Genomic DNA, 111,078 nt, shown 5'->3' with positions numbered 1-111,078 from the left:
ACGGCGCCGGTCGCCTCCGGCGCGGCGACGGCTGTCGCGGGCGAGGGCGAGACGACCATCGACCTGCTGCGGCGGCTGGCGGCGGAGCGGGCCGAGCTACCCCTTGATCTGGTACGCCCGGACAGCCTCCTCCTCGACGACCTGCACCTGAGCTCGATCACGGTCGGTCAGGTGGTCAACGCGGCGGCGGCCGCCCTGCGCCTGCCGCCGTCACAGACGCCCACCAACTTCGCGACCGCGCGGATCGGTGAGCTCGCCGACACCCTGGATCATCTGCGGTCCACCGCGACCGCGGGCGACCAGGTCACGGCCGCGGTGGTGGCGGGGGCCGCCCCCTGGGCACGGCCGTTCCGCCTCGACCTGGTCCCGGTGCCCCTGGCCGGCCGGGTGGAGGCGGAACCCGGCGGATCGTGGGTGGTCCACTCGCGCCCGGGTCACCCGTACGCGGAAAGACTCGCTCTTGATCTGGAAAGGGCCGACGTCGGCGCGGGTGTCCTGGTCTGGCTGCCGGAGGAGTGCGCCGAGACCGACGTCGAGCTGGCCCTGACCGGTGCCCGGGAGGCGCTCGCCGCCGCGCCGCAGACGCGGTTCGTGCTGGTGCAGCACGGTCGTGGCGCGGCCGGGCTGGCCAAGACGCTGCGCCTGGAGGCGCCGCACCTGCGGGTGACGATCGTGCACCTGCCGCCCGGCTCGGGTGCGGTGGACCTGGTGGTCGAGGAGGTCGCCGCGACCCACGACTTCACCGAGGTGCACCTGGACGCCGACGGTGTGCGCCGGGTGCCGACGCTGCGCCCGATGCCGGTGCGCCCGGCGCACAGCGAGGCGCCGCTGACCTCGACCGACGTGCTGCTGGTGACCGGTGGTGGCAAGGGCATCACGGCCGAGTGCGCGCTGGCGATCGCCGGTGACACCGGGGCGTCGCTGGCACTGCTGGGCCGCTCGGACCCGGCCGGCGATCCGGAACTGGCCGCGAACCTGGAGCGGATCGCCGCCGAGGGCGTGACCGTACGCTACGAGCGGGCCGACGTGACCGATACCGAACAGGTACGGCGGGCGGTCGAGCGGCTGACCGCCGAGCTCGGGCCGGTGACCGCGGTGCTGCACGGCGCGGGCCGCAACGAGCCGGCCGGGCTGGCCACGCTCGACGCGGACGCGTTCCGGCGGACCTTCGCCCCGAAGGTGGACGGGCTGCGCGCGGTGCTGGCGGCGGTCGACGCCGACCGGCTGCGGCTGCTGGTGTCGCTGGGCAGCATCATCGGGCGGGCCGGTCTGCGCGGTGAGGCGCACTACGCCACCGCCAACGAGTGGCTGGCCGATCTGACCACCGGGTTCGGGCGTACGCATCCCGGCTGCCGGGCGGTCTGCCTGGAGTGGTCGGTGTGGTCCGGGGTCGGCATGGGTGAGCGTCTGTCCGTGGTCGAGTCGCTGACCCGCGACGGTGTCACCCCGATCACGCCGGAGCAGGGTGTCGGCATCCTGCGGCGGGTGCTGTCCGACCCGCAGGCGCCGGACGTGGTGGTGGTCAGTGGGCGTACCGAGGGGATCGGCACCGTCCGCCGGCCGCTGCCCCCGCTGCCGCTGACCCGGTTCGTGGAACGGCCGCTGGTGCGCTATCACGGCGTCGAGCTGGTCTGTGAGATCGACCTGAACGTCGGCACCGACCTCTACCTGGCCGATCACGACCTGGACGGCAACCTGCTGTTCCCGGCGGTCTTCGGCATGGAGGCGATGGCCCAGGTGGCGGCGGCGGTGACCGGGGTGGAGACGCTGCCGGTGATCGAGCGGGCCGAGTTCCTGCGGCCGATCATCGTGCCGGCCGACGGCCGGGCGACGATCCGGGTGGCCGCGGTGGTCACCGACGACGACGTGGTCGAGGTGGCGATCCGCAGCGCCGACACGGGGTACGCCGCCGACCACTTCACCGCACGTCTGGTGCTGGGCGGTACCGCGGTGGCGGACGGCCCGCCGGACCAGGTGCCGGCCGAGGTGGAGCCGGTCGAGCTGGTGCCCGCCGAGGACCTGTACGACGGCCTGCTGTTCCAGGGCGGGCGTTTCCAGCGGTTGCGCCGGTACCACGGTGTCGCCGCGCGGCACGTGGACGCCGAGGTGGCCGTGGAGACGGTGCCGTGGTTCGCCTCGTTCGTGCCGGACCACCTGCTGCTCGGCGACCCGGGGGTGCGTGACGCGCTGATGCACGGCAACCAGGTCTGTGTGCCGGACGCGACGCTGCTGCCGGTCGGGGTGGACCGGATCCATCCCGGTGGCGAGAAGCTGGCCGCGGTGCAGGGCCTGCGCTACTGCGCGACCGAGCGGTCCCGGGACGGCGACCTGTACGTCTACGACGTGGCGCTGCGCTCGGACGCCGGTGAGGTGCTGGAGCGCTGGGAGGGTCTGCGGCTGCGCGCGGTGCGCAAGCAGGATCCGGTCGGGCCGTGGGTGCCGGCGCTGCTCGGTCCGTATCTGGAGCGGACGGTCGAGGACCTGGCCGGCGTGCGGGTGGCGGTGACGGTGCTGCCCGACGGCGACCGGACACGCCGGGAGGCCACCCGGGCCGCGGTGTCGCGGGCCCTGCGCCGGCCGGCCGAGGTGCGCTACCGGGCCGACGGCCGTCCCGAACTGGCCGAGGGTGCGGTGTCGGCGGCGCACACCGCCGGGCTGACCCTGGTCACCGTGGCCGACGTGGTGCTGGGCTGCGACATGGAGGTCGTGGCCGGGCGGGACACCGAGGCGTGGGCGGGACTGCTGGGCGGGCACGCCGGGCTGGCGACCCTGGTTGCCGGCGAGCAGCGGGAGAGCGCGGACGTGGCGGCGACCCGGGTGTGGGCGGCGATGGAGTGCCTGCGCAAGGTGGGCCGGCCGATCGACGGGCCGTTGACGACGGCGCCGGGCGGACGGCAGCGGTGGGTGCTGCTGCGCGCCGGTGAGCTGCGGATCGCGACGTTCGTGACGGCGGTGCGCGGTGTCGAGGCGCCGGTGGTGCTGGCGGTGCTGACCGGAACGGAGGGTTGAGATGAAGTACTTCGAGTACCGGCACGTGGTCGGGTTCGAGGAGACCAACATCGTGGGCAACGTCTACTACGTCAACTACCTGCGCTGGCAGGGGCGCTGCCGGGAGATGTTCCTGAAGACGAACGCGCCGGACGTGCTGGCCGACCTGCAGGACGACCTGAAGCTGTTCACGCTGAAGGTGGACTGCGAGTTCTTCGCCGAGATCACCGCGTTCGACGAGTTGTCGATCCGGATGCGGCTGGTCGAGCTGGGGCAGACGCAGATCGAGTTCGGGTTCGACTACGTGCGCCTGGACGGGGACCGCGGGGAGACGCTGATCGCCCGGGGGATGCAGCGGGTGGCGTGCATGCGGGGGCCGAACACCCGTACCGTGCCGTCGCGGGTGCCGGACGCGCTGGTGGCGGCGCTCGCGCCGTACACGGCGGCCCGGGTGGACGCGCGATGAGCACCGCGCCGTTCGACCCGCAGGCGCTGCGCCGGGCGCTGGGCGCCTTCGCCACCGGGGTCACCGTGGTGACCGTGGGCGGCCGGGTCCCGCACGGGATGACCGCGAACTCGTTCACCTCGGTCTCCCTCGACCCGCCGCTGGTGCTGGTCTGTGTCGAGCAGAACGCGGTGATGCACGAGGCGCTCGCCACGGCCGGCCAGTTCGCGGTGTCGGTGCTGTCGTCGGCGCACGCGGAGACCGCACGCTACTTCGCCGACCGGCGCCGGCCGCTGGGTGCCGAGCAGTTCGTGCCGGTCGGCTGGCGGCCCGGCGAGCACACCGGCGCGCCGCTGATCACCGGGGCGCTGGCGCATTTCGAGTGCGCGGTGTGGCGGCGCTACGACGGCGGTGACCACACCATCTTCCTGGGCCGGGTGCTCGGCCTGGGCAGCGGCGGGCCGGAGGAGGGGCTGCTGTTCCACCGGGGCCGGCTGTGCTCGGTGGCGCCGGACCCGAGCGGGGTGGCGGCGTGACCGCCGGGGTGCTGCCCGGGCCCCCGCGGTCCGCGGCGCTGAGCATGCTGATGGTGATGGGCCGCGACCGGCTGGGCATGATGACCGACGCCGCGGCCCGGTACGGCGACGCCGCCCGCCTCCCGGTCGGCCCGAAGCAGCTGTACTTCTTCAACCATCCGCAGCACGCCAAGCACGTCCTGGCCGACAACGCGGCGAACTACCACAAGGGCATCGGCCTGGTGCACGCCCGCAGGGCGCTCGGTGACGGGCTGCTGACCAGCGAGGGCGACCTGTGGCGCAAGCAGCGCACGGTGATCCAGCCGGCGTTCCAGAGCCGGCGGATCGCCGCGCAGGCGGGCATCGTGGCCGAGGAGGCCGGCAAGCTGGCGGCACGGCTGCGCAGGCACGCCGCGGGGGAGCCGGTCGACGTGCTCCAGGAGATGACCGGCCTGACCCTGGGCGTGCTGGGCCGCACGCTGCTGGACGCGGACCTGACCCGGTTCGACACCATCGGCGACGACTTCGCAGCGGTGCAGGACCAGGCGATGTTCGAGTTGGAGACGCTGGGCGCGGTGCCGACGTGGGTGCCGTTGCCGCGGCAGCTGCGGTTCCGCAAGGCACGGCGCAACCTGCAGCGCACGGTGGACCGGCTGGTGGCCGAGCGCGGTGACCGGGACGCCGACGACGTGCTGTCACGGCTGATCGTGTCGGCGGCGGCCGAGTCCGACCCGCGGGTGGGCCGGCAGCGGCTGCGCGACGAGCTGGTGACGTTGCTGCTGGCCGGGCACGAGACGACGGCGAGCACGCTGAGCTGGACGCTGCATCTGATCGACCGGCATCCCGAGGTGCGCGAGCGGCTGCGGGAGGAGGCGGTGTCGGTGCTCGGCGACCGGCTTCCGGTCTTCGAGGATCTGCACGAGCTGCGGTACACCTCGATGGTGCTGGAGGAGGCGATGCGGCTGTTCCCGCCGGTGTGGATCCTGCCGCGCCGGTCGCTGGCCGCCGACGAGGTGGGTGGCTACCCGGTTCCGGCGGGAGCGGACGTGCTGATCTGTCCGTACACGCTGCACCGGCACCCGGAGTTCTGGCCCGACCCGGAACGCTTCGACCCGGAACGGTTCGCCCCGGACCGGCGTTCCGATCGGCCGCGGTACGCGTACATCCCGTTCGGGGCCGGGCCACGGTTCTGCGTCGGTAACCACCTCGGGCTGATGGAGGCGGCGTTCGTGCTCGCCGTGCTGGTCCGTGACCTGCGGCTGGTGGGTGTGCCGGGCCGGCCGGTGGTCCCGGAGCCGATGTTGTCGCTGCGGGTGCGCGGTGGGCTCCCGATGACGGTCGAGACGGCCCGATAGCCGTCCGGGTGCGGCTCGCGCGGGCTCACCCGTACCAAAGACATTGATGATCTTGAATGTTTTGACGTGTGAAGGGGAATCCATTGCCACCCACGAGAGTCAGCCGCCTGAGGCGCGCCGTGCCGGCGGTCTTCGTCATGCTCCTGGTGCTCGTCGTCTACCTCGTCGCCCGGCTGCCGCAGGCGTCCGCCGCGACCCGTGGCGCGATGGCGCAGCGGTTCGCCTTCACCGAGCTGCCCATCGCGCTGCCGCCCGGCCTGCCCGAGCGCACCGTCCGGCAGGTCAACCCCAAGTACGAGCACATCCGCTCGTGGATCTCCTCGGTCGGCGCCGGTGTCGCGGTCAACGACCTGGACGGCGACGGCGGCTCCGACGATCTGTGCCTGGTCGACCCGCGCAGTGACAGCGTGATCGTCACCCCGGCGCCGCAGACCGGCGACTGGGCGCCGTTCGTCCTGGCCACCGACCCGCTGCCGACCGGTCCCGCGATCGCGCCGATGGGGTGCACGCCGGGCGACTTCAACGCCGACGGACGGATGGACCTGCTCGTCTACTACTGGGGCCGGACCCCGATCCTGTTCCTGCGCAAGGCCGACGCCACCGGGCTGACCCCGCAGACGTTCCACCCGACCGAGCTGATCCCGCAGGCCGACCCGGCCGACGGGCTCTACCGCGGCCCGCTGTGGAACACCAACGCCGTCGCGGTGGCCGACTTCGACGGTGACGGCAAACCCGACGTCGGCATCTTCAACTACTTCCCGGACACCGCGGTGCTCGACCCGAACGGGCACCCCAACGTGCAGATGAACCACTCCATGTCGCGGGCCCGCAACGCCGGTGGCGCCCACGTGCTGCGTTTCCAGTCGGCGGTCTCCGGCAACGAGCCGTCGGTCTCCCACGAGGAGCAGCCGGCCATCGCCTACGGGGTGGCCAGCGGCTGGACGCTCGGCTCGGCCTCGGTCGACCTGGACGGCGACCTGCTCCCCGAGCTCTACCTGGCCAATGACTTCGGCAACGACCGGTTCCTGCACAACGTGTCGACGCCCGGCCGGATCCGGTTCCAGCTGGCCGAGGGCGAGCGGACCGCGCTCACCCCGAAGTCGATGGTGATGGGGCACGACTCCTTCAAGGGCATGTCGGCCGAGTGGGGCGACGTGGACGGCGACGGCCGTTTCGACCTGTTCGTCAGCAACATCACCCAGTCGTGGGGCCTGGAGGAGAGCAACTTCGTCTGGCGCAACACCTCCACCGACGCCGCCGACGCCCGCCGGAAGATGCAGAGTGGCATCGCCCCGTTCCGCAACCTCGCGGCCGAGAAGAACCTCGCCTGGGTCGGCTGGGGCTGGGACGCCAAGATGGCCGACTTCGACAACAGCGGACAGCTGGCCATCGTGCAGACCACCGGCTTCGTCAAGGGCACGATCAACCGCTTCAACTGGCTCCAGGAGCTCGCCACCAGCAACGACCTGATGCTCCAGGACCCGGACATGTGGCCGCATGCCGAACCCGGCGACGACATCTCCGGCGGCAACCACATGGCGTTCTGGGCCAAGGAGCCGGACAACGGCCGGTACGTGGACCTCAGCCCGCAGCTCGGCATGGACGCGAAGATCCCGTCACGCGGTGTGGCCGTCGCCGACACCGACGCCGACGGCGCCCAGGACTTCGCGGTGGCCCGGCAGTGGGGACCGCCGGCCTACTTCCGCAACACCCGCACGACCGACCGGGACTTCCTCGCGCTGCGCCTGTTCCGGCCGGTGACCGTCGAGGGCGGCGCGGCGGCGAGCACCGCGGTTCCGGGCAGCCCCGCCTACGGCGCCCAGGTGTGCATCAAGACCGCCGACGGCCGGATGCAGGTCGCCCAGCTCGACGGCGGTGGCGGGCACTCGGGCAAACGCAGTTTCGACATCCACTTCGGCCTCGGTACGTCCGGCGGCCAGCCGGTCGAGGCGGAGATCAGCTGGCGTGCCGAGGACGGCGCCCGGCACACCCAGAAACTCACTCTCGCGGCCGGCCGCCACGACATCGTGCTGACCGATCGCGCGCAGGAGGTGACCCGATGACCGATCTCAAGAACTCACCGCAGGTGACCGTCCCGGCCGTGCCGGCATCGCCCAACGGCGTGGTCGCCCCGCCCGCCGGTATCCCGCCCCGGGTGGACAAACGCGACCCGCGCTACATGGCGCTGCGCAACTTCGCCCTGTCCATGTCGATCTTCAACATCCTCGGCTACACCGTGCTCGGCTTCGAACAGCCCTGGCTGTGGCCGATCCTCGCCCTGGCCGTCGGCTACACCGCCGAGATCGTCATCGAGAGGGTCTCGGCGACCGCCTACAAGCGGCCGCCGGCCTACAGCGGGCACGGCATGTGGGGCATGTACACGTTCCTGCTGCCCACCCACATCACCGCGCTCGCCGCGAACATGCTGCTCTACGCCAACGACACGTTCTGGCCGATCGCCTTCGCCGTGCTCGTCGCCATCGGGCAGAAGGCCGTGCTCCAGGCGCCGATCGCGGGCCGGATGCGGCACTACATGAACCCGTCGAACTTCGGGATCACCATCACCCTGCTCGCGTTCTCCTGGGTCAACGTCGCCCCGCCCTACCACTTCACCGAGAACGTCACCGACGTCATCAGCATCCTGGTGCCGCTGGTCATCCTCACCGCCGGCACCGTGCTCAACTCGATGCTCACCAAGAAGGTCCCGCTGATCCTCGGCTGGGTCGGTGGATTCATCATCCAGGCCCTGGTCCGGCACTGGATCTGGGACGTGTCGCTGTGGGGCGCGCTCGTGCCGGTCACCGGTGTCGCGTTCATCCTCTTCACCAACTACATGGTCACCGACCCGGGTACGACTCCGTCCGCCCCGCGCTGGCAGTTCATGTTCGGCGCGAGCGTGGCCACGGTCTACGGCATCCTGATGACATTCAACATCGTCTACACGATGTTCTTCGCCGTCACGATCGTCTGTGCCGTCCGGGGCCTCTACTGGTGGGGCAGGTGGCTGACGAACCGTCGCCGCGAGCACGGACTCCAGCCGGTGGCACCTCCCGCGGCGGTCGAACTGCCCGTCGCCCGCTGACCGGGGTGGGGAGGCACGGCCCTGCCTCCCCACCCCGTACTTCCCAGGAGTCCCGATGGCACAGCAGTCCCTCGTCACCCCGTCCGCCCCTGTCGTCACCGCGCCTCGCCGCGGCCGTGTCGTCCTCTTCGCGGCGCTGGCCGGCGTGCTGCTCTCCGTCCTCTGGTCCTACGAGTTCGTCGACTCGGTCATCGGTGACAACGTCGCCAACACCCTGCTCGACCGGGATGCCAAGCACACCGCGATCGCCGGCACCGTCGCCGGTCTCGTCTTCGCCTTCGTGTCCGGCCTGGCCGGCACCTTCACCGCCTGCAACATCGCGATGGCGGCCGCGATCGGCCCGATGAGCCAGGCCGGCGTCGGCACGGTACGCGCCCTGGCCCGCCCGGTCGGCTGGCTCTCGGTCGGCATGATCGCCGTCTCCGGCCTGTACGGCTTCGTCGGCGTCCTGATCGGTGACGACCTTCCGCAACTGTCCACCGCGACGATCGACGGCTTCCCGGTCCGGCTGATCCAGGCCTCGGTGGTCTTCGGCGTGATCGGGCTGGCCCTGATCTATCTCGGCCTGGCGTCGCTGGGCGTGGTCCGTGACGTCTTCCGCGATCACCCGGTGCGCCGGGTCGTCGTCCTGGGCGCCCTCATCGGCGGGTTCCTGATCGGACGGCCCTACCCGCTGTTCAACAAGCTGTTCCACTGGGCGGTCGACACCGGCAACCCGCTCAACGGGGCGGCCGCGTTCATCCTCCAGTCCCTCGGCAACATCGTCGTGCTGGTCGTGCTCTTCGCCCTGATCCTGGCCGTCACCCGGGGCCGGTTCCTGACCTGGTTCGCCGGGAACCCGCGCCGGGCCGCCGTGTTCACCGGCGCCATGCTCGTCGCTCTCGGCGTCTTCACGGTCGTCTACTGGGACCTCCGGGTGCCCTCGATATTCGGCTTCGGGTGGTTTCCCGAAATGCCTTACAACCAGTGAGCCGATTCAGCAATCTCGAAGAAATCCGCAGCCCGGACCACCCCTAGGTTGACATCAATCTCTGCGAAAGGAGCTCCCGTAATGGCCTTCCGAGCGGCCCGGGCACTCAATCACGACCACCATCGCGTGGGTCTCGGCATCTTCATGGCGATCACCCTCGCGCACTGGGCCGAACACCTCGTCCAGGCCTATCAGGTGTGGGCGCTGGGCTGGCCCCGGCCCCAGTCCCGCGGTGTCCTCGGCCAGTTCTTCCCGTGGCTGGTCACCTCCGAGTGGATGCACTACGGTTACGCGCTGGTGATGCTCGCCGGTCTCTTCCTGCTCCGCGGCGGCTTCGTCGGGCGGGCCAGGACATGGTGGACGGTCGCCCTGGCCATCCAGTTCTGGCACCACATCGAACACCTGCTCCTGCTGATCCAGGCGCAGACCGGCCAGTTCCTCTTCGGCGCGGCCGCACCCACCAGCGTGCTCCAGGTGATCTACCCGCGGGTCGAGCTGCACCTGTTCTACAACTCGGTCGTCTTCATCCCGATGGTCATCGCGATGTACCTCCACCTGCGCCCCAACGAGCGCGAACTCACACTGGCCGACTGCGACTGCGTCCAGAGGCGGACCCGCGCGGCCGCCCTCGCGGCCTGATCGTGACGGCACGATCCCGGCGGGTCGCCGCGATCCTGGTCCTGGTGGTGCTGGGACTGGTGGTCGCGGCGACCCGTCAGGACACCGAGCTGCGGGTGGTGGACAGTGCCGCCGGCCCCGGCGAGGCCAGTCTCACCCTCTCGGCGGACGTCGACGCGGAACTCTCACACCTGGCCGTGACCGGTCCCGACGGCCGCCCGGTCCCGGCCGGCCCGCCGGTGGCAGACCCGGCCAACGTCCTGAAGGTCCCCGTCGACCTGGAACCTGGCTCCGCGTACTCGCTGACCTACCACGTCATCGGCCGTGACGGGGGAGTGGCCAGCGGCGAGATCGGGACCACCGGTGCCACAGCGTCGGCACACGACCACGGTCACGGTGTCGATCCCCTCAGCGCGGTGCTGCTGCTGATCAACCTGGGCGTGGTCCTCGTGGTGGGCTGGCTGCTGCTGACCCGGCCGTCACCGCGTAGTACTCCGGAGTGAGAGGGGCTCCGCGAAGCGCTACCGGAGAGTGACGACACCGGATCCGGCGATTCCTACATTCGTCACGTGAATCAAACATTCGCCGAAATCGGGCTCGACCACGTCACCGACCTGTACCGCGAGTTTCAGGACGACCTCCGCACGGTCCGCAAGGAACAGCGCGAACTACGTGTTCTCCGCCCGGGGATGAAGACCCAGCTCGACGACCTCGAGGCGGAGATCACCTACCTGCTGATCCGTGCCGGACGGCCGGCGACCGTCGTCGAGATCGGCTCGCTGCACGGCTGGTCGACCACCTGGATCCTGCGGGCGCTGCGCGACAACCGGGCCGGATCGCTGATCACCCACGACCTGATCGGCAACGCCCGCCACAACGTGCCCGCCGACCTCGCCGACGGGCGGTGGACCTTCGTGCCGGGCGACGCCCGCGAGACGCTGCGCGACCACCGGCACACCATCGACCACCTGTTCATCGACGCCGCGCACACCGCCTCGTTCGCCCGCTGGTTCGTCGGTGATCTCTTTCCGACAGTCCGGCCCGGGGTCACGGTCAGCGTCCACGACGTCTTCCACGGGCGGCGGCCATGGCCGGTCAGCGAGGGCCGTGTGCTGCTGTCCTGGCTCGCCGCCCGCGGCGCGGGACACTTCACCGCGTCCCGGCGGGCCGCGCCCCCGGTCAACCGGCGGCTCCGGGAGGTGAAGGAGAGCCTCGGCCTGCTCACCCCGGTCCACGACGGCCACGACGACCCGATGCTGTTCTTCCGGATGCCGTGACCTGGTGGCCGGGTGCTTACATGTACGCGTGGCGCCCACCGTCCGTACGCTCCTCGACCTGTCGATCCGTCCCGAGCGGACCGTCGGCCGGGACCGGCCCGCCCTGATGCGGGGCCTGCGGATCATCGGGGTGTCGGTGCTGGCCTTCTACACCGCCGCCGTCGGTGCCGGGGTGCTCGCCGACACCCTGCCCCGGTCCCTGCCGGTGCTCGGCGTGGCCGCGGTGGCGCAGGCGATACCGGTCGTCCTGGTGATCCACCGGCCGGTCGCCGCCTGGTGGCTGTCGCTGGTGACGGCTCTGCCGTACCTGATCGTCGTCGGTCTCTCCGCGGACCCCGCGGCGGGTGCGGCGCTCTGGCCGTGGAGCGCCGCCGGCATCGTCGCGCACCTGTTCGTCGGCCTGCTCGTCGCCTACCAGGCGCCACCGCCGGTCTACCTCGCCCAGTGGCTGATCACGACCGTCGTGGCCGTCGCCGCGGAGGTGCTCCTCCCCGGCCGGGAGCAGATCAACAACGGACTCGTGCTGTCCGGCCTCTACGCCGCCGGGCTCGCCGGGGTCGCACTCGCCCGCTGGCTGCGCGACGTCCGGCGCGAGCTGCGCCACCAGGTCGGCCTGACCGAGCAGGAGCGGGTCCGGCGGACGGCTCTGGAGGAACGCACTCGGATCGCCCGCGAGTTGCACGACGTGGTCGCCCACCACATGTCGGTCATCGCCGTCCAGGCCGAGGCCGCGCCCTACCGGTTGACCGACCTCGATCCGGCCGCGGCCGAGGGCTTCGCCGCCATCCGGCAGAACGCCCTGGCCGCGATGACGGAGATGCGGCAGATTCTCGGCATGTTGCGGTCGGAGCATTCGCCGGAGTACGCCCCACAGCCGGCCCTGTCCGATCTGGATCAGCTGTTCGCCAACTGCCGAAGCGCCGGGCTGACCCTGACGACGGGTGTCCGCGGTGAGGTGCGCCCGCTACCGGAGCAGGTCGAGCTGATCGCCTACCGGGTGATCCAGGAGGCGCTGAGCAATGTGGTCCGGCACGCGCCCGGCGCTGACGTCGAGGTCGATGTCTCGTACCATCGCCGAGCCCTTGATCTGCGGGTCTCCAACAGCCCGGGCCGGCCGGACCGGTCGCTGCCGGCCGCCGGTCACGGGCTGACCGGTATGCGGGAGCGGGCGGCGGTCCTCGGCGCGCACCTGCGGGCCGGCCCGCGTGCCGACGGGTGGTACGAGGTGACGATGTCGCTGGCGGTGGCATGAGCACGGCACGGATCCGGGTGCTGGTCGTCGACGATCAGCGGATGCTGCGGGAGAGCTTCGCCGTCCTGCTCGGCGTCCAGCCCGACATCGAGGTCGCCGGCGAGGCGGGGGACGGGGACGAGGCCGTCCGGATGGCCGCCGACCTGCGGCCCGACGTCGTGCTGATGGACGTGCGGATGCCGGTCCTGGACGGCCTGGCGGCGACCCGCCGGATCCTGGCGCGTACCCCCGAGGTGCGGGTGCTGATGCTGACCACGTTCGACGAGGACGAGTACGTGCACGAGGCGATCCGGGCCGGCGCGCGGGGTTTCCTGCTCAAGGACTCGTCGGCGCATCAGCTGGCCGACGCCGTGCGGACCACGATGTCCGGTGGCGCGGTGCTGGCGCCGTCGGTGACGCGGCGCCTGTTGGACGACTTCTCCCAGCGGCCGGCGCCGCCCGGGGCACCGGCCGGCCGGCTGTCGGTCCTGACCGCGCAGGAGGTGAGGGTTCTCGGGCTGGTCGCGCGGGGGATGTCCAACGCGGAGATCGCCGTGCACCTGAGGGTCGCCGAGCAGACCGTGAAGACCCACGTGAGCCGCATCCTGATGAAACTCGACCTGCGCGACCGGACCCAGGCCGCCGTCCTGGCGTATGAGACGGGCCTGGTCGTGCCGGGCCGTTAGCTACGTCCCGGTAACTCCTTGCATTCACATCGACCCGTCTCTATCCTCCACAGGAAAGCGCTTTCCCCCCGCTTGAAGGCGCGACCCAATCCCCAGATGAAGGTGAGACACCGATGAAACGACCAGTCGCTCTACGGTGGGTAGCCGTGGGCGCCACCGTGGCCGCGAGCGCCGCGATCACGCTGTCGCTGCCGCTCTCGCAGGCCATGGCCGCCGACAACCTGAGCCTCGCCGGCGGTGCCGACGGCTCCAGCAAGGCCAGCGGCACCAGCTACGGCAACGTCAAGGACGGGAACACGAGCACCTACTGGTCGCCGAGCAGCGCGACCGGTTACGTCTCGGTCAAGTGGAGCAGCGCCACGTCGGTCTCCTCGGCCGTCATCAAGCAGGCGTCCGGTGGCGGCTCGATCAGCGCCTGGCGGGTGCTCAACGGCGACTCCGGCTCGGTCCTGACCAGCGGCAGCGGCAGCCCGAGCACCATCAACTTCTCCGCGACGTCCCTGAAGAAGCTCACCTTCGAGATCACCGGCGCGTCCAGCGCACCGCGGATCTCCGAGTTCGAGACGTACGCCGCCGGCGGCTCGAACCCGACCACCAGCCCCACCGCCGGCCCGACCGGCAGCCCGAGCCCGGGCCCGACCGGTGGCACCGGCACCCCGACCGGCCAGTGGCCGTCCTCGGCCGGCAACGTGTCGATCTCCGGCACGGTCAACGTCTCCGGCACCTTCGACGGCGGCATGAAGACCTACTGCTGCATCGGTGACGGCTCGCAGAGCGAGTCCCAGGACCCGATGTTCAAGATCGCCAACGGCGGCACCCTGCAGAACGTCATCCTCGGCTCCCCGGCCGGCGACGGTGTCCACTGCGAGGGCACCTGCACCATCCGCAACGTGTGGTGGAACGACATCGGCGAGGACGCCGCCACGTTCAAGGGCACCGGCGGCGGTACGAGCTACGTCATCGGTGGCGGCGCCCGGTCCGGCAGCGACAAGACGTTCCAGCACAACGGCAACGGCACGGTCAGCATCTCCGGCTTCTACCTGAGCGGCTCCGGCAAGCTGTACCGCGGCTGCGGCAACTGCACCACGTCCTACCAGCGCCACGTGAAGATCGACAACGTGCTGCTGAACGACATCGACATGGTCGCCGGCATCAACAGCAACTGGGGCGACACGGCCACCATCACCCGCGTCACCCTGACCAACAGCTCCAGCGCCGTGGTCTGCGGCAAGTACCAGGGAGTCGCCAAGGGCAGCGAGCCGAAGTACCTCGGCGAGGGCTGGAACGACTCCAACTGCAAGGTCACCCAGAGCGACGTGACCCGCAAGTAGTCCCGGACCCCGGAAGGCGCCCGCCGCGAGGTGGGCGCCTTTCCGCGATCAGCGCACGCCGTGACATCACGCGAGACTATCGGCGAAATCGGTGTCCGAAAGCGGGCGCTAGGCGTGGATCAGGGGGAGGGGCTTTCGCGGGAGACGGATCACGAAAGTGGTTCCGGGGCCGGTGCCGTCGGCGACGGTGATGGTTCCTTGGTGGCGTTCGATGATGGTTCGGGTGATCACCAGGCCCAGCCCGGTGCCGGGGATCCGGGCCTGTACGGCCGTCGACGCGCGGTAGAAGCGGCGGAACAGGCGGGAACGCTCCTCGGGTGGGATTCCGATGCCGGTGTCGGTCACCGTCCAGGTCACCCAGCCGGGGCTGTTCGCGTCCGGTGCGGCGCTGACGGTCACGCTGCCGCCGTGCGGGGTGTACTTGACCGCGTTGGAGAGCAGGTTGTCGGCCACCTGCCGGAGACGGTCGGGGTCGCCGTACACCGGCAGATGCGGGGGCAGGTCCGCCCGTACCGCCAGATCTTTGGCCTCTGCGGTGATGGTCGTCGTGGCGATGCTCTCGGCGAGCAGTTCGCTCAGGTCGAGCGGTGTCATCCGCACGTTCATGGCGCCGGACTCGAGGCGGGCCAGGTCGAGCAGGTCGTTGGTCATGACGTTGAGCCGTTCGGCGCACCTACCGATGGTCCGCAGGTGCTGCCGCCGTTCGTCGGCGGTGAGACCGGCGTGATGGCCGGCGTCGTGGTCGTCGTCGAGCAGGTCGAGCGTGCCGAGGATGACGGCGAGCGGGTTGCGCAGCTCGTGCGTGACCATGGAGACGAACTCGTCCTTGGTCCGCGCCAGGTCGATGGCCAGTTCCTCGGCCCGGCGCCGTTCCAGATACTGGCCGACGTGGGCGGCGAGCCCGCTGAGCAGGCTGATCAGGGTGGCGTCGGGTTTCTCGGCCCGGTCGCCGTAGACGCAGAGTGCGCCGAGCACCCGCGCGCCGGTGCGGATCGGCACGCCGACGGCGACCCGCAGGCCGGTCCGGGCCGCGACCCGGCTGCGCGGGGAGGTCGTGTCGACGGTCAGGTCGGGGATCCACCGGACCCGGCCGGATTCGATGACCGCGCCGGGCAGGCTCACCCCGGACTCCAGTTCGCTGATCGCGAAGTGGGCCAGGTCGCGGTTGGCCCGGTTGTGCCGGGCGGCGCAGGTCAGGACCTGCCGTTGTTCGTCGATCAGCCACAGTTCGGAGACCGGCCAGCCCATCCGGACGCCGAGCGCCTCGACCACCCGGGCGGCGGCGTTGCTGCTGGTCGGCGCCTCGGCCAGGCCGCGGGAGACGGCCGCTTCGACCATGGTGAAGCGGGTGCCTCGCAGGGCCGCGGACACGTCGTGGGCGAGCGCGTGGACGATCCTGCCGGGGCCGCTGCCGGTGAGGGTCAGGGTGGTCTCGACCGGTAGCTCGTGTCCGTCCCGGTGCACCGCGGTCAGTTGCGGGCGTCGTTCGAGGAGGCGGCCGGGGTCGCCGTCGGCCAGCCGCGCCAGCCCGGCCAGATAGGTGGCCCGGTGCCGCTGCGGGACGATGAGCTCGGCGATGTCCTGCCCGTACGCCTCCGCCCGGCTCCACCCGAAGGTGCTCTCCGCCGCCGGGTTCCACTCCACCACCCGCCCGTCGAGGGTGACCGCGAAGTAGGCCTCGGACATGACCGCGAGCACCGCGTCGGAGGCCATCGGGCCGGGACCGGACATGTTCGCCCCCCTGTCGGCTCATTGTGCACCCGGCCGGTGAGCTGTCTGGCCGATTCCGGCCCGCCGGTGACAAGCACGTGGTCGACTCGATTGCCATGGGGACCGGTCAGGCAGTACCGCGCCGTGCGCTGCTCGTGGGTCTCGCCGGGCTGCTCGGCGGCTGCGGCACGGCCCGCCGGGCGGGCACTCTCACCCTGGCGATCGACGGCACCAGCGCGGTCAACGATCCGGCCTTCTACACCACGATCGGTGACTGGATGGCCGTCGACTGCATCTGCCGCGGCCTGACCTTCATCTCCTTCGAGGACGACGAGCCGGTGCCCGACCTGGCCGAGAGCTGGACGGTCTCCGGCGACTGGCTCACCTACACGTTCACGCTGCGCCGGGGTGTCACCTTCCACGACGGCAGCGTCTTCACCTCCGCCGACGTGCTGGCCAGCCTGAACCGGCAGCTCGACGGCGACGATCCGACACTGCCGGTCGGCGCGTCCCGGCCGCTGCGCACCCTGGGCCAGAACTTCGCCGCGCTCACCGCCCCGGACGACGGCACCGTGGTGCTGCGGCTGAAGGAACCGGACCGTACGCTGCTCGGCCGCCTGGCCGACATCGGCGCCCGGATCATCTCCAAGACGGCCCTGGACCGGTACGGCTCCGCGATCGGCCGGAACCTGGTCGGCACCGGCCCGTTCCGGTTCGTGTCGGCCACCGCCGGGCAGAGCATCGTGCTGGAACCGTTCGACGCCTTCCGCCTGGGCCGCCCGCCGGTCGACCGTCTCGTGCTGCAGCAGGTCACCGACCCGTCGGCGATCGTCAGCTCACTCCTGTCCGGTGACGTCTCGGCGACCCAGTTCACCCCGTACCCGGCGTTGAGCCGGCTCCGCGCCGATGACGAGGTGACCGTGCACGACACGCCGACGAGCTTCGCCGCGTTCATGATGATCGACGTCCGCCGCATCCCCGAGCCGGACGTCCGCCGGGCGATCAACCTGGCCGTCGACCGGCAGTCGGTGATCCGGCAGGCGTTCTTCGGCGCCGCGGTGCCACCCGACGGCTACACGATCGCGCCGGACCAGGACGCCTACGACCGGGGGCTGGCGGACCTGTCCCGTACCGATGTCGCCGAGGCCGGGCGGCTGATCCGGCAGGCCGGCGCCACCGGCCGGATCGTGCGCCTGATGGCGGCCACCGACAGCTGGCATCCGAAGGCCGCGCAGATCGTCGCGCAGAACCTCGCCGACATCGGCCTGCGGGTGGAGACCGAGGCGGTGGACCCGGCCGCCTACTTCACCCGGCTGCTCACCCCGGAGGACCCGTTCCACGAGCTGATGATCTGGGAGCGCAACAGCTACTACCCGGACGCCGACGACATGACGGGGGTGCTGGCCCGGCCGTCCGGCGTCTACGGCGAGCTGATCTCCGGGTTCGCCACGCTGCCGGGCTCGGCCGGGTTCGCCGGCATGCTCTTCGAGGCCAAGAACATCACCGATCCGGCGGTACGCCGTAAGCGTTACACCGAGATCCAGCGTGCCTGGGCCGGTACCTACATGACACTGGTGATGCTCGCGTTCGCGTCGAACCCGGTGGTGAGCCGTAGGTCGGTGCGGAACCTGAACTGGAAGGCCCTGGCCAGCCACCGCTGCTACCCGGACACCACGAGTGTCTGACACGGCCACCCGCCGCGGTCACGGTCTCCCGGCCGTCGGCCCGTGGCTGGTGGTCGCCCTGTTCGTGCTGGTCGCGCTGGCCGGCCCGCTGCTGGTCACCGCCGATCCGCTCCGGCACACGACCGGGCCGCTGCTGCCGTTCGGTGCTCCCGGGCACCCGCTCGGCACCGACGATCTGGGCCGTGACCTGCTGGCCCGGATGGTGTACGGCGCCCGGCCCCTGCTGCTGGTGTCGTCGGCGGCCACCACCGTCGCCGCGCTGCTCGGCATCGGTGCGGGCCTGCTCGCCGGATATGTCGGCGGCACCGTCGGCTGGCTGGTGACGGCGCTGACCGATGTGGCGCTGACGTTCCCGCCGATGCTGGTGATCATCCTGCTCGTCGCGGCGTGGCGGCCCGGCGTGGCCAGTCTCGTGACCGGCATCGGCGTCACCCTCGCCCCCGGGCTGGCCCGCCTGGCACGGGTGCTCACCGCGGGCGAGGCGTCCCGTGACTACGTTCTCGCGGCCCGGATCGGCGGTGCCCGTACCGCCCGGATCCTGGTTGTCGAAGTGCTGCCGAACATCGCCGGACCGCTGCTCGCCCAGGTGCTGATGACCCTGTCGATCGCCGCCGGGCTCTCCGCCGGGATGTCCTATCTCGGTCTCGGGATCCCGCCGCCGGCACCGGACTGGGGCAGCATGGCGCAGGCCGGTCAGGAGTTCCTGCACACCGCGCCGCGGCTGGTGACGCTCCCGGCCGCCGCGAGCCTGCTGTTCGTCGTCGCGTGCAACCTCGCCGGCGACCAGCTGCGCGATCGCACCGACCGGAGGCGTTCCCGATGAGCGCCGGATGGCTGGTGATCCGGCGTCTGGCCGCCGTGCCGGTGTCGTTGCTGCTGCTCAGCGCGATCGTGTTCGTCGCCGTCCGGCTGGCGCCCGGTTCCCCGGTCACCGCCGTCGCCGCGGCCGGCGCGTCCGGGCAGAGCACCGCCGACATCAGCGGCGACGCCGAGCGGATGGGCACCGCGCTCGGCCTCGACGAACCCCTGATCAAGCAGTACGCCGGCTTCCTCGCCGACCTGTCCCGCCTGGACCTGGGCACCTCGATCCACGGCGGCACCGCGGTCACCACGCTGATCGGGCAGTCACTGCCGGCCACGATCGAACTCGCCGTCGCCGCGATGCTGCTCGCCACGGCGGCCGGGATGTGCGCCGGAGCCGTCGCGGCGCTGCGCCGGGGCACCTGGATCGACACCGCCAGCCGCCTGGCCGGGACGATCGGCTACTCGCTGCCGTGGTTCGCGCCGGGCGTACTCGGGATCGTGATCTTCGGGGTCTGGCTCGGCCGCCTGCCGGTGATCGGCCGCCTGCCGCACGATCTCGGCTACCGCCCGACCACCGGGTTCGTCCCGGTCGACGCGGTGCTGCAGGGCCGGCCGGAGCTCATCGGCCCGTGGGCCGGCCACCTGATCCTGCCGGCGGTCACCCTGGCCCTGTCGCTGACCGGTTACCTCATCAGGGTGGTACGGGCATCGATGCTCGACGTGCTCGGCGAGGACTTCGTGCGTACCGCCCGGATGAAGGGTCTCGCCCCCGGCGCGGTCCTGCGCCGGCACGTGCTGCGCGGCGCGGCCCCACCGGTCGTGACGGTGCTCGGCCTGCATTTCGGCACCCTGCTCGGCGGTTCGGTGGTCACCGAGACGGTCTTCTCCTACCCGGGTGTCGGCAACGTGCTCGTCAACGGCATCCTGCGGCGCGACTACCCCGTGGTGCAGGCCGCATCGCTCGCCATCGGCCTGCTGTTCGTCCTGGTCAACGTCGTGGTGGACCTGCTCTGCCAGATGCTCGACCCCCGTTCGGGGAGGGCGTGACCGCCGTGCCCGAACCGGTTCCGCCACCGCCGGCGATGTCCGCCGCCGACGTCGCCCTGCTGCGCCTGGCCGAGAACCTGCTGGCGAAGGTCTGGGCGCCGGGCCGTCACGAGGTCGCCACCGCGCTGCGCACCGCCGCCGGGACCGTGCACACCGGCGTGCACCTGGAGGGTTCGTGCCGCCGCAGTTCGATCTGCGCCGAGGGGGTGGCCCTGGGTGCGGCCTGCACCGCGGGCGCGTCGCTGAACGAGGTCGACTGCGTGATCTCGGTCCAGATCAAACCGGCCGGGATGTTCCGGATCATCGCCCCGTGCGGCGTCTGCCGGGAGCTGCTGAGCGACTACAGCCCGCACGCGACGATCTGGCTGACCCGGCCCGGCTCGGGCGAGGTGATCGCCGTACCGGCGCTGGAGCTGCTCCCGGAGAAGACCCGCCGCTGCTGGTAGCCTCCACACGGCGCACACATATCGACCACATTCGTCGTCTAGATTCGCTCGTGTGACCGATGGCCGCACCCGGATCCCCCTGTCGCTCCCCGTCGGCGTGCTCTGCGCGGGGATGCTGCTCAACGCCGCGTCGACCGTCTGGGATCTGCTGCACCTGAGCACGTCCTTCAACTCCGGCGACAGTCAGAACGGCGCGATCGCGTACCTCCTGGAAGGTCTCTTCGCCTGGATCCGGCTGATCGGCGCGGCGGTGCTGGTGCCGGTCCTCTGGGTGGCGGCCCGCAACGCGCACCGGCCGGGCTCCCGCGGCGCCGGCGTCGTCGGCCCGTTCGCCCTCCTGCTCGCCGCGTGCGGTGGCCTGCTGTTCGACCCCAACGACGGCAGCGACCCGCGCCGGCTCGGCATCGTGCACGGCCCCGGCGCCCCGGCCTGGATCACCGTCACGGACATCGTGGCCCCGGCCATGATCGTGACCGGCGCGTCCGGTGCCCTGTTCCTGGTCCTCGCGGCGTTCGTCACCTGGTGGCGCACGCCGGACGCGGACCCTCACCCGAGGCGGTAACGCAACCGCGGCAGCAGCCGGCCCGGCGTGACGCTCGACGGCACCGCGCCGACGCGGACGGCTCCCATCGCGAGATAGAAACCCTCGGCGGACGGGTCCGCGTCGATCGTCAGCGACGTGAAGCCGGCGGCCCCGGCCGTCGCCGTGGCGTGCCGCCACAACCGGCGGCCGTGGCCACGGCGCATGTGGGCCGGGTCGATCCAGAGGTTGCCCAGTTCGCCCTCCGGCGGCATGCCCTCCAGCGTGTAGAAGCCGACCACCAGGCCGGACTCCTCGGCGACCGTCGCGCGCAGGGTGCCGAGCTCGTGCGCGGCGAACGTCAGAGCCGGCCGGCACAGTTCCAGGAACTCCTCGTCGTACCCCCAATGCGCTTTCGATCGGAAAGCCAGCCGGCTGAGCATGCCGGCCTCCTCAGGTTTCGCCGGGCGCATGTCGTTCCCTCCGGTCGGGGTCGTCAACCGGATACAGCATGCCCGGCGGGCCGGGTGGCGGCGACCCGCTCACGGACGGTGCGGGCGGCCACGACGGTCCAGATGGCGAGCAACCCGGAGTAGAGGAGCACGGCCGCGACCCGGAACAGGTCCGCTCCGGTGTGCACGGCCAGGCCCGACGTCGCGGTGACCAGGGTTCCGACCGGGAAGGTGAACGACCACCAGGCCGGCGAGAACGGCAGGTCGGTCCGCAGCGTCACGGCGGCGGCCAGGGCCGCCCAGAGCAGAGCGAAGCCCCACAGTGGTACGCCGTACAGCACCCCGAAGATCCGGAGCCCGTTCGCGTACGGCCCGGGCAGCGCCTGATCCGCGACATCGCCGAGCAGGTTCGCCGCGGTGACCGACTGACCGAGCGGGCCCAGCACGATCCACAGCGTCGGCACCATCCGCGCCGGACCGGCCCCGTGCCGGACGAGCCGCTGCCAGATCTGCGTGATGATCACCAGCGACGCGATCAGACTGATCCCGAACATCGCATAGCAGCCGAGAACCATCGTCAGCCGGAGCTGACCGGCCGGGGTGTACGGCACGAGCAGCGCACCGGTGGACGCCGACACCATCGGCACGACGACCGGCATCAGCCAGCCGCCGAAGGCACCGTCCGCCGTGGTGCCCCCGGGCCGCGTGACCATCAGGAAGGGGATCGCCACGGCGACGTACAGCCCCGCGATCGTGCCGGCGCCCCACAGCAGCCAGTCGACGCGGACCGCCGCCTCCAGCCCGATGACGTCCCGGCCCAGCAGCAGCGTGCCCGCGCCCACGGTCAGGACCGCCATCGGCGGCGCCCCGTAGAAGTGCATCATCACCGGGTCGGTGTGATGGCCGAGGGCGTCCTGCCAGCGTCTCACGGCGGTGGCGGTCAGCATGATCAGCAGGACCGCTGCCAGCATCCAGACGCCCGTGGCGAGCAGGTGCAGCCCGGGCACCCGCACCGGCAGGGTCACGGCGGCGGTGGCCACGATTCCGGTGCCCATGACGGACGCGTACCAGTTGGGGGTCATGCCTCAACGATCATGGCCGGAAGTGCGGCCCGGTACCCGCCGGATCCTGGTGAGGCCACAAAGCCGGGTTGTGGCTGGTTACTATCTCCGGTTGTGGCGTTGAGTGCGCGGATGCCCGACCTGGGCTCGCTGGAGGTCCTTCTCGCGGTGGCCGGCAGCCGGAGCCTGAGCGCGGCCGGGCGCTCGCTCGGGCTCAGCCAGCAGGCGGTGTCGGCCCGCATCGCCACGCTGGAGGCGCAGACCGGCGTGCGTCTGGCGGTCCGCACCACCCGGGGCACCGAGCTCACCGCCGCCGGCAAGGTCGTCGCCGGCTGGGCCGACCGGCTGCTGCAGGTCGCCGACGAGGTCGACACCGCGCTGGCGGCGCTGCGTGCGGACGCCCGTGGCCGGGTCCGGGTCGCGGCCAGCCTCACCATCGCCGAGCAGCTGCTGCCGGTGTGGCTGGTCAGCCTGCAGACCGACGCCCGACGCCGTGGGGAGACGCCCGCCCAGGTGGTGCTGCGGGCCACCAACAGCGAGCAGGTCGTCGAACTGGTCGGGGCCGGGGAGGCCGACCTCGGCTTCGTGGAGGGCCCGGCCGTACCGCCCGGACTGCACAGCCGTGTGGTCGCCCACGACGAACTGGTCCTGGTCGTGCCGCCCGGCCACCGCTGGACCCGCCGCCCGGCCGGTGTCGACGCCGACGAGCTCGCCGACACCCCGCTGGTCAGCCGCGAACCAGGCTCCGGCACCCGGGAGTTCCTGGCCACCGCGTTACGCCGCCGGCTCGGTGACGGCGTCCGGCAGGCCCTGCCGGTGCTGGAGCTGTCCACCACCGCCTCGGTCCGGGCCGCCGTGCTGGCCGGAGCCGGGCCCGCCGTCCTCAGCCGGCTGGCCGTCGCCGACGATCTCCAGTCCGGCCGGCTGCGGCGGATCGCCGTCACCGGTCTCGACCTGCGCCGCGACCTGCGGGCCGTCTGGGCCGGCTCGCGGCTGCCGCCGGCCGGCGCGGTGCGGGCGTTCCTGGCCCACATCGGCAGCCCGCCGCCACACTGACCGGCCCGGGGAGCCGACATGCGCACCGGCCCACGAAGGGCGATCGCGTGCGCTGACCCGCCCTCTGCGTTTCGTGTCAGGTGTCCGGGGTGGCGTGCCGCAGTCCCGGGTGCACGCCGGGCGGATTTCCGCTGCGCTCGGCGATCCGCTGCAGCATGGCGAGCAACTGGGTGCGCTCGGCGGGCTCCAGCCCGGCCAGCATCTCGTCCTCGTGCCGGTCGGCGATGTCGCGGGCGTGGGGCAGGAGTTCCCGGGCGGCCTCGGTCAGGTGCAGCGCGTGGGCACGCCGGTCGGCCGGATGGCGCCGCCGCTCCACCAGGCCCCGCCGCTCCAGATCATCGATCAAACCCACCATGACCTTCCGATGTACGCCGACCGCGTCCGCCAGCTGCTGCTGGGTCCGGCCCTCGCCCCGGTCGAGGTGCATGAGCAGCCCGAAGTGGTTGGGCGCGATGCCGAGCGGGGCCAGTCGCGCGGCGAACGTCTGGGCGACGTGGAACCCGAGCTGGGAGAGCAGGAAGTTGGCCCGCTCGGACAGCGGACGGTGGGTGGAGGACACCCGGATATTGTACGACCCCGTAATTGTCGTTTACGGTAACAATTACCAAAGTTCCCTATCGAGGAGGAAGCGATGAGACTGACAGTCCTCGGCGCGACCGGCGGCATCGGCGGCCACGTCGTGCGCCAGGCCCTCGACCGCGGATTCACCGTGACCGCCGTCGTCCGCGACCCCGTGCGCCTGCCCCTGACCCACACCGCCCTGCAGGTGTCGGCCGTGCCCGACCTGGCCGACACCGCCACCCTGACCACGCTGCTGAAAGGCAGTGACGCCGTGCTGTCCGGCATCGGCGCGCGCGGCCGCCACGACGGCCCGGTCGCCTCCACCGCCACCGGCCACCTGCTGACCGCGATGTCCGCCGCCGGCGTCCGCCGTGTCGTCGTGGTCAGCGCCGCGCCGGTCGGTCCGTCACCTGACGGCGACGGCTTCCTGAGCCGCCACGTCCTGCTGCCGGTGATCAGCGCCGTGTTCCGCGACGTCTACACCGACCTGCGGGCCATGGAGCAGGCGCTGGCCGGCAGCCGGGCGGAGTGGACGGTCGTGCGGCCGCCGAAGCTGGTCGACAAACCGCTGACCGGCCATTACCGGACCGCGGCCGGCGCCAACGTCGCCAACGGCCACACCATCGGCCGCGCCGACGTGGCCCATGCCATGCTCGCCGCTCTCGACGATCCGGCCACGATCGGCCGGCCACTCGGGGTGGCGTACTGATCCGACTCAACGAGCACGGGGAGGTCAAGGGCGAACTGCACCACGACGCCGGGTCGGGTCACCTGGTCGCGCTGACCCCCGACGACGGTGCCTTCGTCGTCGCACTGGACGGCACCGTCGTCGCGCACCTGCCGGACCTCGGCGGGTGGGCGTACTCCCCGGGGCACCGCGTGTTCCACCGCTGGAACGACGGCGTCGAGGAGCGGGCTCTGCCTGTTCCGCGGCGGGTGGCCCGCTCCGGCTAGCCTCGGGCCTCACCACTGTGGAACGAGGGGGTTGACCGTGCCACAGGCCGCCGGATGGTCGATCGGAGACCGGATCCTCGACCGCTACGAGGTGCTCGCGGTCCACGGCCGCGGCGGGATGGGCCTGGTCCACCGGGTGCGGCACCTCGGCTGGCGGCTGGACCTGGCGGTCAAGAGCCCACGGCCGGAGTGGTTCGCCGACGACGAGGACCGGCGGCGTTTCGTCCGGGAGGCGGAGACCTGGGTCTCGCTCGGCGTGCACCCGAACCTGTGCGCCTGCCACTACGTCCGGACCGTCGACGGCATCCCGCGGGTCTTCGCCGAGTACGTCGACGGCGGCAGCCTGCGCGAGTGGATCGACGACGGGCGGCTCTACCAGGGCGGGCCGCGGGTGGGCCTGGCCCGCATTCTCGACATCGCCGTCCAGATGGCCTGGGGGATGGCGCACGCGCACGGACGCGGTGTCGTCCACCAGGACCTGAAACCGGGGAACGTGCTGCTCGACACCACCGGCACGGCCAAGGTCACCGATTTCGGGCTGGCCCGGGTCGGGCGTCCGCGCGCCCGCCGGGGCGGGGACGCGACCATCCTGGTCACGGTCGGGGGCATGACTCCGGCGTACGCGTCACCCGAGCAACTGGGAGGTGGGCGGGCGGGCCGGCGTACCGATGTGTGGAGCCTTGCCGTGACCGTGCTGGAGATGTTCACCGGCCGGGTCACGTGGACGATCGGCCCGGCCGCCGTCGACGTGCTCGACTCGCCGGGCGCCGGTGCTCCGGGGCGGCCGTCGATGCCACCCGCGCTGGTCGCTCTGCTGGGGCGGTGCCTGTCGTTCGAGCCGTCCGGGCGGCCCGCCGGCATGGCCGTGCTCGCCGACGAGCTGATCGGCGTCTACGAGCAGGAGTGCGGGCCCTATCCGCGGCCGGCGCCCCGGTCGGCCGACCTGCGTGCGGACGAGCTGACCAACCGTGCGTTGTCACTGCTCGACCTGGACCGTACCGATGAGGCCCGGCAGTGTTTCGACGAGGCGCTCGCCGCCGACCCTCGTCACGTGGGTGCGACCTGGAACTCCGGGCTGCTCGCCTGGCGGACCGGGCGGATCACCGACGAGGCGTTCCTGGCACGGCTGGACGAGGTCGGCGCGTACACGTCGGCCGAGTGGCCGGTCCGGCAGCTGATCGCGGAGGTTCACCGCGAGCGCGGATCCGATCCGGGGACAGCCCGCATCGGCGGCTGCCGGCATGTCCTCGACGGCCACACCGGGCACGTGGACGCGGTGGTGGTGACCGCCGACGCCAGGCGTGCCCTGTCCGCTGGCCGGGACGGGACCGTCCGGATCTGGGACCTGGACGCCGGCCGCTGCCTGCACGTCCTCGACGAGCACACCGGTGCGGTGACCGCTGTCGCCGTGACCGCCGACGGGTCCCGTGCCCTGTCAGCCGGTGCCGACGGGAGCGTCCGGTACTGGGATGTGGCGGCCGGTCGCTGCCTGCGCGTGCTGGACGGCCACTCGTCGCGGGTCACGTCGGTCGCGGTGACCGCCGACGGGACGCGCGCGATCTCCGGGTGCGTCGGCGGGACGCTGTGGGTGTGGGATCTGTCCTCCGGTCACGGCCGGTGTGTCCTCGACGACCATCCCGGGGTGCAGTCGGTCGCGCTCACCGGCGACGGCCGCCTGGCCCTGGCGGCCGGCTACCGCGACGTCCGCCTGTACGACCTGGACACCGGCCGCCACCTGGCCGGCCTCCCGGGCGGTCCGCACGGCGTGGCCCTGGTCGGCGGCCTCGCCTACTCCAGCAGCGTGCCGTCGGTGGCGCTGGCGGACGACGGACGGCTCGCGCTGGCCGTCGACGACCGGATCGTCCGGGTCTGGGACCTGGACTCGGGCGGTTGTGTCCGTGTCTTCGACGGCCACTCCCACTGGGTGCACTCGATGGCGGTGTCACCGGACGGCCGCCTCGCCGTGTCGTGCGGCGCCGACGAGACGCTGCGTGTCTGGCAACCGGCCACCGCGCGCTGCGTCCGCACGTTCACCGGCCACGACGGGATCGTGAGTTCGGCGGCGATCAACGAAGGCGCGACGGTCGCGGTGTCGGGCGGCGCGGACGGCACGGTCCGGGTCTGGGACCTGCCGGACCCCGGCCTCCTTCGGTGTACGTTCCGCCCGTGCCGCCCCCGCTCGCACACCGAACTGACCGCCGGCGAGGCCCGCCTGACCGAGCTGCTCGCCGCCGCCCGTTCCGCCGCGGCCCTTTCCTCCGCCACCCTTTCCTCTGCCGCCGCTTCCTCTGCCGCCGCTTCCTCTGCCGCCGCTTCCTCTGCCGCCCGTCACGGCGGGCGGGATGCCGCGGAACTGCTGCGCGAGGCCCGGGAACTCCCCGGTTACGAACGGGACCCGCGAGTGATGGCCGCCTGGCGTGAGCTGTCACGGGTCTCCTCCCGTCTCGGAGTCCGTGACATCTGGCAGTCGCGGGTCCTGGAGACCGCCGCCGAAGCGATCAGCGTCGTCAGGATCGGGCCGGACGGACGGGTCGGGCTGTCCGGCGGCGGCCGGACCGTGCGGGTCTGGGAGATCGGCGGCGTCCGTCGCCTGCACACCTTCGCGGGCCACCCGATCGGCGTGGGCGACGGCTTCGTCGTGATCACCGACCTGCTCTCCCCGGTCTCCGGCCAGGCCGAGGGGACGATCCGGATCCTGGACGCCGTCACCGGCCGCGAGCTGCACGCCCTGGAAGGTCACCGAGCCCGCTGGGCGACCCTGACCCCGGACGGGCGCATGCTCGTCTCGGGCGCCGCCGACGGGGCGGTCCGGGTGTGGGACACGACCTCCGGCCGCCGTGTCCGGGATCTGGCCGGCGCCGGCGCCGCGGGCACCGGTTTCCTCTTCTCCCTGCAAGGACACACATACAGCGGCGTCGTACGGGCAGTCGCCGCGCTGCCCGGCGGCGAACGGGTGCTGGCCGGCGGCGACGACGGGGACGGGCGCCTACGGGAGTGGGACCTGGTCACCGGGGCCTGCCTGCGTACCTTCCGGGGCCACCACAGTGGTGCCGTCCGGTCGATCGCGACCACCCCGGACGGCCGTCTCGCGCTGTCAGCCGGCGGCCGCGGCGACGCCACCGTCCGGGTCTGGGACCTGATCACCGGCGAGTGCCGGCACACGTTGCGCGGCCACAGCGACAGCGTGGCCGCGGTAGTGGTGACCGCCGACGGTTCGGTCGCCCTGTCGGCCGGCGGCGACGGCCTTCGTTCCTGGGATCCGTCCACCGGCCGGAGCCTGCACACACTCGACGGTAAGGGCGGCCGGGTCCGGACGCTCGCGATGAGCCCGGACGGCAATCACGCCTACTCAGGCGGCGACGACGGAACGGTCCGCGAATGGGAGATCGACTGGGAGCTCGGGCCGGTCTCGCGATGACGGATTTTACCGGATGTTCGGTAATGTTGGCGCGTGGGGCGCACATCGAGCATCGACGACGAGGCACTACTGCAACGGCTCAGTGAGGTCTTCCGGCACTCAGGCTACGACGGCGCCTCGCTGACCGCGCTGTCGTCGGCTTCCGGTCTGCAACGTGCCAGCCTCTACCACCGTTTCCCCAGCGGAAAACCCGGCATGGCCGCGGCCGTTCTGGAATATGTGGGGCGCCTGTTCGATGCGATCGTCGACCCTCTGACGTCGGTGCCGGACCCTTCGGAGGCCGTCGAGGAGATGGCGCGCCGGGTCGGAGAGTTCTACGCCGACGGCAGGCTGTCCTGCGTCCTGGACACGATGACGCTGCGCGGCGCACCCGACGACATCCGGTCCCGGGCCGCCGCGCTGGCCACGGCTTGGCTGACGGCGATGTCCGACGTGGCCCGCCGTGCCGGGGCCTCCCCGCCGGAGGCGGAGCGCCGAGCGAGGGCGGCCCTGGTGCGGGTCGAGGGCGCGTTGATCGTCGCGCGGGTGCTGGACGACACCACCGAGTTCCAGCTGGCCCTGGCCGACCTGCCCGCCACGCTCCTCGGCGAAACGCCCAGCCCTCCGCCGCCCAGCCCTCCGCCGCCCAGCCCTCCGCCGCCCAGCCCTCCGCCGCCCAGCCCTCCGCCGCCCAGCCCTCCGCCGGCAGCCTGATCCCCCCGGCGCCGTCGGTCGCAGCTTCCGTCGCAGCCCCGGATCGGCTCGCCGGGCAGCTGCTCCTGCCACCGTGACAGCGCGACGCCGGGTCGGTCGCCCTGCCGGATCTTGGCCGCTACACCACCCTCGAGTTCGCCATTTCTCGGAGGCGTCGTCTCGCAGCGCGTCAGGAGAGGATTCGCGGTCAGGGCCTGTAGATCCAGATCGGCCTGGTCGAGATTTCGGCCGGTTTGTCTCCTGTTTCCCGTCGCCCGATTGCCGCTTTGGCGTACCGCGTCGCGTGGTGGTGCCGCGTCGCGTGGTGGTGGTGCCGCGCCGGGTGGCGGCGTGTCACGTCGGGTGGCGGCGATGGGGGCACACGAACGCTGATCGCGTGCTTTCGTCCTCGTGATAGCAGGGATGGACGATCACGCACGGGTCGGCGTGTGCGTTCATCGCCGCGATGGCGATGGTGAGGTCGCACGATCGGCGAACGTGTGCGCTCGTTGCCGCTACCACCACCGGCCGCGACACCCACAACACGGAGTGGCAGTCCCCTGCATGGGAAGCTCTTCAGGCACCGGACCCGGTCACACCGCTTCGCGTTGATCGCGTAGAGATTCCTGGGCTCGACCCGACCAGGCGGACTGCAAGATCCGTCCGGAAATGGCTCTGACCTGCTGAGCCGCGGTTCCGAAACGGCGAAACTCGAGGGTGGTGTAGCGGCCAAGATCGGCCGGCCAACCGGGCTATCGCCGACTGAGTGTTGCCGATCCCCGAAATCCACTGACTGCGCGACATTGCGTGTCGCGAGGACTCGACTTTCGCACTTCTGGGCCGAGCCCTCGCTGGTGGACAGCTTTCGGAGACCGGACCTCCGGTCGTGGCCCAGGCTATCGGCTGGCCATGGCGACAAATCGGACTCACCCTCCCGGATTGCCAGCGCGGCGGACCTCGATCAGCGCCGGCCAGCCGGGCCACCGATGGCGTGCCAGCGGACGCGACCCTTCGATCGGTCGATTTCGAGTCGGTGCGGGGGAGTGGGTGGCGTGGCTCGGGCGGCCACGGGTGGGTTGAAGCGGGACATGATGGGTGCGGACCAGGTGGCGGTCAGCGCCCTCGGCCGGTGGGCGGCCTCCTCGATCTCGAAGGACACCGAGCGGGTCCCGGTCGAGGTCTCCGGCCAGTGGATCGCGGCGTGGCCGGTCAGGTGCAGGGCTGTGCCGTCCGTCCAGTCGACGAACAGCAGGGCGGTTCGCGGGTTCTCGATGATGTTGCCCAGCGTCATCAGCATGTTGTTGCCGGCGTAGTCGGGCCAGCTCAAACGGGTCGGCGACGACAGGGTGACGAATCCGGGGTCGCCGCCGCGGTGCGAGACGTCGGGATCACCGGTGTCCGACGCCGTGGCCACGAAGAAGGTGTCGGCTCGGGCGATCAGATCGGTCATCTGTCCGGTGAGGGCGCCTGTCCTCGTACCCCCGAAGGATCCTTGGTCTTCGGTGTTTCGCCACCCGGTGACGCTGCGTTTCTGGATGTACTTGGGGCAGTTGGGAAAACTCTGCTCGATGGTGAGCCGGAGGCCGTCCCGCAGTGGGGTCGCGGTGCCGTTCATCCGGAGACGGATCCTCGTCTCCAGGTCGATGGCGAGCATGCCCAGCCGGCCCTCGCGGCGGGTCATCGGCTCGACCGGATCGTCGGGCGCGAGTCGCGCCAGCACCTGAACGGTCTCGTCATCGAGGGCGCTGACGAAGCCCCGGGGGCCGGTGAACATCGAGGCCCAGGGCCTTCCGTCGTCGTCCTGCCCGCCGGTGACCAGCAGGTTCTGGTGCGTCAGGAAGGTGGCCGCGCCGCCGGGGAGCGAGGACCGGACCATCCGGGAGACTGCCGTGGCCCGTTCAATGAAACCGGCCCGGCCCTGCGCCTCCCGCTCGCCCCAGTGAAAGACCGCGGAATCCGACATGGTGCCCTCCCTGTCCGAGGGGGTGCTGACGACAGCGCCCGACGGACTCGATATTACCGAACGTTTGGTAAAAATGAGGCCGCAGTTCCCCTTCTCACAGCAGGCCGGGTGGCCGCCTCAGCGCTCGCCGGCGTCGGCGAGCCGGTCCCGCAGCCGCACGTGCCGGAACTGGTAGACGGCGCCGTGCCGTCGCAACACGCCGATCCGGTGCGCCTCGGCCAGGAATCCCGGCACGTTCCACGGCAGTCTCCGGCGCAGTGTCAGCCACACCCGGGCGGCCTGATAGCGGGGCCAGGCCGCGGTGAACCCGAACGCCACCGCCAGCACGAACGCCCCGCCCAGACCGGCGCTGACCCCGTGCGCCACGGTGTCCGGGACGCTCTGATCGAGGGAGACCAGCGCGCCCAGCGTGAAGGCGACCACGATGGTGACGGTGACCATGGCCAGCAGGGTGAGGTACTGGCGGCGGTCCACCGCCAGCGTCGACCGCAGATCGTGCGCCTCCTCGACCACGATCGGCTTGCGGGACCAGTGGATCAGCGCCGACGCCGGCCCCACCACCAGGCCGAACACGAGACCGGGCAGCAGTCCGAGGACCAGCTCGTCGTCGTACCCGACCCCGGCGTCGCGGGCCAGCGCCAGCACACCCTCCTCGACGCCGCCGACCGCCAGCCCGACGACCGCACCGGCGGCGGCACCCCAGCCGAGCATCCGCGCCAGGCTCCGGCCCCGCCCCCGCAGGCGGAAGTCGGTGGCGGTCGGCGTGGGCACGGCGGCGATCACCGCGCTGAGACCGAAGGCGAAACCCAGCCCCAGGCCGTACGCCACCCCGGTCACCACCCCACCGGCCGCCGAGTCGCCGCCGAGTGCCGCGCCGACGCCCTGCACCAGACCGAGCGTGCCGCCACCGGCCGCACCGGCCAGCAGTGCCCCGGTCAGCACCCGCCGGCGACCGGATCTGGTGACCGGGCCGATGCAGAGGGCCGCGGCCAGGCTGCCCAGGCTGTACGCCAGCCCGTGTTTGACGGCCTGTAGCGAGCAGTACTGCAGAGCCGCCAGCAGCCCGATCTTGGAAACGTAGTCGGGCAGGTCCTTGACCATCACGATGACGACCGCGATCAGCATGATCAGCGTGGCGGCGGTGACGGCCCGGCCGGTACGCCCGGCCAGGAACCGCACCGACCGGGCCAGCTGCCACCACGCCAGGTCGTGGGTCTCCTGGCGGCGCGCGTGCCGGGCCAGGAACACCAGCTGCTCCCGGAAGGTCCGGTGCTGCCAGGCGGTCTGCTCGTCGTCGCGGTGCGCGTCCTGTTCGAGCAGCGTCGGGACCAGTGCGTCGAGCAGGTGCCCCTCGATCGCGTCCCGGTCCGGGAACCGGTCGTCGTCCAGCAGTTCCGCCGGATCGCGGGATCCGGAGTAGACGAGCCGGGCCAGCATCAGCGTCAGCGGGCTGGTCAGCGCCGTGGCGAGCGGATGGCCGGCGAGCGCGTCGAAGACCGGCTCCCAGCGCTGTTCGCCGGACTGGAGAGCGGCCGAGGCCCTCAGGTAGTCGACGGCTTCGGGCAGGCGTACCGGCTGAGCCTCGATGATCGTCGCGGCGGCGAGCCGCTCACCGTCGGCGACCGCGGCCCGGTACTCGTCCGCCCGGGACGTCAGCACGAACCCGTCGCCGGCCAGCGTCGCCCGGTTGATCGCCCGGATCGCCGCCGGACGCCGCGACGCCGGCACCTCGTCCAGACCGTCCAGGATCGGCAGGATTCGGCGGTCGGCCACCAGATCCGCGACGGCGGTCGGCCCGAACCGGGCCGCGTCCAGCAGCACCGGGTACTGCTCGGCGAGCTGCCGGCGCAGCCAGGCGTGCAGGTGTTCCCGCCCGGACCGCCAGGACGACAGCGACAGCAGCACCGGCACCGGCTCGCCCGGCTGACGGCGGCCCGCCAGCTCCACGGTCAGCATCACCGCCAGCGTCGTCTTGCCCGCGCCGGCCGGCCCGAGCGCCACCAGACGCCGCCGGTCGAGTGCCTGGAAGGCCGACGCGAGGGCGGCGACGTCGGCGGAGCCGTCACTCCAGCGGACCGGGATCGGGTACGGATCCGACAACTGCAGCAGCGCGACCTCGTCCTGCCACTGCCAGCGGATCATGCTCGCGAGAGTCTGCGCCGCCGCTTCGAGCCGATCCGCCGGCAGCTGTGGCTCGGGGCGCGGGGCGGACTCCGGTGCGGACAGCTCGTCGGCCAGGGCGTACAGAAGGGTGGGGTGTGATCCGTTCTTGTGCAGCTCGGCGATGCTCTCCTGGCACGCCGCGACCGCCGCCGCCGGCTGCCCGCCGCGGTGCAGCGCGACCACGTGCGCGTGCCGCAGCCGCTCGCTCGCCGGGAACTCCTCGATCCAGCGGCCCAGCCCCACATCGCTGAGCAGCTCGCGATGGCGATCCAGGCGCTGGAACGCATCAGCGGTCGCCTCCATCGCCTCCAGCCGTGCCGCGTCCAGCCGGGCGACGGTGTCCCGCGCGAACGCCTCGGTGTGCAGGCTGCCCAGCGGCCGGCCCCGCCACAGCGCGAGCGCACTGTCGAGCCGCTGCACCGCGACGGCCGGCCGGTCCGCGTCGAGGGCGTCGCGGCCCTGCCGCACCAGATCGCGGAACCGCGTCTCGTCCACATACCGGTCCGGCAGATCCAGGCGGTAGCCGCTGTCCTCGGTGATCAGAAGGGTGTCCCGGCCGATCGCCTCGGCCGCCGGCGCGAGCGCCACCCGCAGGCGGGCGATGTAGGTGAAGAGAACCCCGCGTTTGCGGTCCTCCAGCTCCCAGCCGTCGAACGCCGCGGCGTCGTCGGACCAGACATCCTCGATCAGGGTACGCCGTGCGACATTCTCGTTGCGGCGCAGCAGCAGTGCCGCCAGCACCCGGCGCTGGAGAGGCGGCCCCAGCGGGATCGGCTCCTCGTCGACCACGACCGCGAGCGGCCCCAGCACCTGGAACAGCAACCGACCCTCCACATCGAACACCGGCGATGAAACGTGCGCGCCATCGTACTGACGTCGCTTCCAGCAGTCGTCAAGCGACCGTCAAGTCGGGTTCTGCTGCGGTGGCAGTCGACGCGGTCACCGCGGGGCGGCCGCGCATCGGACTCACATGGGGAGCGTCGTGAGAAATCCTGTACTGAAGTTCCTGGCCGGGATCCTCGTCGGGCTGCTGGCGGTCGCCGGTACCGCGAGCGGGGCGAGTGCCGTCTCGTCGAGCGGGATCGTCGCCTTCAACGGTGGCAACGGTGACCTGTGGATCGCCGGCACCAGCTCCGGCGGCGGCGACATGGGCCACGCCGTGATGCCGGGCACCAGCCCCAGCCAGTCGTGGAACGGGGTGATCGCCTTCCAGGGCACCAACGGTCACCTGTGGAAGACCACCACCGGTTTCGGAGCGGTCGACCTCGGGTTCGCGATGATGCCCGGCACCAGCCCCGGCATCTCCGGCGACGGCCAGTTCATCGCGTTCCAGGCGACCAACGGCGACCTGTGGCGCACCACCGACGGCGGCTCGGGCCAGAACCTCGGCCTCGGCATGGCCAAGGGCACCAGCCCCAGCGCCAACTCCAACGGTACGAAGATCGCGTTCCAGGCGAACACCGGGCTGCTGTGGGTGTGGTCCACGTCCGGGACCAAGGCCCTCGGGTTCGGCATGATGCCCGGCACCAGCCCGAGCTTCGGGGCACAGGACATCCAGGTCGCGTTCCAGGCCAACACCGGCTACCTGTGGATCACCTACTGGAACGGCAACGCCCGCAACATGGGCTACCCGATGAAGCCCGGCACCAGCCCGGCGTTCGCCCTCGGCGGCATGGTCGGTTTCCAGGGCTCCAACGGCAACCTGTGGACCGTCGGCTCCTCGGGCGGCGACGGCCGGGACCTCGGCTACGCGATGAAGGCCGGCACCAGCCCGAGCATCAACTCGGCGGGCACGACGGTGGCCTTCCACGGCGCCGCCGGAACCCTGTGGACGAGCGGCACCACCGGCGGCGGCCGCAACACCGGCTTCCCGGTGGCGGCGGGCACCAGCCCGTCCTGATCAAACAGATCGGCCGCGTGTCGGTGGCACCATGCCGGCGCGCGGCCTATCTCGATCCCTTTGCGGCGAGGGCTGCCTCTCCATGTCGCCGCCATGACCTCGGTGTGCTAAACCGAACCTTGATGTCGCGCACGCGCCGGTTCGTCATGTGGCTTCTCGCCCTCTGCCTGCTGTCCGTGGCGGCCGGAGCGGCGCTTGCCGTCGTGTTCACACCACTCCAGTTCCTCGACCACGGCGATCAGGTCGCCAGCATGGTGAGTGCGATCTTCGGCGCTCTCGGGCTCTTGGTGGCGTTGCGTTCGATGGGGCTGTCGGCATCGGATCCGGTCGATGTCGCCCGGATCGAGGAGGACCTGGCGCTGGCGGTGCGCCGGCAATGGGAGACGGAAGCCTTGGCACGTGGGCTCACCGACCCGGAGCCGATCCGGCTGTCCTGGCGCGTCGCGCCGGGAGGCCGCGGTAATGCTCACGGCGATGTCAACACAATGGCCCGGAAGTTGCGGTCACTGCCGCAACGGCAAATGGTGATCGTCGGGTTGCCGGGCGCGGGAAAGACCTCGACGGCCGTGTTGCTGACCTGCCAATTGCTGGAGGACCACCGTCCGGGAGATCCGGTGCCGGTCCTGGTGACGGCCGCTCTGTGGGATCCGGGCAGGCAGCACTTCAACATCTGGCTCGCCGAGCACCTGGTCCGTGAGTATCCCGGACTGAAAGCCAGGGCGGAGGCCGTCACCCGCCTGATCGATCAGCGGCGGATCCTGCCGATCGTGGACGGTCTCGACGAGGTCCCTGAATGGCGACGAGCCCGGGCGCTGCTCGGCATCAAGACCGCCGCGGGCCGGGACGGGCCATTCGTGCTGACGTCGCGCACCGACGAGTACGAGGAATTGATCTCGGAAACCGGGCCACTCCCGCATGCCGTCGTGCTCCAGATCGATCGGATTCCGGCCGCGAGAATCGGTGAGTATCTTGCGGCCGGGCAGCAGAACGGTGACCGACGGTGGGCGACGGTGGTGAGCCAGATCCGCGCGAGGCCGGACGGGCCGTTGGCCGTGGCGCTGACGCTGCCTCTGATGATCTACCTGGCCCGCACGACATTCGCCCGTTCGGGGCGGGACCCGGCCGAGTTGGCCCACCTCGCGAGTGCCGCGGATGTCGAGGAGGAACTGGTCGCCTCATACATTTCTGCGTTGTATGCACCGGGGCCGGCTCCGCGCCCGGACGACCCGGAGCCGCTGTTGCCCTTTCCGGCCGAGCGGGCCGAGCGATGGCTGTCGACCCTTGCCAGCGCCCTGGATCGAGCACAGACCAGGGACATCGTCTGGTGGCGGCTCGAGAGGCAGTTCTCGCGGCCGTTCGCGGTGATGTGGCCGATAACGGGACTGGTCATCGCCGTAGGGCTGGCTCTGGTCAACTCGGCCGTCGCCGGTCTTCGAGTCGGTGTCGTCACGGCGCTCACTGCGGGACTGGCGGTCAACGGTAGGTCCCTGCTCCTCTACCTCGCACGCCGGTATTCCAACGAGGCCGCTGCTTTCGCCGCAGCGGGTGCCCTGATGGGCACCTCGGTGGGCGTCGTCGCGTTTCTGCTGTCCGGGAGCGTGGGAGCCCTTGTCGTCGCCATCGGACTCGGTGTCTGCTGTGCTGTGATGCTGTGGACAGGTGCAAGGATGTTGCGGACGTCCTTTCTGTTCGAGTCGTTGGATCGTCGGTTGATGACCGCGGCGGAGACCTTTCTGTACACCTGTGGGGGCATCGGTTTCGGACTGCTCGTCGCCGTTCCCCTCCGTCCCGGTGTGGTGGGCCTCATCGCTGCTACCGGCGGGGTGCTGGCGGGTGTCACGGTCTGGTCGGGTGTGGCCAAGCCGGTCCGGGGTCGGTCGTTCGATGCTCGTTTCTGGTTGCAGATACTGCGTCTGCAAGGCATGGCGGCCGGTTTCGGGTCAGTGATCGTGTTCGGCAGCGTCTTGGCCGTGGCGGTTGAGCCCGCCGTCGGCTTCGCCGCGAGTGTCCGGACCGGTCTGGCAACCGGCATCGCGGCCGGGGTGAGTGTGACGATCCTCCTGCCATGGGGGCGTTTTTTCGCGGCGCGTTGCCTTCTCGCGGCGACGGGTCGCCTGCCGTGGCGACTCGTTCGGTTTCTGGAGGACGCGAACCGGCGTGGTGTGCTCCGGCAGGTGGGTATGACCTGGCAGTTCCGCCACGCCCGGCTTCAGGACCACCTGACCCGGGGCTGAATCGGTCAGTGCGGTAGCGGCAGCAGGCGTGGGGCGCGGCCGGCCAGCTGGGCCGGCAGGCGGGTGCCGCCGAGCAGGGGGAGACCCGCGGGTGCGTTGGTGTAGTAGCCGGGGACCAGGACGCGAACCACATGGAGACCCGCCGCACGGACGTCGGCCGTGGTGACGTCGGCGGTGAGGGCCCGGTGGCCGGTGGCGGCGATCCGATCGACGAGATCGGCCGTGGCGGAGGGCGGATCCCAGTCGGGTTCGCCGTCACCGGTCGCCGTGGCGAGTTCCGCCTCGAAACGCCGCTGGATCTCCGGGTCGAGATGAAGTTGCAGGTGACAGCCGTAGTCCACGACGTCGGCGAAGTCGGCACGGTAGGTGGTGGCGTAGTCGCGTGCCGGGCGCCACGGTTTCAGGGGGCTGCCCGCCCCCTCGGCCGCCCGGCCGAAACCCGAGTCCGGCCGGTCGTAGTCGCCGAGCAGCAGGAGCAGCTGCAACGCCTCTCCGAGAGCCTTCACCGCGCACGCCTGCGGATCGCTGCCGGCGCCCATGCCGAGCGCGTGGTAACCGGTGGTCTCGTCACGCACCAGCGCCCCGACGACCGGCAGCCCGGTCTCGTGCGGGAAAACGAACCAGCGGGCGTGCAACGGCGGACGTGCCAGCCGCCGCACCCGGCGTGGCGGCTCCACCGGGGTCAGCGTGCCTCGGCCGGTCCAGACCATCGTCATGGCGTCGCGTTCGACCACCTCGCAGAGACCGGACCACACCGCGTCGTCGAAGCTGGAGCCGGTGGCGAGGCCGGCCTGCACGACCGGATGGGTCAGGGGGCCGCCGGGATGGTTGACCCAGACCAGTGAGGCCGGCACCGCCGTACCCCCGCCGGTCTTGAGGTCTGTGGCTCTTGCCCAGGGAATCGGCAGGTCGGCGGTCAACGGCCGGCACGGGAACCCGGCCCGCTCGTATTGCGCGGCGCTGAACAACGCCAGCCCGGCCGGGTCGACGGCGTCCGGGATCTCGGTGGCCGGACCGGTCGGCAGGCCGGGCGGGACGAGGTTGCCGCAGTAGCGTTCGACCGCCTCGCCGACGGCCGCCGCGAACGCGCGCGGTTCGTCGGCGAAGGCGTATCCGGCGCCCGCCGAGTCGGCGGGGTACGGCCCGAACACCGTCGTGTCGCTGAGGAAGGAGTCGACGATCGTCCACGACACCGGGAAGTGCGCCGGGGTGGCCCGCCGGGTCAGTCGCCGGATGATGCCGGTCCGGTGGCCGGTGAGCAGGTCGGTGCGCATCGAGGTGCCTTTCAGGCCAGCGGGATCGGGGGCCGGCCGGTGTGCGCGCCGGAGGGCAGACGGTCGCCGCCGAGCAGCGGGAACGCGGGCGGCGAGTTGCCGTACAGGCCGGGGACGAGTACCCGGACCACCCGCAGCCCGGCCGCGGCGACGTCGGAGGTGGTGAGGTCCACCGAGACGGCGGTCAGCCCGGCACCGGCGAGGCGTCGCAGGTAGGTGTCGCGGGCCCGGTCGTCGGGCACGGCCGGGATCCGGTCGAAGGTGGTCGTCGTACTGTCGTCACGGAGCCGGTCCAGTGGTGCGCCCTGCATGCGCGGGTCCAGGTAGAGCTGGGCGATCGCCGGCAGGTCGACCAGGTCGCGCCAGTCGTCGCGGAACGCGTCCCGGTAGGAGCGGTCGGCGCGATAGGGGCGGAACACATGCCCGGGAACGGCTCCCTCGCGGACGGCGTACCAGACGTCGGAGTCCGGGTCGAGCAGTTTGCGGGTCACCGCGTACAGCCCGAACGCCTCGACCAGCGCCTTCGTCGCGGCCTGCCGGGGATCGGCGCGGCAGGCGCTGCCGAAGGCGATGACCCGGTGCCGGTGGTCGGTGAGGAACGCGGTCATGACCGGCACACCGAACGGCGACGGCACCTGACGGATCAGCACGGTACGGTCGTCGGCCTCCGGGTCGTCGAGGCGTGCGACCAGCCCGTCCGCGTCGGCGACCAGCGGCGCCGCGTCATCACCGGCCCACCACAGGGTGGTGGCGTCGCGTTCGAACAGCTCCTCCAGGGCGAAGCGCTCGGCGTGCTCACGATCCGTCCCGGTGGCGATGCCGGCATAGGACAGGGCGTTCGTGGCCGGCTCACCGCGACGCGCGCCGACGTGGTAGTTGAGGTAGGCCAGCGACGCCGGGACCAGGACCGGATCGCCGCTGTGCAGGTCGGTGCCGGGCACCCAGGCGACCCGCAGGTCACCGTGGAAGGCGGTGAACGGGAATCCGGGCAGCGCGTACTGGGCGTCGCTGTACAGCGCCAGCCGGGCCGGGTCGATCGCGTTCGCGCCGGAGTCTCGCAGTTCCCGGTAGGAGGCGGTGCGCAGGCCGGGCGGGACGATGTTGCCGCAGTAGCGTTCGACGGCCTCACCGATCGCGGCACGGCGGGCCCGGTCGTGGTCGCCGAGCGCGGCACCGAACCCGTACCGGTCGACGGTGTGCTCGTCGTACCGGTCGGTGGCGGCGACGTGCGCGCCGTACCCGATCCAGCCGGGTGGGATGCCCGGTTGTGGTGGCTGGCGGCGGACCGCGGTCAGCAGGCCCAGGCGCGGGTCGACGAGCACGTTCACGAGTCCTCCAGCAGCGGCAGGGTCAGGGTGAGCCGGTGCAGGTGGCGCTGCGTGGGCGTGGTGTCGGTGCCGTGGTAACGGTCGTCGGCGAGGTATCGGGCCAGCAGCGGGAAGTCGCCACCGGTCACCTCCAGCATCAGGCGGGATCCGGCCGGGACGTGCACCGCGGTCTCGTCGAAGAGGGTGCCGGCGCCCTGGCTGACGGCGATCGCGGTGCCGTCGGCGGCCACCTCGAGGAGCCGGGCCACGATGTCGCCGTCGCCGTCACTGTCGACCGTCAGGGCCGGGCGGCCGGCGATGGTGACACCGACGGTGAGGGGCGCGGTGACGAAGCGGGCGGCGTCGTCGCGGCGGCGCAGCAGGGCGGACCGGTCGGCGCCGGGGTCGGCGGACGGGTACGGGTCGGCCGGGTCGTGCTTCAGGGTCGTCGCGGCCGTGCCGTGGTGGTGGTCGAGGGTGCCGTCGCTGTGGGCGTACCACGTCCGCGGGGTCGTCGGCGGTGGCCAGGTGGGGTGGTCGGTCCAGCCGTGACCGATGACGAAGACGCGGGCGGCGGGGCTCGGCCGGTCCCCGGCGAGGGCGGTGTGCAGCCAGTTCAGCAGGACGTCGCCGATGCGGATGCGGGAGTCCGGGCCGTGGTCGCGGTGGCCGACGACGGTGGTGGTGGCGTGGCCGAGCTCGTGGTCCCACGGGCCGATCAGCAGCGAACGGTTCGGTCCGGTGGTGTGCCACTGGTGCAGGGTCTCGTCGAGCAGCAGGTCGTACCACCCGCCGATGTGCAGCGTCGCCGCGTCCAGAGTGGCCAGCTCGGCGTCGGTGATCGTCTCGGAGCCGACGTGATCGGGTCCGTTGTCGATCACCTCGGTCCACCGGGTCAGCTCCGGCCACATCAGCTGTTCCAGCTCGGCGACGGGCAGGTGGCGGATCAGGCCGGGCTGGTGCGCGAACATCTCGGCGGCCAGGCCGGTCCGGCTGGTGCGGGCCTCGGCGCGCTCGGCCCACCAGGTGGCGTGCTCGGCCAGCCGCAGGATCCCGGAGCGGTCGAATTTGACCCGGGCCAGATCCATGGCGGCGCCGAAACTGATCACCGCGCGGACGGCGGCGGGCCGCGAGACGGCCATGGCCCAGGCGGTGTACGCGCTGTACGACCCACCGAGCGCGACGACCCGCCCGTCGCACCACGGCTGGCGCAGAACCCAGTCGACCAGGGCCGTGCCGTCGTCGCGCTCGTGCCGGTAGGGCTCCCAGACACCGTCGGAGCCGTAGCGCCCGCGCACGTCCTGCACGACGTAGCCGAAGCCGTTGCGCGCCCAGCCGAACCCCTCACTGCGGTGGGCGGCCCGGTCGTACGGCGTGCGGGTCACCACCACCGGACCGGGCCGCCCGGTGGCCGGCGGGTAGGCGTCGGCGACGAGCCCGATGCCGTCGGCCGCGGTCAGCCGGATGCCCGCTTTCACGCGGCACCGGCCGGGAACGGCAGCGGCAGGACCGGATGCGCGGTGACGCTCAGGTCGGCCGGATCGATCTCCAGCTGGCGGCCGGAGGCGGCGGGCCGGCCGTCCCGCAGGAACGCCTCGACGTCGGCGACGAGAACGCCGGCGACGATCGCGGCGACACCCGGGCCGGGCCGGGGGACCGGCGGCAGGTCCTCGCCGCGATCCAGGTAGGACCAGTAGCCGAGCAGCTCCTGCGGGACGCCGCACGCCCCGAGCCGCCGGGCGCGGGTGTCGCGGTATCCGGCGGTGAGCCCGGGCACGGCCATCGGCCCGGCGAACCACCGGGTGCCCTCGGCGTAGCAGCCGTGCCAGGCCACGCCGAGGCCGGCGCAGGTCGCGTCGAGGGTGCGCCAGGCGCTGTCGGGGAGCCAGCCGGCGCAGCAGACCACCACGTCGACGTCCGCGGTGAGCCCGGCGGCCGGGTCGACGATATCGTGCGCGGCGGAGAGGAGCCGGGTGACCTGCTCGGCGATCGGGCCGTCACCGTGCACCTGGATCCGGCCCCGTCGTGGCGCGGGCTCCTCGGCGGCGAGGATGCCCTGCCCGTCGAGGGCGGTCAGCAGCTCGGTGGCGCCGGCCGGCAGCTCGGTGCCGGGCCGGCCGTGCAGCAGGCGCTGGGCGGGCCCGATCAGATCGGCGGGGGCAGTGATCCGGACGAACCGGTCGCCCGGCAGGTAGTAGCGCCACACCCCGTCGGGTCCTTCGTAGAGGTGGCAGCCCGGGGTCAGCCGGGGTGGTCCGGCGGTGTGCTGCACGGCCGTCCCCTTTCTGGGCCGGGCCGGCGCCCCCGCGGTGTGCGGGAGCGCCGGCGTCGAACGTGGATCAGGCCTGGTAGGCGAACGGGCTCTGGACCAGGGCGTTGGTGCCCGGGCCCTGCAGGGCGCGCAGCGGCTCCTGCTCCTTCACCGTCTCGAAGGCGAAGGCGCTGTGGACGAGGGCGTTGGTGCCGGGCCCCTGCAGGGCGCGCAGCGGCTCCGCCTCACGGATGGTCTCGAAGCTGATGCTCATGACTACTCCCTTCGTTAATGAAAACGACTTCCGTTTTCATTAAGAGACTCTAGGTGTCCGTCGATGGGCTTGGCAAGCCCTCACGGATGCAGTGCGGCCGCCAGTTTCTCCACCGAGGCGACACCGGCCAGGTTCGTCGTCCCGCTCTGCGACAGGAACACCACGCGACCCTCCCGGACGGCCGTGACCGTGGGCAGCGACCGGCTCAGCCCGGCACGGGCCGCCTCCTCGGACTCCCCGGCGCCCAGCAGGTAGACCACGGTGCCCGGATCGCGGCCGGCGATGTCCTCCACCGACATCTGCGCGAAGTAGGAGCCGGCCGGCAGCACTCCGCTGTAGACGTTGGTGGCCCCGGCGAGACGGGCGATGTCGCTGTAGACGCCCTCGTACGTGTAGAACTGCCCGTCGAAGGTGCTCAGGAACGCCACCGGCGTCGCCGGCCCGTCGCCGACCCGGCCGGCGACCGCGGTCAGCCGCGCGTCCACCTGCGCACGCAGCCGGCCGGCCTGCTCCGGGCGGCCCAGGATCCGGCCCAGCGCGTCCAGGTCGGTGTCGACGTCGCGGACCGTGGCCTTCGTCGCGTCGTCGGTGCAGAACCCACTGAGGATCATCACCTGGATGCCCTGCCGCGCCAGGTCGTCGATGGTCGGCAGCTGCTTGCCGTCGAACAGGTAGGCGCCGTCGGCCCAGATCAGCTGCGGGCGGGCGGCGAGCAGCTGTTCCCGGCCGGGTGCGTTCTCGCCGATCACCGGCACGCCGGGCACCTGGCCGCTCGCGGTGTTGTACTGCCCGGCCAGCGCGTCGCCGGCGCCCAGGGCCTGCAGCAGCTCGGTGCTCGACGCCCAGCCGGACACGATCCGCGACGGTGGCTCCTCGAAGTGCAGGGTCCGGCCGCAGTTGGTGACGTCCACCGGGAAACCGGCCGCCGAGGTGGCCGGCCCGGGCTCGGCGGTGGCCGTGGCGGTGCCACATCCGGCCAGGGCGGTCATCGTGGTCAGGGCCAGTGCGGCGTACCGGATCGATCTCATGAAAGGTCCTCTCGGGATGATGGGTGACTGAAGATGAGGTGGGGGCGGCCGGTCTCCGGATGGGCGATCCGGTGCGCGGTGACCCCGAAGACCCGGGCGATCGCCGCGGGGGTCAGCACCTCGCCGGGCGTTCCGCCGGCGACCGTCTCGCCGTGATGCAGCAGGTGGAGGCGGTCGCAGTAGGCGGCGGCGAGATTCAGGTCGTGCAGGGCGGCCAGCACCGTGACGCCCAGGCCGCGGACCAGCGCGAGCAGCGCCAGCTGGGTGCCGATGTCGAGGTGGTTGGTCGGCTCGTCGAGGATCAGCACCGAGGGCTGCTGGGCGAGCGCGCGGGCCAGCAGGACCCGCTGCTTCTCCCCGCCGGACAGCGCGTCGAACCGGCGGTGCCCGTGACCGGACAGGCCCACCGTCGCGATCGTCCGCTCGACGATCGTGCGGTCGTCGCCGGACCAGCGCCCCCACGCCCCGTGGTGCGGAGTCCGGCCCGCCGCGACCATCTCGGCGACGGTGAACCCGACCTCGTGTCCCGGCTCCTGGGCCAGCACCGCCACCCGCTGGGCGGCCTCCCGCGCGGACAGGTCGCGCAGCAGGTCACGGCCGTCCAGCAGCACGGTCCCGGTGTCGGCCGGCAGAGCGCGATAGACGGCGCGCAGCAGCGACGACTTGCCGCTGCCGTTGGGGCCGAGCAGTCCCACGAACGAACCGGCGGGACAGTCCAGGGTGACGTCACGGACCACCCGGCTGACACCGAGGCGCACCCCCACGCCGGTCAGGCCGAGCGGCGACCCGGTCACGCCGCACCACCGTTGCGCCGCAGCAGGATCAGGAAGAACGGCACCCCGGCCACGGCGGTGACGACACCGAGCGGCAGCTCCAGCGGGGCGACCACGATCCGGCCCAGCAGATCGGCAACCACCAGGAACAATCCGCCGGTCAGGGCGGCGGCCGGCAGCAGGCGGCGGTGGTCCGGACCGATCAGCATGCGTACGGCGTGTGGCGCCACCAGCCCGACGAAGCCCACCCCGCCGGCCACCGCGATCACCGCCGCGGTGAGCGCGGCGGCGACGGCGAGCAGCCACCATCGCAGCCGGTGCACGTCGACGCCGAGCGAGGTCGCCGCGTCGTCGCCCAGGTGCAGGGCGTTGAGCCGGCGCGCCTGCCCGAGCAGCCACAACATCGCGGCGGTGACCAGTGCCAGCGGCACCAGCAGCTCGGTCCACTCGGCGCCGCCGACCGTGCCGAGCAGCCAGAACAGCACCGCGGCGAGCTGATTGCTGCTCACCCGCAGCTGCAGGAACGTGGTGCCGGCCTGGAACAGATAGGACAGCGCGACACCGGCCAGCAGCAGCCGCGACGGATGCAACCCGCCCTGGTGGCGGCCGAGGGCCAGCACCAGCAGCAGGGTCAGCACCGCTCCGGCGAAGGCCGCGCCGGAGACGCCGATCGCGGCACCGAGACCCGCACCCGCCGTCCCGCCCAGCGTCAGCACGGCCACGGCGGCCAGCGAGGCGCCGGAGGAGACCCCGAGGACGTACGGGTCGGCCAGCGGATTGCGGACCACCACCTGCAGCACCGCTCCGGCCACTGCCAGCCCCGCACCGACCAGGAACGCCAGCAGCACCCGGGGCATCCGGACCTGCCAGATGATCTGGTCGGCGAGCGGATCGGCCGGGGGAGCGCCGGTCAGGTGCGCGACGACCACCGACCAGACCTCACCCGGCGGGATCGGGACCGATCCGGTGCCCACGGCCGCGACCAGCACGACGGGGATCAGGACCACAAGAGCGAAGAACACGGCGGCGGTACGGCCACGCGGCGCGACGGTCGGCGGAAGAGGTGTAGGGGCGTCACGAATGGACGGCAGCGCTGTCAGCACGCCAGCACTTTACAATGAAAACCGTTTCCAACAAGATGGGCACATGCCCGGCACCCTGCTCCGCGACCAGACGTTCCGCTACTGGTACCTGGCCCGCTCTATCAGCTACGCCGGCACCGCCGCGACGGCCGTCGCGCTGCCCCTGCTCGCCTACCGGGAGACCGGCTCGGCGACCCTCACCGGCCTGGTCGCGGCGGCCGAGTCGTTGCCGTACCTCCTGTTCGGGCTCTTCGCCGGCGCCGTCGCCGACCGCGTCCCCCGGCTACCGCTGATGATCGCCGCCGAGTGCCTCGCCGCCACCGTGGTGCTCTCCGCCCCGATCGCCGAGGCCTGCGGCGTCCTCACCGGTGTCCACATCGTCGCGGTCGCCGCCGCGATCGGGTTCGCGTTCTGCTGGTTCGACGCCGCGGCCTGGGGGGCGCTCACCCGAATCACCGGCCGGGACCGCCTGACCAGCGCCAACAGCCTGATCTGGGCCACCGCCACGGTCACCGGCATCGCCGTACCCGCGCTGGCCGGCGTGGCCGCCACCGTGTCTGACCCGGGTGTCGTCCTGGTCGCCGACGCCCTCACCTACGTGGTGTCGATGCTCCTGCTCCTGCGGGTCGGCGGCGCCGCCCTCGCCGGTCCGGCGGCACCGGCCGTCCGCCGGTCCCTGCGCGCCGACATCCTCGACGGACTGTCCTACCTGTGGCGGCAGCCGGTGATCCGGACGCTGAGCCTCACCGGGTTCGGCCTGTCCACCGCGGCCGGTGGCGCCCTCGCCCTGCTCGTCGTGCACGCCCGCGAACAACTCGGCCTCGGCGCCGGCGACCAGCGGATCGGCCTGCTCTACACCGCCGCCGCGGCGGGCGCCCTGCTCGCGGCGCTCGCCCTGCCCTGGCTGAGCCGGATCCTCGGCACCGGCCGGCTCTCCATCGCCGGATACCTGCTGTTCCTGCTCGCCCTCGGCGCGCTCGCCACCACCCGGCACCTCGCGGCCGCCGTTCTGGTGTGGGCGGTGTGCGACTTCGCCAGTGCCAGTGCCATCACCAACGGAATCACGGTCCGCCAGCGGCTCACCCCCGACGAACTCCAGGGGCGGGTCAACACCACCGGCCGCATGATCGCCTGGGGCGGCACACCGGTCGGTGCCGCGCTGGGCGGGTTCCTCGCCGACGCGTACGGGGTATCCGTGGCATATGCGGCATTGACGATCCCGGTGGCGATCAGCCTGCTGGTCCTGATTGTCTCGCCGGTGCGGGCCCTGCGCTGAGACGTACGTCGCTGACCTGCGGAGAATCCGCCGAGGAGTTCTAGCCTGGCAGCGTGGAGAACGACATCCCCCCGATCCGGATCGGCCTCGCCCTCGGCGGCGGTGCGGTGCGCGGCGCGGCGCACATCGGTGTCCTCGATGTCCTCGACCGCGCCGGCCTGCGACCCGCCGTCATCACCGGCACCAGCGCGGGTGCGCTCGTCGGCGCGCTGTACGCGCACGGCATGAGCCCCGCCGACATCGCCAAACTGGCACAGACGCTGCGATGGGCCCGGCTGGTGCGGCCTGGGCGTACCCGTAAAGCGCTCTTCGAGACGTCGAAACTCGGGCTGTTCCTGGAGGCCGCGCTCGACGGCGTCGACTTCGACGACCTGGACGTGCCGTTCGCCGCCGTCGCGTGCGACCTGACCACCGGCCGTGAGGTGGTGATGCGCTCCGGCCCGGTGGCCAGCGCGGTCCTGGCCAGCGCCGCCATCCCCGGCGTGTTCTCACCGGTCGAGCGTGACGGTCATCTCCTCGTCGACGGCGGCCTGGTGACCATGGTGCCGGCCGCACTGGCCCGGGAGATGGGCGCCGACATCGTGATCGCGGTCGACGTCTCGGGCCCGCTGCCACGCCGCCCGCCGACGACGGTGCTGCACATCATGGTCGCGGTCAGCACGTTGCAGCCCGGCGGCAGGGATTCCCTGGAGGAGGACGCCGACCTGGTCCTCAAGCCGGACGTCGACGCCTACGCGTTCTGGGAACTGTCCCGCATCCCCGAGTTCGAGGACGCCGGCCGCTCGGCCGCCGAAAAAGCCCTCCCGGTGGTACGAGCACTGCTCACCGCCGCCGAGGCCCGCCGCGACTGGCAGCGTGGCGAGTGCCCGCCCGAACCCGCAGGCCCGCCGGCCTGACCCGCCCTGGCGGGATTGCGGCGTGGCGTGTGCTCGCCTGACCCGCAGGCCCGCCGGTCTGACCCGCCCTGGCGGGATTGCGGCGTGGCGTGTGCTCGCCTGACCCGCAGGCCCGCCGGTCTGACCCGCCTTGCCGGCATTGGCGGCGTGGCGAGTGCCCGCCTGACCCGCCCCGTCGCGCCCGGTTCGCCGCCGCCGTCAAGGCGCGGGGTGAGATGTGGTCCGATTCGAGCCGCGGATGCCGGGCCCGGCGCGTGGCCACCGCGGCGCGGGATCCGGCGGCCGTGGTGTGGCGCACTCTTGTGGAGAACGAACGTTCGCTTTACCGTCAGTGCATGGCCCGAATCAGCGAAGCGACGATTCGTCAACCGGCCGTCGTGCCCGCCGATCCAGAGAGCATGACTCTGTCCGCCGAGCGCGTCGCCCCGGTCGCCCAGTGGCGCCGGTGGGTGCGGCGTGTCGCGGTGGCGGCGCTGATCGTCCTGTTCGCGGTCGAGCTCGTCCTGGGCTGGCCGTCGCTAGCCTCGGCGCTGGGACAGTTGGAGGCCCCGGATCCCGGCTGGCTCGCCGCGGCGGTCGCCGCCGAACTCGCCGCCATGGGCATGTATGCGCGGATGCAACACACCCTGCTGCGTTCCGCCGGGCTTCGGGTGCCGCTCTACCGCAACGTCGCCCTCGCCTACGCCGCGCATTCCCTCAACGAGACGCTGCCCGGCGGCCCGGCGTTCTCGACCAGCTTCAACTACCAGCAGCTACGCCGCTTCGGCGCCACGCCGGCGGTGGCGTCCTGGACGATCGCGCTGTCCGGCATCCTGTCCACCACCGCCCTCGCCGTCGTCACCGCGGTCAGTGCGCTCGCCTCCGACGGCGAGACCCACTGGGTGAGCCTGGCCGGCCTCGGCGCGGTCATCGTCCTGCTGGTCGTCGGCGTCCAGCGGATCAGCCTGAACCCGTCGATCGTGGATCCGCCGGCCCGCGCCGTCCTCGCCCGGATCAACCGGTTCCGCAGCCGGCCCGCCGATCATGGCCTGGACCGTTTCCGCGGCTTCGTCGGCCAGCTCGGCGCCGCCCGCCTGACACCCGGTCGCGGTCTCGCCGCCGCCGTCTTCGCCGTCCTCAACTGGGGTCTCGACGCCGTCTGCCTGTGGATGTGCGTGCGGGCGGTCAGCGGCGAGCCGATCAACGCGACCCAGTTGCTGCTCGCCTTCTGCGCCGGTATGGCCGCCGGAACGATCACGATCGTCCCCGGCGGACTCGGCATCATCGACAGCGCGCTGATCCTGGGCCTGATCGCCGGAGGCATTAGCACCGCGACAGCGATCGCCGCCGTGGTCCTCTACCGGATCATCAGCTTCGGTTTCATCATCGGCGTAGGCTGGATCTCCTGGCTGATCATGCGCCGCCGCCATCGCCTCCACCTGGCGAAAACGCAATCCTGACGCCGTCGCCTGGCGAACACGCAATCCTGACGCCGTCGCCTGGCGAGCACGCAATCCTGACGCTGTCGCCGTCGCCTGGTGAGCACGCAATCCTGACGCTGTCGCCGTCGCCTGGTGAACACGCAGCCCTGACGCTGCCCGGACCTCGCCGAACTGCGGGCCGATCGCCCAGGTAGCCATGGCCCCGCGCTGACCTCAGCTGACGGCCGAAGCCCGACCACCGCGCATGGTTCCGTCCAGCCTCCGGCCGGTGCGGCATCCCGCCGCCCCGCCGATCTTGACCCGGTTTCCACCGGATGCGGTGGTGATTCGGTCAAGATTCGCGTGGTAGTTGGTGTGGTGTCGGCGGTCGCGCCTGCGGCGCCGCCGCGCTGGTGATCTTGACCCGGTTTCCACCGGAAGCGGTGGTGATTCGGTCAAGATCCTCGTGGTGGTTGGTGTCGTGTTTGCGGTCGCGCCCGCGGCGCCGCCGCGCTGGCGATCTTGGCCAGTATGCCACCGGAAGCGGTGGTGATTCGGTCAAGATCTGGAGTGGAGCCAGTGGGAAGCGCGGCTGTCGGGAATCCGGTGACGCAGCCGCCCGGGGAACGGGTCAATGTCGCCGCCAACCCGCAGCGGCATGGCAACGGGTCCACGCAGCCGTTCGCTTCCTACACGTTCACCGTCGACAACGCCTGGCGGATCATCGACGGCAACATCTTCGAGAACAACGTCCCGCAGAACACCCGCTGGACCTCCTACAGTTCACCGAACGCCAGTGACCACGCCGGCGTCGACCTCGGGCGGCCGGTGACCGTCGACGACGTGCGGCTGTACTTCTACGACGACGGCGGGGGAGTGCGGGTACCGACCGGCTACCAGCTGCAGTACTGGACCGGCGCGAGTGGCGGACCGTCGTGACCGGGGCGTCGCCGGCGGCGAACGGACTCACCCGGCACACGTTCGCGCCGGTCACCACGTCGCGGCTGCGGGTGCTCGGGCCCAACCGGGGCGGCGGCGTCGGCTGGGGGCTCAGCGAGTTCCAGGTGTGGAGCCGGCCCACCTTCAAGATCTTCAACCGGCACAGCGGCAAGCTCCTCGCCGTCGACAACGCGTCCACCGCCGACAGCGCGCCGGCGTAGCAGTACAGCGACAGCGACACCGGCACGATGGACCACCGATGGGAGCTCGTCGACAACGGCGACGGCTGGTTCCGGATCCGGAACCTGAACAGCGGCGAGGTCCTCGGTGTCGCCGGCATGTCCACGGCCGACAGCGCCCAGGTCGTGCAGTACGCCGACAACGGCACCGCCCACCACCTGTGGTTGCCCGTCGACGCCGGTGACGGCAACTACAAACCGGTCAGCCGGCACAGCGGCAAACTGCTCGCCGTCGACTCGATGTCGACGGCCGACAGCGCGAACGTGCAGCAGTACCGCGACAACGGCACCAACGACCAGCAGTGGCAGCTACGTGCCAGCGTCGGCCGCTGAACCTCCGCCGCCGGGGACGGGTCACTTCGTCCCCGGCGGCTGGTATCCGGTGATCCCGGCGGTCAGGTCACGGCTCGCGATCAGCCACGAGACACCGAACGCCCACACCGAACCGACCTCGCCGACGTAGAGCGGGGTGAACGGGCCGATCGTCAGCGGAAGGAACGACCCGAGCGCCACCCACACGATCGACGCGACGATGACCCACACGCAGATGTGCTGGATCCGCGCGTACTTCCGCTCGTGGTTCCGGTCCTTGTCCCGCCGGGCGAACAGGTAGGCGATCACCGCCAGGCCGATGATGAAGATCGCCGCGAAGGTGAAGTGGATCCCGGCGGTCAACTTCTCACCCAGTGCCTGCTGAACGGACGAGCAGCCGGCGGGTTCCGGGACGACCCCGCACAGCGCCGCCCCGGGCTCCAGGCCGGGACGCCCGGTCGGGAAGAACGCCACACCGACGACGGCCACACCGGCGACCAGGCTGACCCGGAAGTCGCTGGTCCGCCGCTCACCGGCCATGTAGGTCATCAGCAGGAAACCGGTCACCGACAGGCTCGCGACGAACAGGTCGCGCATCGGGGAGTGGTAGTAGGCGCTGAGCGACCCGTGGAACTCCACGTCCTCCCGGATCAGCAGCCATTCGCCGAGCATGAGCGCGATCGGCAGGAGGATGCCGATGAATCCGACACTCACCCGGATCAGCAGGTACGACTTGGCGTAGAGGACCGACGTGTCGGCGTCGTCCTTCAGATCTCGGGGGCGCGGACGCGGCTCTTCATCGAGCATGGTTTCCTCCCCGGAAGAGGGAACCTCAGATTAAGTTCGCCGCACCGCCACCCGGCCTTGGTTGTCCTTGATCTGGCCGTTCAGGGGTTACCCAGGCGCGCGCTGGCGGCCACCGTCTCCTCCGTCTCGGCCCGGCGACGGGTCGCGTAGGCGGCGAACGCCGTCTCCGGATCCCCGTGCTCCCGCAGCGCCTCAGCCAGGGCGACGGCGTCCTCCGCGGCCATCGACGCGCCCTGGGCGGCGGCCGGGACCGCGGCGTGCGCGGCGTCACCGGTCAGGACCATGCGGGCGTTGTGCCAGTGCGGGGTGGTCGGGATGTCGAACGAGTCGCCGCCGACGATGTCCGGGCCGGCCGCCGCGATCAGCGCGTACGCCGGTGTGGCGTCACCGTCGCAGGACCGCAGGGCAAGGTCGCGCCACTGGGCGGGGCTCAGCCCAACGGCCGGCTCACCGCCGTTGATGCGGGCGAACCACCAGGTCCGGCCGTCGCCGCCGGGCACGGTGACGCCGGTGAACGCCCGGCTACCGCGAACCATCAGGTACTCGTCGGGGTCGAGGCCGGCCGGGTTCCCGGGCGTGTAGCCGTAGACGACGTGGTGTCCCGCATAGCGCGGCTCGGGCGCCTCCGGGTCGATCAGCCGGCGGACGCGGGAGTGGATGCCGTCCGCCCCGACCAGCACGTGCCCGGAGACCCGGCCGCCGTCGGCGAACTCGGCCTCGACACCGTCCGGCCCGATCGTGGCGCCGGCCAGCCGCCGGCCGTGGTGCACCGGGATGCCCCGCGCGACGGCGAGCTCCTGCAACGCCCGATACAGCGCGGCCCGGGTGAGCGACCGGGCCGGCCCCTCGATCGGCCGGTGCCCGAGCCTGCGGCCCTCGGCGTCGAGCAGCGCCACCGCCCGCGCCGGGAACGACACCGCCTCCACCGCGCCGGCCGCACCGATCCGCTCGAACGCGGCCATCCCGTTGCGCATCACGGTGAGGAACGCGCCGGCGTCCGCGCCACCGGACGCGTGCGCCTCGAAGACCTCGGCATGGAAGCCGGCCTCGCGCAGGGCGAGAGCGGTCGAGGTCCCCGCCACCCCACCACCGACGACGATCACTTTGGGTACGGCCATACGCCCCATGCTGCCCTATGTGTCACAGCGGCGTATTCCCGTGTTCGGCTGCGTGCGGCGCTCCCCGGCCCGCAAGGTGATCACGTGGTTCTTGCACGGTGGCGTTTCCTGGCGGTTCCACTGGCGATCTGGCTAGCGGCGGTATCCCTCGGCGTAGCCAGCCTGAGGTGGGTTCAGTTTGCCGGGCGGGAGGCAACACTATCCCGGTTCGAATATCGGGTTGATCTCGCGGCGGATTTTGTCAGCAGCATGGTGTCTGAACTGTTCGAACGGCAGCAGGAGCAGGCCAGTGCGTTACTGACCGACCGAACCGTTGACCCGAAGGATCTAGCTCAAGCGGTGACGGGTCTCGGATACTCCTCGGGCCTGCTCCTCGACGATCGGGGGCGAGTGTTGCAAGCAATGCCTCCGGATCCTGATCTGCTCGGCCAGGACGTCACCGGCCGACACTCCTACCTGCGTTCCTCGGTGTTCGACGGGCAACCGGCCATGTCGACGCCCGCACCATCAGCTCTAGGTGGCATGCCGGAGACCGTATTCGCGGTGCCGTTCTCCACCGAGTATGGCCGCCGGGTGTTCTCAGCTGCCGTGAAGATCGGGGAAAGCCCGTTCGCTTCATACCTGAGCACCTCGTTGAACCTAGAGGGCGGGGCGGTACAACTGGTCGACTCGTCCGGTGCGATCGTCGCCGCAAACCGGACGCTGGATCCCCCATCTACAGCCCTGAGAACCCATGTCCCAGAGCTCGCGTCAGCAATGACCCTGTACAGAAACGGCCGCTACGATCAGGACGGATACTGGTGGCGATACACGTCAGCGAAGGTGCAGGGCACCCCCTGGCGGTTGTCCGCTGCTGTCACCGAGGAAGTGCTGTTCTCTTCGGCGAAGAGCAACGAATTCGCATCGGAGGTTGCCGTCTTTTCGGCGTCCGCGGTCGGGCTTCTCGTCGTGGCGTCCAGCGCCCGGGCCCGCCGCCGTCGCCGTGAACTCCAGCTCGGCGAAGTGTTCGACAACGCCCGGATCGGCATGCTGCTCACCGACCCCGACGGCCGGCTCACCAGGGTCAACCCCGCTTTCTGCCAGATGCTGGGCCGTCCCGCCGACGAACTGATCGGCCGGGACTTCACCGAGTACAGCCATCCCGACGACGCCGAGGCGGGCCGCGCCGAGATGGCCGACTGTGTCGCCGGACGGAGCGAGGGCTTCGCCTTGGAGAAGCGGTACCTGCATGCCGACGGCCGTACCGTGGAGGGCTCGGTGACCGCAGCCGTGTTGCGCGACCCCGCCGGCCGGCCCCGGCATTTCGCCACCCAGGTTTTGGATGTGACCGAGCGGCGTGCCCTGGAACGGGCCCGTGACCGGCAGGCGGCCGAACTCGCCGAACGCGCCGACCAGCTCGCTGACTTCATCGCGATGCTGACGCACGACGTGCGGCAGCCGTTGACCAACGTGGTGTCCGGTGGCGAGATGCTGCTCGACGAGTGGCCCGACTTGGACGACGAGACCCGCTGCAAGTACGTCCAGCGGATGATCGCGGCCGGACACCGAGCCGGGAACCTGGTCGAGGAGGTACTCATGATCGCCCAGTTGGACGCCGGTGCGCTGGTAGCCCGGCGGTCGGAGTTCGATGTGGGTGATCTGGTCCGCGAGGCCGTCGCGGCGCACGGCGCGAACCCGGCCGAACCGATCACGGTGATCGCGTCGGAGAACGCCTTCGGTGTCGCCGACACCACCCACCTGCTGCTGATTCTGGCCAACCTGCTCGGTAACGCCGTCAAGTACGGCGCTCCGCCGGTGACCGTGACCGTCGCGGACGACGGCGGCACGCATGTGCGGATCTTGGTCAGCGACGAGGGCGAGGGTGTGCCGGAGGACTTCGTGCCGCGGCTGTTCGACCGCTTCGCCCGGGCCGATTCCGGGGTCGCCACCACGAAACCGGGGACCGGGCTGGGTCTCTACCTGGTTCGGCAGCTCGCCGACGCCAGTGGGGTGCGGATCGCCTACGAGCGGAACCGGCCACGCGGATCGATCTTCGTCCTCACTCTCGAACGGGCCGTCCGCCGAGCACGGTGAACGCGGCCACCGAGCACATCATCATCGTGACGCCCATCGTCGCCGCGGTCACGTGGCCGGACAGGCTCATGGCGGAGGCGGCGACACTGCCGACCAGGAACTGCAGCAGGCCCTGCAACGACGAGGCCGAACCGGCGGCGGAGCCGTGACCGGCCAGGGCCAGGGAGGTCGCGTTGGCGAGGACGATCCCGAGCATCGACACGACCAGGAACAGGCAGATCAGCAGCACCGGAAGCGGCAGGCCGGTCACCGCGCACGCCAGGACCCCGGCCGACCCGAGTGCGGCGACGGCCAGGCTGACCCGCAGCAGGGTGTGCTCGTCCGCGACCCGGCCGACCAGCCGGCCGTTGACCCGCCCGAACAGGACGATGCCGAGTCCGTTGACGCCGAAGACGACGCTGAACTGCTGGGCTGACAACCCGTAGGAGTCCTGGAGGACGAACGACGACCCGGAGATGTAGGCGAACACGGCGGCGAACATCAGCGCGGCGGCCAGCACGTAGCGCAGGTAGCGCTGGTCGGTGACCAGGGTCCGGAACGTCCGCAGGGTCGCGCCGAAGTGGGCGGGCGCCCGGCGGTCGGCGGGCAGCGACTCGGGCAGGGCCAGGACGACGGCGACGAGCAGGACGGCACCGACGGCGGTGAGGACCAGGAAGACGGACCGCCAGGTGGCGACGGTGAGCAGCTGCCCGCCGATGACGGGCGCGACGACCGGCGCCGCCCCGTTGACGACCATCATGGTGGAGAAGAACCGGGTCATGGCGGTGCCCTGGTAGAGGTCGCGCACCACGGCCCGGGCCAGCACGGCTCCGGCCGCCGCGCCCAGCGACTGCACGATCCGGCCGGCGATCAGCCAGCCGACGCCCGGGGCCAGCGCGCACCACAGCGAACCCGCCGCATACAGCGCCAGCCCGGCCAGCAGCGGGCGGCGCCGGCCCCAGGCGTCCGACAGCGGTCCGACGATCACCTGGCCGAGGGCGAGCCCGACGACGAACACGGTCAGTGTGAGCTGCACCGGCAGCGTTCCGGTGTGCAGGTCGCCGGCCATGCCGGGCATCGCCGGCAGATACATGTCGATGGTGAGCGCGCCGAAGCCGCTCAGCGCGCCCAGGATGAGGACGAGCCGGGCCCGGGTCCTCGGGGCGTCGTTGGTTATGGGCACATGCTCATTGTGGATCTGCATCCCGGCGCGGCACCGTTCACAGGCTGGTCGACGCCGACCAGGTCACCTTCCTGGTCTGGCGCAGGTTGCCGTACCAATCGTTGGGGATCGGGTGAACCTGGAGGTAAGGCAGATCCGGGACGCCGTAGGCCTTCAGCACGTCCCAGACCACGTCGGCGCAGTTGTTGCCGAGTACCGCATAGCCGCGCCCGGCCGCGGCGGCCGCCACCGTGTTCGCCGGGGAGGCGTCGAAGGACGCCGTGGAGACCGTGATCGCCTTGTAGGAGAGGTAGCCGCGGGCCTTCATCGCGGTCAGCATGTCCGCCTCGCCGCCGTCCTGCCGCCAGAAACCGTTGTCGGAGCCGGCGCTGAGAATCGGGCTGCCGTTCGGGTTCTCCACCGAGCCGAAGGAGTAGCCGCCGTCGCACGAGGTGCGGTAACCCCACCCGACGTGTCCGAGACCGTTCGCCCCGCCCGGCCGGACGAAGACGTAGGCGCTGTCGGCGGCGCCGCAATCCAGCACCGCCGCGGAGGCGAACTTGGCGAGGCCGATCGAGGCGGCCAGGAAGGCCACCGCCATCATGGCAAAGGGGAGAGAACGACGACGTGCCACGGTTTACCCACCTGTTGCTCAAGGATTCCCAGTAACTCAGAGCACATCATCGATGATGAATACGATCATGGCAATGGAGCTGGTCGCGGCGTGGATCAGTGGCGGATGCCGTGCAGGACGGTGTCGACCACCTGTTCGGCGTAGGTGTGCATCTGGGACAGCATCCGCGTGCGCAACTCCGGCGGTGTGGTCAGCACATGGTTCTGGACGGCACCGACGACCAGGTCGATGACCAGGCCGGGGCTGGTGCCCTCGGGCAGCTCGCCGCGTGCGACGGCCCGGTGCACCATCGCGCGGCTGGGTGTCACCACACCGGCCCGGTAGTCGGCGGTCGCGTCGTGGACCTCCGGATGCAGCCGCGTGTCCATGAGGATGCGCAGGTACACGTCGCCCTGGATGCCGGTGAGGATGTCCAGCAGGATCCCGGCGACGGCGAGCAGGTCGCCACGGATGTCGCCGGTGTCGATGTCGGCGACCCGGATCCATCGTGCCTTCAGCACATCGTTGAGCAGCTCCGCACGATTCGACCAGCGCCGGTAGAGCGCCGCCTTGCCGATCCCGGAGGCGCGGGCGACACCTTCGAAGTTGAAGCCGGCCCAGCCGCTGCGCCCGTACAGCTCGATGGCGGCGTCGAAGACCCGCTCCTCGACGTCGGGATCGCGGGGGCGGCCCCGGCGGGCGGCCGGCACGGTTTCGGACACGCCCGCCATTGTGCCAGCGGCGACCATGAGGGACGGGCGGCGGCCGTGATGGACGGGCGGCGGCCGTGATGGACGGGCGGCGAGGCGACCGTCAGACCGGGGGCATGAAGACCGGCGCCGTCACCGGGCGCAGGCCTGCGGCCGCCACGACGGCCGGGTCGGCGACCGCGTTGAGCAGGAAGCCGACCAGGCGCCGGGCGTGCTCCCGCGCCGCGGCGTGCAGGGTCTCCCGTTTCTCCGGCGCCGTGCTCATCGCGTGCATCATCGCCCCGCCCAGCAGCGTGTCCAGCAGCAGTGTCACCGACGTGCCGCCCGCCAGCTCGCCCCGGGTGATGCCGCGCCGCACGATCTCCCGCGCCGCGGCGATCTGTGACCGGCGCAGCTGCTCGTAGTGCTCGGCGACGCCCGGGATCGACGGTGCCTCCAGTGACAGTCGCAGGGCGGCGCGGCTGGCCGGGCCGGTGTAGAGCCTCAGCATCTGCGTGGTCAGCTCGACGAGATCGCCCTGCAGGGTGCCGGTGTCGACCGCGCTGACTTTCGCCAGGTTGGCGGTCAGTGCCTCGGTGAGCAGCACCTCTTTGCTACTCCACCGCAGGTACAGGGTGGGTTTGCTGATGCCGGCCCGGCGGGCGACGGTCTCCATCGCGAACCCGGCCCAGCCGGCATCACCGAAGACGTCCAGGGCGGCCTGGGTGATCCGGCGATCGACCTCCGGGTCACGTGGGCGGCCTCCCGCTGCTCCAGCACTCATCGCACCCTCTCTCCGGATACTGAACGGAACCGTCAGGATACAAGGCTACCGTCAGGGGGGATTCATCAGGGAAACGATCAGCGTTCAGTTACTCGGCTGGAGCATGATCCTGGAGGTCTCACCCACGTCGGCGCGTGGAGTGCCTCCGGCCAATCATGGCCGGGGCACTCGTGCGGCCGATTCGTCAGATGGGGTTCACGTGCCGGATCGTATCGCCGGGGCGGATCGTCGCGCCCACCAGCACCCGGGCGTTCAAACCGCGCAAGCGCAGGCGCTGTCCGTCCTCGGCCCAGACGATCTTGTGGGCGTCCCGGCCGTACCGGGCCGCGAATTTGGCGCAGCCGTTGTGTGGCTCCTCGGTCACCTCGATCACCGCGCGGTCGCCGATCGCCAGCCGGGCGCCGGCCGGCAGGGCGTCGACGCTCAGGTCCAGGTCGACGTAGAGCTGGTCGCCGGCCAGGGCCCAGCTCTCCGGCGCGGTGCCGGCGATCAGCTCGACGAAACGGGAGTTGATCACGGTGAGCTGCCGTCCGGGGTGCGGCGACCGGTCGGGTGTCTGCGAGCTGCCGCGCTGGCTCCAGTCGTCGCCGACCAGGCCGGCGTCGGGGTCGAGCTCGGCGGTGGCCAGCACCTCGCGGGTGTCGACGGACGGCCGGCGCACGGCCAGTGACAGCGTGCCGGCGCCTCGCGGCGACTGCCTCACCAGGTGCAGACCGTCCAGGATCTCGTCCCTGGAGCGATGACGTACGGCGATCGTGTTCTCCATGCTCCGAGACTGCGCCGGGCCCCTCGGGGCCGTCCAAACAGTTCTCGAAACGCGGGATCGGCGGTCACCACCAGTAGTTGTCCTGCGGCTGGTAGGGGCCCTCCAGCCGGGCGATCTCGTCATCGGTGAGCCGGAGGCCGAGCGCGGCGACCGCGTCCGCCAGGTGGTGCGGCTTGGTGGCGCCGACGATCGGGCAGGAGACGACCGGTTTGGACAGCACCCATGCCAGCGCGACCCGGGCCATCGCCACACCGCGGGCCTCGGCGACGCTCTGGATCGCGTTCACCACCGGCTCGTCGACGTCACGGTCGAACGCCCTGGCCACCTCGTCCGACGAGGACCGGGCCGTCTGCTCACCCCAGGGCCGTGTCGCGCGGCCTTTCGCCAGCGGGGAGTACGGGGTGAGCCCGACACCCTGGTCGAGGCACATCGGGATCATGTCCCGTTCCTCCTCCCGCTTGAGCACGCTGTACTGGTCCTGCATCGCCGCGAACGTCGTCCACCCGTTGACCACGGCGGCGTGCTGGGCCTTGGCGAACTGCCACGCCCCCATCGACGACGCGCCGAGATAGCGCACCTTGCCCGCCCGGACCAGGTCGTCGAGCGCGCGCATGGTCTCCTCGACCGGCGTCTCGGGGTCGAAGCGGTGGATGTAGTAGACGTCGATGTAGTCGGTCCCCAGCCGGCGCAGCGAGGCGTCGGCCTGCTCGAGGATCGCCTTGCGGGACAGGCCGCTGCCGCCCGGCCCGTCGTGCATCCGCCCGCTGACCTTGGTGGCCAGCACGATCTCCTCCCGCCGGGCGAACCGGGTGACGGCCCGGCCGACGAACTCCTCCGAGGTGCCGCCCTGGTAGACGTTCGCGGTGTCCCAGAACGTCACGCCCAGCTCGACGGCCTGCCGGAAGAACGGGGCGGCGGCGTCCTCGTCCAGCGTCCAGCGGTGCATGCCGGACGCCGCCCGGCCGTAACTCATACAGCCCAGACCGATTCGGCTCACCTTCAGCCCGGTCCGGCCCAGTCGCGTGAACTCCATCGCACGACCCTACGACGTGATGCCCGCAGCGTCGCATGCCTCCCGCACGTGACCGGCCGCGTCCAGGATGCGGTCCTGCGCGGTCGCTGCCTCGTCGCCGATCGGGGCATCCAGCCAGGTCGAATAGTGCTCCTTCAACTGTGTGCCGGCCTTTTCGATGCTCGCGACGCGCGACTTCGCGGCGTACTCGATGAGGCTTTTGATCGTCTGCTCGTCGATCTCGATCGCTTCACCGGGCCGCGGTGTTCCGGCCGCGAGCTTGCAGGCCTCGGCGGCCTCGGGGGCGACTGACGGAACGGAGGTGGAGGCCGCGGGCGGAGCCGCGGCGGGCGCAGGGGCGTCCTGGCCGCATGCGGAAACGGACATCGTCAAGATCACTACCGCGAGGAACTGTGCGCGACGCATGCGGGCACGGTAGCGCTCTCTCGCTCGGAACAGCTTTTTCAGTTAGGTTTCCTTAATTCACAGGCGTCGAAGGAGGATCCCCCAATGCCTCGTCCCCGCTGGCTCGCCGCACTCATGTCCGTCGCTGTGGTCGGTGCCCTCGCCGTCGCCCAGCCGTCGTCCGCCGCCCGCACCACCCTCGGCGGCGCCGACCCCAGCGTCATCAAGGTCAACGGTCTCTACATCTCCGCGAAGTCGGTCGACGGCGGTGTCGCCGTACGGACCGCGTCCACCCTGGAGGGCCTCGCCACCGCCCCGAAATCGCAGGTCTGGCGGGACACCGGCGGTCTCGGCGAGGTCTGGGCGCCCGAGATCGTCCACCACGACGGCCACTACCGGATCTACTTCGCGGCCGGCACCGGCGCCGCCCACCGGATGTACCACATCAGCTCGACCAGCCCGGCCGGCGGCTACTCGGCGGCGACGAAGGTCGCGCTGCCGGACGACAAGTGGGCGATCGACGGCGTCCCGTTCACCTACCAGGGTCAGCGCTGGTTCGTCTGGTCCGGCTGGTCCGGCGACACCAACGTCGAGCAGAACCTCTACCTGGCCCGGATGAACACCCCGACATCCACGACCGGCGCACGGTACGTGATCTCGCAGCCCCGTGAGTCCTGGGAGCGGGTGATCGGCAACCCGTACATCAACGAGGCTCCCGAGCCGATCCTCGACCCGAACGGCCAGCTGCACATCGTCTACTCCGCGAACGGCAGCTGGAGCAGCCGCTACTGCCTGGCCGACCTGCGACTGCGGTCCGGCGGTGACCCGTCCTACGTCTGGGACTGGTACAAGAGCAACGGCTGCCAGTTCGGCTCGAACGCGTCGGAGCTGATGGCGGGCTGGGACCCGACCCTGTATGCGGACGGCCCCGGCCACCACACGTTCGTCCTGGAACGCGGCGACATCGCGACCAGCCCGCCGTCCGGCAACCGGTTCCCGACGATGTATCACGCGGTCGCGAAGGGCACGCCGTACTCGTGGTCGAACCGATACTGGTACACCGGCACGGCCGTCTGGTGGGGCAACGTCACCTACCGGCGGGCCAACGTTCCCGGCGCCACGACGAGCACCGGCTTCGGGCTCAAGTTCTTCGAGTGACCTTTTCGTTATCTTCCCGGTGAAATCAGGGGCCCGCGCGGGGCGTGTCCATGGCGATTGCAGGACACGCCCCCACGAAGGAGCACCCCTATGCGTTCCCTGGTCATCGGAGCCGTTCTGAGTGCCGTCGCCCTCACCGGTTGCGCCGGTAACGCCCCGGTCGCGATGCAGCCGGCAGCGGCCGACCAGAAGCCGCAGCCGAAGGTCACCAAGGCTCCCGTCTCGGACCTGAGCCAGCTCAAGCGCCTCGGCATCGACGTCCAGAAGAGCGTCCTGATCGACGTCGCCGACGACGGCGTGGACCGGTGGCTGGACATCGGCAAGGCCGGCGTCGATTTCACCGGCACGGCGCGGACCGACAACACGATGATGTTCCTGGCCGCGGCCCCGGTCGCCGCCAAGAACCAGATCCTGATCAAGCCGCCGTTCTACAACGAGGACCTCGGCGCCGGTTACTGTGTCGCCGACACCAGGGGAGCCCCGCTGAAGCTGGAGACCTGCCAGAGCGGGCGGAAGCAGCAGATCTTCACGATCGTCCCGGCCGGCGACTCCGGACAATTCGAACTTCACGGGTTGTACGGTGTCATCCGGGTCGACAACGGCAAGATCACCACCAGTGGTAAGGGCCGCACCGGACTCCAGACCATCCTGTACGCCAACTGAGCCGGAGCCGGGCCTTGCGCGACGTCGAGGACTTCGACACCTTCTACGCGATGTCCTCGCGTCGCGTACTCGCCCAGATAGCCATGATGGTCGACAACCGGGCGGAGGCCGAGGACGCCGTCGCCGAGGCGTACCTGCGCGCCTGGAACCGCTGGTCGAAGATCAGCACCTACGAGAACCCCGAGGCCTGGGTACGTCAGGTCGCATACCGCCAGGCGGTGAGCACCTGGCGCAAGGCGGTGAACCGGCTCCAGGCCCACCGGCGTGACACCACCGATCACCGCGTCGACGCGCTCAACCCGGACCACGTCGCGATCGTCGCGGCACTCCGCAGGATCCCCGCCGACCAGCGCCGGGTGATCGTCCTGCACCACATCGCCGGGCTCAGCGTCGGCGAGATCCACCAGGAGACCGGCATCCCGGCCGGGACGGTCACCACCTGGCTGGCCCGCGGCCGCCGTGCACTGGCCGCCCACCTGACCGACAGCGACACCCTCGAAACGGGCCGGGAGCACCGCGATGTCTGACGATCGCATCCAGCAGGGCCTGGACTCGTACGCCGAACACCTCCAGCACACCGCCGCCCTCGCGCCGTCCGCGGAGATCCGGCGCCGCGGCGACCGGCGACGGCGCAACCGGGCGACCGGCGCCGCCTTCGCCGCCGTCCTGATCACCGCGGCCGGCATAGGCGCCGTCCTGACCCGCGGACCCGGACCCGACCACCCCGACCCGCCCGCAGCGACAGTGACGCCGTCGCAGTCGCCGTCGCCGTCGGCTGCCCGCCCGTCGGTCGCCCCCTCCCGATCAAGTTCGGTCACCTCCGACGTCACCAGACTCCGCGAACTCGGTGTCGACCTGGATACCGGGATCCTGATCGACGTGGCCGACGACGGCATCGACCTGTGGATGGCGGTCGAAGCCGGCGACGTCGTCGACTTCACCGGCACCACCCGTGCCGACTCCACCGAGATGTCGCTGGTCCCGGCCCCGGTGACCGGCAGGGACCGGGTGGTCATCATCCCGGTCGCCAGGCCCGGCTGGTGCGTCACCGACACCTCCGGCGTGCCGCTGGCCCTGCAACCGTGCCGCGACGGTGACCCCGCCCAGACCTGGGAGGTGATCCCGGCCGGGGACTCCGGGCAGATCAACCTCCACGGCGCGGATGGCGAGATGCGCGTCGACGAGAACGGCCTGGTCGCCACCGGTGGCCGATCCGGCTTGCAGACGGTGCCCTTCGACCGCTGAACCGATCGCCCTTCGATCGCTGAACCGGTCGCCCTTCGATCGCTGAAGCGGTCGCCCTTCGACCGGTGAACCGGTCAGGACGCGGCGGTCTTGACGGTGGCGCCCGCGATGACGACGTCCAGGCAGTCGTGGAACAGGTCGTCGACGGTCCGGCCCGGCTCGAAGTAGTCGGTGATGGCGGCGATCGCGGTCGGGTGCCGCTCGGTGAAGGCGGCCATGTCGAAGGAGCGCAATGCCTCCGCGTCCGGGCGCGGGGCCTGCTCCTCGAGGACGTGACCGACCGTGAAGCGCTCGACGGTCAGGACGATCACGCGGGCCTGCCGTAGCGGGATCCCGTGGGCGACCAGGGTGCTCATCGCCAGCTCGGAGATCGCCGCCATGGTGGCCGAGAGCTGGGCGGCCGAGACGACCCGGGCGCCGTCCGGATGGGCCAGCAGTGCACGCCGCAGACGGGTGGCCAGGCCGGTCAGCCACTCCTGCCAGGGCTGCTCGGGTGGCGGTGGTGCCATCTCGGCGAACTCCTGGTCGAGGATCGCGTCGGCGATCGCGGTGACCAGTGCCGCCTTGTTGGGCACGTGCCAGTAGAGCGTCGGCGACTGCACACCGAGCCGCGCGGCGAGTTTGCGTGTCGTCACGCCGTCGAGGCCGTCGGTGTCGAGCAGGGCGACGGCCTCGGCGATGATCCGCTGTCGATCCAGCGCCAAAACGGGCACCTCCCGGGCGCACTCTATCAGTGCTAGATTCTCCCTATCACTGATAGAGAGGGAGATCATGATGCTCGACAAGCTGCACCAGGTGACCCATCGCGTTCCGGGCGTGCCCGTGCACGCCGACCACCCGGCGGGGCACGCCGACCACCCGGCTGGGCACCAGGGTGCGACGGGCCACGGCCGCACGCATCACCATTCGTCAGATCACCGGTTCCTGCCGGGCTGGCAGCGCCGAATCGCGGCACTCTTCAGCCGAGCACGGTGAGCCGAGCCAAGCACGGTGAGCCGAGGCCGGGCACGGTGAGCCGAGGCCGGGCACGGTGAGCCGAGGCCGGGCACGGTGAGCCGAGGCCGGGCACGGTGAGCCGAGGCCGAGGCCGGGCCCGTTGCGGTGAGGTAGGGCGGCCGATTTGCGGCCTTCGGGCGATTTGCGGCCTTGAAGGGCGGGCCGGTTGCGGTGGGAAGGGGTGCGGGCCGGCGGGGAGTGGTGCGGCGGCCGCGGGCGGATCAGTGCAGGGTGGGTACCGCCGCGCCGTCGACGTGGTCGGCGCGGACGCCCGGCATCGCGGCGAGCCAGCCGGACAGGATGGTGGCCAGGGCGGCGGCGCCGGGCGGGCGGCGACCGAGACCGACGGCGTATTCGCGCAGCTCAGGACCGCTGGTGAACGGCCGAGGCCACGCGTGCGCGTCGGTGACGCCGGCCTCCTCCAGCACGGACAACAGCGCCCGCACCCGGCCACGGAACCGGCCGACGGTCTCCTCGAACGGCTCACCCGCCACCGGCTCGACCGTCAGCACGGCCCACGCCCGGTGCCTGCGGTGCGGCGGCGTCGCGGCCTGCCCCTCCCACGACTGGTAGAGCTCCTGCACCACCAGGTCCGCGAACCCGGCACCGACCTGCCCGGTACAGGTCCGGACCGGAGAAGAGGGGGTCAAAACCATCATCGGGTACGCCTCCGTCAGCCCCGTGACAGCGTCGGTGAGGGCGACCGGCTCGATCCAGTCCCAGGCCGCCCACGTGCCGAAGAAGTGCCGCAGCAACTCGGCCGGAGCCAGGTCACCGGCGTCCCGGGCGGTCCGGGCCGCCAGCACCGTCCACGCCAGGCCGGGCAGCCCGCCGAACGGTGCCGAGTCCAGCCCCCGGAACCGGGCCCAGGCCTTCACCGAGCGGGCCAGAGCGGTGAACCCGGGCACCCCGGCCGTCGCTGCCAGAACGGCCTCGGCATCCGACACGGCACTCAACGCGATCGCCGACGACTCGTCCAACTCCGCCCGCCGGTCGACCGCCGTCTCGACCGGCAGCCCGCCGCAGCCGACGGTGACCAGGTCGACGGCGAGACCACGGCTCCGCAACCGCAGGCCGGGCACCCGCGCGCCGGTCACCGGCCGCACCGACCACCCCGGACCGAGCGCCTCGGCGACCCGGCGGCACAGATCGTCCGCATCGGCCGCACCGGGAAGCGCGGCCACCAGATCCAGGTCTGCACCGGGCAGGTCGCAGCGCAGCCGCCGTGACCCGGCGAGGTGGACGATCCCCTCGGGCAGCGCCGCCCGCAGCGCGTCGAGAACCCCGGAGACGTCCACGGTGGCGGGTACCGGCGGTTCCGGGTCGGGCAGCCAGCGCAGCTCACCGGTGCCGAGCAGGAGTTCCGCCCGGGCCCGCATCGGTTCGTCGGCCCGCCGTGAAAGCAGCACCAGCCGGTCCACCGTTGCCGTGACCGGCCGCAACGCGGCGACAGCCGGCCCGAACCGCTGGAGACCGGCATCCCGGCCGGGCCCGGCGGCGGACTCTGCGGCGGACTCCGTGGTGCGGCCCAGGGTCAGGTGGGGTGTGTAGCCGTCGGCGCGGCCCCGGCACTGGGGGAATCGGCGTTGCAACGCGCTGTGCAGCGTCGCCCACGGTGCCGGGCCGGCGGCGGCCGGGTCGAGCCAGAGGGTGGCGTCGTCACGGTGCGCGAATGTCCGTACCCCGTCAAGGGTTGCCTCGAACGGGGAGACCTCGGCGGCCGCGGCGGCCAGATGGGACGCGGCGTCCTCGAAATCGGCCTCCGGCAGGAAACCGAAGAGCACGTTGACGTGCGGCGGCCACCGGTCGACCTGCGGATCGAGCGCCCGCCGCACCTCCTGGACCGGAGGCCACAGCCGCCGCGGAGGCAGCCACGCCACCGCCGTCCGTGCCGTCGGCCGTGCCTCGACCGTCACGGTCGGTGGCGACCCGACCGTCACATCGACGACCACACCGAAGTGATCGGAGGCGAAAAGACCTTCCCGGGGTACGTCACCCGCGAGCCCCGCCCCGGCGACGGTCAGCTCGGCGCCCCGCAGGAGGACCCGGTCCAGCCGCGACGCCTGCCCGGTCAGCGAACCGATCGCGGCCAGCGGATTACGGCCCGGGTCGTAGGTGGCCGTCCCATCCTCCGGACCGTGCGTCTCACTCCACGCGTCACGCAGCGCGAGCCGCCGGGCCGGGGTGTCGCCGCCGTCGTTGAAGTCGCCGACCAGCACGACCGGTGCGTCCAGCCCGGACAGCCCGGCCGCCAGTTCGGTCAGCTCGGTGGCGCGCCGCCCCGGACCGTCGGCGGAGTGATCGCTGGTGAGATGGACCGCCGCCACCACCACCGGACCGTCCACGGTGATCGCGGTGACCTGCTTGTGCGGCCCGAGGACGTGCCGCCCCGCCTCCAGCACCGGAACCCGGCTGAGCAGCAGCATCCCGCTCACGTCGACGTCCCGCCCGCCCGGATCGGTGCACAGCGTGTAATCACGGCGCACCCAGTCCGCGGCGAGCAGCCAGTCCAGCAGGCCACGCTCCACCTCCTGGAGCGCGATCACGTCGGCGTCGGCCCGTTTCAGCTCGGCGACCAGCAGCGGCCTCCGCCGGACGGTGTCGATGCGGTCGGCGTCGTAGCGGTCCCACAACGTGTTCCAGGTGAGAACCCGCAGCGTGGTGACGGGGGAGGTGGCCCGCGGCGGGGCCGGGACCCAGCCGTCGACCTCGTGCCAGGCGTGCGGGGTGCGGGCGGTGAAGAACGGCGCACCCAGCCGGCGCCGCACCCGGACCCGGCCGGCCGCCGTGGTGTCGAGACGGTCCACGCCGGTCGTGCGGTCCCACACCCGCTCGCCGTCGGCCTCGACGAACAGCACCCGGTGCCAGGGGATGTCACCGCCGGGCACGAACGCGGGCAACGGCACCAGCTTGGCCTCGGCGCCGTGCAGGTCGATGCCGAACACGAACCGGGCCGGATCGAGCCGCGGATCCCAGCGCACCCGGTGATAGATCTCCTCACTGGTACGCATCGGGGAACCGTAACGCGCCACCGAGCCCGGCCGCACCCGGATAACGTCAGGTCAGCAGTCCGGCCCGCTGGGCGAGGAGCGCGGCCTGGACACGGTTCTCACAGCCGAGTTTCGTGAACAGCCGGTAGACATGGGTCTTGACCGTCCCCTCCGAGACGAACAGCTGCTGCCCGATCTCGGCGTTGGACAGTCCCTGGGCCAGCAGCACCAGTACCTCCCGTTCGCGGCCGCTGAGCGCCTCGATCTTCTCCCGGTCCCGGTCGGGGCCGGTCGGTGCGGCCGGCAGCCGGTCGAGGACCTGACGGGTGACCTTGGGGGAGAGGTAGGCGTTACCCGACGCGGCGGCCCGGATCGCGAACGCCAGCTCCTCGGCGGCCGACTCCTTCAGCAGGAAACCGGCCGCCCCCGAGTCGAGGGCCCGCGCGACGAACTCGTCCTGATCGAACGTGGTCAGCATGACGACCTGCACGGCCGGGGCCAGGTGGCGGATCTCGCGCAGCGCGGCCAGACCGTCCATCACCGGCATCTGGATGTCCAGCAGCGCCACGTCGGGCCGGTGCCGGACCGCCAAGTCGACCGCGGACCGCCCGTCGGCCGCCTGCGCGACCAGCTCGATGCCCTCGGCCGGGCGCAGGATCGCGTCGATCGCGGTGCGGATCAGCGAGTCGTCGTCCGCCAGCACCACCCGCAGTGTCTCGCTCATGGAGTCCTCTCGATGGCCTGCTTGTCGACCAGCACGCCGTCCCGGAAGCAGAATCGGTAGATCATCTCACCGGTCTCGGCACCGAGCTGGTCGAGCAGCGACGCCTGATAGTCCACGCAGGTGGCGCCCGGTACCGCCCGGCCGCCCGGCACGCCGGTCGTCGCCGCCTCGGCGTCGGGCAGCCGCTCGCGGACCGACTTCTCGGTATCGCCGGTGCGGATCGCGTCGAAGGTCTCCCGGTCGACGGCGACCAGGGCGGCCGTCAGCCACACCCCGGCACCGCAGAGCAGCAGGAACCCGGCGATCGACAATGCGGTCGTCGCCAGGATCAGCCGGGACCGCCGCCGGTCCCGGTCGACCAGGGTGGCGAAATCCGGGCCGGGCGGGACCGGCTCGACGGCCGGGACCGCCGGTTCACCCTGCGGGTAGGCGAGGGTCGCCGCCAGCCGGAAACCGCCGTCCGGTGCCGGACCGTGATAGAGCACCCCGCCCGCGACCCGGACACGTTCGGCCAGCCCGAGCAGGCCCTGACCGGAGGTGGCGCCGACCACCCGCTGCCCGGCGGTGTTGGTCACCCGGGCGATCAGCGCGTCCGGCTCGTAGCGCAGCAGCAGCACGATCGCACCGCCGTGGGCGTGGCGCAGGGCGTTGGTCAGTCCCTCCTGGATCACCCGGTAGGCGGCGTGCTCGGTCAGGGCGGCCAGCGGGCGGGGTTCACCCTCGCGCACCACCTCGACCCGGGCACCGGACGCCCGCGCCCGGTCCGCCAGCTCGTCCAGGCCGGTCAGCGGGCGTACCTCCGGCTGGGTGTCGTCCTGTCCGAGCAGTCCGAGGATCTGCCGCAGCTCTGTCATCGCCGCCGAGGACGCCTGCCGTACCAGATCGGCGGTCTTCTCCCGATCGTTGTCGCCGTCGCGCATCATCGCCGCGTAGAGGGAGATCAGCGTCAGCTTGTGACCCAGCGAATCGTGCAGGTCACGGGCGATCCGGGTCCGCTCGCGGACCTGCGCCTGCCGGGCGATCTCACCCTGCCGGCTGTGCAACTGCACGTTGCGCCGGTGCATCGCGGCCAGCAGGGTCCGGCGGCGCCGCACGAACCGGGCCACCCCGGCCGGTGCGCACGCCAGCAGCGCGAACAGGGCCGACAGCAGCACCAGCCACTTCACGGTCAGCGGCTCCTCCCAGTAGAGGGAGGCCACGAAACAGATCCAGCCGACGCCGAGCCCGGTCAGGACCTGCCAGAAGCGGGCGGCGCGGTACGCCAGCGACGCGCTCAGCACCACCAGGAGCACGGTGCTCGGACCGCCCGTACCGAGTCCGATCACCGCCGCGGCGAGGTAGGCGGCGAGCGGGTCGACCAGGCGCAGCAGCATCACCACCGGGGTGGTCAGGCCGACCACCCACGGCGCGAGCGGATACCAGCTCGCCGCCGCGGCCGGCACCGTGGCACCGGCCGTCACCAGGGCGACCAGGCAGACCTCGTAGACCAGGCGCCATGTGCCGGCCCCGGCGATCCGCTCACGCCAACCGCTGATCATGTGCACCTCTCTACCGCCGGTCGCGGGCGATCCGGCGGACCGCCTCATAGGCGTCGAGCAGGCCGGACCCGGTCCGCTCGCGGTAGATCCTGACCGATGTCACCAGGCCGTCGTGATCCAGTGCGGCCCTGACTTCCGCGCGGGCGCGTTCGTCCAGCTCACGGGGTGGTGCCGCACGCTGTTCCAGCCAGTGGGCGACGATCAGCATCAGCAGGCCGGCCGCGCCGATGACGAGGACGGCTGCCAGCACCGGGTTCACCGCTTCTCCGGAATGGTGACGGCACTCTTCTCGGCGAGCGCACCGTCGACGAAGCAGAGACGCCACAGATCGGGGCCCTCCACGGTGACCGGGTCGATGCCGTAGTAGACGCACGACGCGCCGGACGGTGCGCCGTTCCGGCCCGGGTCACCGCCGTAGAGCTCCTCGTCGGTGATGTCGGTCAGCGGTGCGGGCAGTGCGGCCAGCACCTGCGCCCGGGGCGTGCCGGTCCGCTGGGCGTCGAACTGTTCGCGGGTGATGGAGGCCTGCGACAGTTCCCGGCCGAGGTCGATCCACTGGTAGACGGTCCAGCCGACGCCACCGCACAGGACCGTGAGAACGATCGCGACGACGATGAATACCTTGCGCATACCGATTCCTCTCCGAGGGGGTGGGATGCGGTAAAGAATCCCGGGAATCGGCGCGCGAATCGTCAGTGTGAAGTCGGAACCGGACAGCCTCCGGTGTCAACGAAAGTCGTGGTCACGAATCGCCGGATGGCAGTGGTGGCAGGCCGAACACCTCGGACAGGCCGGTCACCTGGATCGCCCGGAGCACCGGCGCCGACGGGTTGCTCAACGTCACGGTGACACCGGCGGCGGCGGAGGCGTTGCGGACGCTGACGAGGGCGCCCAGCGCGTACGAGTCGATGAGGGTCACCGCGGAGACGTCGATCTGCAGGAACCGGTACGCCGAGGCGCTCGCCGCCGCCGCGAGGTTGTCACGGACCTCGTCGGCGTCGGCGAGGTCGAGCTCCCCGGCTAGCGCGGCACGCAGGGTGACGCCATCGTTGCTGGTCTCATACATGATCAATGCGCTGCCGGACATGCCTCGACCGTATCGGTGATCGTCCAGTCCCGCCCGCCGAGGCCGACGCCCGGCTCGGTGTCACGCCCTTCGGCGGCCCCGGCGTCACGCCTCCGGACGCCCTCGTATCACCCCTTCCGGAGCAGCAGGAAACCCTGCGGGCAGGACTCCGGGCCCTCGGGCGGCCGGCCGCCCTGGAAGACCGCGTCGAAGCCGGCGCAGGCAGCGAGGCCGGCCATCTCCCGGGCGGACAGCCAGTACGAGTCGAACTCCACCCCGAGGCCGGCCGACCGCCCGCTCCGCCGGTGCCGCCGGTCGCCGTCCTTGAACGCGCCCGGCGGCCAGCGTGAGTTCGCTGAAGAGGTCGAGGACAGACCGATCGACCGACATCGATGCCAGTGCACCGGATCATCGCGGCGTTCGTGGGTGTGGCCGGGCCGTCAGTGGCGGAACCGGTCGGACAGCAGCCGTAGCTGGTGGGACAGGTGGGACAGTTCGGTCGCGGCGGCTTCGGTCTGGCCCGCTGCCTCGTGGGTGAGGGTGGTCGCGTCGGCGACGCTGGTGATGGAGCCGCCCACTCCGCTGGCGGAGCGTACGGCGGTGTTGACGCTGGCGACGATCTGCCCGGTGGCGCGGGTCTGATGCTCGACCGCACCGGTGATCGACTGCTGTAGCTGGTCGATGCGGTCGATGACCTGGCTGATGCGGGAGATGGCGTCGGAGGCACCGCTGGTGTCACGTTGCATGGCGGCGACCTTCTGGGAGATGTCGCCGGTGGCCGAGGCCGTCTCCTGGGACAGGTCCTTCACCTCGCCGGCCACCACGGCGAAGCCCTTGCCGTGTTCGCCGGCGCGGGCGGCTTCGATGGTGGCGTTGAGAGCGAGCAGGTTGGTCTGTTCGGCGATGGCGGTGATGATGCTGACCACGGCCGAGACCTCGTCGCTGGAGCTGCGCAGGCGCTCGATCGTCTGGTTGGTGGTCTCGGCGAGCTCGACGGCCTCGCGGGCCACGGCCGCGGCCTCGCTGACCGCCGTGGTGATCTCCTGGATGGACGTTTCGAGGCCTTGAGCGGCGGTCGTCGCCTCGCTGACGCTGGCGGTGACCTGGCTGATCTCGCTGCTGGCCCGGTCGGCTTCGGCGGAGGCGGTTCCGGCGCCGGCGGAGAGCTGGCGGCTGGTGGCGGTGAGTTGTTCGGAGGCGGCGGCGACCGAGTTGGCGTTGCCGCCGATCTCGACCATGGCGGCGCGCAGGGAGCCGACGATGGCGTTGAGGCTGTCGCCGAGCTGGGCCAGCTCGTCGCCGCCGGGGAGTGTGGCGTCGACGGTGAGATCGTATTCCGCGATGGACCGGGCGGCGGCCAGGCTGTGGTCCATGCGGCGGGCGATCCGGCGGGCCAGCATGAGGGCGGTGCCGCCGAGGAGCAGGGCGGCCAGGGCGCAGGTGATCAGGGTCAGGGTCTGTGCGTTACGGGCCACCGAGGTCGCCTGTTCGTAGGCCTGTTTGACGCGCAGGCTGATCGCGGCGGTGAGTTCGCCGAGGGCGTCGGCGGCTCTGGCGTCGACGGTGTCGTAGGCGGGCCGGGCGGCGAGCGCGGCCTTGCGGGTCGGGTCGGAGGCGACCCGGCTGGCCAGGGTGACGATGCGCTGGCCGGAGGCGATCAGCTCGTCGAGGACCGGCAGGACCGCGTCGGCGCTGGGGCGGACGCCGGGCAGGTAGCGGATGACGTCGTCGATGCCGGTGCGGGCCTGGGCGACGTTCTGGCCGAGCAGGTCGAGAACGGTCTGGCGTTCGGTGGCGTTGTTGGTGACCAGCGTGGCGAGGATGTTGCCGCGGAACAGCGCCCGCGCCTTGTCGACCGACTGTGCGGCGGTGAGCGCGGCCGCCGCGTCACGGGCGGTGGCCTGCTCGTCGGCGATGGCCCAGGTGCCCCGGTATCCGATCGCTCCGGCCACGATGACCAGCGCGAAGCCGGCCGCGGCGAGTGCGGCGATCTGCCGTCGAATGGTGAAGGTCACGACTGCCTCCCATATCGCACGGTAGTGTGTTCAACGTACGCATAAGGGGAATTTGACCTGAAGGTGTCGAGGTCGTCATGCGGTTCGTCGCGGTAGCGGTCGGGGTCGCTCTTCTCGCCGGCGGCTGCACGGCGGCGCAGGTGGACGGCGGTGTGCCGGTCGACCGGCTCGCCGAGGCCCGTGCCGCCCTGCCCGCGGACATCGCGAAGCGGGGGAGTCTCACCGGGGGGACCGATCCCACGTTCGAGCCGATGACGTTCATGAAGGGTTCGGCCTTCACCGGGCTGGACGTCGACATCGCCGAGGCGATCGGCCAGCGGCTCGGGCTGACGATCGAGTGGCGGAACGTGCCCTTCGGTGAGCTGCTCGACAAGGTGGCGGGGCACGACATCGACTTCTCGATCTCGTCGATGTTCGACCGGTCGCAGCGGCAGGAGAAGGCCGATTTCGTCGACTACCTCAACGCGGGCACGTCCATCGTGGTGCCCAAGGGAGCCGGTGACATCGGGGGCATGCCCGGCCTGTGCGGGCGCCGGGTCGCCGCCCAGCCGGACACGGTCTTCGTCGAGATGGCCCGGGCGCAGAAGGACTCGTGCGGCAGCAGGGGCCTGACCGTCGTGCTCAGCACGAGCCCGTCGATGGACGTGCGCGACAAGAAGGCGGACGCGGCGCTCAACGACTTCCCGATCGCGGCGCTCGACGTCGAGAAGATGCCGGTGCTGGAGCTGTCCGGGCCGCAGATCGAGGCCATTCCGTACGGTATCGGTGTCGCCAAGGACCGCAAGGCGCTGACCGCGGCGGTGCAGACGGCGTTGTACTCCCTGATCAACGACGGCACGTACGACTCGCTGCTGGACAAGTGGAAGGTCAAGGAGGGCGCGTTGCGTACCGGCGCGATCAACGGGGGCGCCTGAGCGCCGAGGCATCCATTCCTATCAAATCAGTCTGATATGTGGGAAAGATATGTAATGCCGGTCACTGTTCTCTGGTGGGTGGTCGTGGGCGGGCGTACGTTGCGCCTCGGACCAACGAAGATCAACGCGAAAGTCACCCCTGATGAACACTGTGATCAGCCGCCGCCGGGCGCTCGCCGCCATCGCCGCCGCCTCCCTGGTCCTCGCCGGCTGCGGTGCGGGCGACGAGGAGAACGCCACGACGGCCGCCGGGCTCACCAAGGTCCAGGTCGCCCTGGACTGGACGCCGAACACCAACCACACCGGCCTGTACGTCGCGAAGGAGAAGGGCTACTTCGCCGCGCAGGGCCTCGACGTGGAGATCGTCCAGCCCGGCGACGCGGATCCGTCCGCCCTGGTCGCCGCGGACAAGATCCCGTTCGCGATCAGTGCCCAGGAGGCGCTCACCCAGGCCCGCGCCGAGGGTGCCCCGCTGGTCTCGATCGCCGCGATCATCCAGCACAACACCTCCGGGTTCGCCTCGCCCAAGGACCGCAACCTGAGCCGGCCGGCCGACTACGTGGGTAAGACCTACGGCGGCTGGGGCGGCCCGGTCGAGGCGCCGCTGCTCCAGGCGGTGGTGGCGGCCGACGGCGGTGACGCGAGCAAGATCAAGACGGTGAACGTGGGGGATTCCGACTTCTTCGCCGCCACCAAGAAGGGGATCGACTTCGAGTGGATCTTCTACGGCTGGACCGGTATCGAGGCCGAGCTGCGCGGTGAGCCGGTCAACATCCAGTACGTCAAGGACTACGACCCGGCCCTCGACTTCTACACCCCGATCCTGATCACCAACGAGAAGCGGGTCTCCGGCGACGCCGAGCTGGTCAAGAAGTTCACCGCGGCGGTCTCCCAGGGGTACACCTACGCCGCCAAGAACTCCGCGGAGTCGGCGGACATCCTGCTCAAGGCCGCTCCCGACCTCGACGCGGACCTGGTCAAGAAGAGCCAGGAGTGGCTCAGCCCCAAGTACCAGGACGACGCCGCCCGCTGGGGTGAGCAGAAGTCCGAGATCTGGACCGGGTTCTCCGACTGGCTGCTGGAGAAGAAGGTGATCTCCACCAAGGGGGACGGCACGAAGGCGTTCACCAACGACTTCCTGCCGTCGGCGTGACCCTCCGCAGAGCACTGCCACCGGCGATCACGCTGATCCTGCTGATCGCCGGCTGGCAGGTCTACACCGTCGTCAGCGGCATCGACACCTGGCTGCTGCCCAGTCCGAAGGACATCTGGGACGCGGCACTGCTCCAGCACGAGGCGCTGCTCGATCACACCCTGGCCACGACCGAGCTCACCCTGTACGGCTTCGGCGCCGGCGTGGCCACCGGCCTCGTCGTCGCCGTCCTGCTGCACCTGATCCCCCTGGTCCGGGCCGCGGTCTACCCGCTCCTGGTGATCAGCCAGAACGTGCCGGTCATCGCGATCGCCCCGCTGCTGGTGGTGTGGCTCGGGTTCGGGCTGGCCCCCAAGCTCGTGGTGATCATCCTGGTCTGCTTCTTCCCGGTCGCCGTGGCCACCCTCGACGGGCTGCGCCGCAGCGATCCGCTGATCACCGACTTCCTGCTGATGAGCGGGGCGAACCGGCGGCAGCTGTTCACCAAGCTGCAGTGGCCGCACGCGCTGCCCACGATGTTCTCCGGGCTCAAGATCGCGGCCACCTACAGCGTGTTCGGCGCGGTGATCTCCGAGTGGCTGGGGGCGGAGAAGGGGATCGGGCAGTACATGATGATCCAGAAGTCGGCGTTCCGGGCGGACCGGATGTTCGTCGCGATCGGCATCGTGATCACGCTGGCGCTGCTGGTGTTCGGGCTGGTCGTACTCCTGGAGAAGTTGACCGTGAAGGGTCGTCGCCGTGACTGACGCCTTGGCAGTAAGTCACCTCAGCCACTCGTTCGGCGACCTGTCCGTTATCTCGGACATTTCGCTGACGGTGGCCGCGGGGGAGTTCGTTTCCATCGTCGGGCCCTCCGGAAGTGGCAAGAGCACGCTCTTCCACCTGATCGGTGGTCTCCTGAAGTCCGAAAAAGGCGACATCTCGGTTGAAGGGGAAGCGGTCAAGAGAGGCCGCATCGGCTACATGCCTCAACAGCCGGCCCTCATGCCCTGGCGGACCATCGAAGCCAACGTCGTGCTCGCCCAGGAGATCCGTGGCAGGGCCGACAAGGCACAGGCACGGGAGTGGCTGGCCCGCGTCGGGCTGGGCGAGTTCGCCACGGCGTACCCCCATCAGCTCTCCGGAGGCATGCAGCAACGTGTCGCCTTCCTGCGGGCCCTGCTCTCGGACCAGCCGTTGCTCTGCCTCGACGAGCCGTTCAGCGCGCTCGACGCGATGACCCGCATCGAGATGCACCGCTGGCTGCTGGACATCTGGGAGGCGAACCGGCGTGCCGTCCTGTTCGTCACCCACAACATCGAGGAGGCGCTGCTGCTCTCCGACACCGTCTACGTCTTCTCCCGGCGCCCCGCCACGATCCTGGAGAAGATCACCGTCCCCTTCGACCGTCCCCGCCGCGACGACGTCGTCGACGACCCCGAGTTCGTCAAGCTGCGCCGCCGCCTCACCGATCTCCTGACAGGTGCACCACGATGACCCTCACCCACGTACGCGTGATGCTCGAATACTTCCACCCCTGGACCAACGCCGCCGGCCTGTACGTGGCCAGCCGCCAGGGCTGGTACCGCGACGCCGGCCTGGACGTCGAGCTCACCGTCTTCGACTCGCTGCGCGGCGACACCCTCGAACACCTGGCCCGAGGAGAGGTCCACCTGGGTGTCTTCCCGGCCAACCGGCTGCTCGTGCGCAGTGCCGCCGGCCAGCCGCTGACCGCCGTCGCGTCGATCAACCACCGCGGCATGGAGACGATCCAGACCGTCGTCGGCCGGGGCATCACCCGGCCCCGCGAGCTGGCCGGCAAGCGCCTGGCCCTCAACCCGACCCCGCGCGGCGTGGCGATGGTCCGGCACCTGGTCGCGGCCGACGGCGGCGACCCGGACGCGGTGATCCTGGTCGACAGCGGCTACCGCGAACTGTCCGTGGACGACATCGCGGCCGGCGAGGTCGACGCCACCTTCGGTGGGTACTGGGCCTGGGACGCCCTGTTCGCCCAGCTCCCCGGCGAGCAGCGGATCGTCTGGCCGGTCGACGAGATCGGTGCGCCGCCGTACCACTCGTACCTGCTCGGCACCGGGCCCGCGCTGACCGACCCGTCGCTGATCGAGGCGTTCCTGGCGGCCACCGAACGCGGCTACCGGGCCGCCGCCGACGATCCGGCGCTGGCGCTGGACGTGATGGACCGGGTCATCCCGTACTTCCCGCGGCCGATCCTGGCCCGCTCCCTCGAATTGATCACGCCGACGTGGTTCGACGGCGATCGCTGGGGCGGCATCCGTTCCGAACTGATGACCCCGTACACGACGTGGCTCGCCGACGCCGGCATCCTCCCCGAGGCGTTCGACTGGCGACAGGCGATCAACCCCGCGGCCGCCGCCCGGCTCACGGTGATCCCGCGATGACCGGCGCCGTCTCCCGCATCGCGGCCTTCCCCCGGCTCCCGGTGATGCCGCGATGACCGGTCCGATTCTTGGTCCGGCCGACTTGGCGGTACGCCGTGAGCAGGGTCCCGTGACGATCCTGGACGCGACGGTCGAACTCGCCGCGGCAGCACACGACGGCGATCACCGCTCGGCGTCCGGCCGCCCCGGCTGGGAGCGGGCCCACATCCCGGGCTCGCTGCACGCCGATCTGCTGCACGACCTGAGCGATCCGTCGGCCGCCTACCACTTCGCCCGCCCGGCTCCCGAGGCCCTTGCCGCGCGCCTGGCCGACCTGGGCGTCCGCGACGGAGTCCCGGTCGTCACCTACGACCGGGCCGGCGGCATCTGGGCGGCCCGCCTGTGGTGGCTCCTGAACTGGATCGGTGTCGACGCCTGCGTCCTCGACGGCGGCCTGGCCGCCTGGCGCTCTGCCGGCCTTCCCGTCACCGACGTCATCGTCCCGGCCGCCGCGGGTGCCGTGGCAGCGCGCCCGCGCGACGGCCGGTGGGTCGAGCTGGCGGACCTGCGACGGTGGTCAGCGGGGGAAACCGAGGCGACGGTGCTGTGCGCGCTCAACCCGGAGGCCTATGCCGGGGAGGTCCCGACCCGCTACTCGCGGCGCGGGCACATCCCCGGCACCGGTAACCTCCCGGCGCGGTCCCTGCTCGACGGGGACGGGCGGTTCCGGCCGCTGGACGAGCTGCGATCCGACCTCGCCGGGCTGCTCGCCGACCCGGCGCCGATCTGGCTCTACTGCGGGGGCGGCATCTCGGCCGCGACCCTCGGCGTGGCGCTGACCGCGCTGGGCCGCGACGACGTGGCCCTCTACGACGGTTCCCTGGAGGAGTGGTCGGCCGACGAGTCCCTCCCGATCCAACTGGGCCGGTCATGATCCTCGGCGCGCGCGTGACCGAGCTGGTTGACCGGCCGGAGTTCGCGGTGCTGTCCACGCTCGACCCGGACGGCACCGCCCGGCTGTCGGTGATGTGGGTCGGCCGGGACGGCGACGACCTGCTGATGGCCACCAAGTCGGGCCGGCGCAAGGTCCGCAACATCGAGCGGGATCCACGGGTGACGGTGCTGCTCTACGACCGGGCCCGGCCGGCCCGCTACACCGAGATCCGGGGGACCGCCAGGGTCACCGACGAGGACGCGCACACCCTGGTCGACGAGCTGGCCCGGCGCTACACCGGTGCCGCCCACGAGCGGGGCGACGAACGCGAGGAGGCGGCCCGGGTGGTCCTGCGGATCACCCCCGACCGGGTTCTGGCGGTGCCGTGACCGGGGCTCTCGAAGCGGCCGCCGAACGGGTGCTGGCCTGGGCCGCCGGCCGGGAGGCGAGGGCCGGTGGGCGGCGGGTCCTCGTCGTCGAGGGGCGGTCCGGGGCGGGCAAGACGACGCTCGCCCGGGCCGTCGCCGAGCGGCTGGCGGCACCGCTGATCCACATGGACGACCTGTACGCCGGCTGGGACGGCCTCGACGAGGGCGTCAGCGAGCTGCACCAGCGGGTGATGGTGCCGCTGGCCGCCGGACGGCCCGCGGTGTGGCGCCGGTGGGACTGGGCAGCCGGGGAGTACGCCGAGGAACACGTGGTTCCCGACGCCGATTGGCTGGTCGTCGAGGGCGTCGGAGCCGGGGCGGGAGTGCTCCGGCCGTACGCCGCAGGGGTTGTCTGGGTCGACAGCCCCACCGAGATCCGCAAGCGGCGCGCTCTCGGCCGGGATGGGACCACCTATGCCCCGCATTGGGCCCGTTGGGCCGCGCACGAGGACGCGTTCTACGCGGCCGAGGAGGTCCGCGAGAACGCGGACCTGATCATCGAGAACGCCGGGGAGTGACGACATGAGGATCAGCCTCAACGGGCTGCGGCAGTCGACGGTGGGTCACACCGCGATCGGACTGTGGCGGCACCCGGACAGCCAGGCGCACCGCTACCGCGACCTGTCCTACTGGGTGGAGACCGCGAGGATCCTCGAACGCGGGGGTTTCGACGCGCTGTTCGTGGCCGACGCCCTCGGGCCGCTCGACGTCTACCAGGGCAGTGTCGACGCGGCGCTGCGCGACGGCATCCAGACACCGACCGACGATCCGCTGCTGCCGATCAGTGCCATGGCGGCGGCGACCGAGCACCTGGGTTTCGTGGCCACCGTCTCGTCGACCTACGAGCTGCCGTACGCGTTCGCCCGCAAGATGACCACGCTGGACCATCTGACCGGCGGCCGGATCGGCTGGAACATCGTCACGTCCGCACTGGACAGCGCGGCCCGCAACCTGGGACTGGACCGGCAGCTGCCGCACGACGAGCGGTACGCCAAGGCCGAGGAGTTCATGCAGGTCGTCTACAAGCTGTGGGAGGGCAGCTGGGCCGACGACGCCGTGGTCCGCTCGGGTGACGTCTTCGCCGACCCGTCCCGGGTGCGGCCGATCGAGCATTCCGGCACGTATTACCAGGTGCCGGGGATCGCACTGTCCGAGCCGGGTGTGCTGCGGACCCCGGTCCTCTACCAGGCCGGCACGTCCCGCGTCGGGCAGGCGTTCGCCGGGCGGCACGCCGAGGGCGTGTTCCTGTCGGCCTATCTGCCGTCGATGGCCCGGACCCTGGTCACCGGTTTCCGGGCCGAGGCCGCGGTGGCCGGCCGGGACCCGTCGGCGCTGAAGATCTTCGCGATCGCCACGGTGATCGTCGCCGAGACCGACGCCGAGGCGCGGGCGAAACTGGCCGACTACCAGCGGTACGCCAGCGTCGAGGGCGCCCTGGCCCGCTGGAGCGCCCTGATGCACATCGACCTGTCCGCCCTCGATCTCGACAAACCCCTCGAATACGTGGAGACCGACGGCATCCGGGGCATGGTCGAGCTGTTCACCACCCTCGACCCGGACCGGACGTGGACGCCACGGGCGATCGCCGAGTTCGTCGGGGTGGGCGGTGGCGGCCCGGTGATCGTGGGCAGCCCGTCGACCGTCGCCGACGAGCTGGAGAGGTGGGCCGGGGAATCCGGGGTGGACGGCTTCAACATCGCCGACCCGGTGCCGCCGGTCACCTTCCGTGATTTCGTCGACCTGGCGGTTCCGGAGCTGCGACGGCGTGGGCTGGTGCGCGGTGCGTACGAGGGGACCACGTTGCGGGAGAGTCTCTACGGGCCCGGTGCCACCCGGGTCCGTGACGATCACCCGGCGGCGGCGTACCGCTTCAGGTGAGCCGGTGTGTCCCGGTGGGCGGCCTTGACGCGGTACATCGAGCGGTCGGCGTCCTGGAGCACCTGCTCCACGGTCGTGCCGGTGCCGCACTCGGCCGTCCCGACGCTGACGCCGACGTGCACGACATGCTCACCGAACCGGTACGGCGAGGAGATCGCCGCATTGATCCGCTCGACCAGACGGTCCAGTTCCGGGCCCGGCTCCACCTCGTCGAGGAGGACCAGGAATTCATCGCCGCCGAACCGGCCGACCACGTCCTCGCGGCGCAGGCAGTGCCGTAGCCGTTCGGCGACGACGACCAGCAGGGCGTCGCCGGTGTGATGGCCCAGCTCGTCGTTGACCTGCTTGAATCCGTCGAGGTCGAGGAAGAGCACGACAGCCGGGCGGGCCTCGGTGCGGCGGCGCACGATCGCGGCCTCCAGTGACGCCATGAACGACGCCCGGTTCGGCAGGCCGGTCAGCCGGTCGGACTGGGCCTCCCACATCAGCTGCTGCTCCTGGTCGCGCAGGTCGAGAGCGATGGTCAGCAGCGCGGCACACTGGTTGACCATCTCCCGGCCGTCCTCGACCCGGTTCTCGACGGTGTCGACGAGGGCGAGCCAGCCCCGGTCGCTGTCGCCGACCTTGGCCCGTACCACGAACACCGTCTCACCGGGCTCGGCCGCCTCCAGCAACTGGACGGGCGGGAACGACGCGACAGCCGTCGGACCGGGCGGGATCATCGGGCCGGGACGGCGGCGCCAGCCCCGCGTCCGGGACAGCCGGCCGTCGGTCCGGCGCAGCGCGATCGACCCGGCGGTCGCCGGGGTGAGCCCCAGCCAGGACGGATCCTGCGGCTCGACGTCACGGCGGTGCAGCAACGCCCGGTTGAGGGTGTAGTTGACGCTGATCAGCGACCGCAGGTGCAGCTTGTCGGCGAGCTGGGCGCGACGGCGGGCACGACCGAGAAAGAGCATGATCGCCTGTACGCCGTACCCGATCCGATTCGCCGTCGGCGCGTCGTNNNNGGCCGGGATCCCGGCCGCGTACTCCTGCACCGCCCGGCAGATGATGCGCAAGGCGTCCGGGTCGGGGCTGGTGGTCAGGACCGTCTGCAACTCGGCCGCCGCCGCGCCGATCCCCGAGGTGTCACCGGCGGCCGTGGCCAGCAGTGCTTCAGCGGTCGTCGCGGCGGCCCAGGTCCCGTCCTCGGAGACCGTCGGCAGCACCCCGGTGAGCCGCTCGCCCAGACGCGCCAGCGCGTCGTCGGTGACCACCTCCGGGAGCCGCTCGGCGAACCCGGTGCACCCGCACGAGCTGCGCGGCACGAACCGGGTCGGGAACAGGTGCGGGACCGCCGGCACGTCCAGCCCGTCCAGCCGCCGGATCAGCAGGTCGACCGCGCGGCGGCCCATCGCGTCCAGCGGCTGGCTGACGCTGGCCAGTTCGGCCCGGAGCAGGCTGGCCTCGTCGATGTCGTCGAAACCGGTCACCCGGATGTCGCCGGGACAGTTCAGGCCACCGGCCGCCAGCACCCGCAGGGCGCCGATCGCGTTGCGGTCGGTCGCCGTGACCAGCGCGTCGGGCCGGCCCTGGCGCAGGAAGTCCTCGGCGGTCCAGCCGATGCCGCTCTCCACGTTGTTACCGGCCGGCAGGAACACGCCCGGCTCCAGGCCGTGCGCCGACAGCACCTCCAGATACGCGTCGTGGCGCTCCCGGATGTCGGACGCCGCGAGGTGGCCGGTGAAGGCGATGCGCCGGCACCCGTGGTCACGGATCAGGTGGGTGACCACCGCCCGGATGCCAGCGGCGTTGTCGGGCAGCACCGCCGGACGTTCCACGCCGGCGACGGTGTGACCGACGAGCACCACCGGCTTGCCGGCCTGCTCCAGCCGGACCAGGTAGTCGGGGTGGACGGCGTCGGCCAGGACGACGAAACCACTGATGTGGTCCCACGACACGGGTGCGTCGAAGGCCGGGTCACCGCCCGTGACGGCCAGGTCGGCTGCCGCGTCCAGGGTCTGGATCGCGATCAGCCGGCGACCGTAGAGTTCGGCCGCCGCGGCGACACCGGCAACGAGACTGCCGTAGTAGGTTCCGCCGACGAACGGCGACAGCAGTCCCAGCGCACCGGCATCGCTCATGCCGTCGCTATCGGCTGTTGCCGCTCCGGCTTGAGCGTTGCCGACCACCGGGTTCGTCGCGGGCTCACCGCGGTCGTGACCGGGTCAGGTTAGCCTAACCAACTCAGTCGGATCGGTGGGTCGCCGGTCCGGTCGGTTCGCCGCCTCGGCCGAACGCGCGAACCCGCCAAGGTGGATCGCCGTCCGCCGGAGTGAGCCCGGCGCCCGCACGGCCGTTTTCCGGCGTCCCGCCTGCGAACCTTCTCCTCGTCCCGACGCACCACTCGCCGAGAAGGAGCCCCATGCCTAGGACGTTGCGGAACCTCGCCGTCGCCGCGGCCGTACTCGCCGGTCTGTCAACGGCCGCACCCGCCTCGGCCGCACCCGCCTCGGTGGCGGCACCGCCGGCGGTCGCGTCGTGGCGGGTCACCATCGACGGCACGGTGTCGGGGCAGCGGTTCACCATCGGTGGCACGGTCACGCTGCACCGCACGATCACCCGGACGGGCACCGCCAACGGGGTCAACCGGGGCGACGTCTGCCTCATGGCCGGCTTCCCCGCCGGACGGCCGGCCACCGGCGCCATCTGGTACGGCAGCAACAGCTCCTGTTTCCCGGTCGGCCGGGCGAATCTCGACCTGGCACACGTCGCCGTCAGCGGGAACCAGATCACCGTCGACCCCGACCAGCGGCTCCGGAAGCTGATGACCAGCATGTGGACGGCGCGTCCGTCGCTGAGCACCTGCCTGTACTCGCCGGGCGGCGGCACCGCCACGTACCGGATCAACGCCGACGGCAGCCTGTCCGGTGAACTGCGGTTGCGCGGCCGCGGCGGCCCCCACTGTGGTCCGAGCGGCTACCGCGCCACCCTGACCGGCGTGCGCACTTCCTGACCCACCTACCGGTACGCCTTTCGGGTGAATGGAGATGTGTGACAGATTGATGCGGTAATCAGGCGGTGGACGGGGGTCCGTGCAATATGGCAAGGAAACACAGGCGATCGGCTCGACGGATCCTGTCGGTGATGACGGTCGCGGCCGCGGCGTGCTGGTGTGCGCCGGCGGCGGCGCAGGCGGCTCCGGCGGAGTCCGGGGCCGGAGCGCAGGCGCCGTGCCTGCCCGGTGCCGTGACGTCGGATGACCATGCGGTGGCCTCGCAGCTGCGCCCGGCGATGAACGGGCGGCGGCTCGGCGGGTCGGTGAACGGTCGCAGCATCGCCTGCGCTCGCGCGATCGTCGCCGCCGTCAAGGCCCGCGGGCTCGCCCCGCGTGCGGCGGTCATCGCCGTGACCACGGCGATCGCCGAGAGCACCCTGCACAATCACGCGGTCGTCTACGACCACGACAGTCTCGGCCTGTTCCAGCAGCGGCCGTCGCAGGGCTGGGGCCGGCCCGACCAGCTGCTCGACGTGGAGTATGCGACGAACGCCTTCCTCAGTTCGATGCTGCGCAAATATCCGGGTGACACCTGGATGCGTGGCGACATCGGGGCGATCTGCCAGCGTGTGCAGCGGTCGGCCTATCCGGCGGCCTATTCGCCGGAGGCACACGACGCCGAGCTGATCGTGGCGCAGCTGTGGGACCGTCCGGCCGCCCCGGGCCTGTCGTCCGCGCCGGCGGCGGCGACGGGCCCGTTCCAGCGGGCGCTGATCGCAGCGGGCACCCAGCTGGGCACGCTGGAGGGCCGTCACGAGGTGGCCCTCACCGACTGGAACGGTGACGGCCGCCCCGACCTGCTGGTGGTGAAGGGTTCGCCGACCGTCACCGGCCGCACCGAGGTCCGGATCATGGACGGCGCCACCGACTTCACGTCGCTGCTGCTGGACCGGCCGACCGCGCTCGGTGCGACCGATGACCGGCACGCGTATTCGTTCGCCGACTGGAACGGTGACAAGCGCCCGGACCTCGTGGTGGTGCAGCGGTCCGGCACCGCGAGCGGGAAGGCCGAGATCAGCGTCCTCGACGGTGCCACCGCCTACCGGCAGGTGCTGCTGCAGACCGCGACGGCGCTTCCCGCCACCGACGGGAACCACCGGTTCACCGCGACCGACTGGAACGGCGACAACCGCCCCGACCTCGTGGTCACCCGGGTCTCGGGAGCGGCCGGGGGCCGGATGGAGGTCCAGGTGCTGGACGGCGCGTCGACCTTCCAGAAGCACCTGTTGCCGGTCACCGTGACGGCGGAGCCCGCGAGCACCGACCACCGGGTGATCGTCACCGATCTCAACAATGACCGTCATCCCGACCTGGTCGTCGTCGAGGAGTCCGGCACGGTCGAGGGCAAGACCCGGCTGCGGGCTCTGGACGGCGCGTCGAACCTGCAGCGCAAACTGCTGGAGGCGGACACCGCACCGGGCGCCACCACGCACCTCGACATGCTGATCACCGATTGGAACGACGACAAGCGCCCCGACCTCATGATGATCCAGAAGACCGGCACCGCGAGCGGCCGTTCCGAGCTGGTCATTCTCGACGGCCGGTGAGCCCGGCCTGATCCACGTTGAGTGATCCACGTTGAGTGATCCACGTGAGTCCCGGCCGCCCCGGCGGCATGATCGGGGCATGGCTGATCAGGTGCCCGCCCTCTGGGGCGAGATCGTCACGTGGCTGCGGACTCACGTGCCCGCCGATGCGGGGCGGCTCCGCCCGCCGGCCCCGGCCTCGTTGATCTCCGAGGTCGAGGCGGCGGTCGGCCGCCCGTTACCGGAGGAGCTGCGGCAGTGGTGGCAGCAGGCCGACGGCGCCGTCCCGATCGTCGACCTGCTGCCGTCGGGTTTCACCCCCATCTCCTGCCGGGAGGCCCTGGCGAATCGCGCGGGGCGGCTGGAGATCGCGGAGTCGTTGCTCGAAGAGGACGACGATGACGACGATGACGACGACTGGGAGGATGACGAGGAAGAGCCCGAGTTCGTGGGCTTTCATCCGCACTACCTGCCGATCGGGGACAACCACTGCGGAGACTGCCTGTACGTGGACCTGCGTGACGGCCCGGACTACGGCTCCGTCAAGTATTTCAACCACGAGGACTACTACGGCAACTCGGTGGTCCACTGGCGCGGCATCACCGAGATGCTGACCGACATCCGTGACGCCCTGCTCGGCCACGACCCGAGTCTGAGCAGCGAGTGGCCGTCCGGAGCCACCGGCCGGAACTACCGGGCGACGGTCAGTCCGAGCCGGGAGCTGGGCTGGGTTCCCGCCGACAAGGCCCCACCCCGCCGGCCGGCACCCGCCGAGCCGAATGATCGCGGCTACGACGAGATACTCCGCCGATACCGCGACCTGCTGACCGGACCGCACGCGGGGACCACCGGCGCGATGTCGTGGACCGTGATCACCGGCCAGACGGACCTCGCGTCGATCATCAGGCGACTGGGCGGCGACCCGGACACTGTCCAGCGGCATCGGCCGATCGGCGACGACAGACGGCAGCCGCGTTGGTATCTGGACGAGACCGACGGCACGGTGACGCTGCTGGAGGTGAACGGATCCCAAGCCGGCCGGCCGGTGGTGCTGCGACTGCTCAGCCGTAGATCGAACCAGGTGTTCGGCGCCTACTGGACCGCCGAGGGCGACAACGCCTTCAGCTATGCGGCTTCCGACGAGGTCGTCACCCAGTTCGACGGCCGGGACCCGGCTCGGCGCGAAGGGTCCGAACCGGCCGCGCTGGAGGCCGGGCAGGAGCCGCTGTGGGCCGCGGCCGGCGGTTCGTGGCAGGCCGCGATGCTGGCGCTGACCGAGGTCCGGACCGGTGTGCGACTCGACGCCGCCTGGTTGGAGCAGCCGCATCCGGTCCTGATCGCGGAGCCGATACCCGATGGCCCGTCGGCGACGACGCTCAAAGCGGAGGTCTTCGCACGGCTCATGGACAGGGAGAACCCCCGTCGGCACACCGCGTTCGCCTGGCTGATCCAGACCCTCGCCGAGGATTTCGACCTCGGCGATCCGGCGCTGCTGCGGGCGATCGAGGCACACCGGGCGGGCACGCCGATCGACGAGGAGACCGCGCGGGCGATCCGCGACATGACAGGGGAACTCGCGGTGCGGGCGCGCGCCCGCGACGAGTCGGTGCCGCAGCATCGGGACCCGGTGTGGCTGCGGGGACAGGCGGCTTCGGCTGCCTCCGGTGTCCTGGGCGTGCACGACATGTGGATCTTCCTCCTGCACGCGGAGAACGCGTTCGCCGACGACTGGCACCGGGTCGTGCGGGAGCTGCGGGCCCGGCTCTGAGCGGGGTCCCGCGGTGGGCGCCGTCGTCGTACGCTCGGCCTCATGGGGGAATCGTCGCCGCTCGATCCGGACTCCGAGGCCGCCGTTCTCACCGCGGCCCGTCAGCTGCTGGTCGCTCACTGGGCGGCGCATGACCTCAACCAGCATGCCGTGGCCGAGCGCGCGGGTGTGGAGGCCGCGCGGGTGTACCTGCGGTGGCCGGACATGCACCGGCTGATCGCCGATTCGATCGAGCCGCCCCATCTGATCGCCGACATCCCGGACCTCGGCGACAGCCGTGCGGAGCTGAAGCTCGCGCTGCAACACCTCATCGTCGCCTACACCAGCCGCCCGGCCATCGAACGGATCGCGCTGTCGCTGTCGTTGCGGCAGGTCCACGACGACGATGCGATCGCGATGGTGCGTGACGAGGGGGAGAGGACCTGGCGCGGAGCGATGCTGGCCGCCCTGCAACGGGCCACGGCCCGCGGTGACCTCGCGCCGGACGTCGACGCCGAAGCCATCATCGACATCTGGGCCGGCGCGGTCGCTTACCGGCGGATCTTCCGCGGCGGCGTGGTCGACTCCTCGTTCCAGGACGTCCTGCTCGATCTGGTGCTGGCCGGCCGGGTGCCGCTCGCGGCGCCCGAACCGATGGATCCGATGCCCGACGAGTGGTGGCAGCCGCCGCTGGTCGATGCGGTCAGGTGGTTGACCGAGGTTCAGGTGGGCCGGATGTTCCGGGTGGCCGACGGCGTGCCGGTCGGTGTCCTGGCGCAGGCGCCCGCCCATCGGATCCAGATGGGCGAGTTCGGGGTGGCCGTCACCGGCGGCGCCCATCGCGACTTCATGCCGATCGTGACCGAGGCCAGGACCCGGATGTCGGCCGGCGTGATGGTCGAGGCGGAGGGGAGCGGCGTCCTGCCGAGGTATCTGCGCGCCGACCGGATCGTCGTGTTGTACGGCGACGAGGCCTGGGTGGCGCCGCTCGAAGAGGCGGAGGGCTTCCGCACCAGCCGCAGCTTCAGGGCGGGCGCCGGTCAGGGCCCGCTCTGGCCCGCCGACGCGATCGTCGAGATCGTCGTCAGCCTCAGCACCCCCGGTCGGCGCACCTGGCTCGTTCGCGTGCCGGGGGTGCGCATCACCCACTCCGCGTGAGGTGAAAGCCGTCGGTGTCCAGCAGGGTGGCCAGGGCGTTGACCGCGTCACGGCCGGCCCGGTTGGCGCCGACGGTCGACTGGGACGGTCCGAATCCGATCAGGTGCAGGCGCGGTTCGTCCGCCACCTGGGTGCCGATCATCCGGATGCCGCCGAGGTCGTTGCGCAGCCCGAGCGGTTCGAGGTGGCCGAGGGAGGCCTTGAACCCGGTGGCCCACAGGATGGCGTCGACCGAGGTGAACGACCCGTCGGCCTCCCGCACCCCGTACGGTTCGATCGCGGTGAACATCGGCCGCCGCTCCAGGGCGCCGCGCCGGCGTGCGGCCAGTGCGTACGGCGTCCAGGCCAGACCGGTGTAGGACACGACACTGCCGGTCGGCCGGCCCGCCTCGACGTCGGCGACGACCTTGGCGATCGTCTCCCGCCCGGCGACCTCCGGCTCGAACCCGTCGGTGCGGAACACCGGCTCCCGCCGCGTGTACCAGAAGGTCGCCGCGACCCGCGAGATCTCCTCCAGCTGCTGCAACGCCGAGATCCCGCCACCGACGACGGCGACCCGCCGACCGGCGAACTGCGAAGCCGACACATAGTCACGTGTGTGCATCTGGATCCCGGCGAACGTCTCCTGACCCGGATAGTGCGGCCGCACCGGGTTGTCCCAGGTCCCGGTCGCGTTGATGATCGTCCGGGCGGTCCAGTGCCCACTGTCGGTTTCAACATCGAAATCAAGACCATTGCGGCGTACGGCCGTCGCGTTCACCGGACGCGCAATAGGCAGGCCGGTCGCCCGCTCGAATGCGGCGAAGTACCGTGGCACGGCCGTCCGGCTGGGCTCCTCCGGGTCGAGCGGCGGTTTCGGGAAGCGGGGCAGGTCGAAGATCCCGTTGACGGTCGCCATCCGCAGCGACTCCCACCGGTGGCTCCAGGCGCCACCGGCTTCCCTGCCGGCGTCCAGGATGACGAACGTGCGCGGCCCGCCCGGATCGGTGAGCGCACTGGTGAACCCACGTCTCTGCAGGTGATACCCCGCGGAGAGCCCGGACTGTCCCGCCCCGATCACCACCACCGTCGCCATGACCCGGTGGACGCCCTGGCCGGTGGCGGCTATTCCCGGACGTGACCGGGGACACTTTCGATACGAGGCCGTTCCGTTATTGGGGGCGAGGGCGTTAACTAGCGTTGTGAAACGGAACGGTTCCGTTTCGAAAAGGTCTCGGGGGCACCCACCACATGGACACCCAAGCTCAACCCCAGACCGGGCACCCCCGGCGCTGGGCGATCCTCGGCGTTCTCGTCATCAGCCTGCTCGTCGTCGTTCTCGACAACACGGTGCTCAACGTCGCGATGCGTACGATCGCCGACCCGGACAAGGGGCTCGGCGCCACCCAGAGTGAACTCGAGTGGGCGATCAACTCGTACACCCTGGTCTTCGCTGGTCTGCTCTTCACCGCCGGCATCCTGGCCGACCGCCTCGGCCGCCGCCTCAGCCTCACCGTCGGCCTGATCGTCTTCGGCATCGCGTCGCTGATCTCCGCCTACGCATCCTCGCCGGACCAGCTGATCGCGGCCCGCGCCCTGATGGGCCTCGGCGCCGCCGCCGTCATGCCGGCCACCCTCTCGATCATCGCCAACGTGTTCGACCCGCGGGAGCGCCCGCGCGCGATCGGTGTCTGGGCCGGTGCGGTCGGCCTGGCCGTCGCGGTCGGCCCGGTGCTCGGCGGCCTGCTGCTGGAGCACTTCTGGTGGGGTTCGGTCTTCCTGATCAACGTGCCGATCGTGATCCTCGGCGTCGCGCTGGTGGCGATCCTCGTTCCCGAGTCGCGTGACCCGAAGCCCGGCCGCATCGACGTCATCGGCGTACTCCTGTCGATCGTCGGCCTGACCCTGCTCACCTACGGCGTCATCAAGGGCGGCGAGGACGGCTTCGGCGCGACCGCGGCCTGGACCACCCTGACCACCGGCCTGCTCGTGCTCGTCGGGTTCGTGCTCTACGAGCGCCGCATCACCTACCCGTCGCTCGACGTCCGGCTCTTCGCCAACCGGCAGTTCTCCGCCTCCACCGGCATCATCGGCCTGGTCTTCTTCGCGGCGATGGGCTCGATGTTCTTCGGCGCCTTCTACCTCCAGATGGTCCGCGGCTACGGTCCGCTCACCTCCGGCGCGCTGTTCGTCCCGTTCGCGCTCGGCCAGATCATCTTCGCCCCGGCCAGCTCCACGATGGTCAAGCGGTTCGGCCCGAAGCGGGTCAGCACCGTCGGCCTGCTGCTGGTCTCGGCGGCCCTCGCGCTCTGGCTGTTCATCGACGTCGACACCCCGATCGCGCTGGTCGCGGTGGCGTTCTTCATCCAGGGCGTGGGCATGGCCAACGTGATGCCGCCGGCCACCGAGGCGATCATGGCGACGCTGCCCCGGGAGAAGGCGGGCGTCGGCTCGGCCGTCAGCAACACGATCCGCCAACTGGGCGGCGCACTCGGTGTGGCGGTCCTCGGTGCCGTCGTCTCCTCGGTCTACCGCAGTGAGCTGACCGCGCCGGCCGGCCTCCCGGACGCCGCCTCCGAACTGGCCCACGAGTCGATCGCGGGTGCCTACGCCGTCGCCGGTCAGGCCGGCCCGGCCGCCCCCGCCCTGCTCGACGGCGCGAATGCGGCGTTCGTCACGGCGATGCACTACGCGTCCGTCGGCTCGACCGTGTTCGCCCTGCTCGGAGCCTTGGTGGCGGTGCTCTGGCTGCCCGGCAAGCGCCCCGCCGCCGGTCCGGCGCCCGCCGCCGCACCGGAACAGGACCGGGAACTGGCCGACGCGTAAACCCGGCGGTAACAATGAACGACATGGACAGCAGCACGGCGGCCGGCCAGGAGCGCAAAGCTCCTGGCCGGCCGCGCAACGCCCAGGCCGACGAGATCATCCTCGACACGGTCCTGGGGTTGCTCAGTGATGGGCAGAGCGCCGCGGCGATCTCGATCGAGGCGGTCGCCGCCAAGGCGGGCGTCGGCAAGGCCACCATCTACCGGCGCTGGCCCAACAAGGAGGCGCTGCTCATCGACGCGGTCCGGTCGATGAAGGGCCCGCTGCCCGAGCCGGCCGGCCGCACGGTCCGCGAGGATCTGATCGCCCTGATCAAGGCCAACCGCACGCCACGTGCCCAGCGTTACAGCAAGGCCACCGCGTGCCTGCTGCCCGAGCTGCTGCGCGACTCCGAGCTGGCCCGGATGTATCACGACTTCGTCGAGCCGCGCCGCGAGGTGACCCGCCAGGTGCTGCGACGCGGCATCGCGACCGGCGAGCTGCGGGCCGACCTCGACGTCGAGCTGACCCAGCTGATGCTCTCCGCCCCCGGCATGATCCGCTCGATGCTGCGGCTCCCGTCGTCGGTGCCGGAGGAGGATTTCGCCGAGACCCTCGTCGACGCGGTGCTGCGCGGCGCCGCCGCCTGAAAGCGGGGGGAGTGTCGGATCCACCGGCTGCCGTTCGTAGCGTAGGTGGAGACGGACATCCGGTCCGGCGAGCAGACGGAGTGTGATCATGGCCGAGTACCTCATCTACTTCAACCAGCAGTGGGTGGGCGACCACCCCGAGGAGTGGTACCGCGGTCGCGGCCCTCTCGCCAGGGCGGTCGTCGACGAGATCAAGGCCGCCGGCGCCTACGTCTTCGCCGGCGGTCTGGAGGAGGAGGACGGCCCGGTCTTCAGCGCCGACACGACGAGCGGCGAGCTCATCTTCACCGACGGGCCCTACGTCGAGACCAAGGAGTTCCTCGGCGGCCTGACCATCGTGAACGTGCCCGACGAGGGGACCGCCAGGATGTGGGCCGGAAAGATCGCGGAGGCGTGTGGCTGGCCCCAGGAGGTCCGCCGGTTCAAAGCGTGAAGCTGAGCCCCGGTTCGATCCGCCCCGCGGTCCGGGTCACCGGTCAAGGCCCCGGTCTTGTCTAAACGGGCGGGGTACCCGGCCGATGGGAGCCGTCATCGGACAAAGTGGGGGTGGACCGGGTGGACGGGTGCGCGGTGGAAGCCGGGACGTTGGCGGCGGCGCTGCTGACAGCGGAGGACCAGTTCGTCACCGACGCTGTCGCCGAGCTCGCCGTCGCCGTCGACCTGGAACACCGGGCGGCCGCCCTCGGCGACGAGGTGCTGCTCCGGCGCGCACGTCTGCACCGGGCCGGCATGAGCTTGCGGACCGGCGCGTTCACCGGGGCGGCCCGGGAGATCTACGACGTCCAGCACTGGGCCGCCCTGCACGGCGAGCGTCTGCTGGAGGCCCGCGCCCACGGCCTGTGCGCGCTGGTCCAGCGGCTCGCCGGCGACGCGGCCGCCTCCCTGGAACACTCGCTGAGCGCGGTCGAGTTGCTGGACGACACGGCCACCGAGTTCATGCAGATCTGGTTCCACACCCGGCTGGCCGACGCGCTCGCCGACACCGGCGCCATCGATGCGGCCCGGCCCCGATACCGGCAGGCCGAGGAGATGGCCCGCCGCACCCACCAGTGGGAGCTGCTCAGTGTGCTGCTCAACAACTGGGCACACTACGAGTACGAGGCCGGCGACGTGACCCGGGCGCTGGAGGTCATCGGCCGGATGACCGCCCACGCCGCGGCGCACGGCCTCGAACTCGACCCGCCGACGCTGCACACGGTCGGTGAGATCCAGGCCGCCAACGGCGACTACGCCGACGCCGCGCAGACGATGCTGACCTGCATCGCCCGCTACCAGGCCGGGCATGTGGAGGCGCTCGGTGACCTGGTCTACTACCGGCTGACGCTGGCCCGGGCGCTGCGCGGGCTCGGCGACACCGGCCGGGCCCAGGAGAACCTGGACGCCTGCCGCGAACTGTGCGCCGAACTGGAACTCCACTCGATCCTGATCGAGATCCACGAGGAACAGGCCGACCTGTACGCCGCCCGCGGTGATCACGCGTCGGCGTACACCGAGTTGAAGGCTTTCATCGCCGCCCGGGAGAGCCTCCGGTCACGGGAACGGGAGAGCCAGGCGCAGGCCCGGCAGGCGATGTTCGAGACCACCGAGGCCCGTGAACAGGCCGAACGCTTCCGCGAGCAGGCCCGCCGCGACCCGCTGACCGGGCTGCGCAACCGCCGTTTCGTCGACGAGGAACTGCCCGGACTGCTCGGCCCCGGACTGAGCGTGGCGATCGCTGACATCGACCACTTCAAACAGGTCAACGACCGGCTCTCCCACGAGGTCGGTGACCGGGTACTCGTACAGGTGGCTAAGCTCCTGGAAGTGGGTCTCGCGGCTGCCGTGCCCGGCGGATTCGTCGCACGGCTCGGCGGCGAGGAGTTCCTGCTCGTGCTACCCGCCACCCCGGTCGCCGTCGCGGCGGGTGTGCTCGACGGAATCCGGGAGACCATCGGCGCCCACAGCTGGCAGGACCTCACCGGCGCCCTGCCGGTCACCGTCAGCATCGGCGTGGCCGGGTCGGGCGCCGACCCGCTCACCGGCCAGTCCGGCCTGCTGGCGGCCGCCGACGCCCACCTCTACGCCGCCAAACGTGAGGGCCGCAACCGCGTCGTGGCGGCCCCGGCCAGGGAGATGACGTCAGTAGGCCCAGGGTGAACCGCCCTGCTTCAGGACACGCACGCCGGATTCGGCGGGCGCCGGCCACAGGGTGAGCTGGTACTCCAGGTGGTCCCCGGGGCCGTCCTCGTCGTATTTCGCCGGCCGCTGGTCCGTCGGGGCGTAGGCGACGCGGACCCGGTACCGGCCCGGCGCCACCGTGATCGGCTCCGCGTCCTCCGGCCGCCAGTCTCCGTACACGACGAGACGACCGTGGGGAAGCAGGATGTCGGCTTCGACGACGTGGTCGAACCCGTCGAACGGGGTGTCCGGTGGCGGCGTCTCCCGGATCGTGAGCGTCACCAGCACGTGGTCGAAGCGGGCCGTCTGCACCGCGATGAGGCCACGGCCGGCCGCGAGGCGCCATGACTCGTCGGGGGAGTCGTAGTCGTCGCCGTCGAACATGTCGTCGGACCCGTCCGGCTCCGAGATCATGAACATGAGGTGATCGGCGTAGGGCTCGAATCGATGGATCATCCCGTGATGATGCCCGCCCGTTCGCTGTGCGGTCCGGGATGGTCGGCCGTGTTCTACGGATAGTGGGGCCGGACGAGGTAGGCGACGATGAACATCGTCATCGACGCGACGATGCACAGACTGCAAAGTGCCCACAGAGTCGGCGCATCGCCGAGCTGCCACTGTCCCGCAACGCCCAGGATCGTCGCGATCGTTGTGCTGAAGCCGCCGCCGGCCACCAGAATGGACCTGGTGATGGCGAGTGCCCGATCCGCTTCGTGCGGCGTGGTTTCCCTCTGCTTCCCTACCTCTGACATCTCGATCCTCGGGTTGCTGTGGTGGATGTGGAACAGGCAAAGTGGACGCGGAGCCGGGTGGTGACAGCCGGTGGTTCACTGTCGACACGTCGGCCTGACGTGCGCTTCATCCTGATATGTACGGTTTCTGGCCTGGGGAGAGCTACCATGGGTTCACGTTGGACCACCACGGTGAAGCTCTTGGGTAACTTACTGTGACCTCATCATGGCTGATCGTTGTGGCAATTGCCACAGACGTTTGACGATTGGCATTGCCAGCGACGTTTGCCAACTGGCAGATTGACATGTGGCAGTTCTCCGGCAGTGCTCATGGAGGTGGCAATCATTCCCGGTCACCCAGGACCGTTGGTCCGCCGTCGGCAGCTCGGTGCGGCGTTGCGGCGCCATCGCATCGACGCCGGGCTCAGCCTTGCGCAGGTGGCTGACGAGCTCCTTCTCTCGCCGTCGAAGATCAGTCGGATCGAGACGGCGCAGAGAAGCATCTCGGCGCGCGATGTCCGTGATCTGATGAACCTCTACCGGGTCACCGATCCCGAGGCGCGCGGGGAACTCATGAAACTTGTCGAGGAGAGCCGGGAAACCGCGTGGTGGGCGAGGTACAACCTCGGCCCCGGCTATGAGAGGCTGATCGGCCTCGAAGGCGCCGCGGCGACGATATGTGATTACCAGTTGGGCACCATCCCGGGGCTGCTGCAAACGCCGGAATATGCGGCTGCGGTGGCCGGCGCGTGGACGGACGATCCGGAGATCGTCCGGAGTGCCGTCGAGGTGCGGATGGCGCGGCAGGAGAATCTGAGCGAGCACACGATGCTCAAGGTCGTGGTTGACGAGTCGGCGATCCGCAGGTCGGTGGGCGACCGCCGGATCATGCGTGACCAGATTCGCAAACTGATTGACCTGAACCAGAGGGCCACGCTCGAATTCCAGGTCGTACCGTTCTCTGTCGGCGCTCACCAGGGTTTGATCACCGGCTTCATCGTCCTGCAATTCTCGGACTCCGTTTCGGCCCACCCGACGGCCCGTGTGTCCGACATCGTCTACCATGAGGGCGTCGTCGGTGAAGGCGTCTACATAGAGCAATTCACCGAGGTGCAAGAATACCTTCAGGTGTTCCTCGGGTTGCAGCAGGTTGCGCTTGGCGCGCAGGAAACGACCGCCCTCCTCGAGGGCGTCCTCAGGGATATCTGATCATCGAGTGACGACTGAAAGAGAAATATTCCGATGCAATCCGGCGAAAGCACTGATGGTTTACTCACATGGCGCCGTTCCTCCTTTTGTAACAATGGCGCATGTGTAGAGGTCGCGTTCTTTGAGGGTTCGGTGTTCGTTCGAGACACGAAGGATCCGCAACGCGAACCGATTGCGTACAGTTCGGACGAGTGGCGCGCCTTCATCGCTGGGGTCAAAGGCGGAGAGTTCGATCTCTGAAATTCCGCCAGCTGTCGCAGCGGCAGCAGCCATGCTCAGCCGATAGTCGGGTCATCGCCGTAGGGTGGTAAGCCTCGCGACGTTCGGTTATCCGGCGCAACCAAGTGTGCGGCGCCGGCAATGAGCCAGTGCTGACCGGCATGAGATGCCGTCGCCTTCCGGGATATTACACGTTCGTTGTGGACCCAACTCTGGCAATTGCCACAGGCGTTTGCTGGGCTCACGTTTGTAATATGCCAACGGCGCTCTGTGGGATGGATATCGCCTTACCTGATTGTCTTCTCTAAATGCGATTGATTTGACACCCGGAGGTTCACGGATGAACTCTGAAGAGATCTTTTTCGCGGGGCTTGATTGGCGCCGATCGTCGTACTGTACGAACAGAACCTGCGTGGAGGTGGCCTTGGTGGCCGACACTGTACGAGTCCGGAATTCAGAGGATCGCAGCGAGGTCCTGTGTATCTCGCCGCCCGCCTGGCGTGCCTTCATCGCAGGAGCCAAGAACGGCGAGTTCGACATCGATCAGATGCGGTAGGTCCTGAGGTTGAGCCCAGATCGACCGGCCTCGGTGGCTCAGGAACGTGGAGTCACCAGTAGTGGCTGGGCGATCTGGGCGACGAAACCGGACGGGTCGGAGAGGTCGGCCTGGGCTATTCCGGTGCCCGATGGGGCGATCGTGGTGTGGGCGGCCAGGTGCAGCCATGGGCCCTGCGGCGGGCGAGCCAGCGTCACCGTCAGGGTCGGTGGGATGAACAGCCAGTCGTTGAGCGGGAGCACGGCGGAGACGCCGTTCGTCGAGTCGGCCAGGACGGCCAGATGCTGGATCGGTGACGGAGGCTCCCCGGCCACCAGCGGCAACCGGACCCGGGCCCATAGGCTCACCGGGCCCGGGTCGTTGAACGAACCCTGGACGAAACGCCACTCGATGGCCCGGCCGTAACCCCAGTCGGGGCTCAGGCCGGTGAAGAAGTCCTGGGGCTGCGGGCCGGGCAGCAGGGGAGGTGTGGCGCTGTGGGCGTACTCCTCGGAGATGTTCTTCTGGGTGTTGATCCGCCAGGCGGAGGCGGTGACGGCGAGCCGGTCGCCGGCGAACAGCCGGGCCTCGACCAGCTCGACGCGGCGGCCGGGCCGGGCGATGCGGGCCTCGGTGCGCACCCGGCCCTGCGGGATCGGGCCGAGAAAGTCGACGGTGAGCCGGGCGATCGGCATGTCCGCGTCGGGGCGGGTCAGCTCGATCGCCCGGGCCAGCAGCCCCGACGGCGGGCCGCCGTGCTGCATCCGCTCGTCCCACGGGCTGGTGGTGGCGGTGGTGGACTCGAAGTCGTCCCCGCCCGCCGGCAGGTAGAACGCCTCGGGATCAGTCATGCGTCTCGCTCCGGATCGAGTTGGACGACGTGGCCCGTGCGTGGGGCGGCCTCGCCGTTCAGGACCGTCAGCCAAGTCTCGCGCAGAGCCTCGGGGCCGTGGCCGACCTTGACGTCGACGGCGCTGGTGGCGGTGCCGAGGAAGGTCTGCCATGCCTCCGCGAAGCGCTGGTCCAAGCCGTCGCGTCCCCAGTCCTGGCGGCGTTTGCGCATCTGCACGGGGGCGAAGAAGACCTCGCCGGCCGCGGCGGCGTTGGGCACCTGGGTGGTCAGGCCGACCGCGATGTCGCGGACCAGCAGGTCGCCGAGCCGGTCCCGGAGCCCGGCGCGGGTGGCCGGCGCACCGGACAGGTCCAGGTAGACCGCCGGTGTGCGGGCGACCTGCCCCAGATCGTCGTAGGCGATCACCTCGTCGTAGCAGCCCAGCGATCGTGTGAACGCCACGTTGCCGGGGGAGGTGAGCCCGATCAGGCGCGGGCCGGTGCCGTGCAGCTGGAGTGCGGCGGCGTAGGCGGTCTTGCTCGAAGCGGAGGAGACGAGCAACTGCCCCGCGCCGTAGAAGCCGTTGTCGACGACCTGGTCGGCGAGCATGAACGAGGTGAAGAACAGCGGCCGGAACAGGATCAGCAGGTCCTCGTCGTCCGGCCGGTAGACCGGGTCGGTGGTCGTCGTCCGGCGGGCCCCACCGCGGCGTCAGCCCGCGGGGCTCCGGCGGGAAGAACTCCCTGTAGCGCATGGCGTCGCCGAGCACGGCATACGTCACGTTGTTGGCGGTCAGGCCGACCCGGTCGACGCGGAGCAGAACCTCGCCGTCGCGGAGGTCCGGCGCGTCGCCGCCGGCCAGCGTGGTCTGCCGCAGATCGTCGCGGGCGACGGCGAAGCTCCAGGAACGAGACATGGATCAGACCGTATGTCGCCTGGTCGGAGCCGACAAGTGCACTGCGAGTGCAAATTTTCACCGGATCCGTCAGGTGGCGGATGACGGCGCCGATCTGCCGTGGCGAGTCGTTCGGCCCGGGGTCTGGGAACCCGCTACCGGGCGGCACCGGAACGGGCACTCGACGGGCAACCTGCGACCTGGAATCTCTATCCCATGCCCGGCCGACAAGAGGCCGGACAACAGGGGGAGAGATTTTTGCGACGCGCCAAGCTGCCGATGTTCCTGACAGCTCTGACCGCCGTAATCGCGGGTGCCACCACCGTTCTTGCACCGAACGCCGCAGTCGCGGCCGGCCCGGGTGGTGCCTGCACCACCGACGCCAAACTCGTGCCGTCCTGCGGCGTGATGTGGGGCGGCGCGGCCGGTGGATTCACCAGCAAGCCTCGCGACCTGGAACACAAGAACTGGGAGAAACTGAGCGGCCGGACCGCCACGATCTTCCACACGTACCACAAGGGCGACGAGCCGTTCCCGACCAAGGCCGAGATCGCCATGACCAACGACCCCGCCAAGCCGCGGGTCCTGCTGCTCAACTGGAAGATCGCGTACGGCTCCAACTGGGCCAAGGTCGCCAAGGGCGAGCAGAACAAGCGGATCGACGCGTTCGGTGAGCGCATCAAGGCGTACGGCAAGAAGGTCTTCCTGGTTCTCAACCACGAGCCGGAGAACGATGTCGTGGCCCGCAAGGGTTCCGGCTGGGAGGCCAAGGACTTCGCGGCCATGTACCGCCACACCATCAAGCGCCTGCGTGCCCAGGGTGCCGGCAACGTCGTCAACGTGATGGCGTTCATGGGCAACGAGAAGTGGATGGCGCAGTCCTGGTGGAAGGACCTCTACCCGGGCGACGACGTCGTGGACTGGATCGGCCTGGACTCCTACGTCTCGGTCGAGAAGAACTACTACCACTTCGGCACCTTCGCCGACCTGCTGGACCGCAAGCCCAAGGGCGGCGGCCTCGGCTTCTACGACTGGGCGACCACCAAGCACGCCGGCAAGCCGATCATGGTCGCCGAGTGGGGTGCCTACCACCGCATCGGCAAGACCACCGACAAGTCGGCCGTCTACAACAGCGTCGTGCCGCAGCTGCAGAAGCGCCCCGCGATCAAGGCGATCGTGCACTTCGACACCAAGCGTGACGACCAGGGCAACCGTGACATCAGCATCGACAGCACGCGGGCCGGCCTGGCCGCGTTCAAGAAGCTGGCCGCCAACCCGATCTTCAACGTGAAGCTCGGCTGACCCGCTCCCGCCTCTGAGCCGCCATCCCGACCGGGGTGGCGGCTCAGGCCGTTCCCGTCGCCGAGGCGGTAGCCATCACGATGCGTGGTTTCGCCGACGGGGCGAGCCACTTTCAGGAAGGCGGCGAGGCGCTCGGCCCGCGAGACGCGCCAGGTCCGCTTCGGCGAGGCCGAGGGCTGGAAGAGGTTGATCGATCCTGGCAGACGCGAGGGCACCGCTCGTCTCAGGGAGCGGGTGCGCCGGCCGATGGGCGTGGCCGCAGACCGTCCAGGACCAGGGTCACGACGCCGTCGGCGTCGGCGCGTGAGCCCGGCTCGCCGCAGGCCACGCAGATGCCCTGCAGCGCCATCATCACGGCACCCGTCCCCACGTCGTCGCGGACCGAACCCTGCTCGACACCCGCGGCCAGCAGATCGGTGACGGCCTGACCCAGCTCCCGGCCACCCTCGGCGAGAGTGCCGGAACGCGTGGCCATCAGGGTCGCGAGCGTCTGGGCCAGGCCCTGGTGGGTGTGCAGGTGGGTGACCAGCCCGCGCAGGAACGTGGCCAGCGCCTGCCCCGCCGGGAGGGTGGCCCGCAGCTCGCGGGCCTGGGCGCAGATCGCCGTGAGCTCTTCCCGGTAGACCGCCTCGGCCAATGCCTCGCGGGTGGGAAAGTGACGGTACAGCGTGCCGGTGCCCACGCCGGCGAGCCGGGCGAAGTCGTCGAACCGCATGTCGAAGCAGCCGGCGGCGAACAGCTCGCGGGCCTTGGCGAGCAGTGCGTCGCGGTTGCGCCGGGCATCGGCGCGCAGCGGCTTGCCAGTCATCCGGCGCCTCCTTTGACAAACGGAAACTGTCTCCATATTTTTAGAAGTGGAGACTGTCTCCGATTATAGGGGTGCGGAATGAAGATCCTGATGTTCGGCCGGGGCGTCATCGCCGCCGCGTACGGGTGGGCGCTCAGCCGCGCCGGGCACGACGTCGAGTTCTACGTGCGGCCCGGCCGCGCCGAGCAGTACGGCGACAGCATCGACCTCGACCTGCTCGACGCGCGACGCCGGCCGTGGGGGCGGCGGGTCACCGGCCTGTGGCCGGTGCGCTACCGCGAGACGCTGGAGCCCGGCCACGACTTCGACCTGATCGTGGTGAGCGTCCAGCACTACAACTTCGCCGAGGCCGTGTCGTTCCTGGCGCCACGCGCAGGTGGGGCGACCGTGCTGGTCTTCAACAACCTGTGGGTCGAGCCGCTACCCGCCGTCGAGGCGTTTCCCGCCGGGCAGGTGGCCTGGGGCTTCCCCGGCGCGGGCGGCGGCTTCGGAGACGACGGTGTGCTGCGGGCGGCCCTGCTGCCGGTCGTCTTCTTCGGCACCCACGGGCAGCCGCCGACCGCCCGCGAGCAGGCGGTGCGTGACGTCTTCCGCGGGGCCGGATTCAAGCTGCAGGAGCACGACGACTTCCGGGGATGGCTGGCGATCCACTTCATCCAGAACGCGGGACTGCACACCCAGAGCCTGAAACTGGGATCCCTGTCGGCGCTGGGCGGGAAGCCGCGTCACGTGCGGGAGGCGCTCCTCGCCACCCGCGAGCTGCTGCCGCTGGCCGAGGCGCGTGGCGTCGACCTGCGACGTCATCGCGGGTCGCTGATGCCGTACACCGCGCCGTTGTGGCTGACCGCGCCGGTGATGGCCTGGCTCTTCGGCAGCTTCGGGCCGATGCGTACGGTCGCCGAGGCGCACGCCAATCCGGAGGAGCTGCGCGCGGTGTGCCGTGACACCCTGGCCGAGGCGCGACGCCTCGGTGTGCCCGTGCCGCGACTGGAGGCGGCCGAGCGCTACTTCGCCTGACCCGGCGGGCCGGATATTCGCTTGCCGGGACAATGGCCGGGTGGCAACATGCCGGCCATGATCAAGAGAATCGAGCCCTCCTCGCTCCGGTGAGCGCCGCCATGATCACCCTCTTCGACCACGCCCTGCGTCTGCACCGGCAGGATCCCGGCAGTGCACTGCCGCGCGATGGAGAGCCGTACCCGGACGTCGACACGCAGCCCGCTCCGCATACCGACCCCCGGCTTCGCGGCGCCGACGTAGCCGCTCTCCTCGACAGCCACTTCGCCCGTTCCGACGCTCAGCCGGCCGATCTGGCCGGCGCCTTCCGGGACATCCACGTCCCCATCCACCGCAACGACCACATCACCGCCGCGGCAATGCGCGCCGACCGCGAACGGGTGCGCCGGACCGGCCGCTGGCTGGTCCGGCACGGCACCGACCGGAACGCCGTCACCGTGGGCCTCGGGCTGCTGGCCACCGACTGGAACGGCGGCGACATCCCGCTGATCCAGACCATCGGCCTGCTGTCCGGCCACTTCGGGCCACTGGCCGTGGACGCGCTGAAACGCCGGCGCAACGGCACCGAGGCACTGCTGTGGCTGGCCGACCGGGTCGCCGGATGGGGCCGCGTCTACGTCGTCGAGGAGCTGTGCCGTCGCGGCGGGTCCACCGTCCGGCCCTGGCTGCTGCGGCACGCCTGCGCCGGCGGCGCCCTCGACGGCTACTACGCCGGCGACGTCGCCACCGCGTCCCACCTGCACGAAGCGATCACCGGCAACGACGTCGACGACGCGATGATCGACCAGACCGGCCGGCTCCTGGCCACCATGGCCGACTGCCACGGCATGGGTACGACCCTCGGCGACTACCCACCCGCGGCCATCGTCCTGACCGCGCGCGCCGGACACCTCGCCCGGCAGGCTCCGACCGTGGACCGCTACGTCAACGCCGCGGTCATCGCCGACGAACTGTCCACCAAGCCGCCGGAGCGCACCGGATGCGACCCCGGCCAGCGGGACCGGATCGTCCGGCAGTACCTCGCCGTCATCGAACAGCCCGCCTGGGGCGCCGCGGTCCGCGCCGACCTCGACCGGACCGGTTACTTCGCCGACTGGTTCGCCGACAACGTCGCGACACGACTGGGTCTCACCGCGTTCACCGAAGGTGACAACACATGAGCCATGACTCCGATCAACGCCTCGTCGAGGCCGTACGGGCCGGCGACGCGACAGCCGTGGCGGAGTTCCTGGCCGGCGGCGCGAACCCGGACGTCGCAGCGAGCCGGTTCCAGGGGCCGGTCATCGTCGACGCCGCCCGCGACGGCCGGCTGGACCTCGTACAACTGCTGATGGATGCCGGCGCGTCCATCGGGCCGTCCGGCCATTTCAACGTGACGCCGTTGCGTGTCGCCATGTTGGAGGGACGCGCCGAGGTGGTGCGTCACCTCCTCGCCCACGGTGCCCTCGCGACGGAGACGGTCAAGAGGACCAGCCTGCTGACGGAGGCTGTCTCCTACACCCGGCACCGCCCGGGACCGGCGGCCGTCGACACCCTCCGCGTGCTGCTGGAAGCCGGGGCCACACCGCATCCGGCCGAGGAGGCGCTCCTGATCACCGGCGTCGTCGGGCCGGTGCCACCCGTCGTGCTGCGCCTGCTCCTGGCACACGGCGCGGACCCCGATCAGAAGCGCTCCGACGGCACACCGGCGATCGTCATCGCCGCCCGGCACGGCGACGATGCCGCGGTCGACACCCTCGTCGAAGCCGGCGCCGACGTGAACGCCGGCGACCGGCAGGGCCGGACCGCGCTGATGCACGCGGTCGAACGCAACGAGCGACGGGTCATCGCCACCCTGCTGACCGCCGGCGCCGCCACTGGCACGGTCAGCTCCGACGGCATGACCGCGTTGCAACTGGCCCGCGGCTGGCAGCGCCAGAACGTCCAGTTCATGCTCGGCGAGCGCCAGGTCGGCCTGGACTCCGTGCCGATCGAGCGCACCTTCGTCCGGATCATCCCGGCCGCGGCCCGCCTCGCCGGTGACCCGCCGATGCTCCACCTGCTGGCCAGCGCCATCGACATCGCCCTCGAGGATCTCGGCGACGACGAATGGGACACCCGCACCGGTGTCGACGCCGGCACGGCACGAGCCGTCGCCCTGCGGCTCCGCGACGAGATCACCCCGGCAACCCACGGATCCTGGTACGAGCTGCCGGTCACCGCCGACGAACTCGCCGCCCCGCGCTCGGCGCTCGTCGAACTCGCCTACGGCACGACGCGTGCCATGCCCGACGGCGTCGACAGGTGGGCGCTCACCGACCTGCTGGAGGAACTCGACCGGCAGCTCGGACGCTGAGAGCGTCTCCTGACGGCCGGCAGAGGCGAGCTTGAGGTTCCGGGACGATCGTCAACGGCATGAACGTCACCCGCGTGGAACTCCCGCCGATGCCGCCGACCCGGATCGTCTACCCGTCCCTCGGACGGTCGATCATCGACAGCTCGATCACGGTGGGCCGGACCGTTCTGGTCACCGGGGCCGCACTCGGCATCCTGATCGGCTTCTCCGTGGTCATCGCGCTGGCGCTGACCACGGGAGCCGGTGTGCTGGGATACGACGCGTCGGCGAGCTACTGATCCCCGCCGCCATCGGTAGCGGCCGGCCGTACCACACCACGGCCTCAACGCGGTGTGCCGCCGCCCGGGCCGGGCAGGGTGAACCAGAACAGGCTTCCGCCGGTCGGAGCGTCGGTGACACCGATCCGGCCACCGTGGCGCTCGACGATGCGGCGGCAGATCGCCAGGCCGAGGCCGGTGCCCTGATAGCCGGCGCTGTTCGCGGAACGGTGGAAGGCGTCGAAGACCCGTGGCCGGTCGGCTTCGGGGATGCCGATGCCGTTGTCCGCCACCTCGACGTGTACCTCGCCGCCGATCGTCCGGGCCGACACCCGTAGGCGGGCCGGGGTGCCCGGCGCGGTGTATTTGATCGCGTTGCCGACCAGATTGTCGATCACATGCCGCAGCAGCTCCCGGTCGGCTTCGACGTCGGGCAGAGTGCCGTCGACGGTGACCCGTGCCCGGTTGGCCGTGGTGACCCGGTCGGCTGTCACGTCCGCCACCACCTCGGCGAGGGAGACGGTGGTGGTCCGCAGGTCGGACTGCTCCGAACGGGCGTAGCCGACCAGGTTGTCGAGCAGGCGCTCCATCCGAAGGACGGCCCGTTCCATGACGGCGAGGTCCTCCGCGATCTGGTCGCCGAGATCGTCGTGCAGCATCTGCAGGTGGGCTGCGATCGTGGCCAGCGGTGAACGGAGGTCGTGACTGGTCATGGTCATGAGGCTGCGCAGTTCGGTCTCCTGGCTCGCGGCGCGCCGTCGACCCGTTCCGCGGTGGCGGCTGGCGGCGGAGCGGCCTTCGGTGCACGTGAGCGTGTTCATGTGCTTCTCTCCGGATTCCGAGCTGAGCCCGGGCCGGTCGGCCGCTCAGCGATGACCCCCACTCTGTCCTGCCCGGCCCGCCGGGCACACGATCCCGATGTCCCGCCCGTCCCGGGCAGGTTGCCCGGGCATTCCGGGCGCAGAATCTACACATCCGGGACTAAACAGCCGCCACACTGATGGCATGTGGCTCAGTTTCCTGATTACGTTGCTGGCCGGCTCATCAATGGCCCTGACCATCGGGGTCCAGATTGGCACCCACGCCTTCTGGACGGCTACGGACAATGGTGAAACAGGAATGTCCGAGTATGCGCTCTGGCATTTCTTCAACGCCCTGCCCGCGCTGGGATGGAGTCTTGCGGGTTCCGTGTTGGCGGTTCTACGGCCGCGCAACGCATTGGGTTGGCTGTTCCTCTCGTGGGGACTCCTCCTCGCTCTGCTGAAGTTGGGCAACTACGTGGAGATTGCTCAAACCTTCGACGAGAGCACCGGCTACTACCAAGCCTCCAACGCCCCTGAATGGCAGACAATGCTCGGCCCGCTACTGGATCTCGGCTCGCTCCTGGGTGCGATGACCGTGATCCTGGCCCTCTATCCCGACGGGCGTCTGCCGGCCCGCTGGTGGCGTCTGCCGGTGACGATGGTCAGCCTCGGATATGTTTTGATAGTCGTCTACGAAACGGTTTTCACCGGTGATCGCGACATCGCACCTTTATTGGTGCCGGTGCTCGCCGGCTTTCTGGTCATTCCGGCCACGGTGGTCATCCTCGGCGCGACGATTCACCGGTGGCGGCGAGCCGTCTACCCCTACCGCCAGCAGTTGGCCTGGTACATCGGTTGTGGCCTGGGCCCCCTGGTGCTGCAGTATTCAGTCGGATACTTCGGGGCACGGTACGAGTTCTTTCCCTCGGTGCCCTGGGCCCTGATGGACCCGATGGCCATCCTCCCGATCGGGGTAGCCGTCGGCGTTCTGTGCTACCGCCTGCTGGGAATCCGCTCCGTGATACGACGCGGTCTCGTCTACGCGATGCTGACGATCCTGGTATTCGGCGTCTACTTCAGCGTCACGGCGATTCTCGGGAAGGTGCTGGAAGGCAGCGGGCTCTCCACCGTGCTCGTCGTGGCTGTCATCGCGGTCCTGCTCGCTCCCGCCCGCGACCGGTTGCAGCGCGCCGCCGACCGCATCGTCTACGGCGCACGGAATGATCCCCTCCAGGTGCTGACCGACCTGGGGGAGAGTGTCGCCGGCGGTGGCCGGCTCGGTCTGCTGCCCGCGGCCGTCACCGCGACGGCGGCCGCGGTCCGAGCCGACGGAGCCCAGATCGTCACCCAGGAGGGCGAGGTGCTGGCGACCGTCGGGGAGTTCCCGTCGGCGCGCTACTCATCGTTCCCGCTGCGGTTCGACGGCGAAGCCCTCGGGGAACTCAGGATGACGGATCCGCCCGGAGACGGCGGCTACTCCCGTACCGAACGGCGGCTGATCACCGCACTCGCCGCTCAACTCGCCGTGGTCGTCCGTGCGACGGCGCTCGCGGACTCCCTGAGCTCCGAGCGCTTCCGGGTCGTCACGGCGACCCGGGACGAGCGGGACCGGCTGCGGCGGGACCTGCACGACGGACTGGGGCCGTCACTGGCCGGGATGGGGCTCGGCCTGCAGGCCCTCTCCGGGATGGTCGCCGCCGACAGCCCGGCCGCGACGATGGTGCGCCGGCTGCGGGACGAGACCGACAACGCCGTACGCGACATCCGCCGGATCATCGACGCCCTCCGCCCGACCGCCCTGGACACCGAGGGTCTCGCCCAGGCCGTGCAACGGCACGCCGGAACCCTCGGCCCCGCCCTGCCGGTCGAGGTGAACGCCGCGAGCCTGCCCACCCTCGGCCCCGACGTCGAGGTCACCGCCTACCGGATCATCACCGAGGCCCTGACCAACGTGGCCCGGCACGCCGACGCCCACCATGCCCGGGTCCGGATCAGCGCCGACGAGGCCCTGCACATCGAGGTCACCGACGACGGTCACGGCATCCGTGACCTGACCACCCATTCCGGGGTCGGGCTGACCTCGATGCGCCGCCGGGCCGAGGCACTCGGCGGCGACCTGGCTGTCGAATCCACCACCGGCGGGACCACCGTCTCCGCCACGCTGCCGCTGAGGAGCGAATGATGCCGGTACGGGTCCTGATCGCCGACGACCACCCGATGTTCCGTTACGGGCTGACCGCCGCGATCGGTGCGGCCCCCGAGATCGAGCTGGTCGGTGAGGCGTCCGACGGTGCTGAGCTGCTCACCCTGACCGGCACGACGAAACCCGACGTGGTGATCACCGACCTGGCGATGCCCGGAACCGACGGCGTGACCGCGATCCGCCGGATCCGGGACGACCACCCGGAGGTCGCGGTGCTGGTGCTGACCATGCACGAGGACGACGACGCCCTGTTCGGCGCGATCCGGGCGGGGGCACACGGCTACCTGTTGAAAGGCGCGGACAGCGACGACATCGTACGGGCGGTGCTGACCGTGGCCAGAGGCGACGTCGTCTACGGAACCAGTGTCGCCAAACGGATCATGGACTTCTTCACCGGCGCCCACCGCGACCACGCCACGACGGTGTTCCCGACGCTGACCGGCCGGGAGCGCGAGATCCTGGAACTGGTGGCGGCCGGCCTGAAGAACCACGAGATCGCCCGCCGCCTGGTCCTGTCGGAGAAGACGATCCGCAACAATGTGGCCGCGATCCTGACGAAACTACAGGTCAGCGACCGGGCGGCAGCGGTCGCCCGAGCCCGCGACGCAGGCCTGGGCCATGCCGGGCCACCCGCGCGGTAGAAGGGTGAGGGCTAGCCATGGCGGAGCCGGGGAGTGACGGGTGAACCCAGGACCCTCGCCGCGACCCAGGCGAGGGCGTCGGCAGTACGCGCGGGGGTGTCCGAAGGCTGCATGACGTGGCTCAGCGTCGTCCGGACGAGCAGGTCGATCGCCGCTGTCACCTGGTCCGGTGTCAGGTCCGGGCCGTAGGCCAGCACCCGGTCGGTCAGCATCGCCTTGGCCTGGGTCAGCAGCATGCCGGCCCGGGTGGTCAGCATCGGCAGCAGTTCCATGTCGGCGCCGTGGGTCGCCGACGCTATCGCCCGCAGCAGCACGTTGTCGTCGGCCAGTTCCAGGACCGAGCGGACCGCGTCGTACACCGCCTCGACCAGGTCGTCCGGATGCCGCTCGAACGCCCGGCCGACCGCGGACAGGAACCGGTCCAGCTCGTGCGACACCATCGCGTCGGCCAGTGCGTTCTTGGACCCCAGCTCGTTGTAGACGGTCTGCCGGCTGACACCCACCGACTCGGCCAGGCGGCCCATCGTCACCGCTGACCACCCGGACCGGGCCGTCAACCCGATGGCCGCCTCGATGATCGGCAGCCGATGCTGCCCGCCCGCCACCGGGACCACATCGCTCATGATCGCCAAGTCTAGGGCGCTCCGACGAAGTCGACCTTCTCCCGTACGCCGCAGTCGGGGCAGCACCACCCGTCGGGGATCGCCGTCCACGGTGTGCCGGCCGGGAAACCCTCCCGCGGGTCGCCGCGCCGCTCGTCGTAGACGTAGCCGCAGCCCGGGCACATGCCGCCCGCGACGGCGTCGCCGTGACTGTCGGTGGTGACCGGCCGTGTCACGGTGGTGCGGACGCCGTACCGTGCCAGGATCTGCTCTCGTTTTTTCGGTTGGATGTTGGCCAGTGCCGGGTCGCCGCCGAAGTGGGCGATCACCCGCGGGTCCATCACCCGCCGCCACAGCGGTGGCACCAGGGCGAGCAGGATCATCCCGGCGTATCCGGTCGGCAGCACCGGAGACTGGGGGTAGTCGCGCAGCGTCTGGTAGCGGCGTGTCGGGTTGGCGTGGTGGTCGCTGTGCCGTTGCAGGTGGTAGAGCAGCACGTTCGTGGCGATGTTGTTGGAGTTCCAGCTGTGGCTGGGGTCGACGCGCTCGTACCGCCGGCGGCCGGGCACGCCGACACGCTGCCGCAGCATGCCGTAGTGCTCCATGTAGTTGACGACTTCCAGCAGAGAGAAACCGACAACCGCCTGCACGAACAGGAACGGCAGGATGCCGGGACCCAGCCAGGCGATCATCACCGCCCACAGCACGGCCGACATCAGCCAGGCATTGAGAACATCATTGCCGATGCGGTACGGGTGACGACCGCGCCGTGCATACCGCCTGCGTTCGAGGCGCCACGCCGAGGCCAGGGAGCCGAACACCGTACGGGGCCAGAACCGGTAGAAACTCTCGCCGAGGCGGCTGCTCGCCGGGTCCTCGGGCGTCGCGACGCGCACGTGGTGGCCACGGTTGTGCTCGATGTAGAAGTGGCCGTAGAAGCTCTGCGCCAGCGCGATCTTCGACAGCCAGCGCTCGTGGCTCTCCTTCTTGTGTCCGAGCTCGTGGGCGGTGTTGATGCCGATCCCGCCGATGCAGCCGATCGAGATGGCCAGCCCGTAGCGGTCGGCGGTGGACAGGCCGCCGTGCGCGATGAGCCAGAACGCCGCCGCGAAGCCGAGGTACTGGACGGGCAGGAAGGCGAACGTGATCCAGCGGTAGTAGCGGTCCTTCTCCAACTGTTCGATCACGTCGTCGGGCGGGTTGCTGCGGTCGAGGCCGGTGCACAGGTCGATGGCCGGGACGATCACGAGGATCACGATCGGTCCGATCCAGAACCAGACGCCCCAGCCGGTGGCCGCGTGCAACCCGATCGCCAGGAAGGCCAGGGACGGCACGACCAGGCCGATCAGCCACAGATACCGCTTGCGATCCCGCCACTGCCCGGTGTCTCCGCTCATCGCGCCCTCCCCGGTAGAAGATTTACAAGAATTTAAGACTCGTACATTGCGATTTACAAGACGCTGCCAAATGTAAATCTGGGAGGCGGCGCAGTAGGGTCGGGACGTGGAGTCCTCCGGTGAGATGAGCCCGATCGCCGCAGGCCGTCTGCTGCGTGCCGATCTGCGCCGCGCCCGCGAGCTCGTCGGCCTGACCCAAAGCGAGGTCGCCAAGGCATTGCATTGGTCCTTGTCGAAGGTGACCCGCATCGAGAGCGGCGACGTCGGCATATCCGACGCTGACCTGCGGGCCCTCTGTGTCGTGTTGGAGGTGGGCGTGGCGGCGACGGGGGTACTGGTCCAGCGAGCTCAGGCGTCGCGACGCCGTGGTTGGTGGCACGACGATCGGGCTGCTCTATCACCGGCCCTGCTCACATTGATCGGACTGGAGGCCGATGCCGACGGGTTCGCCGAGTTCTCCTCCGCCGTCGTTCCCGGTCTTTTCCAGACGCCCGAGTACGCCTCGGCCGTGCTGCGCACGTCGTGGGCGGAGGAGGGCAAGCTCGCCAAGCCGTTGGCAATCCGGCTCCGGAGGCAAGCGCAGTTTCACGAACAGCGGGATCCCCCGGATACGTCCGTGGTGCTGGAGGAGGCAACCCTCTACCGGAGTTTCGGTGAACGGGAGGTCATGGCGGACCAGATGAAGCGTCTAGCCGAGCATGCGCGGCGGCCGCATGTAACACTGCGGATACTCCCCTTCGAAGCGAAGACGTATCACGCCGAATCCTTCACAATAATCCGTAGCGAAGTCAGTGGGACCGTGGTTCATAGCGAGGCCCGGCTAGCCGACGTGCTTTTCGAGGAGCCTTCGATGGTCGCGCAGTTCGAGGCGCAGTTCGCCGAATTGTGGGCGGCGGCGCTCGACGCCGACCGGACCGCGCAACTGCTGCACCGGGTGGCGAAGAGCTATGCGGCCGGTGGCAATCCGCGGCCCTGGCTCTGGGACTGATTCCAGAGCGGCTCCATGCTCTCCAGTGCCTCCTCCGCCAGCCCGGCCCGCCACAGCCGGATCGTGGCGGACCACCACGACACCCGGTCGGTGTCCGGTGGGGCCAGCGAGGCGAGCTGTTCGGCCGTTACCAGGGAACCCAGGATGACCAGGTTCGCGGTCCAGGCGGCGCAGACGGCCACGACGTCCGGCGGGGCCGGTTCGTAGCGGTGGTATCTGCCGAAAGCCCTGGTACGGGCGGCGGCCATCAGCGTCCGTACAGCGATGAGAAGGTTTTCTCGCTCCTGGTGTGTGCGTTGGGCGGCCAGGTCGGCCGCGAACTCGATGATGGGCTTGCGCTGGGTCAGCGGCTGATAGGAGAGCAGCGCCCGCAACAGGCTGTCGTCGGGGGCCTCGTGGTAGGCGGGATCGGCCCGATGGTCGGCCAGACGGCGAGCGTAGCTGTCGAGCAGCAGCAACGCTCGTTCGGCGATGAGGAATTCGCCGAAGGTGGCGTGCAGGAACTCGTACGTCCGCCGGGGGTTGTCGCTCTGCTCGTCGACTCGGGAGACGTGGACGAAGAAGAACCCGGCGACGGTCTGGTGTGCCCGCCCGGAAGGTGACTCGAACTCGGGCACCTGGTCGTCGCGGCGGCCGAGGAAGACGTCGAGGTCACGTTCCAGATCGGTCTCGGACACGTGCTGCCGCTGGCGGTTGAACATGCCCAGCGCCGCGATGCTCAGCCGCCAGCGCAGCTCGCTGAGCAGCCGCGGAAGCTGCTCGGGGGCGGGCGGCCGGTCGGGTTTGTCGGCGACCTGCCGGAGGATGAAGTTGTCCAGAAGGGTCTGGTAGAGCGTGGTCGGTGAGACGCTGTCGCCGCTGAGCCGTCGCGCCGCCGGGTCGGCGTGGTAGATCGCCAGGAGAGTGAGCAGCAGCGGCTGGCGGGCCACCTCGCCGTGGCGCAGCACGGTGGTGGTGACCAGGCGGCGGAAACCCGAGGTGGCGAGGTTTGCCCGGTTCCAGGCCGCCGTCCACGTGGCGACCTGCTCGTCGCTGAAATCCTCCAGCTTGATGACCAGCGAGCCGTCCGGGACCCGGGCCCGGTCGACGACGATCGTCCGGGAGGTCACGACCACGGCGACCGGGCGCCCGAGGGCCAGCTCCTCCTGCTGGAAGCGGGTCACGTCGGTGAGGTAGGACGACTGGGTCGTCCCGGTCGCCTGGATCAGCTCGTCGAGCCCGTCGAGGATGACGACACGGGTCAGCGCCTCGCTCTCGTCGGCCAGCTCACCCCAGGTCATCTGCTGCTTGAGGATGTCGCGCAGGGCGCTCTCGATCTGGGACAGCAGGCGGTCGTCGGCGTTGACCCGGCGCAACTGCACCGGCACGACGGTGTACCGCTCGCTCGGCAGCCGCGCGGCGAGGATCTCGCTCAGCAGCGACTTCCCGGCGCCGGGATGACCGAGAACGACCAGCGGCCGCCGCGCCGCGTCGGGATGCGACAGATAGGCGGCGAGAAAACGGTCCAAGCCCTCCTGTACGGGCCGCGCCGCCCACCACGACTCCTGGGACAGGGCGGCGGC

At 70.9% G+C, this 111,078-nt stretch carries 106 protein-coding genes and 1 pseudogene; 63 read left to right on the top strand and 44 right to left on the bottom strand.

Annotation, left to right across the window (positions count from 1 at the left end):
* The 13 genes from ACFO0C_RS28985 to ACFO0C_RS28925 all read left to right on the top strand — a co-directional run.
* A partial coding sequence (locus ACFO0C_RS28985; RefSeq protein WP_378069867.1) for an SDR family oxidoreductase occupies positions 1-3,009 on the top strand: 3,009 nt, incomplete at its 5' end.
* Position 3,010: 1 nt separating this feature from the next.
* On the top strand, positions 3,011-3,454 hold the full coding sequence (locus tag ACFO0C_RS28980) for an acyl-CoA thioesterase (protein ID WP_378069866.1): 444 nt from the start codon (positions 3,011-3,013) through the stop codon (positions 3,452-3,454).
* A complete protein-coding gene (locus tag ACFO0C_RS28975; RefSeq protein ID WP_378069865.1) occupies positions 3,451-3,969 on the top strand; it encodes a flavin reductase family protein in 519 nt (172 codons plus the stop codon). The genes ACFO0C_RS28980 and ACFO0C_RS28975 overlap by 4 nt, the downstream gene beginning before the upstream one ends.
* A complete protein-coding gene (locus ACFO0C_RS28970) occupies positions 3,966-5,303 on the top strand; it encodes a cytochrome P450 (RefSeq protein ID WP_378069864.1) in 1,338 nt (445 codons plus the stop codon). The genes ACFO0C_RS28975 and ACFO0C_RS28970 overlap by 4 nt, the downstream gene beginning before the upstream one ends.
* Before the next feature lie 137 nt (positions 5,304-5,440).
* Positions 5,441-7,366 carry a CRTAC1 family protein gene (locus tag ACFO0C_RS28965; protein WP_378069925.1) on the top strand — a complete coding sequence of 642 codons (1,926 nt, stop codon included), beginning with the start codon at positions 5,441-5,443 and terminating at the stop codon, positions 7,364-7,366.
* Positions 7,363-8,385 (top strand): enediyne biosynthesis protein, encoded by a 1,023-nt coding sequence (locus ACFO0C_RS28960; RefSeq protein WP_378069863.1) that lies wholly within the window; start codon positions 7,363-7,365, stop codon positions 8,383-8,385. Before ACFO0C_RS28965 ends, ACFO0C_RS28960 begins: the two co-directional genes overlap by 4 nt.
* A gap of 55 nt (positions 8,386-8,440) precedes the next feature.
* On the top strand, positions 8,441-9,355 hold the full coding sequence (locus ACFO0C_RS28955; RefSeq protein WP_378069862.1) for a hypothetical protein: 915 nt from the start codon (positions 8,441-8,443) through the stop codon (positions 9,353-9,355).
* Between the two features lie 81 nt (positions 9,356-9,436).
* Complete coding sequence (locus ACFO0C_RS28950; protein WP_378069861.1) at positions 9,437-9,994, top strand: hypothetical protein; 558 nt, start codon at positions 9,437-9,439, stop codon at positions 9,992-9,994.
* A gap of 2 nt (positions 9,995-9,996) precedes the next feature.
* Positions 9,997-10,476 (top strand): copper resistance CopC family protein, encoded by a 480-nt coding sequence (locus tag ACFO0C_RS28945; RefSeq protein WP_378069860.1) that lies wholly within the window; start codon positions 9,997-9,999, stop codon positions 10,474-10,476.
* Between the two features lie 66 nt (positions 10,477-10,542).
* Positions 10,543-11,250, top strand: coding sequence for a class I SAM-dependent methyltransferase (locus ACFO0C_RS28940; protein ID WP_378069859.1), 708 nt, complete (start codon positions 10,543-10,545; stop codon positions 11,248-11,250).
* Positions 11,251-11,278: 28 nt separating this feature from the next.
* Complete coding sequence (locus ACFO0C_RS28935) at positions 11,279-12,502, top strand: sensor histidine kinase (RefSeq protein WP_378069858.1); 1,224 nt, start codon at positions 11,279-11,281, stop codon at positions 12,500-12,502.
* The gene (locus ACFO0C_RS28930; RefSeq protein WP_378069857.1) at positions 12,499-13,167 is read left to right on the top strand and encodes a response regulator transcription factor; all 669 of its coding nucleotides are present in this window, start codon (positions 12,499-12,501) and stop codon (positions 13,165-13,167) included. The genes ACFO0C_RS28935 and ACFO0C_RS28930 overlap by 4 nt, the downstream gene beginning before the upstream one ends.
* A 146-nt stretch (positions 13,168-13,313) precedes the next feature.
* Positions 13,314-14,498, top strand: coding sequence for a pectate lyase (locus ACFO0C_RS28925; RefSeq protein WP_378069856.1), 1,185 nt, complete (start codon positions 13,314-13,316; stop codon positions 14,496-14,498).
* A 108-nt stretch (positions 14,499-14,606) separates the two neighbouring features.
* On the opposite strand, the gene ACFO0C_RS28920 is transcribed toward ACFO0C_RS28925, so the two are convergent.
* A complete protein-coding gene (locus tag ACFO0C_RS28920; RefSeq protein WP_378069855.1) occupies positions 14,607-16,229 on the bottom strand; it encodes a sensor histidine kinase in 1,623 nt (540 codons plus the stop codon).
* A 77-nt stretch (positions 16,230-16,306) separates the two neighbouring features.
* Here ACFO0C_RS28920 and ACFO0C_RS28915 point away from each other — a divergent pair, with 77 nt between their 5' ends.
* From ACFO0C_RS28915 to ACFO0C_RS28895, 5 genes are read left to right on the top strand one after another with little or no spacing between them, the layout of a single operon-like run.
* Positions 16,307-17,893 carry an ABC transporter substrate-binding protein gene (locus ACFO0C_RS28915; protein ID WP_378069854.1) on the top strand — a complete coding sequence of 529 codons (1,587 nt, stop codon included), beginning with the start codon at positions 16,307-16,309 and terminating at the stop codon, positions 17,891-17,893.
* Positions 17,886-18,716 (top strand): ABC transporter permease, encoded by an 831-nt coding sequence (locus ACFO0C_RS28910; protein WP_378069853.1) that lies wholly within the window; start codon positions 17,886-17,888, stop codon positions 18,714-18,716. Before ACFO0C_RS28915 ends, ACFO0C_RS28910 begins: the two co-directional genes overlap by 8 nt.
* Positions 18,713-19,744: an ABC transporter permease gene (locus tag ACFO0C_RS28905; protein WP_378069852.1), complete on the top strand. Its 1,032-nt coding sequence runs from the start codon at positions 18,713-18,715 to the stop codon at positions 19,742-19,744. Before ACFO0C_RS28910 ends, ACFO0C_RS28905 begins: the two co-directional genes overlap by 4 nt.
* Positions 19,741-20,190, top strand: coding sequence for a hypothetical protein (locus ACFO0C_RS28900; RefSeq protein ID WP_378069851.1), 450 nt, complete (start codon positions 19,741-19,743; stop codon positions 20,188-20,190). Before ACFO0C_RS28905 ends, ACFO0C_RS28900 begins: the two co-directional genes overlap by 4 nt.
* A gap of 52 nt (positions 20,191-20,242) precedes the next feature.
* The gene (locus tag ACFO0C_RS28895; RefSeq protein WP_378069850.1) at positions 20,243-20,752 is read left to right on the top strand and encodes a hypothetical protein; all 510 of its coding nucleotides are present in this window, start codon (positions 20,243-20,245) and stop codon (positions 20,750-20,752) included.
* Here the strand turns inward: ACFO0C_RS28895 and ACFO0C_RS28890 are convergent.
* Both ACFO0C_RS28890 and ACFO0C_RS28885 read right to left on the bottom strand, forming a co-directional pair.
* Entirely contained in the window at positions 20,737-21,153 is a 417-nt protein-coding gene (locus ACFO0C_RS28890; RefSeq protein WP_378069849.1) for a GNAT family N-acetyltransferase, read from the bottom strand. The genes ACFO0C_RS28895 and ACFO0C_RS28890 overlap by 16 nt on opposite strands.
* 53 nt (positions 21,154-21,206) lie before the next feature.
* Positions 21,207-22,244: a TDT family transporter gene (locus tag ACFO0C_RS28885; RefSeq protein WP_378069848.1), complete on the bottom strand. Its 1,038-nt coding sequence runs from the start codon at positions 22,242-22,244 to the stop codon at positions 21,207-21,209.
* 111 nt (positions 22,245-22,355) lie between these two features.
* On the opposite strand from ACFO0C_RS28885, the gene ACFO0C_RS28880 reads away from it, so the two are divergent.
* A complete protein-coding gene (locus ACFO0C_RS28880; RefSeq protein ID WP_378069847.1) occupies positions 22,356-23,279 on the top strand; it encodes a LysR family transcriptional regulator in 924 nt (307 codons plus the stop codon).
* Positions 23,280-23,355: 76 nt separating this feature from the next.
* On the opposite strand, the gene ACFO0C_RS28875 is transcribed toward ACFO0C_RS28880, so the two are convergent.
* On the bottom strand, positions 23,356-23,838 hold the full coding sequence (locus ACFO0C_RS28875) for a MarR family winged helix-turn-helix transcriptional regulator (protein ID WP_378069846.1): 483 nt from the start codon (positions 23,836-23,838) through the stop codon (positions 23,356-23,358).
* Positions 23,839-23,910: 72 nt separating this feature from the next.
* Between ACFO0C_RS28875 and ACFO0C_RS28870 the strand changes: the two genes are divergently transcribed.
* The 3 genes from ACFO0C_RS28870 (at position 23,911) to ACFO0C_RS28860 (ending at position 28,905) form a co-directional block, all read left to right on the top strand.
* On the top strand, positions 23,911-24,549 hold the full coding sequence (locus ACFO0C_RS28870; protein WP_378069845.1) for an NAD(P)-dependent oxidoreductase: 639 nt from the start codon (positions 23,911-23,913) through the stop codon (positions 24,547-24,549).
* A gap of 282 nt (positions 24,550-24,831) precedes the next feature.
* Positions 24,832-28,212 carry a WD40 repeat domain-containing serine/threonine protein kinase gene (locus ACFO0C_RS28865; RefSeq protein WP_378069924.1) on the top strand — a complete coding sequence of 1,127 codons (3,381 nt, stop codon included), beginning with the start codon at positions 24,832-24,834 and terminating at the stop codon, positions 28,210-28,212.
* A gap of 33 nt (positions 28,213-28,245) precedes the next feature.
* Positions 28,246-28,905 carry a TetR/AcrR family transcriptional regulator gene (locus ACFO0C_RS28860; protein ID WP_378069844.1) on the top strand — a complete coding sequence of 220 codons (660 nt, stop codon included), beginning with the start codon at positions 28,246-28,248 and terminating at the stop codon, positions 28,903-28,905.
* Between the two features lie 940 nt (positions 28,906-29,845).
* Here ACFO0C_RS28860 and ACFO0C_RS28855 read toward each other — a convergent pair.
* Both ACFO0C_RS28855 and ACFO0C_RS28850 read right to left on the bottom strand, forming a co-directional pair.
* Entirely contained in the window at positions 29,846-30,847 is a 1,002-nt protein-coding gene (locus ACFO0C_RS28855; protein ID WP_378069843.1) for a pyridoxamine 5'-phosphate oxidase family protein, read from the bottom strand.
* A gap of 1,599 nt (positions 30,848-32,446) precedes the next feature.
* A pseudogene (locus ACFO0C_RS28850) lies at positions 32,447-33,505 on the bottom strand (BTAD domain-containing putative transcriptional regulator); the annotation flags it as partial.
* Positions 33,506-33,992: 487 nt separating this feature from the next.
* Here ACFO0C_RS28850 and ACFO0C_RS28845 point away from each other — a divergent pair.
* Together ACFO0C_RS28845 and ACFO0C_RS28840 are read left to right on the top strand one after the other, a co-directional pair.
* Entirely contained in the window at positions 33,993-34,910 is a 918-nt protein-coding gene (locus ACFO0C_RS28845) for a hypothetical protein (RefSeq protein ID WP_378069842.1), read from the top strand.
* A gap of 122 nt (positions 34,911-35,032) precedes the next feature.
* Positions 35,033-37,144, top strand: a complete 2,112-nt coding sequence (locus tag ACFO0C_RS28840; RefSeq protein ID WP_378069841.1) for an NACHT domain-containing protein — start codon at positions 35,033-35,035, stop codon at positions 37,142-37,144.
* A 5-nt stretch (positions 37,145-37,149) separates the two neighbouring features.
* On the opposite strand, the gene ACFO0C_RS28835 is transcribed toward ACFO0C_RS28840, so the two are convergent.
* The 8 genes from ACFO0C_RS28835 to ACFO0C_RS28800 form a co-directional block, all read right to left on the bottom strand.
* Positions 37,150-38,418: a YcaO-like family protein gene (locus tag ACFO0C_RS28835; RefSeq protein WP_378069840.1), complete on the bottom strand. Its 1,269-nt coding sequence runs from the start codon at positions 38,416-38,418 to the stop codon at positions 37,150-37,152.
* An 11-nt stretch (positions 38,419-38,429) separates the two neighbouring features.
* Positions 38,430-39,746 carry a YcaO-like family protein gene (locus ACFO0C_RS28830; protein ID WP_378069839.1) on the bottom strand — a complete coding sequence of 439 codons (1,317 nt, stop codon included), beginning with the start codon at positions 39,744-39,746 and terminating at the stop codon, positions 38,430-38,432.
* A complete protein-coding gene (locus ACFO0C_RS28825; RefSeq protein WP_378069838.1) occupies positions 39,743-41,203 on the bottom strand; it encodes a CocE/NonD family hydrolase in 1,461 nt (486 codons plus the stop codon). The genes ACFO0C_RS28830 and ACFO0C_RS28825 overlap by 4 nt, the downstream gene beginning before the upstream one ends.
* Positions 41,200-41,997: a hypothetical protein gene (locus tag ACFO0C_RS28820; protein ID WP_378069837.1), complete on the bottom strand. Its 798-nt coding sequence runs from the start codon at positions 41,995-41,997 to the stop codon at positions 41,200-41,202. The genes ACFO0C_RS28825 and ACFO0C_RS28820 overlap by 4 nt, the downstream gene beginning before the upstream one ends.
* 67 nt (positions 41,998-42,064) lie before the next feature.
* Entirely contained in the window at positions 42,065-42,250 is a 186-nt protein-coding gene (locus ACFO0C_RS28815) for a streptamidine-related RiPP repeat protein (RefSeq protein ID WP_378069836.1), read from the bottom strand.
* An 80-nt stretch (positions 42,251-42,330) separates the two neighbouring features.
* A complete protein-coding gene (locus tag ACFO0C_RS28810; protein ID WP_378069835.1) occupies positions 42,331-43,278 on the bottom strand; it encodes an ABC transporter substrate-binding protein in 948 nt (315 codons plus the stop codon).
* Positions 43,275-44,072, bottom strand: a complete 798-nt coding sequence (locus ACFO0C_RS28805) for an ABC transporter ATP-binding protein (protein WP_378069834.1) — start codon at positions 44,070-44,072, stop codon at positions 43,275-43,277. The genes ACFO0C_RS28810 and ACFO0C_RS28805 overlap by 4 nt, the downstream gene beginning before the upstream one ends.
* Positions 44,069-45,154, bottom strand: a complete 1,086-nt coding sequence (locus ACFO0C_RS28800; RefSeq protein WP_378069833.1) for a FecCD family ABC transporter permease — start codon at positions 45,152-45,154, stop codon at positions 44,069-44,071. Before ACFO0C_RS28800 ends, ACFO0C_RS28805 begins: the two co-directional genes overlap by 4 nt.
* A gap of 43 nt (positions 45,155-45,197) precedes the next feature.
* Between ACFO0C_RS28800 and ACFO0C_RS28795 the strand changes: the two genes are divergently transcribed.
* The 6 genes from ACFO0C_RS28795 to ACFO0C_RS28770 all read left to right on the top strand — a co-directional run bounded on the left by ACFO0C_RS28795 (position 45,198) and on the right by ACFO0C_RS28770 (position 50,216).
* The gene (locus tag ACFO0C_RS28795) at positions 45,198-46,409 is read left to right on the top strand and encodes an MFS transporter (RefSeq protein WP_378069832.1); all 1,212 of its coding nucleotides are present in this window, start codon (positions 45,198-45,200) and stop codon (positions 46,407-46,409) included.
* Positions 46,410-46,462: 53 nt separating this feature from the next.
* Entirely contained in the window at positions 46,463-47,305 is an 843-nt protein-coding gene (locus tag ACFO0C_RS28790) for a patatin-like phospholipase family protein (RefSeq protein ID WP_378069831.1), read from the top strand.
* 398 nt (positions 47,306-47,703) lie between these two features.
* Positions 47,704-48,744, top strand: coding sequence for a lysylphosphatidylglycerol synthase transmembrane domain-containing protein (locus tag ACFO0C_RS28785; RefSeq protein WP_378069830.1), 1,041 nt, complete (start codon positions 47,704-47,706; stop codon positions 48,742-48,744).
* A 567-nt stretch (positions 48,745-49,311) separates the two neighbouring features.
* Positions 49,312-49,644, top strand: a complete 333-nt coding sequence (locus tag ACFO0C_RS28780; protein ID WP_378069829.1) for a galactose-binding domain-containing protein — start codon at positions 49,312-49,314, stop codon at positions 49,642-49,644.
* Positions 49,641-49,865: a hypothetical protein gene (locus ACFO0C_RS28775; RefSeq protein ID WP_378069828.1), complete on the top strand. Its 225-nt coding sequence runs from the start codon at positions 49,641-49,643 to the stop codon at positions 49,863-49,865. Before ACFO0C_RS28780 ends, ACFO0C_RS28775 begins: the two co-directional genes overlap by 4 nt.
* A 27-nt stretch (positions 49,866-49,892) precedes the next feature.
* On the top strand, positions 49,893-50,216 hold the full coding sequence (locus ACFO0C_RS28770; protein WP_378069827.1) for an RICIN domain-containing protein: 324 nt from the start codon (positions 49,893-49,895) through the stop codon (positions 50,214-50,216).
* 21 nt (positions 50,217-50,237) lie between these two features.
* Here ACFO0C_RS28770 and ACFO0C_RS28765 read toward each other — a convergent pair whose 3' ends face one another.
* Both ACFO0C_RS28765 and ACFO0C_RS28760 read right to left on the bottom strand, forming a co-directional pair.
* A complete protein-coding gene (locus ACFO0C_RS28765) occupies positions 50,238-51,002 on the bottom strand; it encodes a hypothetical protein (RefSeq protein ID WP_378069826.1) in 765 nt (254 codons plus the stop codon).
* A gap of 80 nt (positions 51,003-51,082) precedes the next feature.
* Positions 51,083-52,120, bottom strand: coding sequence for an FAD-dependent monooxygenase (locus tag ACFO0C_RS28760; RefSeq protein ID WP_378069825.1), 1,038 nt, complete (start codon positions 52,118-52,120; stop codon positions 51,083-51,085).
* Here ACFO0C_RS28760 and ACFO0C_RS28755 point away from each other — a divergent pair.
* The gene (locus tag ACFO0C_RS28755; protein WP_378069824.1) at positions 52,037-54,193 is read left to right on the top strand and encodes a sensor histidine kinase; all 2,157 of its coding nucleotides are present in this window, start codon (positions 52,037-52,039) and stop codon (positions 54,191-54,193) included. The two genes, ACFO0C_RS28760 and ACFO0C_RS28755, sit on opposite strands and share 84 nt — an antisense overlap.
* On the opposite strand, the gene ACFO0C_RS28750 is transcribed toward ACFO0C_RS28755, so the two are convergent.
* The 7 genes from ACFO0C_RS28750 to ACFO0C_RS28720 all read right to left on the bottom strand — a co-directional run bounded on the left by ACFO0C_RS28750 (position 54,159) and on the right by ACFO0C_RS28720 (position 59,624).
* Positions 54,159-55,355: a multidrug effflux MFS transporter gene (locus tag ACFO0C_RS28750; protein ID WP_378069823.1), complete on the bottom strand. Its 1,197-nt coding sequence runs from the start codon at positions 55,353-55,355 to the stop codon at positions 54,159-54,161. The two genes, ACFO0C_RS28755 and ACFO0C_RS28750, sit on opposite strands and share 35 nt — an antisense overlap.
* Positions 55,356-55,392: 37 nt before the next feature.
* Entirely contained in the window at positions 55,393-55,929 is a 537-nt protein-coding gene (locus ACFO0C_RS28745) for a hypothetical protein (RefSeq protein WP_378069822.1), read from the bottom strand.
* Positions 55,930-56,063: 134 nt separating this feature from the next.
* Positions 56,064-56,669, bottom strand: coding sequence for a TetR/AcrR family transcriptional regulator (locus ACFO0C_RS28740; RefSeq protein ID WP_378069821.1), 606 nt, complete (start codon positions 56,667-56,669; stop codon positions 56,064-56,066).
* A gap of 91 nt (positions 56,670-56,760) precedes the next feature.
* Positions 56,761-57,420, bottom strand: coding sequence for a TetR/AcrR family transcriptional regulator (locus ACFO0C_RS28735; RefSeq protein WP_378069820.1), 660 nt, complete (start codon positions 57,418-57,420; stop codon positions 56,761-56,763).
* A 184-nt stretch (positions 57,421-57,604) separates the two neighbouring features.
* On the bottom strand, positions 57,605-58,186 hold the full coding sequence (locus ACFO0C_RS28730) for an MOSC domain-containing protein (protein WP_378069819.1): 582 nt from the start codon (positions 58,184-58,186) through the stop codon (positions 57,605-57,607).
* Positions 58,187-58,250: 64 nt separating this feature from the next.
* Complete coding sequence (locus ACFO0C_RS28725) at positions 58,251-59,219, bottom strand: aldo/keto reductase (protein WP_378069818.1); 969 nt, start codon at positions 59,217-59,219, stop codon at positions 58,251-58,253.
* Between the two features lie 9 nt (positions 59,220-59,228).
* The gene (locus ACFO0C_RS28720) at positions 59,229-59,624 is read right to left on the bottom strand and encodes a hypothetical protein (RefSeq protein ID WP_378069817.1); all 396 of its coding nucleotides are present in this window, start codon (positions 59,622-59,624) and stop codon (positions 59,229-59,231) included.
* Positions 59,625-59,708: 84 nt separating this feature from the next.
* On the opposite strand from ACFO0C_RS28720, the gene ACFO0C_RS28715 reads away from it, so the two are divergent.
* The 4 genes from ACFO0C_RS28715 to ACFO0C_RS28700 all read left to right on the top strand — a co-directional run bounded on the left by ACFO0C_RS28715 (position 59,709) and on the right by ACFO0C_RS28700 (position 62,669).
* Positions 59,709-60,761, top strand: coding sequence for a glycoside hydrolase family 43 protein (locus ACFO0C_RS28715; protein ID WP_378069816.1), 1,053 nt, complete (start codon positions 59,709-59,711; stop codon positions 60,759-60,761).
* A gap of 90 nt (positions 60,762-60,851) precedes the next feature.
* Entirely contained in the window at positions 60,852-61,424 is a 573-nt protein-coding gene (locus ACFO0C_RS28710; protein ID WP_378069815.1) for a hypothetical protein, read from the top strand.
* Between the two features lie 14 nt (positions 61,425-61,438).
* Positions 61,439-61,951: a sigma-70 family RNA polymerase sigma factor gene (locus ACFO0C_RS28705; protein WP_378069814.1), complete on the top strand. Its 513-nt coding sequence runs from the start codon at positions 61,439-61,441 to the stop codon at positions 61,949-61,951.
* Positions 61,944-62,669 (top strand): hypothetical protein, encoded by a 726-nt coding sequence (locus ACFO0C_RS28700; RefSeq protein ID WP_378069813.1) that lies wholly within the window; start codon positions 61,944-61,946, stop codon positions 62,667-62,669. The genes ACFO0C_RS28705 and ACFO0C_RS28700 overlap by 8 nt, the downstream gene beginning before the upstream one ends.
* Before the next feature lie 74 nt (positions 62,670-62,743).
* Here the strand turns inward: ACFO0C_RS28700 and ACFO0C_RS28695 are convergent, their stop codons facing one another.
* The 10 genes from ACFO0C_RS28695 to ACFO0C_RS28650 all read right to left on the bottom strand — a co-directional run bounded on the left by ACFO0C_RS28695 (position 62,744) and on the right by ACFO0C_RS28650 (position 71,998).
* Positions 62,744-63,382, bottom strand: coding sequence for a TetR/AcrR family transcriptional regulator C-terminal domain-containing protein (locus ACFO0C_RS28695; RefSeq protein WP_378069812.1), 639 nt, complete (start codon positions 63,380-63,382; stop codon positions 62,744-62,746).
* 37 nt (positions 63,383-63,419) lie between these two features.
* A complete protein-coding gene (locus ACFO0C_RS28690) occupies positions 63,420-63,569 on the bottom strand; it encodes a hypothetical protein (protein WP_378069811.1) in 150 nt (49 codons plus the stop codon).
* A gap of 317 nt (positions 63,570-63,886) precedes the next feature.
* Entirely contained in the window at positions 63,887-66,676 is a 2,790-nt protein-coding gene (locus ACFO0C_RS28685) for a poly(A) polymerase (protein ID WP_378069810.1), read from the bottom strand.
* 46 nt (positions 66,677-66,722) lie between these two features.
* The gene (locus tag ACFO0C_RS28680) at positions 66,723-67,379 is read right to left on the bottom strand and encodes a response regulator (protein ID WP_378069809.1); all 657 of its coding nucleotides are present in this window, start codon (positions 67,377-67,379) and stop codon (positions 66,723-66,725) included.
* The gene (locus ACFO0C_RS28675; protein ID WP_378069808.1) at positions 67,376-68,917 is read right to left on the bottom strand and encodes a sensor histidine kinase; all 1,542 of its coding nucleotides are present in this window, start codon (positions 68,915-68,917) and stop codon (positions 67,376-67,378) included. The genes ACFO0C_RS28680 and ACFO0C_RS28675 overlap by 4 nt, the downstream gene beginning before the upstream one ends.
* A gap of 10 nt (positions 68,918-68,927) precedes the next feature.
* Entirely contained in the window at positions 68,928-69,176 is a 249-nt protein-coding gene (locus tag ACFO0C_RS28670; protein WP_378069807.1) for a hypothetical protein, read from the bottom strand.
* Positions 69,173-69,547, bottom strand: coding sequence for a hypothetical protein (locus tag ACFO0C_RS28665; RefSeq protein WP_378069806.1), 375 nt, complete (start codon positions 69,545-69,547; stop codon positions 69,173-69,175). The genes ACFO0C_RS28670 and ACFO0C_RS28665 overlap by 4 nt, the downstream gene beginning before the upstream one ends.
* Positions 69,548-69,659: 112 nt before the next feature.
* Positions 69,660-70,004, bottom strand: a complete 345-nt coding sequence (locus tag ACFO0C_RS28660) for an STAS domain-containing protein (RefSeq protein WP_378069805.1) — start codon at positions 70,002-70,004, stop codon at positions 69,660-69,662.
* 107 nt (positions 70,005-70,111) lie between these two features.
* Entirely contained in the window at positions 70,112-70,258 is a 147-nt protein-coding gene (locus tag ACFO0C_RS28655; RefSeq protein WP_378069804.1) for a hypothetical protein, read from the bottom strand.
* Between the two features lie 165 nt (positions 70,259-70,423).
* Positions 70,424-71,998 (bottom strand): methyl-accepting chemotaxis protein, encoded by a 1,575-nt coding sequence (locus ACFO0C_RS28650; protein ID WP_378069803.1) that lies wholly within the window; start codon positions 71,996-71,998, stop codon positions 70,424-70,426.
* 77 nt (positions 71,999-72,075) lie between these two features.
* Here ACFO0C_RS28650 and ACFO0C_RS28645 point away from each other — a divergent pair, with 77 nt between their 5' ends.
* The 9 genes from ACFO0C_RS28645 (at position 72,076) to ACFO0C_RS28605 (ending at position 79,683) form a co-directional block, all read left to right on the top strand.
* Positions 72,076-72,912 (top strand): transporter substrate-binding domain-containing protein, encoded by an 837-nt coding sequence (locus tag ACFO0C_RS28645; RefSeq protein ID WP_378069802.1) that lies wholly within the window; start codon positions 72,076-72,078, stop codon positions 72,910-72,912.
* A 142-nt stretch (positions 72,913-73,054) separates the two neighbouring features.
* Entirely contained in the window at positions 73,055-74,065 is a 1,011-nt protein-coding gene (locus ACFO0C_RS28640) for an ABC transporter substrate-binding protein (protein WP_378069801.1), read from the top strand.
* Positions 74,062-74,811, top strand: a complete 750-nt coding sequence (locus tag ACFO0C_RS28635) for an ABC transporter permease (RefSeq protein ID WP_378069800.1) — start codon at positions 74,062-74,064, stop codon at positions 74,809-74,811. Before ACFO0C_RS28640 ends, ACFO0C_RS28635 begins: the two co-directional genes overlap by 4 nt.
* Positions 74,804-75,541, top strand: a complete 738-nt coding sequence (locus tag ACFO0C_RS28630; protein WP_378069799.1) for an ABC transporter ATP-binding protein — start codon at positions 74,804-74,806, stop codon at positions 75,539-75,541. Before ACFO0C_RS28635 ends, ACFO0C_RS28630 begins: the two co-directional genes overlap by 8 nt.
* Positions 75,538-76,464, top strand: coding sequence for an ABC transporter substrate-binding protein (locus ACFO0C_RS28625; protein WP_378069798.1), 927 nt, complete (start codon positions 75,538-75,540; stop codon positions 76,462-76,464). The genes ACFO0C_RS28630 and ACFO0C_RS28625 overlap by 4 nt, the downstream gene beginning before the upstream one ends.
* Before the next feature lie 52 nt (positions 76,465-76,516).
* Positions 76,517-77,377, top strand: coding sequence for a sulfurtransferase (locus tag ACFO0C_RS28620; RefSeq protein ID WP_378069797.1), 861 nt, complete (start codon positions 76,517-76,519; stop codon positions 77,375-77,377).
* Positions 77,378-77,391: 14 nt separating this feature from the next.
* Entirely contained in the window at positions 77,392-77,766 is a 375-nt protein-coding gene (locus ACFO0C_RS28615) for a PPOX class F420-dependent oxidoreductase (protein ID WP_378069796.1), read from the top strand.
* Positions 77,763-78,323 carry a dephospho-CoA kinase gene (locus tag ACFO0C_RS28610; protein WP_378069795.1) on the top strand — a complete coding sequence of 187 codons (561 nt, stop codon included), beginning with the start codon at positions 77,763-77,765 and terminating at the stop codon, positions 78,321-78,323. The genes ACFO0C_RS28615 and ACFO0C_RS28610 overlap by 4 nt, the downstream gene beginning before the upstream one ends.
* Positions 78,324-78,327: 4 nt before the next feature.
* A complete protein-coding gene (locus ACFO0C_RS28605) occupies positions 78,328-79,683 on the top strand; it encodes an LLM class flavin-dependent oxidoreductase (RefSeq protein WP_378069794.1) in 1,356 nt (451 codons plus the stop codon).
* On the opposite strand, the gene ACFO0C_RS28600 is transcribed toward ACFO0C_RS28605, so the two are convergent.
* On the bottom strand, positions 79,653-81,806 hold the full coding sequence (locus tag ACFO0C_RS28600) for a diguanylate cyclase domain-containing protein (RefSeq protein WP_378069793.1): 2,154 nt from the start codon (positions 81,804-81,806) through the stop codon (positions 79,653-79,655). The genes ACFO0C_RS28605 and ACFO0C_RS28600 overlap by 31 nt on opposite strands.
* A gap of 281 nt (positions 81,807-82,087) precedes the next feature.
* Between ACFO0C_RS28600 and ACFO0C_RS28595 the strand changes: the two genes are divergently transcribed.
* The 4 genes from ACFO0C_RS28595 to ACFO0C_RS28580 all read left to right on the top strand — a co-directional run bounded on the left by ACFO0C_RS28595 (position 82,088) and on the right by ACFO0C_RS28580 (position 87,151).
* Positions 82,088-82,678: a hypothetical protein gene (locus ACFO0C_RS28595; RefSeq protein ID WP_378069792.1), complete on the top strand. Its 591-nt coding sequence runs from the start codon at positions 82,088-82,090 to the stop codon at positions 82,676-82,678.
* A 131-nt stretch (positions 82,679-82,809) separates the two neighbouring features.
* Positions 82,810-84,267, top strand: a complete 1,458-nt coding sequence (locus tag ACFO0C_RS28590; protein ID WP_378069791.1) for an FG-GAP repeat domain-containing protein — start codon at positions 82,810-82,812, stop codon at positions 84,265-84,267.
* A 79-nt stretch (positions 84,268-84,346) separates the two neighbouring features.
* Entirely contained in the window at positions 84,347-86,014 is a 1,668-nt protein-coding gene (locus ACFO0C_RS28585; protein WP_378069790.1) for an SMI1/KNR4 family protein, read from the top strand.
* 42 nt (positions 86,015-86,056) lie between these two features.
* Positions 86,057-87,151 (top strand): TetR-like C-terminal domain-containing protein, encoded by a 1,095-nt coding sequence (locus ACFO0C_RS28580; RefSeq protein ID WP_378069789.1) that lies wholly within the window; start codon positions 86,057-86,059, stop codon positions 87,149-87,151.
* Here the strand turns inward: ACFO0C_RS28580 and ACFO0C_RS28575 are convergent.
* On the bottom strand, positions 87,135-88,226 hold the full coding sequence (locus tag ACFO0C_RS28575) for a flavin-containing monooxygenase (protein WP_378069788.1): 1,092 nt from the start codon (positions 88,224-88,226) through the stop codon (positions 87,135-87,137). The genes ACFO0C_RS28580 and ACFO0C_RS28575 overlap by 17 nt on opposite strands.
* A gap of 155 nt (positions 88,227-88,381) precedes the next feature.
* Here ACFO0C_RS28575 and ACFO0C_RS28570 point away from each other — a divergent pair, with 155 nt between their 5' ends.
* The 4 genes from ACFO0C_RS28570 (at position 88,382) to ACFO0C_RS28555 (ending at position 92,721) form a co-directional block, all read left to right on the top strand.
* Positions 88,382-89,956, top strand: coding sequence for an MFS transporter (locus ACFO0C_RS28570; RefSeq protein WP_378069787.1), 1,575 nt, complete (start codon positions 88,382-88,384; stop codon positions 89,954-89,956).
* Between the two features lie 23 nt (positions 89,957-89,979).
* Positions 89,980-90,585, top strand: coding sequence for a TetR/AcrR family transcriptional regulator (locus tag ACFO0C_RS28565; RefSeq protein WP_378069786.1), 606 nt, complete (start codon positions 89,980-89,982; stop codon positions 90,583-90,585).
* Between the two features lie 88 nt (positions 90,586-90,673).
* Complete coding sequence (locus ACFO0C_RS28560) at positions 90,674-91,018, top strand: YciI family protein (protein ID WP_378069785.1); 345 nt, start codon at positions 90,674-90,676, stop codon at positions 91,016-91,018.
* Between the two features lie 113 nt (positions 91,019-91,131).
* On the top strand, positions 91,132-92,721 hold the full coding sequence (locus ACFO0C_RS28555; protein WP_378069784.1) for a tetratricopeptide repeat-containing diguanylate cyclase: 1,590 nt from the start codon (positions 91,132-91,134) through the stop codon (positions 92,719-92,721).
* On the opposite strand, the gene ACFO0C_RS28550 is transcribed toward ACFO0C_RS28555, so the two are convergent.
* Together ACFO0C_RS28550 and ACFO0C_RS28545 are read right to left on the bottom strand one after the other, a co-directional pair.
* Complete coding sequence (locus ACFO0C_RS28550; protein ID WP_378069783.1) at positions 92,704-93,198, bottom strand: hypothetical protein; 495 nt, start codon at positions 93,196-93,198, stop codon at positions 92,704-92,706. The genes ACFO0C_RS28555 and ACFO0C_RS28550 overlap by 18 nt on opposite strands.
* Positions 93,199-93,251: 53 nt before the next feature.
* The gene (locus ACFO0C_RS28545) at positions 93,252-93,494 is read right to left on the bottom strand and encodes a hypothetical protein (protein ID WP_378069782.1); all 243 of its coding nucleotides are present in this window, start codon (positions 93,492-93,494) and stop codon (positions 93,252-93,254) included.
* A gap of 309 nt (positions 93,495-93,803) precedes the next feature.
* Between ACFO0C_RS28545 and ACFO0C_RS28540 the strand changes: the two genes are divergently transcribed.
* The 3 genes from ACFO0C_RS28540 to ACFO0C_RS28530 all read left to right on the top strand — a co-directional run bounded on the left by ACFO0C_RS28540 (position 93,804) and on the right by ACFO0C_RS28530 (position 95,457).
* Positions 93,804-94,682, top strand: coding sequence for a helix-turn-helix domain-containing protein (locus ACFO0C_RS28540; protein ID WP_378069781.1), 879 nt, complete (start codon positions 93,804-93,806; stop codon positions 94,680-94,682).
* Between the two features lie 33 nt (positions 94,683-94,715).
* Positions 94,716-94,922: a DUF397 domain-containing protein gene (locus ACFO0C_RS28535; RefSeq protein ID WP_378069780.1), complete on the top strand. Its 207-nt coding sequence runs from the start codon at positions 94,716-94,718 to the stop codon at positions 94,920-94,922.
* Between the two features lie 319 nt (positions 94,923-95,241).
* A complete protein-coding gene (locus ACFO0C_RS28530; RefSeq protein ID WP_378069779.1) occupies positions 95,242-95,457 on the top strand; it encodes a DUF397 domain-containing protein in 216 nt (71 codons plus the stop codon).
* Between the two features lie 38 nt (positions 95,458-95,495).
* Here ACFO0C_RS28530 and ACFO0C_RS28525 read toward each other — a convergent pair whose 3' ends face one another.
* Complete coding sequence (locus ACFO0C_RS28525) at positions 95,496-96,287, bottom strand: thioesterase family protein (RefSeq protein WP_378069923.1); 792 nt, start codon at positions 96,285-96,287, stop codon at positions 95,496-95,498.
* Complete coding sequence (locus ACFO0C_RS28520) at positions 96,284-96,907, bottom strand: DUF2855 family protein (protein ID WP_378069922.1); 624 nt, start codon at positions 96,905-96,907, stop codon at positions 96,284-96,286. The genes ACFO0C_RS28525 and ACFO0C_RS28520 overlap by 4 nt, the downstream gene beginning before the upstream one ends.
* A gap of 514 nt (positions 96,908-97,421) precedes the next feature.
* On the opposite strand from ACFO0C_RS28520, the gene ACFO0C_RS28515 reads away from it, so the two are divergent.
* A complete protein-coding gene (locus tag ACFO0C_RS28515) occupies positions 97,422-98,465 on the top strand; it encodes a glycoside hydrolase family 26 protein (protein WP_378069778.1) in 1,044 nt (347 codons plus the stop codon).
* Positions 98,466-98,688: 223 nt separating this feature from the next.
* Here the strand turns inward: ACFO0C_RS28515 and ACFO0C_RS28510 are convergent, their stop codons facing one another.
* Positions 98,689-99,273, bottom strand: a complete 585-nt coding sequence (locus ACFO0C_RS28510; protein WP_378069777.1) for a TetR/AcrR family transcriptional regulator — start codon at positions 99,271-99,273, stop codon at positions 98,689-98,691.
* A gap of 78 nt (positions 99,274-99,351) precedes the next feature.
* Between ACFO0C_RS28510 and ACFO0C_RS28505 the strand changes: the two genes are divergently transcribed.
* From ACFO0C_RS28505 to ACFO0C_RS28490, 4 genes are all read left to right on the top strand, one after another.
* A complete protein-coding gene (locus ACFO0C_RS28505; RefSeq protein WP_378069776.1) occupies positions 99,352-100,290 on the top strand; it encodes a ketopantoate reductase family protein in 939 nt (312 codons plus the stop codon).
* Between the two features lie 89 nt (positions 100,291-100,379).
* Positions 100,380-101,450, top strand: coding sequence for a hypothetical protein (locus ACFO0C_RS28500; RefSeq protein WP_378069775.1), 1,071 nt, complete (start codon positions 100,380-100,382; stop codon positions 101,448-101,450).
* Positions 101,447-102,625 (top strand): ankyrin repeat domain-containing protein, encoded by a 1,179-nt coding sequence (locus ACFO0C_RS28495; RefSeq protein ID WP_378069774.1) that lies wholly within the window; start codon positions 101,447-101,449, stop codon positions 102,623-102,625. The genes ACFO0C_RS28500 and ACFO0C_RS28495 overlap by 4 nt, the downstream gene beginning before the upstream one ends.
* 59 nt (positions 102,626-102,684) lie before the next feature.
* A complete protein-coding gene (locus tag ACFO0C_RS28490) occupies positions 102,685-102,903 on the top strand; it encodes a hypothetical protein (protein ID WP_378069773.1) in 219 nt (72 codons plus the stop codon).
* 44 nt (positions 102,904-102,947) lie between these two features.
* Here ACFO0C_RS28490 and ACFO0C_RS28485 read toward each other — a convergent pair whose 3' ends face one another.
* Positions 102,948-103,601: a sensor histidine kinase gene (locus ACFO0C_RS28485; protein ID WP_378069921.1), complete on the bottom strand. Its 654-nt coding sequence runs from the start codon at positions 103,599-103,601 to the stop codon at positions 102,948-102,950.
* Positions 103,602-104,001: 400 nt separating this feature from the next.
* On the opposite strand from ACFO0C_RS28485, the gene ACFO0C_RS28480 reads away from it, so the two are divergent.
* Both ACFO0C_RS28480 and ACFO0C_RS28475 read left to right on the top strand, forming a co-directional pair.
* The gene (locus ACFO0C_RS28480) at positions 104,002-105,867 is read left to right on the top strand and encodes a sensor histidine kinase (protein WP_378069772.1); all 1,866 of its coding nucleotides are present in this window, start codon (positions 104,002-104,004) and stop codon (positions 105,865-105,867) included.
* Positions 105,867-106,529, top strand: coding sequence for a response regulator (locus ACFO0C_RS28475; RefSeq protein WP_378069771.1), 663 nt, complete (start codon positions 105,867-105,869; stop codon positions 106,527-106,529). The genes ACFO0C_RS28480 and ACFO0C_RS28475 overlap by 1 nt, the downstream gene beginning before the upstream one ends.
* An 11-nt stretch (positions 106,530-106,540) precedes the next feature.
* Here the strand turns inward: ACFO0C_RS28475 and ACFO0C_RS28470 are convergent, their stop codons facing one another.
* Positions 106,541-107,152 carry a TetR family transcriptional regulator gene (locus ACFO0C_RS28470; RefSeq protein WP_378069770.1) on the bottom strand — a complete coding sequence of 204 codons (612 nt, stop codon included), beginning with the start codon at positions 107,150-107,152 and terminating at the stop codon, positions 106,541-106,543.
* Positions 107,153-107,163: 11 nt separating this feature from the next.
* Complete coding sequence (locus tag ACFO0C_RS28465; protein ID WP_378069769.1) at positions 107,164-108,528, bottom strand: fatty acid desaturase; 1,365 nt, start codon at positions 108,526-108,528, stop codon at positions 107,164-107,166.
* A gap of 106 nt (positions 108,529-108,634) precedes the next feature.
* Between ACFO0C_RS28465 and ACFO0C_RS28460 the strand changes: the two genes are divergently transcribed.
* Positions 108,635-109,516 (top strand): helix-turn-helix domain-containing protein, encoded by an 882-nt coding sequence (locus ACFO0C_RS28460; RefSeq protein WP_378069768.1) that lies wholly within the window; start codon positions 108,635-108,637, stop codon positions 109,514-109,516.
* Here the strand turns inward: ACFO0C_RS28460 and ACFO0C_RS28455 are convergent.
* The coding region (locus tag ACFO0C_RS28455) for an NACHT domain-containing protein (RefSeq protein ID WP_378069767.1) at positions 109,474-111,078 on the bottom strand (1,605 nt) is incomplete at its 5' end. The two genes, ACFO0C_RS28460 and ACFO0C_RS28455, sit on opposite strands and share 43 nt — an antisense overlap.

The organism is Actinoplanes subglobosus (genome assembly GCF_042650585.1).
Classification (GTDB): Bacteria; Actinomycetota; Actinomycetes; order Mycobacteriales; family Micromonosporaceae; genus Actinoplanes; species Actinoplanes subglobosus.
This window is presented reverse-complemented; position numbering and strand designations above follow the sequence as displayed.

Bases quoted from the DNA above. Each gene is read 5' to 3' on its own strand.
- ACFO0C_RS28585 (WP_378069790.1), top strand. From the start codon at position 84,347: ATGGCTGATCAGGTGCCCGCCCTCTGGGGCGAGATCGTCACGTGGCTG.
- ACFO0C_RS28470 (WP_378069770.1), bottom strand. From the start codon at position 107,152: ATGAGCGATGTGGTCCCGGTGGCGGGCGGGCAGCATCGGCTGCCGATC.
- ACFO0C_RS28685 (WP_378069810.1), bottom strand. From the start codon at position 66,676: ATGCGTACCAGTGAGGAGATCTATCACCGGGTGCGCTGGGATCCGCGG.
- ACFO0C_RS28755 (WP_378069824.1), top strand. From the start codon at position 52,037: ATGGAAGCCGGCCTCGCGCAGGGCGAGAGCGGTCGAGGTCCCCGCCAC.
- ACFO0C_RS28480 (WP_378069772.1), top strand. From the start codon at position 104,002: ATGTCCGAGTATGCGCTCTGGCATTTCTTCAACGCCCTGCCCGCGCTG.
- ACFO0C_RS28465 (WP_378069769.1), bottom strand. From the start codon at position 108,528: ATGAGCGGAGACACCGGGCAGTGGCGGGATCGCAAGCGGTATCTGTGG.
- ACFO0C_RS28960 (WP_378069863.1), top strand. From the start codon at position 7,363: ATGACCGATCTCAAGAACTCACCGCAGGTGACCGTCCCGGCCGTGCCG.
- ACFO0C_RS28765 (WP_378069826.1), bottom strand. From the start codon at position 51,002: ATGCTCGATGAAGAGCCGCGTCCGCGCCCCCGAGATCTGAAGGACGAC.
- ACFO0C_RS28950 (WP_378069861.1), top strand. From the start codon at position 9,437: ATGGCCTTCCGAGCGGCCCGGGCACTCAATCACGACCACCATCGCGTG.
- ACFO0C_RS28920 (WP_378069855.1), bottom strand. From the start codon at position 16,229: ATGTCCGGTCCCGGCCCGATGGCCTCCGACGCGGTGCTCGCGGTCATG.
- ACFO0C_RS28540 (WP_378069781.1), top strand. From the start codon at position 93,804: ATGGAGGTGGCAATCATTCCCGGTCACCCAGGACCGTTGGTCCGCCGT.
- ACFO0C_RS28595 (WP_378069792.1), top strand. From the start codon at position 82,088: ATGCCTAGGACGTTGCGGAACCTCGCCGTCGCCGCGGCCGTACTCGCC.
- ACFO0C_RS28725 (WP_378069818.1), bottom strand. From the start codon at position 59,219: ATGGAGTTCACGCGACTGGGCCGGACCGGGCTGAAGGTGAGCCGAATC.
- ACFO0C_RS28680 (WP_378069809.1), bottom strand. From the start codon at position 67,379: ATGAGCGAGACACTGCGGGTGGTGCTGGCGGACGACGACTCGCTGATC.
- ACFO0C_RS28570 (WP_378069787.1), top strand. From the start codon at position 88,382: ATGGACACCCAAGCTCAACCCCAGACCGGGCACCCCCGGCGCTGGGCG.
- ACFO0C_RS28885 (WP_378069848.1), bottom strand. From the start codon at position 22,244: ATGACCCCCAACTGGTACGCGTCCGTCATGGGCACCGGAATCGTGGCC.
- ACFO0C_RS28690 (WP_378069811.1), bottom strand. From the start codon at position 63,569: ATGCGTGCGGCCGTGGCCCGTCGCACCCTGGTGCCCAGCCGGGTGGTC.
- ACFO0C_RS28545 (WP_378069782.1), bottom strand. From the start codon at position 93,494: ATGTCAGAGGTAGGGAAGCAGAGGGAAACCACGCCGCACGAAGCGGAT.
- ACFO0C_RS28560 (WP_378069785.1), top strand. From the start codon at position 90,674: ATGGCCGAGTACCTCATCTACTTCAACCAGCAGTGGGTGGGCGACCAC.
- ACFO0C_RS28760 (WP_378069825.1), bottom strand. From the start codon at position 52,120: ATGGCCGTACCCAAAGTGATCGTCGTCGGTGGTGGGGTGGCGGGGACC.
- ACFO0C_RS28510 (WP_378069777.1), bottom strand. From the start codon at position 99,273: ATGACTGGCAAGCCGCTGCGCGCCGATGCCCGGCGCAACCGCGACGCA.
- ACFO0C_RS28720 (WP_378069817.1), bottom strand. From the start codon at position 59,624: ATGCGTCGCGCACAGTTCCTCGCGGTAGTGATCTTGACGATGTCCGTT.
- ACFO0C_RS28700 (WP_378069813.1), top strand. From the start codon at position 61,944: ATGTCTGACGATCGCATCCAGCAGGGCCTGGACTCGTACGCCGAACAC.
- ACFO0C_RS28735 (WP_378069820.1), bottom strand. From the start codon at position 57,420: ATGAGTGCTGGAGCAGCGGGAGGCCGCCCACGTGACCCGGAGGTCGAT.
- ACFO0C_RS28485 (WP_378069921.1), bottom strand. From the start codon at position 103,601: ATGACCATGACCAGTCACGACCTCCGTTCACCGCTGGCCACGATCGCA.
- ACFO0C_RS28870 (WP_378069845.1), top strand. From the start codon at position 23,911: ATGAGACTGACAGTCCTCGGCGCGACCGGCGGCATCGGCGGCCACGTC.
- ACFO0C_RS28620 (WP_378069797.1), top strand. From the start codon at position 76,517: ATGACCGGTCCGATTCTTGGTCCGGCCGACTTGGCGGTACGCCGTGAG.
- ACFO0C_RS28955 (WP_378069862.1), top strand. From the start codon at position 8,441: ATGGCACAGCAGTCCCTCGTCACCCCGTCCGCCCCTGTCGTCACCGCG.
- ACFO0C_RS28490 (WP_378069773.1), top strand. From the start codon at position 102,685: ATGAACGTCACCCGCGTGGAACTCCCGCCGATGCCGCCGACCCGGATC.
- ACFO0C_RS28880 (WP_378069847.1), top strand. From the start codon at position 22,356: ATGCCCGACCTGGGCTCGCTGGAGGTCCTTCTCGCGGTGGCCGGCAGC.
- ACFO0C_RS28715 (WP_378069816.1), top strand. From the start codon at position 59,709: ATGCCTCGTCCCCGCTGGCTCGCCGCACTCATGTCCGTCGCTGTGGTC.
- ACFO0C_RS28505 (WP_378069776.1), top strand. From the start codon at position 99,352: ATGAAGATCCTGATGTTCGGCCGGGGCGTCATCGCCGCCGCGTACGGG.
- ACFO0C_RS28550 (WP_378069783.1), bottom strand. From the start codon at position 93,198: ATGATCCATCGATTCGAGCCCTACGCCGATCACCTCATGTTCATGATC.
- ACFO0C_RS28625 (WP_378069798.1), top strand. From the start codon at position 75,538: ATGACCCTCACCCACGTACGCGTGATGCTCGAATACTTCCACCCCTGG.
- ACFO0C_RS28975 (WP_378069865.1), top strand. From the start codon at position 3,451: ATGAGCACCGCGCCGTTCGACCCGCAGGCGCTGCGCCGGGCGCTGGGC.
- ACFO0C_RS28580 (WP_378069789.1), top strand. From the start codon at position 86,057: ATGGGGGAATCGTCGCCGCTCGATCCGGACTCCGAGGCCGCCGTTCTC.
- ACFO0C_RS28930 (WP_378069857.1), top strand. From the start codon at position 12,499: ATGAGCACGGCACGGATCCGGGTGCTGGTCGTCGACGATCAGCGGATG.
- ACFO0C_RS28665 (WP_378069806.1), bottom strand. From the start codon at position 69,547: ATGCGCAAGGTATTCATCGTCGTCGCGATCGTTCTCACGGTCCTGTGC.
- ACFO0C_RS28905 (WP_378069852.1), top strand. From the start codon at position 18,713: ATGAGCGCCGGATGGCTGGTGATCCGGCGTCTGGCCGCCGTGCCGGTG.
- ACFO0C_RS28965 (WP_378069925.1), top strand. From the start codon at position 5,441: ATGCTCCTGGTGCTCGTCGTCTACCTCGTCGCCCGGCTGCCGCAGGCG.
- ACFO0C_RS28530 (WP_378069779.1), top strand. From the start codon at position 95,242: ATGAACTCTGAAGAGATCTTTTTCGCGGGGCTTGATTGGCGCCGATCG.
- ACFO0C_RS28645 (WP_378069802.1), top strand. From the start codon at position 72,076: ATGCGGTTCGTCGCGGTAGCGGTCGGGGTCGCTCTTCTCGCCGGCGGC.
- ACFO0C_RS28890 (WP_378069849.1), bottom strand. From the start codon at position 21,153: ATGCTCAGCCGGCTGGCTTTCCGATCGAAAGCGCATTGGGGGTACGAC.
- ACFO0C_RS28590 (WP_378069791.1), top strand. From the start codon at position 82,810: ATGACGGTCGCGGCCGCGGCGTGCTGGTGTGCGCCGGCGGCGGCGCAG.
- ACFO0C_RS28835 (WP_378069840.1), bottom strand. From the start codon at position 38,418: ATGCGCACCGACCTGCTCACCGGCCACCGGACCGGCATCATCCGGCGA.
- ACFO0C_RS28535 (WP_378069780.1), top strand. From the start codon at position 94,716: ATGCAATCCGGCGAAAGCACTGATGGTTTACTCACATGGCGCCGTTCC.
- ACFO0C_RS28730 (WP_378069819.1), bottom strand. From the start codon at position 58,186: ATGGAGAACACGATCGCCGTACGTCATCGCTCCAGGGACGAGATCCTG.
- ACFO0C_RS28855 (WP_378069843.1), bottom strand. From the start codon at position 30,847: ATGTCGGATTCCGCGGTCTTTCACTGGGGCGAGCGGGAGGCGCAGGGC.
- ACFO0C_RS28575 (WP_378069788.1), bottom strand. From the start codon at position 88,226: ATGGCGACGGTGGTGGTGATCGGGGCGGGACAGTCCGGGCTCTCCGCG.
- ACFO0C_RS28565 (WP_378069786.1), top strand. From the start codon at position 89,980: ATGGACAGCAGCACGGCGGCCGGCCAGGAGCGCAAAGCTCCTGGCCGG.
- ACFO0C_RS28815 (WP_378069836.1), bottom strand. From the start codon at position 42,250: ATGAGCATCAGCTTCGAGACCATCCGTGAGGCGGAGCCGCTGCGCGCC.
- ACFO0C_RS28525 (WP_378069923.1), bottom strand. From the start codon at position 96,287: ATGACTGATCCCGAGGCGTTCTACCTGCCGGCGGGCGGGGACGACTTC.
- ACFO0C_RS28475 (WP_378069771.1), top strand. From the start codon at position 105,867: ATGCCGGTACGGGTCCTGATCGCCGACGACCACCCGATGTTCCGTTAC.
- ACFO0C_RS28660 (WP_378069805.1), bottom strand. From the start codon at position 70,004: ATGTCCGGCAGCGCATTGATCATGTATGAGACCAGCAACGATGGCGTC.
- ACFO0C_RS28795 (WP_378069832.1), top strand. From the start codon at position 45,198: ATGCCCGGCACCCTGCTCCGCGACCAGACGTTCCGCTACTGGTACCTG.
- ACFO0C_RS28785 (WP_378069830.1), top strand. From the start codon at position 47,704: ATGACTCTGTCCGCCGAGCGCGTCGCCCCGGTCGCCCAGTGGCGCCGG.
- ACFO0C_RS28640 (WP_378069801.1), top strand. From the start codon at position 73,055: ATGAACACTGTGATCAGCCGCCGCCGGGCGCTCGCCGCCATCGCCGCC.
- ACFO0C_RS28675 (WP_378069808.1), bottom strand. From the start codon at position 68,917: ATGATCAGCGGTTGGCGTGAGCGGATCGCCGGGGCCGGCACATGGCGC.
- ACFO0C_RS28810 (WP_378069835.1), bottom strand. From the start codon at position 43,278: ATGAGATCGATCCGGTACGCCGCACTGGCCCTGACCACGATGACCGCC.
- ACFO0C_RS28980 (WP_378069866.1), top strand. From the start codon at position 3,011: ATGAAGTACTTCGAGTACCGGCACGTGGTCGGGTTCGAGGAGACCAAC.
- ACFO0C_RS28770 (WP_378069827.1), top strand. From the start codon at position 49,893: ATGGACCACCGATGGGAGCTCGTCGACAACGGCGACGGCTGGTTCCGG.
- ACFO0C_RS28605 (WP_378069794.1), top strand. From the start codon at position 78,328: ATGAGGATCAGCCTCAACGGGCTGCGGCAGTCGACGGTGGGTCACACC.
- ACFO0C_RS28710 (WP_378069815.1), top strand. From the start codon at position 60,852: ATGCGTTCCCTGGTCATCGGAGCCGTTCTGAGTGCCGTCGCCCTCACC.
- ACFO0C_RS28840 (WP_378069841.1), top strand. From the start codon at position 35,033: ATGTCGCGCACGCGCCGGTTCGTCATGTGGCTTCTCGCCCTCTGCCTG.
- ACFO0C_RS28495 (WP_378069774.1), top strand. From the start codon at position 101,447: ATGAGCCATGACTCCGATCAACGCCTCGTCGAGGCCGTACGGGCCGGC.